The sequence below is a fragment of the Arthrobacter sp. Y3224055 genome (genome assembly GCF_059090825.1).
The window spans coordinates 906,516-1,021,858 of the sequence record NZ_JBNHGB010000001.1 but is presented as its reverse complement, the minus strand read 5'-3'; the positions used below and the strand labels follow the sequence as shown (position 1 = coordinate 1,021,858).

At 62.7% G+C, this 115,343-nt stretch carries 105 protein-coding genes and 3 pseudogenes (2 of these 108 cut by a window edge); 47 read left to right on the top strand and 61 right to left on the bottom strand.

Annotated features, from left to right (window positions below; translation table 11 throughout):
• Positions 1–897: the 5' portion of an L-aspartate oxidase gene (locus AC5RTY_RS04905; protein ID WP_494139131.1), read on the bottom strand. 861 nt of this gene lie to the left of the window's left edge; only the first 897 of its 1,758 coding nucleotides appear in the window; its start codon is at positions 895–897; its stop codon lies beyond the left edge, outside the window.
• Positions 898–962: 65 nt separating this feature from the next.
• Between AC5RTY_RS04905 and AC5RTY_RS04900 the strand changes: the two genes are divergently transcribed.
• The 11 genes from AC5RTY_RS04900 (at position 963) to AC5RTY_RS04850 (ending at position 10,557) form a co-directional block, all read left to right on the top strand.
• On the top strand, positions 963–1,940 hold the full coding sequence (locus AC5RTY_RS04900; RefSeq protein ID WP_493967295.1) for a LysR family transcriptional regulator: 978 nt from the start codon (positions 963–965) through the stop codon (positions 1,938–1,940).
• Positions 1,941–2,149: 209 nt separating this feature from the next.
• The gene (locus AC5RTY_RS04895) at positions 2,150–3,508 is read left to right on the top strand and encodes a protein kinase domain-containing protein (RefSeq protein WP_494139130.1); all 1,359 of its coding nucleotides are present in this window, start codon (positions 2,150–2,152) and stop codon (positions 3,506–3,508) included.
• 272 nt (positions 3,509–3,780) lie between these two features.
• Positions 3,781–4,767 (top strand): ABC transporter ATP-binding protein, encoded by a 987-nt coding sequence (locus tag AC5RTY_RS04890; RefSeq protein ID WP_494139129.1) that lies wholly within the window; start codon positions 3,781–3,783, stop codon positions 4,765–4,767.
• A gap of 2 nt (positions 4,768–4,769) precedes the next feature.
• Positions 4,770–5,618, top strand: coding sequence for an ABC transporter permease (locus AC5RTY_RS04885; RefSeq protein ID WP_494139128.1), 849 nt, complete (start codon positions 4,770–4,772; stop codon positions 5,616–5,618).
• A 19-nt stretch (positions 5,619–5,637) separates the two neighbouring features.
• Positions 5,638–6,906, top strand: a complete 1,269-nt coding sequence (locus AC5RTY_RS04880; RefSeq protein WP_494139127.1) for a sensor histidine kinase — start codon at positions 5,638–5,640, stop codon at positions 6,904–6,906.
• Positions 6,899–7,618 carry a response regulator gene (locus tag AC5RTY_RS04875; protein WP_494139126.1) on the top strand — a complete coding sequence of 240 codons (720 nt, stop codon included), beginning with the start codon at positions 6,899–6,901 and terminating at the stop codon, positions 7,616–7,618. Before AC5RTY_RS04880 ends, AC5RTY_RS04875 begins: the two co-directional genes overlap by 8 nt.
• Before the next feature lie 274 nt (positions 7,619–7,892).
• Complete coding sequence (gene rpsF, locus AC5RTY_RS04870; protein WP_494024955.1) at positions 7,893–8,198, top strand: 30S ribosomal protein S6; 306 nt, start codon at positions 7,893–7,895, stop codon at positions 8,196–8,198.
• Between the two features lie 94 nt (positions 8,199–8,292).
• The gene (locus tag AC5RTY_RS04865; RefSeq protein ID WP_494065333.1) at positions 8,293–8,865 is read left to right on the top strand and encodes a single-stranded DNA-binding protein; all 573 of its coding nucleotides are present in this window, start codon (positions 8,293–8,295) and stop codon (positions 8,863–8,865) included.
• A gap of 59 nt (positions 8,866–8,924) precedes the next feature.
• Entirely contained in the window at positions 8,925–9,164 is a 240-nt protein-coding gene (gene rpsR, locus AC5RTY_RS04860) for a 30S ribosomal protein S18 (RefSeq protein WP_136787674.1), read from the top strand.
• Positions 9,165–9,191: 27 nt separating this feature from the next.
• Complete coding sequence (gene rplI / locus AC5RTY_RS04855) at positions 9,192–9,641, top strand: 50S ribosomal protein L9 (RefSeq protein ID WP_494024956.1); 450 nt, start codon at positions 9,192–9,194, stop codon at positions 9,639–9,641.
• Positions 9,642–9,717: 76 nt separating this feature from the next.
• The gene (locus AC5RTY_RS04850; RefSeq protein WP_494139125.1) at positions 9,718–10,557 is read left to right on the top strand and encodes a PhzF family phenazine biosynthesis protein; all 840 of its coding nucleotides are present in this window, start codon (positions 9,718–9,720) and stop codon (positions 10,555–10,557) included.
• 10 nt (positions 10,558–10,567) lie between these two features.
• On the opposite strand, the gene AC5RTY_RS04845 is transcribed toward AC5RTY_RS04850, so the two are convergent.
• Both AC5RTY_RS04845 and AC5RTY_RS04840 read right to left on the bottom strand, forming a co-directional pair.
• On the bottom strand, positions 10,568–11,005 hold the full coding sequence (locus AC5RTY_RS04845; RefSeq protein WP_494065331.1) for a DUF1801 domain-containing protein: 438 nt from the start codon (positions 11,003–11,005) through the stop codon (positions 10,568–10,570).
• A gap of 89 nt (positions 11,006–11,094) precedes the next feature.
• A complete protein-coding gene (locus AC5RTY_RS04840) occupies positions 11,095–11,883 on the bottom strand; it encodes a hypothetical protein (RefSeq protein WP_494139124.1) in 789 nt (262 codons plus the stop codon).
• A gap of 493 nt (positions 11,884–12,376) precedes the next feature.
• On the opposite strand from AC5RTY_RS04840, the gene dnaB reads away from it, so the two are divergent.
• Entirely contained in the window at positions 12,377–13,744 is a 1,368-nt protein-coding gene (dnaB, locus tag AC5RTY_RS04835) for a replicative DNA helicase (protein WP_493941666.1), read from the top strand.
• A gap of 34 nt (positions 13,745–13,778) precedes the next feature.
• Here the strand turns inward: dnaB and AC5RTY_RS04830 are convergent, their stop codons facing one another.
• A complete protein-coding gene (locus AC5RTY_RS04830) occupies positions 13,779–14,732 on the bottom strand; it encodes a M20/M25/M40 family metallo-hydrolase (RefSeq protein WP_494139123.1) in 954 nt (317 codons plus the stop codon).
• 231 nt (positions 14,733–14,963) lie between these two features.
• On the opposite strand from AC5RTY_RS04830, the gene AC5RTY_RS04825 reads away from it, so the two are divergent.
• From AC5RTY_RS04825 to AC5RTY_RS04795, 7 genes are all read left to right on the top strand, one after another.
• Complete coding sequence (locus AC5RTY_RS04825; protein ID WP_494024961.1) at positions 14,964–15,380, top strand: ester cyclase; 417 nt, start codon at positions 14,964–14,966, stop codon at positions 15,378–15,380.
• Positions 15,381–15,684: 304 nt separating this feature from the next.
• Positions 15,685–16,857 carry a cytochrome P450 gene (locus tag AC5RTY_RS04820; RefSeq protein WP_494139122.1) on the top strand — a complete coding sequence of 391 codons (1,173 nt, stop codon included), beginning with the start codon at positions 15,685–15,687 and terminating at the stop codon, positions 16,855–16,857.
• The gene (locus tag AC5RTY_RS04815) at positions 16,854–17,048 is read left to right on the top strand and encodes a ferredoxin (RefSeq protein WP_493979670.1); all 195 of its coding nucleotides are present in this window, start codon (positions 16,854–16,856) and stop codon (positions 17,046–17,048) included. The genes AC5RTY_RS04820 and AC5RTY_RS04815 overlap by 4 nt, the downstream gene beginning before the upstream one ends.
• A gap of 2 nt (positions 17,049–17,050) precedes the next feature.
• Positions 17,051–18,232 (top strand): NAD(P)/FAD-dependent oxidoreductase, encoded by a 1,182-nt coding sequence (locus AC5RTY_RS04810; protein ID WP_494139171.1) that lies wholly within the window; start codon positions 17,051–17,053, stop codon positions 18,230–18,232.
• Between the two features lie 96 nt (positions 18,233–18,328).
• Entirely contained in the window at positions 18,329–18,943 is a 615-nt protein-coding gene (locus AC5RTY_RS04805) for a TetR/AcrR family transcriptional regulator (protein ID WP_494139121.1), read from the top strand.
• Positions 18,944–19,035: 92 nt separating this feature from the next.
• Positions 19,036–19,809 (top strand): hypothetical protein, encoded by a 774-nt coding sequence (locus AC5RTY_RS04800; RefSeq protein WP_494139120.1) that lies wholly within the window; start codon positions 19,036–19,038, stop codon positions 19,807–19,809.
• Positions 19,810–20,084: 275 nt separating this feature from the next.
• Positions 20,085–20,543 carry a sortase domain-containing protein gene (locus tag AC5RTY_RS04795; protein WP_494139119.1) on the top strand — a complete coding sequence of 153 codons (459 nt, stop codon included), beginning with the start codon at positions 20,085–20,087 and terminating at the stop codon, positions 20,541–20,543.
• Between the two features lie 41 nt (positions 20,544–20,584).
• On the opposite strand, the gene AC5RTY_RS04790 is transcribed toward AC5RTY_RS04795, so the two are convergent.
• The 4 genes from AC5RTY_RS04790 to AC5RTY_RS04775 all read right to left on the bottom strand — a co-directional run bounded on the left by AC5RTY_RS04790 (position 20,585) and on the right by AC5RTY_RS04775 (position 25,223).
• Positions 20,585–21,601 carry an SDR family oxidoreductase gene (locus AC5RTY_RS04790; protein WP_494139118.1) on the bottom strand — a complete coding sequence of 339 codons (1,017 nt, stop codon included), beginning with the start codon at positions 21,599–21,601 and terminating at the stop codon, positions 20,585–20,587.
• A 967-nt stretch (positions 21,602–22,568) separates the two neighbouring features.
• The gene (locus AC5RTY_RS04785) at positions 22,569–23,333 is read right to left on the bottom strand and encodes a 4a-hydroxytetrahydrobiopterin dehydratase (RefSeq protein ID WP_494139117.1); all 765 of its coding nucleotides are present in this window, start codon (positions 23,331–23,333) and stop codon (positions 22,569–22,571) included.
• A 146-nt stretch (positions 23,334–23,479) separates the two neighbouring features.
• Positions 23,480–24,211 (bottom strand): hypothetical protein, encoded by a 732-nt coding sequence (locus tag AC5RTY_RS04780; RefSeq protein ID WP_494139116.1) that lies wholly within the window; start codon positions 24,209–24,211, stop codon positions 23,480–23,482.
• Between the two features lie 313 nt (positions 24,212–24,524).
• The gene (locus AC5RTY_RS04775; RefSeq protein ID WP_494139115.1) at positions 24,525–25,223 is read right to left on the bottom strand and encodes a histidine phosphatase family protein; all 699 of its coding nucleotides are present in this window, start codon (positions 25,221–25,223) and stop codon (positions 24,525–24,527) included.
• Between the two features lie 212 nt (positions 25,224–25,435).
• Between AC5RTY_RS04775 and AC5RTY_RS04770 the strand changes: the two genes are divergently transcribed.
• From AC5RTY_RS04770 to AC5RTY_RS04755, 4 genes are read left to right on the top strand one after another with little or no spacing between them, the layout of a single operon-like run.
• Positions 25,436–26,407 (top strand): glucosyl-3-phosphoglycerate synthase, encoded by a 972-nt coding sequence (locus AC5RTY_RS04770; protein WP_494139114.1) that lies wholly within the window; start codon positions 25,436–25,438, stop codon positions 26,405–26,407.
• Positions 26,408–26,410: 3 nt separating this feature from the next.
• Positions 26,411–27,538 carry a glycosyltransferase gene (locus AC5RTY_RS04765; protein WP_494139113.1) on the top strand — a complete coding sequence of 376 codons (1,128 nt, stop codon included), beginning with the start codon at positions 26,411–26,413 and terminating at the stop codon, positions 27,536–27,538.
• Entirely contained in the window at positions 27,535–28,551 is a 1,017-nt protein-coding gene (locus tag AC5RTY_RS04760) for a Gfo/Idh/MocA family protein (protein ID WP_494139112.1), read from the top strand. The genes AC5RTY_RS04765 and AC5RTY_RS04760 overlap by 4 nt, the downstream gene beginning before the upstream one ends.
• A complete protein-coding gene (locus AC5RTY_RS04755; RefSeq protein ID WP_494139111.1) occupies positions 28,548–29,651 on the top strand; it encodes a zinc-binding dehydrogenase in 1,104 nt (367 codons plus the stop codon). Before AC5RTY_RS04760 ends, AC5RTY_RS04755 begins: the two co-directional genes overlap by 4 nt.
• A gap of 48 nt (positions 29,652–29,699) precedes the next feature.
• Here AC5RTY_RS04755 and AC5RTY_RS04750 read toward each other — a convergent pair whose 3' ends face one another.
• The 3 genes from AC5RTY_RS04750 to AC5RTY_RS04740 all read right to left on the bottom strand — a co-directional run bounded on the left by AC5RTY_RS04750 (position 29,700) and on the right by AC5RTY_RS04740 (position 35,478).
• Positions 29,700–31,826 carry a calcineurin-like phosphoesterase C-terminal domain-containing protein gene (locus tag AC5RTY_RS04750; RefSeq protein ID WP_494139110.1) on the bottom strand — a complete coding sequence of 709 codons (2,127 nt, stop codon included), beginning with the start codon at positions 31,824–31,826 and terminating at the stop codon, positions 29,700–29,702.
• A gap of 661 nt (positions 31,827–32,487) precedes the next feature.
• The gene (locus tag AC5RTY_RS04745) at positions 32,488–33,978 is read right to left on the bottom strand and encodes a hypothetical protein (RefSeq protein WP_494139109.1); all 1,491 of its coding nucleotides are present in this window, start codon (positions 33,976–33,978) and stop codon (positions 32,488–32,490) included.
• 588 nt (positions 33,979–34,566) lie between these two features.
• Complete coding sequence (locus AC5RTY_RS04740) at positions 34,567–35,478, bottom strand: hypothetical protein (RefSeq protein WP_494139108.1); 912 nt, start codon at positions 35,476–35,478, stop codon at positions 34,567–34,569.
• 568 nt (positions 35,479–36,046) lie between these two features.
• Between AC5RTY_RS04740 and AC5RTY_RS04735 the strand changes: the two genes are divergently transcribed.
• On the top strand, positions 36,047–36,706 hold the full coding sequence (locus AC5RTY_RS04735) for a hypothetical protein (RefSeq protein WP_494139107.1): 660 nt from the start codon (positions 36,047–36,049) through the stop codon (positions 36,704–36,706).
• Here the strand turns inward: AC5RTY_RS04735 and AC5RTY_RS04730 are convergent.
• Both AC5RTY_RS04730 and AC5RTY_RS04725 read right to left on the bottom strand, forming a co-directional pair.
• Positions 36,703–37,302 carry a recombinase family protein gene (locus tag AC5RTY_RS04730; RefSeq protein ID WP_494139106.1) on the bottom strand — a complete coding sequence of 200 codons (600 nt, stop codon included), beginning with the start codon at positions 37,300–37,302 and terminating at the stop codon, positions 36,703–36,705. The genes AC5RTY_RS04735 and AC5RTY_RS04730 overlap by 4 nt on opposite strands.
• A 164-nt stretch (positions 37,303–37,466) precedes the next feature.
• Entirely contained in the window at positions 37,467–38,117 is a 651-nt protein-coding gene (locus AC5RTY_RS04725) for an EthD family reductase (RefSeq protein ID WP_494139105.1), read from the bottom strand.
• Between the two features lie 90 nt (positions 38,118–38,207).
• Between AC5RTY_RS04725 and AC5RTY_RS04720 the strand changes: the two genes are divergently transcribed.
• Positions 38,208–38,909, top strand: a complete 702-nt coding sequence (locus tag AC5RTY_RS04720) for an IclR family transcriptional regulator (RefSeq protein ID WP_494139104.1) — start codon at positions 38,208–38,210, stop codon at positions 38,907–38,909.
• Here AC5RTY_RS04720 and AC5RTY_RS04715 read toward each other — a convergent pair.
• From AC5RTY_RS04715 to AC5RTY_RS04705, 3 genes are read right to left on the bottom strand one after another with little or no spacing between them, the layout of a single operon-like run.
• On the bottom strand, positions 38,906–39,352 hold the full coding sequence (locus tag AC5RTY_RS04715; protein ID WP_494139103.1) for a nuclear transport factor 2 family protein: 447 nt from the start codon (positions 39,350–39,352) through the stop codon (positions 38,906–38,908). The two genes, AC5RTY_RS04720 and AC5RTY_RS04715, sit on opposite strands and share 4 nt — an antisense overlap.
• Positions 39,353–39,385: 33 nt before the next feature.
• Positions 39,386–40,513: an NAD(P)/FAD-dependent oxidoreductase gene (locus AC5RTY_RS04710; RefSeq protein WP_494139102.1), complete on the bottom strand. Its 1,128-nt coding sequence runs from the start codon at positions 40,511–40,513 to the stop codon at positions 39,386–39,388.
• Positions 40,514–40,544: 31 nt separating this feature from the next.
• A complete protein-coding gene (locus tag AC5RTY_RS04705; RefSeq protein WP_494139101.1) occupies positions 40,545–41,318 on the bottom strand; it encodes an SDR family NAD(P)-dependent oxidoreductase in 774 nt (257 codons plus the stop codon).
• A gap of 520 nt (positions 41,319–41,838) precedes the next feature.
• On the opposite strand from AC5RTY_RS04705, the gene AC5RTY_RS04700 reads away from it, so the two are divergent.
• A complete protein-coding gene (locus AC5RTY_RS04700) occupies positions 41,839–43,770 on the top strand; it encodes an oxidoreductase (protein WP_494139100.1) in 1,932 nt (643 codons plus the stop codon).
• Positions 43,771–43,880: 110 nt separating this feature from the next.
• On the opposite strand, the gene AC5RTY_RS04695 is transcribed toward AC5RTY_RS04700, so the two are convergent.
• The 17 genes and pseudogenes from AC5RTY_RS04695 to AC5RTY_RS04615 form a co-directional block, all read right to left on the bottom strand.
• Positions 43,881–44,597, bottom strand: coding sequence for an SDR family oxidoreductase (locus AC5RTY_RS04695; protein WP_494139099.1), 717 nt, complete (start codon positions 44,595–44,597; stop codon positions 43,881–43,883).
• A 4-nt stretch (positions 44,598–44,601) separates the two neighbouring features.
• Positions 44,602–45,408, bottom strand: a complete 807-nt coding sequence (locus tag AC5RTY_RS04690; protein ID WP_494139098.1) for a sugar phosphate isomerase/epimerase family protein — start codon at positions 45,406–45,408, stop codon at positions 44,602–44,604.
• Positions 45,409–45,535: 127 nt separating this feature from the next.
• The gene (locus tag AC5RTY_RS04685) at positions 45,536–46,267 is read right to left on the bottom strand and encodes an SDR family NAD(P)-dependent oxidoreductase (RefSeq protein ID WP_494139097.1); all 732 of its coding nucleotides are present in this window, start codon (positions 46,265–46,267) and stop codon (positions 45,536–45,538) included.
• Positions 46,268–46,354: 87 nt separating this feature from the next.
• Positions 46,355–47,701 carry an MFS transporter gene (locus AC5RTY_RS04680; protein WP_494139096.1) on the bottom strand — a complete coding sequence of 449 codons (1,347 nt, stop codon included), beginning with the start codon at positions 47,699–47,701 and terminating at the stop codon, positions 46,355–46,357.
• A gap of 290 nt (positions 47,702–47,991) precedes the next feature.
• A pseudogene (locus tag AC5RTY_RS04675) lies at positions 47,992–48,152 on the bottom strand (recombinase family protein); the annotation flags it as partial.
• A 359-nt stretch (positions 48,153–48,511) separates the two neighbouring features.
• Complete coding sequence (locus AC5RTY_RS04670; RefSeq protein WP_494139095.1) at positions 48,512–49,396, bottom strand: sugar phosphate isomerase/epimerase family protein; 885 nt, start codon at positions 49,394–49,396, stop codon at positions 48,512–48,514.
• Complete coding sequence (locus tag AC5RTY_RS04665) at positions 49,397–50,569, bottom strand: alcohol dehydrogenase catalytic domain-containing protein (protein ID WP_494139094.1); 1,173 nt, start codon at positions 50,567–50,569, stop codon at positions 49,397–49,399.
• A 147-nt stretch (positions 50,570–50,716) separates the two neighbouring features.
• The gene (locus AC5RTY_RS04660; protein ID WP_494139093.1) at positions 50,717–51,391 is read right to left on the bottom strand and encodes a GntR family transcriptional regulator; all 675 of its coding nucleotides are present in this window, start codon (positions 51,389–51,391) and stop codon (positions 50,717–50,719) included.
• A gap of 51 nt (positions 51,392–51,442) precedes the next feature.
• Positions 51,443–53,425: an oxidoreductase gene (locus tag AC5RTY_RS04655; protein ID WP_494139092.1), complete on the bottom strand. Its 1,983-nt coding sequence runs from the start codon at positions 53,423–53,425 to the stop codon at positions 51,443–51,445.
• A 7-nt stretch (positions 53,426–53,432) separates the two neighbouring features.
• Positions 53,433–53,837 carry a nuclear transport factor 2 family protein gene (locus tag AC5RTY_RS04650; protein WP_494139091.1) on the bottom strand — a complete coding sequence of 135 codons (405 nt, stop codon included), beginning with the start codon at positions 53,835–53,837 and terminating at the stop codon, positions 53,433–53,435.
• 5 nt (positions 53,838–53,842) lie between these two features.
• Positions 53,843–55,219 (bottom strand): MFS transporter, encoded by a 1,377-nt coding sequence (locus tag AC5RTY_RS04645; protein ID WP_494139170.1) that lies wholly within the window; start codon positions 55,217–55,219, stop codon positions 53,843–53,845.
• A 514-nt stretch (positions 55,220–55,733) separates the two neighbouring features.
• Positions 55,734–56,369, bottom strand: coding sequence for an NAD(P)-dependent oxidoreductase (locus tag AC5RTY_RS04640; protein WP_494139090.1), 636 nt, complete (start codon positions 56,367–56,369; stop codon positions 55,734–55,736).
• A complete protein-coding gene (locus AC5RTY_RS04635) occupies positions 56,366–57,622 on the bottom strand; it encodes an alkene reductase (RefSeq protein WP_494139089.1) in 1,257 nt (418 codons plus the stop codon). The genes AC5RTY_RS04640 and AC5RTY_RS04635 overlap by 4 nt, the downstream gene beginning before the upstream one ends.
• On the bottom strand, positions 57,619–58,083 hold the full coding sequence (locus AC5RTY_RS04630) for a VOC family protein (RefSeq protein WP_494139088.1): 465 nt from the start codon (positions 58,081–58,083) through the stop codon (positions 57,619–57,621). Before AC5RTY_RS04630 ends, AC5RTY_RS04635 begins: the two co-directional genes overlap by 4 nt.
• 56 nt (positions 58,084–58,139) lie before the next feature.
• Positions 58,140–58,889 (bottom strand): SDR family NAD(P)-dependent oxidoreductase, encoded by a 750-nt coding sequence (locus tag AC5RTY_RS04625; protein ID WP_494139087.1) that lies wholly within the window; start codon positions 58,887–58,889, stop codon positions 58,140–58,142.
• Positions 58,886–59,947, bottom strand: coding sequence for an alcohol dehydrogenase catalytic domain-containing protein (locus AC5RTY_RS04620; RefSeq protein ID WP_494139086.1), 1,062 nt, complete (start codon positions 59,945–59,947; stop codon positions 58,886–58,888). The genes AC5RTY_RS04625 and AC5RTY_RS04620 overlap by 4 nt, the downstream gene beginning before the upstream one ends.
• A gap of 44 nt (positions 59,948–59,991) precedes the next feature.
• Positions 59,992–61,161 carry a sugar ABC transporter substrate-binding protein gene (locus AC5RTY_RS04615; RefSeq protein ID WP_494139085.1) on the bottom strand — a complete coding sequence of 390 codons (1,170 nt, stop codon included), beginning with the start codon at positions 61,159–61,161 and terminating at the stop codon, positions 59,992–59,994.
• 256 nt (positions 61,162–61,417) lie between these two features.
• On the opposite strand from AC5RTY_RS04615, the gene AC5RTY_RS04610 reads away from it, so the two are divergent.
• From AC5RTY_RS04610 to AC5RTY_RS04595, 4 genes are all read left to right on the top strand, one after another.
• Positions 61,418–62,953 carry a sugar ABC transporter ATP-binding protein gene (locus AC5RTY_RS04610; RefSeq protein ID WP_494139169.1) on the top strand — a complete coding sequence of 512 codons (1,536 nt, stop codon included), beginning with the start codon at positions 61,418–61,420 and terminating at the stop codon, positions 62,951–62,953.
• 104 nt (positions 62,954–63,057) lie between these two features.
• Positions 63,058–63,969 carry an ABC transporter permease gene (locus AC5RTY_RS04605; RefSeq protein WP_494139084.1) on the top strand — a complete coding sequence of 304 codons (912 nt, stop codon included), beginning with the start codon at positions 63,058–63,060 and terminating at the stop codon, positions 63,967–63,969.
• A gap of 37 nt (positions 63,970–64,006) precedes the next feature.
• A complete protein-coding gene (locus AC5RTY_RS04600) occupies positions 64,007–64,453 on the top strand; it encodes a nuclear transport factor 2 family protein (RefSeq protein WP_494139083.1) in 447 nt (148 codons plus the stop codon).
• A gap of 9 nt (positions 64,454–64,462) precedes the next feature.
• Positions 64,463–65,182 (top strand): GntR family transcriptional regulator, encoded by a 720-nt coding sequence (locus AC5RTY_RS04595; RefSeq protein WP_494139082.1) that lies wholly within the window; start codon positions 64,463–64,465, stop codon positions 65,180–65,182.
• Positions 65,183–66,083: 901 nt separating this feature from the next.
• Here the strand turns inward: AC5RTY_RS04595 and AC5RTY_RS04590 are convergent.
• Positions 66,084–66,392, bottom strand: coding sequence for a hypothetical protein (locus tag AC5RTY_RS04590; RefSeq protein WP_494139081.1), 309 nt, complete (start codon positions 66,390–66,392; stop codon positions 66,084–66,086).
• A gap of 222 nt (positions 66,393–66,614) precedes the next feature.
• On the opposite strand from AC5RTY_RS04590, the gene AC5RTY_RS04585 reads away from it, so the two are divergent.
• The 4 genes from AC5RTY_RS04585 (at position 66,615) to AC5RTY_RS04570 (ending at position 70,686) form a co-directional block, all read left to right on the top strand.
• Positions 66,615–67,004, top strand: coding sequence for a MobC family plasmid mobilization relaxosome protein (locus AC5RTY_RS04585; RefSeq protein ID WP_494139080.1), 390 nt, complete (start codon positions 66,615–66,617; stop codon positions 67,002–67,004).
• A gap of 2 nt (positions 67,005–67,006) precedes the next feature.
• Positions 67,007–68,638, top strand: a complete 1,632-nt coding sequence (locus AC5RTY_RS04580; RefSeq protein WP_494139079.1) for a relaxase/mobilization nuclease domain-containing protein — start codon at positions 67,007–67,009, stop codon at positions 68,636–68,638.
• A gap of 30 nt (positions 68,639–68,668) precedes the next feature.
• Positions 68,669–69,901 (top strand): hypothetical protein, encoded by a 1,233-nt coding sequence (locus AC5RTY_RS04575; protein ID WP_494139078.1) that lies wholly within the window; start codon positions 68,669–68,671, stop codon positions 69,899–69,901.
• A gap of 92 nt (positions 69,902–69,993) precedes the next feature.
• Positions 69,994–70,686: a hypothetical protein gene (locus AC5RTY_RS04570; RefSeq protein ID WP_494139077.1), complete on the top strand. Its 693-nt coding sequence runs from the start codon at positions 69,994–69,996 to the stop codon at positions 70,684–70,686.
• Between the two features lie 232 nt (positions 70,687–70,918).
• Here AC5RTY_RS04570 and AC5RTY_RS04565 read toward each other — a convergent pair whose 3' ends face one another.
• Positions 70,919–72,076 carry a helix-turn-helix domain-containing protein gene (locus AC5RTY_RS04565; RefSeq protein ID WP_494139076.1) on the bottom strand — a complete coding sequence of 386 codons (1,158 nt, stop codon included), beginning with the start codon at positions 72,074–72,076 and terminating at the stop codon, positions 70,919–70,921.
• Entirely contained in the window at positions 72,054–72,662 is a 609-nt protein-coding gene (locus tag AC5RTY_RS04560; protein ID WP_494139075.1) for a hypothetical protein, read from the bottom strand. The genes AC5RTY_RS04565 and AC5RTY_RS04560 overlap by 23 nt, the downstream gene beginning before the upstream one ends.
• Positions 72,663–72,795: 133 nt before the next feature.
• On the opposite strand from AC5RTY_RS04560, the gene AC5RTY_RS04555 reads away from it, so the two are divergent.
• A complete protein-coding gene (locus tag AC5RTY_RS04555; RefSeq protein WP_494139074.1) occupies positions 72,796–73,602 on the top strand; it encodes a hypothetical protein in 807 nt (268 codons plus the stop codon).
• A 296-nt stretch (positions 73,603–73,898) separates the two neighbouring features.
• On the opposite strand, the gene AC5RTY_RS04550 is transcribed toward AC5RTY_RS04555, so the two are convergent.
• The 9 genes from AC5RTY_RS04550 to AC5RTY_RS04510 all read right to left on the bottom strand — a co-directional run bounded on the left by AC5RTY_RS04550 (position 73,899) and on the right by AC5RTY_RS04510 (position 83,841).
• Positions 73,899–74,174: a hypothetical protein gene (locus AC5RTY_RS04550; protein ID WP_494139073.1), complete on the bottom strand. Its 276-nt coding sequence runs from the start codon at positions 74,172–74,174 to the stop codon at positions 73,899–73,901.
• A gap of 93 nt (positions 74,175–74,267) precedes the next feature.
• Positions 74,268–75,254: a DUF2599 domain-containing protein gene (locus AC5RTY_RS04545; protein ID WP_494139072.1), complete on the bottom strand. Its 987-nt coding sequence runs from the start codon at positions 75,252–75,254 to the stop codon at positions 74,268–74,270.
• 655 nt (positions 75,255–75,909) lie between these two features.
• Entirely contained in the window at positions 75,910–76,341 is a 432-nt protein-coding gene (locus tag AC5RTY_RS04540) for a nuclear transport factor 2 family protein (protein ID WP_494139071.1), read from the bottom strand.
• 51 nt (positions 76,342–76,392) lie between these two features.
• Positions 76,393–77,721 (bottom strand): SLC13 family permease, encoded by a 1,329-nt coding sequence (locus tag AC5RTY_RS04535; RefSeq protein WP_494074862.1) that lies wholly within the window; start codon positions 77,719–77,721, stop codon positions 76,393–76,395.
• 43 nt (positions 77,722–77,764) lie between these two features.
• The gene (locus tag AC5RTY_RS04530) at positions 77,765–78,979 is read right to left on the bottom strand and encodes an NADH:flavin oxidoreductase/NADH oxidase (protein ID WP_494139168.1); all 1,215 of its coding nucleotides are present in this window, start codon (positions 78,977–78,979) and stop codon (positions 77,765–77,767) included.
• The gene (locus AC5RTY_RS04525; protein WP_494139070.1) at positions 78,874–80,055 is read right to left on the bottom strand and encodes a thiolase family protein; all 1,182 of its coding nucleotides are present in this window, start codon (positions 80,053–80,055) and stop codon (positions 78,874–78,876) included. Before AC5RTY_RS04525 ends, AC5RTY_RS04530 begins: the two co-directional genes overlap by 106 nt.
• The gene (locus tag AC5RTY_RS04520) at positions 80,052–80,483 is read right to left on the bottom strand and encodes a Zn-ribbon domain-containing OB-fold protein (protein ID WP_494074865.1); all 432 of its coding nucleotides are present in this window, start codon (positions 80,481–80,483) and stop codon (positions 80,052–80,054) included. Before AC5RTY_RS04520 ends, AC5RTY_RS04525 begins: the two co-directional genes overlap by 4 nt.
• A complete protein-coding gene (locus tag AC5RTY_RS04515) occupies positions 80,480–82,114 on the bottom strand; it encodes an AMP-binding protein (protein WP_494139069.1) in 1,635 nt (544 codons plus the stop codon). The genes AC5RTY_RS04520 and AC5RTY_RS04515 overlap by 4 nt, the downstream gene beginning before the upstream one ends.
• A complete protein-coding gene (locus tag AC5RTY_RS04510) occupies positions 82,111–83,841 on the bottom strand; it encodes an FAD-dependent oxidoreductase (protein WP_494139068.1) in 1,731 nt (576 codons plus the stop codon). The genes AC5RTY_RS04515 and AC5RTY_RS04510 overlap by 4 nt, the downstream gene beginning before the upstream one ends.
• A 331-nt stretch (positions 83,842–84,172) precedes the next feature.
• Here AC5RTY_RS04510 and AC5RTY_RS04505 point away from each other — a divergent pair, with 331 nt between their 5' ends.
• A complete protein-coding gene (locus AC5RTY_RS04505) occupies positions 84,173–84,721 on the top strand; it encodes a MarR family winged helix-turn-helix transcriptional regulator (protein ID WP_494139067.1) in 549 nt (182 codons plus the stop codon).
• A gap of 46 nt (positions 84,722–84,767) precedes the next feature.
• Here AC5RTY_RS04505 and AC5RTY_RS04500 read toward each other — a convergent pair whose 3' ends face one another.
• Positions 84,768–85,328 (bottom strand): MarR family winged helix-turn-helix transcriptional regulator, encoded by a 561-nt coding sequence (locus AC5RTY_RS04500; RefSeq protein ID WP_494139066.1) that lies wholly within the window; start codon positions 85,326–85,328, stop codon positions 84,768–84,770.
• Positions 85,329–85,442: 114 nt separating this feature from the next.
• On the opposite strand from AC5RTY_RS04500, the gene AC5RTY_RS04495 reads away from it, so the two are divergent.
• The 10 genes and pseudogenes from AC5RTY_RS04495 to AC5RTY_RS04450 all read left to right on the top strand — a co-directional run.
• Positions 85,443–86,660, top strand: coding sequence for a homogentisate 1,2-dioxygenase (locus tag AC5RTY_RS04495; RefSeq protein ID WP_494139065.1), 1,218 nt, complete (start codon positions 85,443–85,445; stop codon positions 86,658–86,660).
• Positions 86,657–87,514, top strand: a complete 858-nt coding sequence (locus AC5RTY_RS04490; protein ID WP_494139064.1) for a hypothetical protein — start codon at positions 86,657–86,659, stop codon at positions 87,512–87,514. The genes AC5RTY_RS04495 and AC5RTY_RS04490 overlap by 4 nt, the downstream gene beginning before the upstream one ends.
• 45 nt (positions 87,515–87,559) lie before the next feature.
• On the top strand, positions 87,560–88,795 hold the full coding sequence (fahA, locus tag AC5RTY_RS04485; protein WP_494139063.1) for a fumarylacetoacetase: 1,236 nt from the start codon (positions 87,560–87,562) through the stop codon (positions 88,793–88,795).
• 1,095 nt (positions 88,796–89,890) lie between these two features.
• Positions 89,891–90,736, top strand: coding sequence for a crotonase/enoyl-CoA hydratase family protein (locus tag AC5RTY_RS04480; RefSeq protein WP_494139062.1), 846 nt, complete (start codon positions 89,891–89,893; stop codon positions 90,734–90,736).
• Positions 90,733–92,868, top strand: a complete 2,136-nt coding sequence (locus AC5RTY_RS04475; RefSeq protein WP_494139061.1) for an acetate--CoA ligase family protein — start codon at positions 90,733–90,735, stop codon at positions 92,866–92,868. Before AC5RTY_RS04480 ends, AC5RTY_RS04475 begins: the two co-directional genes overlap by 4 nt.
• Entirely contained in the window at positions 92,865–94,241 is a 1,377-nt protein-coding gene (locus tag AC5RTY_RS04470) for a 3-hydroxyacyl-CoA dehydrogenase (protein ID WP_494139060.1), read from the top strand. The genes AC5RTY_RS04475 and AC5RTY_RS04470 overlap by 4 nt, the downstream gene beginning before the upstream one ends.
• Positions 94,242–94,276: 35 nt before the next feature.
• Entirely contained in the window at positions 94,277–95,125 is an 849-nt protein-coding gene (locus tag AC5RTY_RS04465) for an amidohydrolase family protein (protein WP_494139059.1), read from the top strand.
• Between the two features lie 46 nt (positions 95,126–95,171).
• Positions 95,172–96,326 carry an acyl-CoA dehydrogenase family protein gene (locus AC5RTY_RS04460; RefSeq protein ID WP_494139058.1) on the top strand — a complete coding sequence of 385 codons (1,155 nt, stop codon included), beginning with the start codon at positions 95,172–95,174 and terminating at the stop codon, positions 96,324–96,326.
• A 215-nt stretch (positions 96,327–96,541) separates the two neighbouring features.
• The gene (locus AC5RTY_RS04455; protein ID WP_494139057.1) at positions 96,542–97,339 is read left to right on the top strand and encodes an IclR family transcriptional regulator; all 798 of its coding nucleotides are present in this window, start codon (positions 96,542–96,544) and stop codon (positions 97,337–97,339) included.
• An 83-nt stretch (positions 97,340–97,422) separates the two neighbouring features.
• A pseudogene (locus AC5RTY_RS04450) lies at positions 97,423–97,686 on the top strand (IS5-like element ISMt1 family transposase); the annotation flags it as partial.
• 36 nt (positions 97,687–97,722) lie between these two features.
• On the opposite strand, the gene AC5RTY_RS04445 reads toward AC5RTY_RS04450, so the two are convergent.
• The 6 genes from AC5RTY_RS04445 to AC5RTY_RS04420 form a co-directional block, all read right to left on the bottom strand.
• The gene (locus AC5RTY_RS04445) at positions 97,723–98,565 is read right to left on the bottom strand and encodes an IclR family transcriptional regulator (protein WP_494139056.1); all 843 of its coding nucleotides are present in this window, start codon (positions 98,563–98,565) and stop codon (positions 97,723–97,725) included.
• A 393-nt stretch (positions 98,566–98,958) separates the two neighbouring features.
• Positions 98,959–100,131 (bottom strand): CaiB/BaiF CoA transferase family protein, encoded by a 1,173-nt coding sequence (locus AC5RTY_RS04440; protein ID WP_494139055.1) that lies wholly within the window; start codon positions 100,129–100,131, stop codon positions 98,959–98,961.
• A 26-nt stretch (positions 100,132–100,157) separates the two neighbouring features.
• On the bottom strand, positions 100,158–101,288 hold the full coding sequence (locus tag AC5RTY_RS04435; protein WP_494139054.1) for a thiolase family protein: 1,131 nt from the start codon (positions 101,286–101,288) through the stop codon (positions 100,158–100,160).
• Positions 101,281–101,565: a PhlB family protein gene (locus AC5RTY_RS04430; protein WP_494139053.1), complete on the bottom strand. Its 285-nt coding sequence runs from the start codon at positions 101,563–101,565 to the stop codon at positions 101,281–101,283. The genes AC5RTY_RS04435 and AC5RTY_RS04430 overlap by 8 nt, the downstream gene beginning before the upstream one ends.
• Complete coding sequence (locus tag AC5RTY_RS04425; RefSeq protein WP_494139052.1) at positions 101,562–102,320, bottom strand: FAS1-like dehydratase domain-containing protein; 759 nt, start codon at positions 102,318–102,320, stop codon at positions 101,562–101,564. Before AC5RTY_RS04425 ends, AC5RTY_RS04430 begins: the two co-directional genes overlap by 4 nt.
• Complete coding sequence (locus tag AC5RTY_RS04420; RefSeq protein WP_494139051.1) at positions 102,317–103,267, bottom strand: SDR family NAD(P)-dependent oxidoreductase; 951 nt, start codon at positions 103,265–103,267, stop codon at positions 102,317–102,319. The genes AC5RTY_RS04425 and AC5RTY_RS04420 overlap by 4 nt, the downstream gene beginning before the upstream one ends.
• Before the next feature lie 128 nt (positions 103,268–103,395).
• Here AC5RTY_RS04420 and AC5RTY_RS04415 point away from each other — a divergent pair, with 128 nt between their 5' ends.
• Entirely contained in the window at positions 103,396–104,148 is a 753-nt protein-coding gene (locus AC5RTY_RS04415; RefSeq protein ID WP_494139050.1) for an IclR family transcriptional regulator, read from the top strand.
• A gap of 35 nt (positions 104,149–104,183) precedes the next feature.
• Here AC5RTY_RS04415 and AC5RTY_RS04410 read toward each other — a convergent pair whose 3' ends face one another.
• The 9 genes and pseudogenes from AC5RTY_RS04410 to AC5RTY_RS04370 all read right to left on the bottom strand — a co-directional run.
• Positions 104,184–105,380, bottom strand: coding sequence for an FAD-dependent monooxygenase (locus AC5RTY_RS04410; protein ID WP_494139049.1), 1,197 nt, complete (start codon positions 105,378–105,380; stop codon positions 104,184–104,186).
• Positions 105,381–105,680: 300 nt separating this feature from the next.
• Complete coding sequence (locus AC5RTY_RS04405; RefSeq protein WP_494139048.1) at positions 105,681–107,201, bottom strand: TRAP transporter large permease; 1,521 nt, start codon at positions 107,199–107,201, stop codon at positions 105,681–105,683.
• A gap of 13 nt (positions 107,202–107,214) precedes the next feature.
• On the bottom strand, positions 107,215–107,766 hold the full coding sequence (locus AC5RTY_RS04400; protein ID WP_494139047.1) for a TRAP transporter small permease: 552 nt from the start codon (positions 107,764–107,766) through the stop codon (positions 107,215–107,217).
• A gap of 49 nt (positions 107,767–107,815) precedes the next feature.
• A complete protein-coding gene (locus tag AC5RTY_RS04395; RefSeq protein ID WP_494139046.1) occupies positions 107,816–109,108 on the bottom strand; it encodes a type 2 periplasmic-binding domain-containing protein in 1,293 nt (430 codons plus the stop codon).
• 43 nt (positions 109,109–109,151) lie between these two features.
• Positions 109,152–110,711 (bottom strand): AMP-binding protein, encoded by a 1,560-nt coding sequence (locus AC5RTY_RS04390; RefSeq protein WP_494139045.1) that lies wholly within the window; start codon positions 110,709–110,711, stop codon positions 109,152–109,154.
• Between the two features lie 907 nt (positions 110,712–111,618).
• Positions 111,619–111,993, bottom strand: a pseudogene (locus AC5RTY_RS04385) (ATP-binding protein); the annotation flags it as partial.
• A gap of 549 nt (positions 111,994–112,542) precedes the next feature.
• The gene (locus tag AC5RTY_RS04380; protein WP_494139044.1) at positions 112,543–112,986 is read right to left on the bottom strand and encodes a DUF4913 domain-containing protein; all 444 of its coding nucleotides are present in this window, start codon (positions 112,984–112,986) and stop codon (positions 112,543–112,545) included.
• Positions 112,987–113,053: 67 nt separating this feature from the next.
• Complete coding sequence (locus tag AC5RTY_RS04375; protein ID WP_494139043.1) at positions 113,054–114,427, bottom strand: type IV secretory system conjugative DNA transfer family protein; 1,374 nt, start codon at positions 114,425–114,427, stop codon at positions 113,054–113,056.
• 224 nt (positions 114,428–114,651) lie between these two features.
• Positions 114,652–115,343, bottom strand: the 3' portion of a protein-coding gene (locus AC5RTY_RS04370; protein ID WP_494139042.1) for an IS110 family RNA-guided transposase. The gene runs 514 nt beyond the window's last position; only the last 692 of its 1,206 coding nucleotides appear in the window; the start codon falls outside the window, past its right edge; it ends in the stop codon at positions 114,652–114,654.

The window sequence follows — 115,343 nt, the reverse complement described above, 5'->3', positions numbered from 1 at the left end:
TCCGGCCAGGGCCACCCGGTCGCGGGTGGAGAGCTCCATGCGTTCGGGATCGTAGCGCTCCATGTAGCGCTCGCCGAGCGCGTTGGTGAGGATGCCGCCTTCGCCGCGTGCTGCCTCCGAGACGAGGGTGCCGGCAGCATCGTCGGGCTCCAGCAGTCCGGAGGGGTGGAACTGGACCAGCTCGGCGTCCCGGATCCGGGCTCCGGCCAGGGCCGCCAGGCGGAAGGAGTCGCCGGTGTTCTCGTCCCGCCGGGAGGAGGTGTGGCGCCAGATGCGGGTGTGCCCGCCGGCGGCCAGGATCACCGCGTCGGCGTGGATCTGCACGGGCGTGCCGTCCACGACGTCGAACCCGTAAGCGCCGAAGATGGTGCCGTCCGCCACCAGCAGGCGGGTGATGTAGATGCTGTCGATGATCTGCACGTTCAGTTCGGCCGCGCGGCGCATCAGGGTGCGCTGGATCTCCAGGCCGGTGTAGTCGCCGGCGTAGGCAGTACGGCGGTACTTATGGGCGCCGAAGAAGCGCTGGGAAATCCGCCCGTCTTCCTCCCGGGCGAAAGGCATTCCCCACCTCTCCAGGTCCTCGATGCCGCCGGCCGCATTGCGCGCCACGGTTTCCACGATGACCGGATCGGCCAGGAAATAGGACTCGCGCAAGGTGTCGGCGGCGTGCTGCTGCCAGCTGTCCTCGGGATCCATGGTGGCCAGCGCCGCGTTGATGCCGCCGGCCGCCAGCGTGGTGTGGGCGTCGTGCTTGCGCCGCTTGCCCACCGCCAGCACCTGGACCCCGCGCTGCGCCAGTTCGATCGAGGCGCGCAATCCGGCACCACCGGTACCGATGACGAGGACAGAGGTGGACAACAGTCGCTCGGCGGCGTGCTTTGTGCTCATATCTCCCATGCTAGGAAGGCGGGTATCATGAGTCCAATGCATTATCTGGATAGAACTGATGCGAAAAGGCTATGATGAAACTCGAGCAATTGTCCTCCTTTGAGGCCGTGGCCCGGAACGGCCACTTCACCCGTGCCGCCGAGGAGCTCTTCCTGGCCCAACCGTCCCTGAGCCGACAGATCGCCGCGCTGGAGGCCGACGTCGGCACCAAACTCTTCCGCCGCGGACCGGCCGGGGTGACGCTGACCGACGCGGGCGAGGTGCTGTTGCCCATCGCGCGGCGGATGCTGGGCGACGCGCGGTTCGCCCGCGAGCAGATGGACGAACTGGCCGGGCTTCGGCGCGGCCACGTCCGGCTCGGCGCCCCGCCTACCCTGTGCGTCTCACTGGTTGCCGACGTGCTGGCGGCCTTCCGGGCCGCGCATCCCGGAGTGGACCTGCACATCACAGAGGGCGGCTCGCGCTCCCTGGTGGACGCCCTGAACGAGAACGCCCTGGACCTTGCCCTGATGGTCACCCGCGGGGCCGAACCATCCGTAGCCGGCACCGAGCTGATCCCCCTGCTTTCCGAGGAACTGGTGGTGATCTCAGCCGCGGGCTCCCCGATGCCAGGACATGGGCAGGAGCAACGGGGCGGACGCCCGAACCGGGCCGAGCTCACCCTGGCGGAGCTGGCGGAGATCCCTCAAGTCGCGTTCAACCGCAGCTACGACCTGCGCGTGGCCACCGACGCGGCCTTCTCCGCTGCGGGACTTACCCCGACGATCGCCGTCGAGGGCGCCGAGATGGACGCAGTGCTCCGGTTCGTGGAACGGGGGCTGGGGGTGGCCGTGGTTCCGGCCATGGTGGTCATCGACCGCCCCACGCTGGACAGCACCCGCCTGGTGAGCCCCCACCTGACCCGGACTGTCAACTTGGCCCGGCGTACCGACGTCCCGCCCTCGGCCGCGGCAGCGGCCATGCAACAGTTCGTCTTCGAAACCGTGGACCGACTCGCCGCCCCAGGCACCGACCTCTCGCGACTCGTGACCGTGACGCCGCGTCGCGGATGAGCTCCCATCAGGCAGCAAAGCGGACTCGCTCAACGGACTCCTTCTGCTGCCCGGTGGAGCGGGCAGAGCTCCATAAGCCGGTCGTACACGGGCAGAAAGCCCAACCGCTACCACGACGGGCCGCCGCTGCACCGTAAGATGCTAAGGGTGCTGTTAAACAGGCAGCCGGGAAGCAGGAGACGTTGGCGCCTCATTTAGATCGATCCGGAATGCTGCTCGACGGGCGCTACCTGCTCAAGGAGTTGGCAGGTACCGGAGCGAACGCCAAGGTTTACCGGGCTCGAGATGAGATTTTGGGGCGGGAGGTAGCCGTCAAGGTTATTCAACGGCCCACGATGGACGAGGAAGAATTCCACCGCGACAACGCGGAGATCAAGCTTTTGGCCCGGCTAAACCACCCGAATCTGGTCACCCTGCTGGACGCAGGCATCGACAAGATCGAAGCCGGACATCCGCAAATTTATCTGGTGATGGAACTGATCGAAGGCGCCGACCTGAGGGTGCGGCTGGCCGAAGGTGCCCTCCCGCCCCGCCACGTTGCCCAAATCGGCCGCGAATTGGCCGAGGGACTGGCCTACATCCACAACGCCTCGGTGGTCCACCGCGACGTAAAGCCGGGCAACATCATGCTCTTCAATTACGACGACGACGGCTCGCGCCTGCGCGCCAAGCTCGCCGATTTCGGAGTCGCCATGGTGGTTTCCGATGATGCCCATGTTCCGGGGGTCTACGGGACAGCTGCCTACCTCAGCCCGGAGCAAGCGAGGGGCGAACCGATAGGCCCGGCCAGCGACATTTATTCGCTGGGCCTGGTTCTGCTGGAATGCCTTACCGGCCAGGCTGCCTTTCCCGGCCCGCCGCTGGAGTCGGCTGTTGCCCGTTTGCTGCGTGATCCGGACGTCCCCGCAGGATTCGGGCCGGAGTGGGCGGGGTTGCTGACCGCCATGATGGCACGTGAACCAGAGGAACGGCCCACAGGGCGGGAGGTGGCACTGGCATTGGCTGATTTGGGGCTCGCCCTCCGGGGCCGGCGTAGGGTGGACGCCTCCATAATCCCTGTAGACGAAGCTCAACGTATGGAAGCGGTTCGACGCTACGAGATCCTGAACACCCCGCCGGACGGAGCGTACGACCGCATCACCGCACTGGCCTCCCGCCTTCTCGCCGCCCCGATTGCCATTGTCAGCGTGGTGGACCACGATCGCATCTGGTTCAAGTCACACCACGGCCTGGACGTCGAGCAGATCGACCGGGAACCCGGACTCTGCGCCTCGGCCATCCTGCAGCACGGACCCTGGGTCATCAATAATGCGCCCGCGGATCCCCGGGCGTTTGCCAACCCGCTGGTGGCCAGCGACTTCGGGTTGCAGTTTTATGCCGGCGTCCCGCTGAGAACCCGGGACGGGTTCAACCTGGGCACCCTTTGCGTACTGGACTTCGAACCGCGTGACTTCAGCGACGAAGATACCCAGACGTTGGAGGACTTAGCCGCCCTGGTGATGGACGACTTGGAGTTGCGCCTGGAAAGCCGCCGGTACCAAGCGCCCCCTGCCGCTGTGGCGGTCTGAGCAATTCTGGCGAGGCCCCGTGCCGCCAAGGCCCCGGCAGCATGCGGGCACCTCTTCCAGTACGTAGCAGCGTTCCGGGAACGGTCAGGGGCCGCTCAGGGCCTCCCCCGGTAACGCGCGCCTGCTCACGGCACGTAGCGTCATCCGTAAGGACGATCCGGCCGGACGCGAAGATCATCCCGCAGTGCGGTGTGCGGTCGGCCGGCACTCCGTAACGTATTCAGTGGCCCCGGGAATCCGGGCGCTACTCCAATCCACGAAGGACGGTTCACATGATCGAGGCACAGGGCCTGGTCAAGGTCTATGGAAACAAACCGGCAGTGCAGGGCATCTCCTTCACCGTGCAGCCGGGCCGGGTGACCGGCTTCCTGGGGCCGAACGGCGCCGGCAAGTCCACCACCATGCGCATGATCATGGGCCTGGACCGTCCCACCGCCGGTGACGTCCTGGTCAACGGCAAGCACTACGCCAAGCACCGGGCCCCGCTGCGCGAGGTCGGCGCCCTGCTCGACGCCAAGGCAGTGCACACCTCCCGAACCGCGTACAACCACCTCCGGGCCATGGCCGCGACCCACAGCATCCCCACCAAGCGGGTGCATGACGTGATCGAGCTGACCGGCCTCGGCGCGGTGGCGAAGAAGCGGGTCGGCGGATTCTCGCTCGGCATGGGGCAGCGGCTGGGCATCGCCGCAGCCCTGCTCGGTGATCCGCAGACCGTCATCCTCGACGAGCCGGTGAACGGGCTGGACCCGGAAGGCGTCCTCTGGGTGCGCAACCTGGTCAAGGCACTCGCCGCGGAGGGGCGGACCGTGTTCCTCTCCTCGCATCTGATGAGCGAAATGTCGGTGACCGCGGACCATCTGATCGTCATCGGACGCGGCCGGATCATCGCCGATGCGCCCATCCAGGACATCCTCAACAACCGGGCGCAGCGGGTGCGCGTACGCACCGACCGGCCCGACGTCCTCACCCGCGCGCTGGCCGGCGAAGGGGTCACCGTTGAAGCCCGCGAACCGGAACTGCTGGAGGTCAGCGGCGTCCCGGCGCGGGCCATCGCCGAGACGGCCCTCGCCCAGCAGGTGCTCGTCTACGAGCTGACCCCGCTGCAGGCGTCCCTGGAGGAGGCCTACATGGACCTGACCAAGGACGAGGTTGAATACCACTCCGGCCCGGTGGCCGATGTACACGACAACGCCGGCAGTGCAGGGTCGGGACGGCATGCTGCCGTCGCCGCCGGCGTCGGCCAGGAAGGAAAGTGACCATGAGCGCTGCAACACTGACCCCGCAGGCGGGCCGTGTCACCGGCCCCGGCGTGAGCTTCCCCCGGACCTTGAAGAGCGAGTGGATCAAGTTCACCACGCTGCGTTCCACCTGGGTGCTGCTGGCCACCACCGTCGTGGTGATGGTCGGCATCGGGCTGCTCGGCGGCTGGGGAGTCGCCACCGGGATGGAGCAGATGGAGGCCGCCGGCCAGGATCCGGCGGCGGCCGGCATGGATTCGTCCATCCTCTACCTCATGACCAGCGGCGGAATCGACTTCGGCCAGCTGATCATCGGGTCGCTGGGCGTGCTGCTGATCGCCTCCGAATACTCCACCGGCATGATCCGCTCGACCATGACGGCGGTGCCGTCCCGGCTGTCGCCGCTGTTCGCCAAGGCGCTGGTCGTCGCCGTCGTCGCGGCCGTCGTCGGAATTGCTTCCAGCTTTGCCACCTATTTCCTGCTGCAGCCGATCCTGGCCAATTACGGCAGGGAATTCGGGCTCGACGTGGAGAACCTGGTCCAGTCCATGCTGTTGTCCGGCCTTTACCTTGCGGTGGTGGCGCTGATGGCGCTGGCGCTCGGCTCCTTGCTGCGCAACAGCGCCGGCGGCATCGTCACGCTGGTCGTGCTGCTGCTGGTGCTGCCCATCGTCGCCCAGATCATCCCCTTCGACTGGGTGCAGGACGGCGTGATGCCCTACCTGCCCTCCAACGCGGGACGGCAAATGCTCATGCTCGAAACGGCCGACGGCGACCTGACCCAGTGGCAGGGCGGGCTGGTCATGGCCGCCTGGGCCGCAGTGCTGCTGGCCGGGGCGGCCGTGACCACCAAGACGCGGGACGTCTAGGCGCGGCCGGGCACGACGCGTGACTCACAAAGCCTCGGTGAAGGAGGCGGCGGAACGAACGGCCGCCGTCTCCTTCACCGAAATATCGTCCAGGCGCCGGGGACCGATCCGGCGCTACTTCCATACCCACCCCGTGGTGATGGACTGGGTACTGGTCGGCATCCACGTGCTGTTCGGCCTGCCGAATGCCTTGATCACGGCGGTCGCCGGCGAATGGCCGCCGTTGCTATTGCTGCTGGCCGGCGGCGCCGCGCTGGTCTGGCGGCGCCGGTCGCCGCTGCTGGTGCTGGCTGCCATCGCCCTGGTGGACTTTCTGATCGTGGTGCTGACCAGTACCGGCAGCGGCTCCTTTGCCATGTGGTTCGCCGTCTACACGGTCGCCACCGCCCGGCCGGCGGTCCAGGCCATCATCGCAGCTGTCCTCGCCGCCGTGCCCATGCTGGTGGGGATGGGCGTCCGGATGCCACCGGAGATCGTCAAGCAGATTGCCCTCGGGCAGGTCCCGAGCTACGTCGGATTGGTCACCGGCCTGGTGCTGGTCCTGGCCAACGTCATCGCCGCGGGCATCGGGGTCACGGTGCGCCGGGACCGCCTCCACGACGCCGAACTCCAGCGCTGGGCCACTGACAACGCCCGGCTGGCGTCGGCGACCGAACGCACCCGGATCGCCCGGGAGATGCACGACGTCGTGGCCCACTCGCTCTCGGTGATGATCGCGCTCTCGGACGGCGCCGCCGTCGTCGCGCGCAAGGATCCGGAACGCGCCGGCCAGGTCCTGGACCAGCTGTCGGCGACCGGCCGGTCGGCGCTGGCCGACATGCGCAGGGTGCTGGGGGTGTTGCGCAGCGAGAACGGACGCGACGCGGCTCCGCTGGTACCGGTCCCGTCGGGAGACCAACTGGCCGGGCTGCTGGACGGCTTTCGCGCCGCGGGCTTGCCGCTGCGCACGGTCATGGCAGGACCGGCCTTGCCCGAGGACCAGAATTTCAAGCTCACCGTGTTCCGCATCGTGCAGGAGTCGTTGACCAACGTGCTGCGCTACGCCAAGGACGCGTCCCGGGTGGACGTTGCGTTGATCCGCGACGGCGACGCCGTGCACATCACGGTGGCTGACGACGGCCGGCCGGACGGGCCGGCCGATTCACTCGGCGCGGGGCAGGGCCTGCACGGCATGCGCGAGCGGACCGCCATCTATGGCGGCCGCGTCGCCGCCGGTCCGCGGCCCGGCGGTGGTTGGATGGTGGAGGCAACCCTGTATTGGCCCGGAGAGGAAAACACGAGTGTCTGACAGCGCGGATGGGAGCCCGGCCGGGCCGGTGAAAGTGCTGCTGGTGGACGACCAGCCGCTGCTGCGAATGGGCTTCAAGCTCATCCTGGAGGGCGAGGACGACGTCGCCGTGGTGGGGGAGGCGTCCGACGGCGCCGAGGCGCTGCGGTTGGTGCATGACCTTTCGCCCGACGTGGTGCTGATGGATGTGCGGATGCCGGTCATGGACGGAATCGAAGCGACCCGCCAGATCGTGGCCGCGGGGCTGTGCGCGCGGGTGATCATCCTGACCACCTTCGACCTGGACGAGTACGCCTTTGCCGGGCTGCAGGCCGGGGCCAGCGCCTTCCTGCTCAAGGACGTGGCACCCGCGGAACTGATCCAGGCGGTGCGCCTGGTCGCCAGCGGCGACGCCGTGGTGGCGCCCCGGGTGACGGCGCGGCTGCTGGAGACCTATGTGCGCGGCCTGGCCCCCGGCGGCAGCCCGGCCGCCCCGCCGCAGCGCGACCCGTTGCTGGACGACCTGACCCCGCGCGAGCTGGAAGTGCTGCGGACCATCGCGGAAGGTCTTTCCAACGCGGAGATCGCCCACCGGTTTTTCCTCTCGGAGGCGACCGTCAAGACGCATGTCCGGCGGATCCTCGCCAAGCTGCACCTGCGCGACCGCGTGCAGGCCGTCGTGTACGCGTACGAGACCGGGCTCGTGGTGCCCAGCTTGGGGCTGGACTACTGACTGCGCCGATCCCCGGGGCGCTCCCGGCCGCCAGCCCCTGTGGGCGCTTTCGGCCGCCCGGCGCTGTGGAGGACCGGTCGGGGGCGGCGGATTCACGAGCCCGGACCGTCGTCCGGTACCATTGGTAAGTCTGTGCTGTCGGCGCCGGCCGGTATTTCCTGTGACAATAGCCAAAACACACGGAAGTCGCCGCGCGGTGGCAGGCAGGCAACGCAACAGAACCTCCTGTTACGGAAAGACCGTGACCGCTTAGCCCGAAGGAGGTGGGTTCACAATGCGTGCTTATGAACTGATGGTAATCATCGACCCCGAGGTCGAAGAGCGTACCGTAGAGTCCTCGCTCGACAAGTTCCTCAACGTTGTCCGCAACGATGGTGGAACCATCGACAAGGTGGACATCTGGGGACGCCGCCGGCTCGCCTACGACATTCAGAAGAAGTCCGAAGGCATCTACGCGGTGGTCAATTTCACCGCAACTCCCGCCACTGCTGCTGAGCTTGACCGCCAGCTTGGTCTGAACGAGACCATCCTGCGCACCAAGATCATCCGCCCGGAGGAGCAGAAGATCTCCGCTGAGTAATCAGCCGTGATCGCCGCCCCCTTTCCGGGAGCGGCATTGACGAAGACATTCCCGCGCGCCGCCGGCAAGCGGGACCAGGACATCAGGAGGCAACATGGCAGGCGAAACCGTTATCACGCTCGTCGGTAATCTCACCAACGATCCCGAGCTGCGGTTCACCCCGTCCGGGTCCGCGGTAGCGAACTTCACCGTTGCATCCACGCCGCGGACCTTCGACCGCCAGTCCAACGAATGGAAGGACGGGGAAACCCTGTTCCTCCGGGCGTCGGTATGGCGCGAAGCTGCCGAGAACGTCGCCGAAACCCTGACCAAGGGCATGCGCGTCGTCGTTCAGGGCCGGCTGAAGTCCCGGTCGTATGAAACCAAAGAGGGCGAAAAGCGTACCGTCATGGAGCTTGAGGTCGACGAGATCGGCCCCTCGCTGCGCTACGCCTCTGCCAAGGTCACCCGTACCCAGCGCTCCGGCGGTGGCCAGGGCGGCTTCGGTGGCGGCCAAGGCGGCGGCTTTGGCGGCGGCGGCTTCGGCGGCGGCCAGAACCAGGGCGGTTGGGGCGGACAGCAGTCCGGCCAGCAGCCCGCACCCCAGGACGACCCCTGGGGAGCACCGGCCGGCGGTACCTCCGGCGGCTGGGGCAACGGTCCGGACTCCAACGAACCGCCCTTCTAAACACAAACCCCATCCCGTGGAAAAGATCCACGGGCTCCACAAGATAAAGGAGCTCCACGATGGCTAAGGCTGAAATTCGTAAGCCCAAACCAAAGTCCAATCCCTTGAAGGCCGCTGACGTCACCGTCATCGACTACAAGGACGTAGCTTTGCTGCGCAAGTTCATCTCCGACCGCGGAAAGATCCGCGCCCGCCGCGTGACTGGCGTCACCGTGCAGGAACAGCGCAAGATCGCACTGGCAATCAAGAATGCCCGCGAAGTTGCCCTGCTGCCCTACTCCGGCGCTGGCCGCGGCTAAGCGAAGCGAAGAGGAGAGAGTACTGACATGGCAAAGCTCATTCTGACCCACGAAGTGACCGGTCTCGGCACTGCTGGCGATGTCGTCGAGGTAAAGAACGGTTACGCCCGTAACTACCTTCTGCCCCGCGGCTTCGCCCTGACCTGGACCAAGGGCGGCGAGAAGCAGGTGGAGTCCATCAAGGCTGCACGTGCCGCTCGCGAGATCGCATCCCTGGAAGACGCGCAGCAGCTCGCTGCCCGTCTGTCCGCCAAGCCGGTCACGCTGACCGTCAAGGCCGGCGAGTCGGGACGCCTGTTCGGCACCGTCAAGCAGTCCGACGTTGCATCCGCTGTCGAGGCCGCCGGCCTCGGCGCCATCGACAAGCGCAAGGTCGAACTGACCGAGCACATCAAGTCGGTCGGCGACTACCAGGCGACCGTGCGTCTGCACGAAGAGGTCTCCGCCGTCATCGACCTGAAGGTCGTTGCAGGCTAACAGCCTTACTGTCGCTGCAGGCCGGGTCCGTCCAGGACCCGGCCTGCAGCGTTTAACGCCCGGTACGCTGTAGGACGTGAGCACACATCAGTTCAGCCAGGTGGACGTCTTCGCCACCGGACCGTGCACGGGCAATCCGCTGGCGGTCGTGTCGGGTGCCGGCGACGTGGGCGACGAGCAGATGCAGCGCTTCGCCAACTGGACCAACCTCTCCGAGACCACCTTCCTCCTGCCGCCCGAGAGTGCGGAGGCCGACTACCGGGTCCGGATCTTCACGCCCAGCGGCGAGCTGCCCTTCGCCGGCCATCCGACGCTGGGCACGGCCTACGTCTGGCTCGCCGCCGGCGGGCAGCCGAAGGCCGGGGGAGCGATCGTGCAGGAATGCGGCGCCGGCCTGGTCAAGGTCAAGCACGACGGCGGACGGCTGGCTTTCGCTGCGCCGCCGCGACGGCGGACCGGGCCGCTCCCCGAGGAGAACGTCGCGAAGATCTGTGCCGCGTTGGGGATTGAACGCGGCGACGTGCTGCGCCACCAGTGGGCGGACAACGGCCCCGAGTGGCAGGCCCTGCAGTTGCGCGACGCCCGGGCCGTCCTCGACGTCGTGCCCGACTATGCAGCCCTGTCACCGTTTGGCGTCGGCCTGATCGGCGCCCATCCCGGCGGCTCCGCCGTCGACTTTGAAGTTCGCGGGCTGATGGGCTTCGAGGACCTGCCGGCGGAGGACCCGGCGACCGGCAGCCTGAACGCCGCGCTGGCCCAGTGGCTGATCGACGAGGGAGCGGCACCCGCCGCCTACTGCGTTCGCCAGGGGACGGCGCTGGGCCGGGACGCGCGCGTCTACATCGACTCCGACGGTGCGGACGTCTGGGTCGGCGGGTCGGTCGAGACAGTGATCAGCGGGACAGTGGAACTCTGAACCGGCCGCCCTAGCGCTGGCTCTGCAGGGACTCGTGGTCCGTGGTGGTCATGTGCCGGTACCCAAGCTCAATCAGTTCCCTGAGCACGTCGACGTCGATGTCTTCGAGCCTGTTGACGTAGAGGCACGAGGCGCCGGTTTTGTGCTTGCCCAGGCGCTCCAGCAGCGGTGCGGAGCCCGGCGCGTACGTCAGGCCGTAGAGTGCCAGGTTGGCCTTCCGCGGCGAGAAGCCCACGGCGGCGGCGTCGCCCTCCCGGCCGCTGGCATATTTGTAGTGGTAGCTGCCGAAGCCGATGATCGAGGGGCCCCACATGACCGGCTCCTGCCCGGTCACCTCCCGCATGAGGCGCAACACGGTCTCGCCGTCGCGGCGCCGCACGGGGTGCTCCACCGACCCGAGGAACACGTCGACGGGTACGTCCGTGGGTGCAGTCTTGTTCTCGGCCATGGCTGAAGTGTTCCAGAAAGCATTGCCCGCTGCCAGCACCGCCATGACCCGGGCCGTCGCTGCGCCGGTCGGGTGCTCCGGACCTGTAGTTAGGGCTCCTCGTCCGGCTCGATCAAATCCACGAATTCACGCGCTTCCAGCTCGGTCGCTTCCGAGTGCTCCAACAGCAACCGGACGGCGGCGTCGCGATCTCCCCCCAGCGCCGCGGTGCGGATGCGCCGAAACACGTCGTCGTTCAGGCGGGTGCTCGCCACTTCCCTGATGGTGTTGCCCTTGGACACGATGGCCCGGTACCGGTATCCGGCCGGCTCGGGAAGCGGGGCTGGAGCTGGCTCCGCCGGCGGCACGACCTCCTCAACGGGGTAGGGGGGTGCCGCCGCCCGGGATTCCTCGTCCTCGGGTGGGTGCGCAGCGGCTGCCGGCCGCGGTGCCTCGTCCTCCTGGCGCGCCATAGACGCCTCCCGGGCCTCTTTGTCCTCCGGGCCTGCCGGGGACGCCTCGCCGGACCCCTCGTCCTCCGGGCGGAGCGTAGGGGCAGCCTCCCGGCCGGGTGCCGTGTAGGGCTGCGGGTGCGCGGACATCTGCGCGACGGCGGAGGTAGCCTCCCGGAGCCCGGTACCGGTGGCGGTGCGGTATTCCCGGATCGCAGCAAAAGCCTGCCCCTGCGCGATCAGCGCGTAGACGGCTGTGTGTTGCTGCTGGTTCAAGCGCCCGCTGGCCGCCGCGGCGGCCTCCCGGGTCGTGGCAGCTGCCGGCCTCGCCGACGATCCGCTCCCCGGGCGGGGCCCGCGGGCTTTGTTACGCGAAAGCAACCGCATAATGACCAGGCCGATCACGACCACCAGTACGGCGATGAGCAACGGCACCACAAATTCCATACTTGAATCGTACGTCCCGCACCACGGCCCGCGCGCCAACAGCCTGCGAAAGCGGGCATCACACCCCTGTAATTCACGGCTGTGGATAACCAGTGGATAACTTTTGCCCCTACGCGCCTATTCCGATTCTGTCAACAGCAAAAATGGCGGGAAAATCAACAGCAAACTTCTTTTTGTCCACACCCCGTGGATAACGTTTCCGCAGGTCAGGGCAGGGTTACTCGCGAGTCAACTATTCTTTCCACAGCTCTGCGCACAGCCTGTGCACAAGACACGCCCACTGATCCACATTTTATCCACAGGGGGAGTGGATAACTCGCTTGGTGGGAAGGGGGAAGGGGGTTACCGTTGCGGAGTATCCCACTCGCAGCCCGCTCGCTGAATTGCAGTAGGCGCGCACCTAGCGATCCGACGAAATGGTCCGATCCGGCTGGTAGTTCTGACTCTGAGGGGATGCGGTATCCGGTTCGAGGAGCAAAGAAAGCAGGCAGCGGTGTCGTTAGCGCACGCGGATTCGGCAACAGGTCGGGATTCCGAATTCGGCCGCACGCCGCCGCAAGACCTCGTGGCCGAGCAGTCCGTCCTGGGCGGCATGATGCTCTCCAAGGACGCCATCGCCGACTGCGTTGAAGTGCTCCGCGGCGTGGACTTCTACCGCCCCGCCCACGAAAGCATCTATGAGGCCATCATCGACCTCTACGGCCGTGGCGAACCGGCCGACGCCGTCACCGTTTCCGACCTGCTGACCAAGCGCGGCGAGATCTCCCGCATCGGCGGACCCGCCTATCTGCATACCCTGATCCAGTCCGTGCCCACGGCCGCCAACGCTGGCTTCTACGCGGAAATCGTGCGGGAACGTGCCGTGCTCCGACGCCTGGTCGACGCCGGCACCAAGATCGTGCAGCTGGGTTACTCGCAGGACGGCGAAGTCGACGCCATCGTCAACCAGGCCCAGGCGGAGATCTACGCCGTCGCCGAGCGCCGCACCGCCGAAGACTACGTACCGCTCAAGGACATCATCGAAGGCACCGTCGACGAGATCGAATCCGCCGGCCACCGCGGCGAAGGCATGACCGGCGTGCCCACCGGCTTCTATGAACTCGACGAGCTCACCCAGGGCCTGCACGGCGGGCAGATGATCGTCATCGCGGCGAGGCCGGCCGTCGGCAAATCCACCTTCGCACTGGATTTTGCGCGGTCTGCCGCGATCAAGAACAACATGACCACGGTCTTCTTCTCCCTGGAAATGGGCCGGAACGAAATCGCCATGCGCCTCCTGTCCGCGGAAGCCACCATCGGCCTTCAGGACCTGCGCAAGGGCACCATCAAGGACGAGCAGTGGGGGAAGATTGCCACCACCATGGGCCGGATGAATGACGCGCCCCTGTTCATCGACGACAGCCCCAACATGTCGCTGATGGAAATCCGCGCCAAGTGCCGGCGGCTCAAGCAGCGGCACGACCTGAAGCTGGTGGTGCTCGACTACCTCCAGCTGATGTCCTCCGGCAAGCGCGTCGAATCCCGCCAGCAGGAAGTCTCGGAGTTCTCCCGTGCCCTCAAGCTGCTCGCCAAGGAACTCGAAGTCCCCGTCATCGCGCTCTCCCAGCTGAACCGTGGCTCCGAGCAGCGTACGGACAAGAAGCCGATGGTTTCCGACCTTCGCGAATCCGGTTCGATCGAGCAGGACGCCGACATGGTCATCCTGCTCCACCGCGAGGACATCTACGACAAGGAATCTCCGCGGGCCGGCGAAGCCGACGTCATCGTCGCCAAGCACCGTAACGGCCCGACCAAGACGATCGTGGTCGGCTTCCAGGGCCACTACTCACGCTTCGCCAACATGGCGGTCGAGCACGGCTAGCAGCTTTAGGGTCTCCTCCCTATAGGGAGGGGTTCTACCGGTGCCCCGCTGGCTTGAGGGCGCCGCGGTCGTGGGCCAGGCGGGTGGCGGCATGCGTGATCGCGGCGGTCATGATGCTCAGCGCCTCCAGATTGACGTTGCTGAGGTCATCGCCCGGCTGATGGTAGTTCGGATCGCAGGGCCGCTTGGCGGTGCCGCCGAAGAGGCGGGCCTGATTGGTGGTTTTCTTCTCGTCGTCTCCGCTGTACAGCCCGCCCACGGCGACACCTTTCCTGACGAAAGACAACTGATCCGAGTCCATGTCCCAATCGGTGGCGACCCAGGGCTGGTCGTGGGCGTCGAAGTAGTCGGTGAAGACGTCCATGATCTCCGTCGAGCCTTCCGGCACGTCGCAATGGGGCTTGGGGTCCCGTGCGTCGTAGACCCCGATGATGGGGTTGGGCGAGGCGATCATGTCGAAGTTCAAGTAGGCCGCGATCCTGTCGAGTGCCTCGCTGTCGCTCTTGGCCAGGTGCTTGACGTAGTGCCGGGACCCGTACTCTTTCTTGTACTCCTCGGCACCCCACCAAGCGAAGCGCACCGTATTGCTGAGGCCCTCCTGCCGGCCGAGCGCTTTGGCGGCCTCCAACACGGCCGCCACCCCTGAGCCGTTGTCATTGATCGCCGGACAGCCCGGCACCCCGTCGAGGTGGGCCCCGAGCATGATCACGTTCTCGTCGCTGCCGGATGCGGTCTCGGCGAGGATGTTGAAGGTCTCCATCCGCTCACCGCGGTGTTTGAAGGTGAAATACTGACGCGTGCTGCGATAGCCGACGCTGGCGAGTTGGCGTTCGACGTACTGGGCCGCTGCCTCGTACCCGGAGGTGCCGGTGGCACGGTCGCCGTACTCCTCGGCCAGGGCCTGAAACTTCTGCAGATGCTCGTAGGCAGCGGGAACCTTGCCCAGTGAGATGACGGGACCTGATCTTAGGCGCTGGCTCAGCTTCATATCGTCCCTATCCAGTACGACACGGAGACGGTGGCAGTCTAACCTCCCGGTACAGGTGAGCGATACCTTTGCGGCCGGTCCGCAAGGGGTGGGGATTAAGTCCCTTGGCCGTCGGCCCGTTCCCGAAACATCCCGGTACGGGGAAGGCCCCGTTATCCCCCGGCGTGTCGCAGTGTCGCCGGTGGGAGCATTGCAACCGGGGGGAATTTCCAACAAGGAAAGGAATCGGAAATGGCAGGCGGATCAGGACTGATCGAGCGGTTCTACCGGGAAATCATGGAGAGAGGAAATCTTGACCTGATCGACGAGTTGGGCAGCGAAAACTACACGGATCATGAAGAGCCCTTCCCCGGGCAGCCGCCCGGCCTGGAAGGCATCAGGTTCTACGTCACATCGTTCAGGTCGGCCTTCCCGGACATCAGTGTGAAGTCCATCGAGCCTACGATGGTCGACGGGGACCTGGAGGCAGCCCGTGTCGTCCTCACCGGCACTCACCAGGGCGAGCTGATGGGTACGGCTCCCACCGGAAATACAGTGGAGTTCAGCGGCGTCGACATCGTCCGAGTCCAGGACGGAAAGGTGGTCGAGCACTGGGGATCGACCGACACGCTGAAGATGCTTCAGCAGATCGGCGCCGTCCAGATGTAACTGACCACTACGTACAAAGAGGGCTTGGGCGCGAGTACGCCTAGGCCCTCTTATATTTCCACTGCGCTTTCGGCACGCCCGTCGTTTTCCCGGTCTGGATGCCTCTCCCCAACGGTCCGCGCGGGCCAGAACACCTTACAAGGCGTCGCTCGGTGATGCACGCCATAATTTTACTTGACACACTGTAAAGCTTCCGGGCAGACTGTGTTCTACGCCTCATTGCCGAGGCGCGGCTCTCCGAAGCTATGGGCGTCCGCATCGTCCGCTTCCGAACCCGCACCCAGGACGATCAAAGGAGCACACCGTGACCGCACCGATCGAAGCAGACATCGACATCTGGGATGACGACGTCCTCGTCGACCCCTACAGCACCTACGCCGCCCTGCGCGAGCAGGCCGGGGTAGTCCGCCTGCCGAAGAATGACCTCTACGTCCTGACCCGCTACGACATCATCCGCGATGCCCTCGCCGATCCGGAGACGTTCTCCTCAACGAGCCTCGGCTTCAACCCGATGGTGAACGATGCACTGCAGGGCACCTCGCTGGCCTCCGACCCGCCCACGCACACCCAGTTGCGCGCGACCCTGTCGGAAAACCTGACGCCGCGCGCCCTGCGCGGGCTGAAGGTCACCATCGACGAGAAGGCGGACAAGCTCGTCGCCGAGCTCGTCGCCAGCGGCAGCTTCGAAGCCATTGACTCGTTGGCGCGCGCCTTCCCGCTCGAAATCGTCGCCGACCTCATCGGCTTCAGCGGCCACGTCAAGGACAACATGCTGCGCTGGGGGCAGGCCGCGATGCAGGTCCTCGGACCCATGAACCACCGCACCCAGGAGAACTTCCCGATCGCTGGCGAGCTCTACGGCTGGTGCTCCTCCGTTACCGCCGAAGACCTCACCCCGGGGTCGATCGGTCGCGGCATCTTCGACGCCGAGACCCGCGGCGACATCCCGGAAGGGGCCGCCGGGCATATCATCCACCAGTACCTGGGCGCCGGCGTCGACACCACGATCGCCTCCATCGGAAACATCGTCGCACTCTTCGGCCGCCATCCGGAGCAGCTCGAGCTCGTCCGCCAGAACCCTGAGCTCGTGCCCGCGGCATTCGCCGAGGTGCTGCGCTACTGGCCCCCGATCCACATCTGGGGCAGGACCGCGACCCGCGACGTCGAAATTGATGGGGCAACGGTACCCGCAGGAGCCCAGCTGGGCATCCTGTTCGGCGCCGGCAACCGCGACCCGCGGCACTACGAGAATCCCGACGTCTTCGACGTCACGCGCAACCCGGTGGACCATCTCAGTTTCGGCTACGGGCCGCACGGGTGCGCCGGCCAGGGCCTTGCGAAGCTTGAGGCCCACGCGATCATCGAGGCCCTGGCCCGCAGGACGAAGGTGTTGGAGATCGGGGACGAGGTCCGGGTGCCCAGCAACATCACCCGCAGCCACGAACGCCTCGACGTCGTGAAGGCGGTGGCAGTGTGAGGATCGAACTTGACCGCCCCCGCTGCGAAGGACACGGACTCTGCGAGGAGGCCGCACCCAAGCTCATGCACCTCGACGACGACGGCGAACTGGTGATCGACGTCCCCGAGGTCGACGGGGCGGAACTGGCCGCCGCGAAAGCCGCGGTACGGGTGTGCCCGGTAGCGGCGCTGCGGCTGGCGGAAAAGTGACCATGCGGCGAATCGTCGTCGTCGGCAATGGCATCGCCGGGCTCACCGCGTGCGACTCGCTGCGCTCGAACGGATTCGACGGCGAGTTGACCGTCGTCGGGGCCGAGGCGCACCACCCGTACAGCCGCCCGGCCCTCTCGAAGGCGCTGCTGCACGACGACGGCGGGCTGCAAGCCCATGAGCTGCCCGAGCCAACCCACGAAGCGACCGAACTTCTCGGCGTCAGCGCCACAGGTATCGACCCGGAGGCGAAAGTCGTCCGGACCGACGGCGGCGAAGAGCTGCCGTATGACGGACTGGTCATCGCCTCCGGTTCACGGGCCAAGCGGCTCAGCGCCAGTCCGCTGCCCGGGGGCGCGTTCCCGGAGCTCACGCTGCGCACGATCGAGGACGCGGTGGAACTCAAGCAGCGGGTCGCGGGCCGCCCCTCGGTGATCGTGGTCGGCGGCGGGCCGTTGGGCATGGAGGTCGCATCGGGCTGCCTGCACGTCGGCTGCGAGGTCACGCTGGTCTCCGACGTGCAGCCCCTCTCGCGTCAACTCGGCGACCACCTGTCCGGGGTCTTCACTGCCGCCGCCGTCCGGCGCGGGCTGCGGTTCGTCAGCGGCAGCAGGGCGCGATTGGTTGACTCCGGCTCTGGGACGCGGGTTGCCCTTGGCGACGGCACCCGGCTCGAGGCCGACCTCGTCGTCACGGCCATCGGCGACGAGCCGAACATCGAGTGGCTGGCCGGTTCGGGTCTCCTCGTCGATGGGGCGCTGCGCGCCGACTCGCGCGGCCGGGTCCGGCCGGACGTTGTTGCCGCCGGCGATGTGGCGTTCTTCCCGACCGGCCGGGGGGTAGGGCGGGTGCCGTTGTGGACCAGCGCCATCGACCAGGCCAAGGCCGCGGCTGCCGGCCTGCTCAAAGGCGACGCGGCGCCCGAGCTCGGCTTCCAACCGTACTTCTGGACCGAAGGATTCGGCCTCTCCCTCAAGGCGATCGGCTTCACGCCGGTGACCGGGGCGCCCGACTACCTGGAGCCGGGCGGGGATGCCGACTCGATGCTGCTGCGCTGGCACGGCGCGGACGGCGGCCCCGGAACCGCGGCGGCGCTCAACTACCGCATCCCCATTCCCAAACTGCGGCGGCTCGCCAATAGCGGTCCGTCGGCGCTGCAACCGGCTACGCCGGCAAAGCTGTGAGCAGGTGCCGCTCCTGACGATACGTCGGGGTTCCAGCGGAAGCAGGGATGCCGTTCTCCCGGATAGGCGTCCCTGCGCCACGGAAAGGAATGCCTCATGCCGTCGCTGCGAGAAGCCCGGAAACAGCTGACCCGCGACAGGATCGTCGAACGGGCGCTCAAACTCTGTATCGAGAAGGGATACGCCGCCACGACGATCGACGATATCGCCGCCGCTGCCGGCACCACCCGGGTGACCTTCTACGCGTACTACCCCTCGCGGAGCGACCTGATGAAGGACTTCATGGCCCGGGTGAATGCGGTCCTTGACCGCGCCGGCGGACCCGACGACGCCTCGACGGCCCCCGAGCTCGTGGACGTGGTCCGCGTGGGCGAGCTCGCGGGCATCCTCGACTGGCTTGAGTCGCGCGCGGCGCTCTGGCCCGTCTTCCGCCCCTATCTGGACGTCCTCGACGAGGCTGCCGCCGTCGACCGGGAAGTACGGGCCCTGGTGATGGACTGGCGTGAGGAAGTAGTCTCCGACCTCGTCCGCGGCATGCAGCAGGCCGGCCGCTTCTCGGGGGAGACGCACCACGTCCGCGGGACGCTCGCGTTCACCCAGCTGAACTACGTCTCCACCCTCTGGACGAACCGCACATCAAAACCCGACCGTGACCAGGCGCTCGGAGTTCTCGCGGGAAGCTGGCACCACCTGCTCTGCGACGAAGGCTGAGCCGAGGGCTTTTCAGATGGCGGGCGTTGGATTAGGGTGTGACGCACGGGAGAACCGTAAGCACCCTTACTATTTTCTGAGAGGCCTACATCATGAAGGCACAGACTCTTCTCATTGCCCCTGCCGTCGCGCTTGGCGCCATGGCTTTCGCGGCCGGGCCGGCCGTAGCCCAAGACGGCGTGTGGCAGGCTGACCTTGCACCGGCCAACAACAGCGGAACCGCCGGACAAGCGATGATCGAGATACACGGACAGCAGGCAACGGTCAGCATGAACGTCTCGGGCGCCGCGGAAATCTGGATGAACGCGCCGTTCCCACATGGCCAACACATTCACATCGGCGGCCAGGGGTTATGCCCGGGGCCAGCAGCAGACACCGACGGCGACGGCGTCGTCAGTTCACCCGAGGGCGAACCGTATGCCGGTGCCGTCAGTACGTCGCTGACGGTCCAGGGGGACACCAGCCCCGCCTCGATAGTGGCAAACGACCGCTTCCCCGCCGGCGGCGCCTACACCTATCAGCGGACCCTGACCTTAGATCCGGCAACAATAGCGGCGATCCAGGCCGGATCTGCAACGGTGGAGGTCCACGGCGTGGACCCGAACAGGCTTCCTCCGGCTGCCCAGCAAAAAATGAGCCCTGAAGCCCCGGGGCTGCCGCTCGCTGCCACACTTTCCGCGGCCTGCGGAACCCTGGTCGCCTCCCAGATGACCGGGCCGATGCCTGGTGCTGCCCCCGACACAGGCATCGATACGCCCGCGCAAACAGACGGAAGCGCGATGTCCGTCGCCGCAGGTCTCGGAGTGCTGCTTGCCGCCGGCGCGACGGCGGCCGTTGCCCGCAGGCGTTCCGCTCCCAGGGACTGATCGGCGTGAAGACGGCAAGGACAGGGCCGCCCTTCTTCGCCGGGCTGGCCCTTGTCCTGGCCATGAATGCGGGGTGCGCTGCACCCTCCGCTACCGGGTCGCTCCCGCCCTCCGCTCCCTCGAGCGCCGCCGTCGAGCAGGCTCCCCGCCCGGGCCAAGGAGCTGAATCGGGGCAAAAGCCGGAGCAAGTTGCCAGAAACACGGCCGCTCCCCAAACCGCCGTTCCCGCTACAGGCGGCGATTCCCTCGTGTTGGAGAAAGCCAGGCCTTCAGCTGTGAGCATTCCCCGGATTGGTCTTCGCAGCGACATCATCGGCCTCGCACAACGAGAGGATCGCACCTTGGAGGTGCCGCCCGAAGAGGCCGGTTCCCCGGCAGGGTGGTACATCAATTCCCCGACGCCGGGGGAGAAGGGGCCCTCGATCCTCCTGGGCCACGTCAACGCCCTGGGCGGGGGGCCGGGCGTTTTCGCCAGGCTGCAGGAGTTGGTCCCCGGAGACGAAGTCAGGGTCGAGCGTGAGGATGGCACGACCGCGGTCTTCCGGCTGACGGTCATCGAGCGCTATGCCAAAGACAGCTTCCCAGCCCTGCAGGTGTACGGGAATACCAAGCAGGCAGAGATCCGGCTCATCACCTGCGACGGGTACAACCCACAGAACGGCAGGTTCGAAGACAACCTTGTTGCCTACGGAAAAATCACCGCCGCCACCGGAGGCGCGGGGGACAAGGGGTGAACGCGGCTGACCGCGCAGTGCTCCGCCGATGCGGGGCGAAACTACGCGGTCCGCGTTGCTGGCCAACCGGAATCAAGGTAGCGCCGGGCAAGGGCGCTGGTGAGCTTTCCGGCGGCGGTGAGGACGAGCAGGGTGGCGCCTGTCCTGCGGAGCGCAGTTTTTCTTCTTCCGTGCCAGCCGCCTCCCGTTGCTGGATTCGGGTGCGAGGGCTGAGGTGCGTAGAGGTTTCCCGCGGTCGTGGGCGCTGGCTCACTGCGCGAAAGATGTGTCCTGTTAACCTGGGCTGCCATGGCGCCTTCGATCAAGCGCGGGGTGAGCCTGTGCTGCAAGGCCATGACCCGTCCGAGTGGCCCGACGACGGCTTCGGCGCGGGGGGAGACCGCCAATACGGTGATGGCTTTGGCAACCCGTTCCGCCGTGTACACAGGCGGCATGGCCAGGGCCTTGCGGCCGGTGTAGTTACCGGCGTGCTGGAAGAACGGGGTGTCGATGGTTGCCGGCAGAAGCGTGCAGACCCTAAGGTTCTTCCTGCCGGTGAGCCGCAGTTCCGAGCGCAGGCTAACGCCCAGGGCGCGGATGGCGGCCTTGGACATCGAATAGGCGGAGGTGTAGGGCTGGGCGATTTCCCCCACGACCGAGGAAACGTTGATGATCACGCCCGCTCCCTGCTGCTGCATCTGCTCCAACGCGGCCCGGCATCCGTGCACGTAGCCCATGACGTTGACGTCGATGAGGCGCCGGAAGTCCTCGACAGGTGCCTTGAGGAATGGAGCGAAGAAGCTCACAGCGGCGTTGTTGATCCAGACGTCGATTCTGCCGAAGCGTGCTACCGCGCGGTTGGCGAGTTCCTGCATGGCGGCGGCGTCGCTGACATCGGTCGGCACTGCCAGTGCTTGCGCCCCGCGACGTTCACATTCGGCGGCAAGCGTTTCCAAAGCCTGTGCCCGGCGGGCCGCGAGTACGACGCGCGCGCCGCGCCTGGCGAACCGAAGGGCAGTGGCCCGGCCTATCCCGCTTGACGCGCCGGTGATCACAACGACTGAATCCTTGATGCGCATCGATGTCTCCTCGATGGTGGGCCGGTGCCCGATCGGGGCAGCCTTGTGGTGCTCAACCTGTTTTTATAAGCAGGCTTACTGTTCGGTAAACGCTAGCCATGGTTTTCGCGGTCCGCAAGGGAGGCCTTGATTGCCGGGACTTTCAATGTGGCCATCTGCCCGCCAACGATGCCAAGCCCTTTCTGTGGAACCATCTGATGCATTACTGCACCGGTGCCAGCCTCGGTGCTTTGAGGGGAGTGTGGGCCATCACGGGCATTTGCGGACTGCATGCCAACCTGTGGCACACCGTGATGCGACTGGGCTTTGACCAAACAATTGAGAACGCCACCGGTGGCCGGTTCCCCACCAATCACCTGGACGGCCGAGGAGAAAGCAGTGGACATCCTCCACAAAACAATATTCTCGATGGTGACCGGAATGGCGGCCGACCGAATGCTGCCCCCGAGGTTAGCCTCCGGCCGCGGGCGCAGCAGTCACTAATTGTCCCGTCCTGAAACTGTTGCCCTAAACGTATTCCGCCCATACCCTGAGCTCAACGACAGGAGTTAGGTATGGAATTCGCCATCATCGTTGCGATCCTTTGTGCGGCGTGTATCGCTTGGGTGGTCTTGGGTGCCCGCGCCGACCGCCGGCCAGTAAAGGGTGCCCGGGCTCCCGTTAGCACGGATGCGGCCAGCACGGGAGCGTTTGGAGCCACTGCCTACGGAGGGGATGCCGGAGGCGGCGGTGGCGGCGACTGCGGCTGACAGGAAAAAAGAAGCCCGGACCGCCGTCGGTCCGGGCTTTTCCTGTGGTGACGGTCAGTGCTGACAACCCCTTCTGATGGTTGCCAGTCCTGCGAAGGGAGCGGATGTCCATGGCTTCGGATATCAACTTAATCCCGTCTGGCGCTGTGGCCGGGGCATTAGCCCTCGGACGGACATGGAATGTTTTCATGGCCGCATAGCAGCGTGGACCGACCCGTCTAGTCGCCGCGTCCGGCTTCAGTGCTGATGCATAACCGGTTGCCTTGGGCATCGGTGGCCACTACCCACATGGGTGCATGTTCATCATCGAGTGTGGCACCAATGCTTACCAGGGCATCCAGAGTCGAGGTGCTCTCGCTGAAGGGGACAGTGACGTCCAGGTGGAAACGATTTGCACTGGGACTCTGAGACTCCTGAAACCAGATGGCCGGACCCCTGCCGTAGGGATCTATCAGGCTTCCGTCTTCGTGCATCTTGTAGCCCAGTGCAGTTCGCCAGACTTCCGAAATGGCTTCCGGGGCATCTGTGTCTATGGCTATCTCCACTGTGCGCAAGAGTCCCGGGAGGGGCGTGGCGCTGTGGGCGTGGGCCTGCTTCGATATCGAGCGGGCCAGCGTTACGTCGCGCTCCGTCACCCTGTCTCCGGCATCGTGCGAAGTTAGCGTGATGAACAAAGTGTCGAACCGCCAGTCCACGTCAGGGTGGTGGTCGGATTCCTGCGCCAGCCCGCCAATGGTGGAAAGCAGGTCCAAGGCAGCTGCGGATGATTCACATCGAAATGCGGTCCGCAAGGCACCCAGACCGTAGCGCCATTCCGGCAACTGGAGCAGATTTGCTTGGATTTGCTCCTGGTTCAGAACATCTCTTGCTTGCATAACTTTCCCCTCCACGTTTCGAGTAGGGCTTGAGTCTTCCAAAGTATCTGGAATGCCCGGGGGCGCACTCTCCGGATTCGGGCTGGTTCCGATTTTGAGTTCGGTCACCGGGAGTGCTATGTGTAACGATATCCGGAGCCGTAGTTATGGTGATTCACGCCAAGATGAACCCGGCTATTCCCAATGAGTGACCGGGTTCAGCTTGTTGCTGATGAGGCATGTGGGTCTTGATTCGGTTCTGAAGGCTATGTGGGTTACCCGCCATGGGCCAGGGCGTCGTTGACGAGTTTGATGAGTTCGTCCTGTGCTTCTTCCTCGATGTCGAGTCCGATTTTCACTGCGGTGGCCGCGAGCGGTCCTTGCGCTCCGGCTACAGACATGACCTGCTGGCTTTGCCCGTTCGGCAACTTCTGGGTGGTGATGGAGCCGAGGGACTGCTCACCGTCTGTGGTCACGTCCAGTGGGGTGATCTTGCTGCTGATTTTCTGTCCTTCCGCTTCGATTTCGAAGTCGGCGCACTGCTGCATGGATTTTTGTGCTTGTTCGAACTGGTCGGCGACGACTTGCGGGTCTTTGACGGCGACGAGGGTGATGACGGTCTGGGACTTTTCTTCGGCCGATTGGCTGGCTCCAGCGGCGTAGGTGCTGCCGTCGGGTATTTGGGTCTGTTCGGTCGCGAACATGGAACAGGCTTCAGGGGTGATGGTCGCGTTGGCCAGCAATTCCTTCGCGGCCACGAGTCCCTGATCGATTTGGGCCGCCGGAATGATTGAAAGTTGTTGGCCCTGCGCGTCTTCCAGACCCGCGATCACTTCCTTGAGGTCGTCGTTGGTGTATGTTTTGGCCGCCGAGGTGGCCTGCGGCGATTGGGCGGTAGGGGAGGCGGCCGGCTCGGCGGTCCCTTCTGGCGCTGCTTCACCTCCGCAGGCTGTGAGCATCAGCATTGTGGACAGGAGCACTGCGTGAACCCCGGTTGTGCGCGCCATTCTTAACGTCTCCCTCGGTTCGCCGGTCACCGGCCGTGGACATGCCGGCATGATGCGCGGCATAGGGCGTATCCTTCGCTGGTCCTCTTGTAAAAAGCTTGTTCCAGCATCCACCCCGGTTGTGCGGAGGCACCGCGCGACCAACCAGCGCGCCGAAGTTGGCGATGCCGTGGACGTGGCTTCTCCGCCGGGCCCGGGTTGGTGCAGTCTTTGCGATGTCGCCACCAGTCCGCCGTAGTGCTCTCGGCGGGCCCGACGGCGCGGTGGATCTATGGATGTCCTCGTCTCAACCTTCGGATTTGCCGGATGGATCCTACCCCTGGTCATCGTGTTCGGCCGGCATGTCGTCTGCCAGTGCCGAGGAGGGATCGGGCAGGGTTTGGGCGTTGTAGTCGACGACCTGCCACCCGCGGTCCGGGTGCTTTTCAAGCACCGTCCAGGCGCAGTTTGCCATGCCGGCAAACATCTCGCGCATGTGGGCCGGCGCGTCGAAGAAGGCCAACAGCCCGCTTCGGAGGGCGGCCCCGTGTCCCACCAGGACGCCCGTGCCGCCTTGGCCCAGTTCTGCGGCGGCGTCCTGCATGACCGACTTCATCCGCCCGTTCACTTCGGAGGGCAGCTCGGCCCCGGGAACCCGGTAGTTCTCCTCACGGAAGAAGCTCTCATAGATGCTCGGATGCTGTTCCCGGAACTCCGCAAAGGTCGTGCCTTGCCTGATGCCCACATGGTACTCGCGCAGCCGCTTGTCCAGCACCGGTTCCAGCCCGGTTAACGCGGCCAGCTCTGCAGCAGTGTGGCGGGCGCGTTCCAGGTCGCTGGACCAGATGAAATCGGGTTGGAACGTTGCCAGCAGCCGGGCAGCCTGCTTGGCCTGGACACGGCCGGTCGCATTGAGCGGGATGTCGGCATGGCCCTGGGCCTTTTCCAACACGTTCCAGTCGGTTTGGCCGTGCCGCCACAGCACCAGGCGGGGCCGATGGACGCGGCCGCCCGCGGGGACCTGCTGCTGCATCAATTCTCCTCACTGCTGCCGCCTGCCGCGGCCTTGCGCAGACGTTTCCGAGCCGCCCGCACCGGTATCGCCCCCCCTTTCCTGGGGACGGCCGCCCCTGCCAATCTCGCGGAAACTATTCACAGGGCAGGATCCGGACCGTAGGCTTCGACTTGATCCTACCGACAGCCGGCCTTGGGGGATGAACCGGCGCTCGATGAGAGGAAGCCGGAATGCGGGCAGACGTTCTGGAGTGGTTCTCCGCCAAAAATTATCAAGGCAAAAGCTTCGACCGGCACGAACTCGTGAAACGCAAGGCCGGCCAGCGGATCAGCGTGGTGCTTCCGGCCAAGAACGAGTCGGCGACGGTCGGGTCGATCGTGACCGCTTTGCGCACCGAACTTGTCGAGGCGATACCGCTCCTGGACGAGATCATCGTGATCGACTCCAACTCCACGGACGATACCTCGGCCGTGGCCGCGGCCGCCGGTGCCAAGGTTGCCCACCAGGACCTGATCCTGCCCGGCACCGGATGCACTCCGGGCAAGGGCGAAGCCTTGTGGAAATCCCTGGCCATCGCCAACGGCGACCTTCTGGTGTTCATGGACTCGGACCTGCGCCGGTTCGATGCACAGTTTGCCGTCGGATTGATAGGCCCGCTGCTGACCGATCGCCGGACCCACTTCGTCAAGAGCTACTATGACCGGCCGCTCGACGACGGGGTCAAAATCATGCCCGCGGGCGGAGGCCGCGTCACGGAACTGGTGGCACGCCCCCTGCTGAACCTGTTCTGGCCCGAACTGGCCGGGATCGTCCAACCACTGGCCGGCGAATACGCCGGCCGGCGCAGCCTGCTCGAAAGGATCCCCTTCGTCTCCGGCTACGGGGTGGAAACCGGCATGCTGATTGACGTGTTGGAAGCCGTGGGCCTGGACGGGATGGCCCAGGTGGACCTGGGCGAGCGCTGCCACCGCAACTCCACGGACGCTGAGCTGGCCCGGATGGCGCTGCAGATCCAGCTTACCGTGCAGGCCCGGCTGCACCGCCGTGGCCTGGCCCCGGCCGCCCCTCCCGCCGTCGAGCTGACACAGTTCATGCGCCAGGGGGAGGACTACGTCGGGCAAAGCTGCACCGTTGAAGTGTCCGAACGTCCGGCGATGCTGGACGTGGGCCAGTACCGGCTCGCGACCGGGCACGTGGCCTGAGCCGTGCGGATTCTCATCAACGCCGGCCCCTGGTTGCCTGTTCCGCCCCGCGGGTACGGGGGCATCGAAACGGTGATCGCCACCCTGATTCCAGAGTTGCGCAGCGCCGGGGTGCATGTCACCCTCGCCACGGTGGGTCCGAGCACGATCGAGGCGGACGCCTACCTGTGCCCGCTCGACGAACCCCAGTTCGCCTCGATCGCCCTGCCCTACAATCAGGTCTCGGGTATCGCCCACGCGCATATGCAGGGCGTTGTGCAGGCCATGTACGACGGCGGCGCCTGGGACCTGGTGCACGACCACCTCGAGGTGGTGGGACCTGCCGTGTTTGCCGCCATGGGACCTGCCGCTCCGCCGGTGCTGCAGACCCTGCACTGGGATCTGGGCAAGCACAGCGCGTTCTATTCGTCCTTCAACGGCCGCGGCCGCATCCGGTTCGCCGCGGTCTCGCAGTCCCAGCTGGAGCGCGCACCAAGGGCGCTGCAGCGCCAGACGATCGGCGTCGTCCCGCTGGCCGCTCCGCCCGCCCTGGACGTCCACGCGGAGAAAGCCGGTCACGCCCTGGTGCTGGCCCGCATTACCCGCGACAAGGGGCAGGACGCCGCGCTCAGGATCTGCCGCCTGGCCGGCCTGCCGCTGGTACTCGCCGGACCCGTCGCCGGAATCAACGACCCGGCCGAGCTGGACCGCCGGCTGGCCGATGGGGACCCGCACCTGGCCTCCCACCCGGACGCCAAGTACTTCCGGGAAGAGGTCCATCCGCTGCTCGACGGCGGCCGGTACCGCTGGATCGGCGGGGTCGAAGGCGAGGCGAAGGAACGCGTCCTGCGCTCGGCCCGGGTGCTGCTGGCCCCCAACCGGTGGGCCGAACCCGGAGCCACCGGGGTAGTGGAAGCACTCTCCCGCGGCATCCCCGTGGTGGGAACACCGCTGGGAGTGCTGCCCTCGCTGGTAGACCACGGCCGCACCGGTTTCCTCGCCGCCGATGAGCAGGACATGGCCCGATTCCTGCAGGAACTGGGCGAAATCAGCCCACAGGACTGCATCGACGCGGCGGCGGCATGGACACCCGAGGCGATGGCTGCCAGTTACCTGCGCCTGTACGACCAACTCCTCCAGGAGGCCAGATGAGCGTGAAAGTAGCCCTGATCGGGGCCGGCTCCGTCGGGCGCCGGCACGTTGGCGTCCTGCAGGAGCTCGGCGCCCGGATCACCAGCGTCACCGACGCGCATGCGGCTGCGGCCGAGAAGCTGGGGCGTGAAGTGGGCGCCCCGGCGTTCACCAATCCCGAGACGGCCCTCGACCACACGGAAGCGGACGCCGTCTACGTATGCGTTCCGCCGTTCGCGCACGGGCCCGGTGAACGGGCCGCGCTGTCCAGGGGACTGCCGCTGTTCGTGGAAAAGCCGGTCGGCCTGGGCCGGGAAACCGCGGAGGAAATTGGAGCGCTGGTGGAAGCGGCCGGCGTCGTCACCGGCACCGGCTACCACTGGCGCTGCATGGACGCCGTCGGACATGCCCGCGGTCTGCTCGCGGAGGCCCCGGCCCTGCTGGCCAACGGCTACTGGCTGGACAAACGGCCGCCGGTTCCCTGGTGGGGGCGCATGGACCGCTCCGGCGGTCAGGTGGTCGAGCAGCTCACGCACGTGCTGGACACCGCTCGCTTCCTGCTCGGCGAAGCCGTCGAGGTCTACGCCGCCGGGGTGCGCGGGACGGAGACCGGGCATCCGCCGGACGACGGGTCAGGGCCGGAGCCGGACGACGTCGACGACGCCACCGCGGCCACCGTCCGCTTTGCCAGCGGAACCGTGGCCACGCTCGCTGCGACCTCGGTGCTGGCCGCCAAGCACCGCGCGGCTCTGCACATCGTGAGTCGAGGCCTGTACCTCGAGCTGTCCGAGGCCGGCTTGAGCAGCTTCGACGGCACGTCGCGCACGGACCTGGGCTGTGCCGAGGACCCGCGCATCGCCGTCGACCGGGAATTCATCGAAGCAGTCCGCGGCGAACGGGAAAGCACCCGCACACCCTATGCCGAGGCCCTGCGCAGCCACCGGCTCGGCTGTGCCATTGCCGAATCGGCGCGCACGGGGCTGCCGGTGAAGCTGCCCGAAGAGCGGCCGGCCACGGCAGGGGCAGCGCCGTGAGGAACCGGCGCAACCTCGTCATTCCTGCAGCAGGAGCCCTGGAAATCGTCGAGGAGCAGCTGCCCGAAGTCCCCGACGGCGGGCTCCTGCTCGAAACCCTCGTCACCGGCCTGTCCGCCGGCACCGAACTGGCCTTCGTCAAGGGCGACCACCCCGGGCTGCGGTCCCGCCTGGATCAGGAGCTTGGCCTGTTCCTGCAGGACTCGGCGGAGGCCGCCTACCCGATCCGCCGGCTGGGCTACATGGAAGTCGCCCGGGTCGCCCAATCCCGCACTCCGGCCTTCACCGAAGGGGACATCCTTGCCACGGCCTATGGCCACGCCACCGCGCATGTGGCCGACCCGCTGCGCGAGCATCTGGTGCCGCTGCCCGGCGACCTTGACCCGCTGCTGGGCGTCTTCGTCGCACACTTCGGGCCCATCTGCGCCAACGGCCTGCTGCACGCGGCGGCAGATGAAACCGGCGGTATGGTCCGCGCGTTGGGTGACGGCGTGGACGGCCGGCTGGTGCTCGTCACCGGAGCCGGGCCCATCGGGCTGGTCACCGCCCTGTTCGCCCGGTCTCTCGGCGCGCGCGAAGTCGCCGTCGCCGACTCCGACCCCCGCCGCCGGCAGCTGGCCGAAGAGCTGGGCTTCCTGGCCCTCGACCTGAACGACGACCCCGGCAAAATCCTGAAAACACGATGGCGCCACGGTCCCGGGGACCGGGGCGCCGACGTCGTCTTCCAATGCCGGGGTCGCCCCGAAGCGCTCCACGCGGCCCTCCGAGCGGCCCGCCCGCAGGGAAGCATCATCGACCTGGCCTTCTACACCAGCGGGGCCGACGCCGTACGGCTGGGCGAGGAATTCCACCACAACGGGCTCAACCTGCGCTGCGCGCAGATCGGCAGGGTGCCCCGCGGCCTCACGGCACAGTGGGACCGGGCGCGGCTCTCGGCCGAAACCATCAAGCTGCTCGGCACCCACGGTGACACGATCCGCAAGCACTTGATCTCCGACGTCGTACCCTACGAAGACGCGCCGCTGCTGATGCACGACGTCTCCCGCCGCCGACGGCACGTCCTGACCGCGGTCTTCGCCGTGGCCCCCGCGTTCCTGTGAGCGCGGCTGGCAGGCACCCGCGGGACTAGCGCAAGCGGCGTGCAACCATCACCACACGACGTCCTCGCCGAAGGTGTCCAGCCGGAAGCTCTGCTGTGGCCGTTCTTCGACGACCTCGAAGGCGAGGGTCTCGGTGTGTTTGTTACCGTAGCGGTCGGTCCACACCACCTCGGCCAGGTGCATGCCGTTCTCGAGGTCGGCCGACAGCGGGATGCGCCACAGGTGCGGGGACCCATCGGCGAGGTTGCCTTCCACCGGGCGCGGTGCGGAGGGCCCGTAGACCTGGCCGTTGTACAGGTGCAGGCCCTGGGCCTCCGGGTTCCCCGAGGTCGACTGATAGGACATCCGGGCGCTGGTGAGCTGGCGGATCAGCGCTGACGGGTCGGACCACTCGACGCCGCGCCGGACCTCTTCACCCGCCGCCGGCTGGGTGATCTCCGCGGTGACGGGTTCGGCGCCGTCGATCGAGACGGTGACGGTGGAGTCGGTGGTGCCCGCCCAGACGTTGGCGGTCAGGTAGGTGCCTCCGTTAAGGTCCTCGCGGGTAATCATGTTCTGGTCCCCGAGATCTCCCAGGGTGAGCGGGGGCACCGCGTCCTTGTGCTTGTTCTCCCAGGTGACGGGGTGCTCGTCGCGCCAGTCGATCAGGGTCTGCGCCCAGTGGCGGTAGTGCGGGGAGCTCACGCCCAGGCCCATCTGGTCGCCGTCGCGGCCGGTGGCGTGGAAGGCGTGCCGATAGTCCGTGCCGGAGAAGTCGAAGGTCCAGAAGCCCGGCAGCGCGCCGTCGCCCTGGAAACTCATCGGCTGGCCGTCGACGTCGTAGTCCCCGGCGTACCAGTCTCCCGACACGGCGCCGGCGACGATGTGGTCGAACGGCACAGCCTTCACCCCCACGGCCTCCTCCCACGCCCCGAGGGAATCCCCCTCGGCCATCGACTCGACCCAGTGCGAATGACCGGACAGGGACAAGGCCTCGCGTCCTTCGAGGAGTTCGTAGAGCGTGCGAACGTCGTCGGTCTGGTGCTGGGCGCTGTCCGCGCCGGAGTGGGACACCAGCGGGATGTGCGTGGCGACCACGACGCGCTTGTCCTTGGGCACGGTGGCCAGATCCTTCTTGATCCACGCCAGGGTGTCTTCCCCGAGGCGGCCGTTGTACGCCGGGGCGCCGGCCGGGTCCTCGCAGGCCGGCCGCTTGCCGTCGGCATTGTCGTCCTCGGGCGTGCACGGGTATTTCACGTTGTTCAGCGCCAGCACGTGTACCTTGCCGACATCATAGGAGTAGTTCTCCGGTCCCCAGTGCTGCCGGTAGGTATCGAACGACCACCGGGCGTCCGTGGCGTCGAAGTCCAAGTCATGGTTGCCGGGGATTGCGCGCACAGGCATGCCCATTAGGCCCAGGGCCTCCTTCGCTCGGTCGTACATGCCCAGGTCATCGCCGGCGATATCGCCCAGCAACAGGGCGCCGCAGTCGGCGGCATCATAGGCCGCTGCTTCGCGCAGCGCACCGTTGCGTGCATGGGAGATCTCCTGGTTGGAGTAGGCCTGCGGATCGGCCAGCACCAGGCACCGAATGTCCTCGCTCGCCGAGGAGGGATTCTTGATCAGCGGGAAGTTCACCGCGGCGGGCAGTTCCCCGGTGGGCTCCAGGCCACCGAAGCGCAACTCCTGCTCGGCGGTACCGTTGGGGGCGTGGGTGTAGGAGAACTGCGCGATGTTGTTCTCATCGACCGGGGTGTCCCAGCCGGCGGGCTTGGTGACGAAGAAGGTGTCCTTGTCCTTCGCCGGCAGCTCGTAGCGGCCCTTGGCGTCGGTCTGGACCACCTCGCGGCCGTTGGACACCGTCACCCCCGGGATGCCCGTCTCGCCTTTATCCCGGACCGAGTTCTGGTTGGCGTCATCGAAGACCACACCATCCAGGACATCCTCTCCGGTCTCGCCCTCGGTGACGACGTCGGGACCGCCGACGTACGCCGTGGGGTCCACCCCATCATCGACGGGCTTGTCCCCGCGGTGACCCTTGGCCGGCGCGTGGGCCGGCGGGTTGCCCTCCGCGCCGGAGTGCTTCGGCGGATCCGCCGAAGCCATCTGCACGCCGAAGAACGCCAGCGGTGCCAGCAGGGCCAGGGCGGTGCCGCCCGTCAGGGCACGACGACGCCGGGAGACAGGGGAAGACATACAGATTCCTTTCGCCAGGGTGATTGCTGTTGGAAGCAATCCCTCAAGCTAGGACTCCCGTATGACCGACCGGTCCCTGTTCCGCCACACCCAGGTGAACGGGCGGCGAAGCCTGGCCGCGCAGGTGCCCTTGACTGCACCGGGGCGGCTGCGGTCCCGTTCCGCCGCGTAAGAGTCGGCTCGTTTCGTGCACGCGGAGAATGCCGCCCGGGGACACCCCAACGAACATATGCGCTGTTACCGGCTATTCCGTCACCGAGTTAGCTGAAAGCCGCCGCATTGCTTCGGTCCCCGCGCGAGGTAGACAGTTAGAACTAGCCGATACGGGCGCCATGAGATGACCGATATCCCATCAGCGCCTGTGCATGTCACACCTCGCGTCTACCGCATGTTCTGGGGCCTGGCGGCATGAAGCCTGCCCGATGGCATCCTAGATAGCCGTTCTTGGTGCGCACGAAAAAGCCTCTGACGTAACTAGGACGCCAGAGGCTTCTGGTTAGCTGTGCAAACTCAAGAGGTAGTTGGCCGGATTGTCCGAAGACCATGAGCTAGGAGCACGTTTCGAGCCTCCTCATACTTGCGCATATTCACCGGAGCACGTTTGCCTTGAGCAGAACTTATAAGCAGGATCGGTTGTTCACGCCGAACTGGGGAAGTTTGCTTACTCCCCTTGATGACTCGCTCTTTTGGCATGTGCCCTCCTTCCGCTCACTTCGAGTATGACAGATCCAAGCAAGGTCGCAGCAACGACCACTACCGCGAGTCCTAGAGACGCTTTCCAGTAGATCGTAGTGACATCGTGAGGGGCGTTCAGGACGAGGAGGGCGCCTGCAGCAAACAAGATGATAGCGAGAAAACCTGAGACGCAGCGCAAAGGGGACAATAAACTACTTGTGAGTGCATTTTCGTCTCCCCGTGCATTAAGCGCAATAAGGACGGCTGGGATAAATAAGAGTAACGCATTGGCTGCATCCACCGAAGCAGAAAGCGACTTGTATGCATCCGGAACTACCAACAGTGCGCCGAAAATGATAGATACAGCAATAGCCGAAAGTAAAACGGAGTGGAGTAAACCACGGCGATCTATTGCAAAACCTAATGAAGCGGATTGGTCGGTCACAGAGGAAGGGGCATAACTACCACTCATGTGACCGACAACTGAATGTGAGCGATTCACTTGGGGAGAGCCGGATTCGTCAGGGGGAAGTTGCACCTTAGTGCTGATGAGGCCCTTGGGCGCTTTGCACTCCAGATGGTAGCTCGCTGCCATGTCTATGGAATCAAGTGTGATATCCACAGGAAAACTTAGAAACCCTAGACCAGCGAATAAGGTTCGAAGGAAACGCCGAATTGGATTGCCGGCGGCTCGCGATTCCCAGTGATAGGAATATTTCAAAACTTGGCGTTGCCCCACCTCCGAAGGGCTTACTTGTGTCATCAGTATGAAGTTGCTGGCTATGTCTAGGAGCAAGGAGGCTGAAACGGCGTCAAGATCCATCTCTTCGATCAGGTCAGTTGCATCAGTGATAGCTATCTCGCTGGGTCCGATGGCAATGGAATAGATCCTTTCCCATGCCTCGGGCCTTATGTCCTCCTGGCGGAAAACATGGATGAGGTAGGCAACGGCAGCGGCCGCTAACCTGCCGTTTTGCTGACGTCCCAAGACCGGAAGAGACGTGCCTGAGCTATCTTGTACGTCCAGGTCACGGAGGGTCTCCTTGGCCATAAAGGCCAAAGGGACAATGCCTAGCTTCTGTCCCTCATTTAAATGAACGCTGTCGCATTTCTTTTCCTCATGTCTCCCAGAGCTGTCTGAGCAGATTCCGAGTGGAGTGCAGTCAAGTGAAATTCGCCGTCTTCCGCGTTGCCCTTCTAGGAGGTTGAGGGAGTCAACACGGCGGTGGGACCAATAAGATACGTCGATGATTGCGACGGCTAAATCTCCTCCTTGGTGGAGGAGATCGCCAGTAAGCTCTGGTGCATTCTTTGTTGTCTGTTGTACTTTTTCGGAATAGTCATGCGGTTCTTCTACAAAAAATCTCGCCAATTTTATACAGATGTACACTTCTAGCGCGATCGAGAGGGTGATGGCTATCGCGCTAAATAGGGACACCTTGCCGCTATTCCTTTCAAAATCGTCTAATGCATGCACTAGGTCAGTACAGGTAAGTATGCCAGTCTAGTAGGGGTTCAGCTTTGCATTTGGCAGCCCGCGCGCTCGGAGTTGCGAAAGGTGTAGTAGCCGACGACCCGCAAAATGTCCATGAGTCAACCTCTTACGGGTCGGTCTTTACTTTGCTGACCATGGCAGCTGCCGGCCGCAGCCGAAGACTTCGGTGTCGAGAAGTAGTGTGCTTATGCCTCCGAGGAAAAACGCGAGGACAGGCCAAACCTGCTCAAAGGTCATGGGATGATCGTACGTTTTTGACGGTCGTCACTGAGGTTCATCTCATCAAAGGACCCTTTTGCTGGGGCATGGACCTGCAGCCTGCGTCCCGGCAGGCCGTCCCAGATTTTCAACACCGGCTTGTCTCATCAAAATGTCTCGCTCGCGCATTCTCAACAAGTAAGAAGAAGACCTTTGACGGGACCTGGGGAGCGGGACGGCCGGCATCATCCGTTAGGTCACAATGCGTTCTTCACAGCTCAATTTGGCGGCTGCGATGCCCTGCAAGCCTAGGGGTTCAAGGCGCAAATTTTGATGAAGGGAAGATCCAGCAGGGCAGGGGAAACGATTGGGTCAGACCTCTCTCCAGGACACGGTGTCGAGCAATTCGAGAGCAGTGAGCGGATTGCTGACGAGCTGAGCCAAAGCAAGCAGCTTCGAGGGGAATGCACCCGGCGCCGTCGCTAGGTTTTCTTCATCAAAGAACGTATGTAACCTCCGGTGGAGCCCTAGCGGCAACATGTCAGCGACTTCTTTCTCCAGCTTGCGGGCTTCGATAGAGAGCGCAGAGGGCATGTGCCGTCGCATGCATTCGAGCCTGGTTTTTGGTTGCGGTGCGGGCAGCGACGCAGCTTCGAGCAGTCGAGCCCCAGCGCCGCACACCCACGGATGTGCCGGATCGACCGCTAAGGGAATAGGGATGCCCTGCACGGCCTGGATCGCGCCCAGCCTGACCGCGAGAGAAATGCTCGACGGGTCTTCGTGGGTGTTTACGTAGCGGAATGCGTCGATGTCAGGGGCGCAAATCTCGGCCAACTGCACATCACCGACGAAGTTGGTGGGCTCCGGATGAACGCCTGGTTCGATGGCAGCGTTGGGGCGGAGATGGACCCGATAAAGATAGAACTGTTGGCTGGCGCCGTCTTGGTCCGTCATCCGCCTGAGCATGTTCTCGATCGCTGCCTCGTAGGTGCCTAGGTGCAGTGCCTTGGCCATCTGGCCTTTGGCCCAGCGTTCCAGCCCTTTCCCGTCGGCGGTGATTCTTTTCATTCTTTGCTTGGTTATGTCGGTGAGACCAGCGCTGGGGTCGAAGGATCGATCGGGCCAGTTCGCGTGCGTTGAAGTGTGATACCAGTACGTTTCACGCACCTTCGTGTCATCGTAGGCGGGGTCGTCTTGAGCGGCCCAGAAGTCAGGCCGCTCCTCGGACTCGCAGTTGGTGCCACACTCCGGACAGGCTTCATCTCCTTGATTGAAGCGGTCCAACCACACAGCGTTTGCATGCCACTCATGGCTACAAGTCCCGCAGCGCATCCCGCGGAGGCGTTCAAAATTCACTGCTCGCTCGATCACGAGCACAGTCTCACACGAGTCATGGACACGATGGTATTTGCGGGCGTCGGGCTGCAATCGGTGTATGCGTCTCACAACGCTAGCGATTTGGGTCACCTGGTTGTGAAACACATTAATCCAGTTAGGAGAATGGTTAACTGCCCCGCACGCAATTGGATTGGCCTACGGGCAGGCTGTCGGGGTCCCTGTAGATTCAGATGGTGTGCGAAAGAGTGACAGCGGCTGCGGAGAACATGGATGAGTGATCGAGAGAAATATTTTCAGGCTGACCCAGCGCGAATCCGAATTGGCGTGGGCGGGCATGAGATTCGCTTTCAAACGAATCGAAGAGTGGCACTGATCTGGCCAGGAAGCTTGGAATGTCGGCTCTGGACCAGTCTTAGATGTTGCGGACGCACTGACTGAGCCACATCAGGTCTCGCACCTGGTCGGCTATCTGCTCCATACTGCAGTGGACCATCTGCATGCGCTAAAGACTCTGATGGCCGATGCCGAAGTTCAACATACGTTCGCGCCGTACACCCTGATTCGAGGCTCTATTGAAGCAGCATCAACTGCTCTATGGGTCCTCCAAGATGCTGATCCGCAACTCGTTACGCGTAGGGCTCTACATCTGGAGTACCAGAATTTGTGGGATCAAAGGCGAGCCACAAGGTTAGTCGATAAAGACGCCGATTTTGACGAGGAACGTTTAGCTCTTATTAAGAAGGTCATCGATCGTAACAAATTGACCACTGCTGTGGTCAAGAAGCCGCTCCACGTCAGCGACATGATAACGACTGCTGCCGCAGTTTTCGCCCTGCCAGCTTCCCGTTTGACCTGGCAGATGTGCTCAGCTGCAGCCCATGGACGCCCGTGGGCTAAGCAGTTCCTCACCCTTTTTGAAGCCCATGATGACGACGGGATTTCGAAGACCCTCAGCGGACAGCTCACTTCCAATCAGCTGGCCCTTGCGGTGTCGCTCAATAACACCTGTGCGGTCTTCGATAAAGCACGAACGGTTCGCAACAAACACTCACGCAATCCCGGCCACACAGGCTCAAGCTTCATCAGCCCATCGTCTGGGCTGCATCTTGTAACCAAGAGGCTGTTGAAGCGTGAAGCTGCTGCACCGCTTACATTCCAGGCAGGAGAGGCCTAGGGGGCGACGGCCGAGGGCACCCCGCTGACTGTGGCCGCTGCGGCTTGGCGCAGGTATTGGTAGACCGTCTCCCTGCTGATCCCGTATTCCCGCGCCAGTGTCGATTTTGGGATACCGGCGGCCGCGCGGCGAACGAGTTCCGCTGCCTGTTCGGGGGAGAGGGTCTTCTTCCGGCCCCGATATGCGCCCCGCTGCCGGGCTAAGGCGATGCCCTCGCGCTGGCGCTCCTTAATAAGGGAGCGTTCGAACTCGGCGAAGGCGCCCATGACTGAGAGCATGAGGTTGGCCATGGGGGAGTCCTCGCCGGTGAAGACCAGTCCTTCTTTGACGAACTCCACCCGGACACCCTCGGCGGTTAGTTTCTGAACGAGGGCTCGCAGGTCGTCCAGGTTCCGGGCCAGCCGGTCCATGCTGTGCACCATCACGGTGTCCCCGTCGCGGGCGAAACGAACCAGTTCGGTTAAATGGGGCCGAACGGTGTCCCGTCCGGAAGCCTTGTCGGTGAACACACGGTCGAGTGCCTGGCCTTCGAGTTGGCGTTGTTCGTTCTGGTCCAAGGTACTGACCCGCACATACCCGATCCGCTGACCTGTCATCCGCCCTCCAATCTCCGAAGTGTCAGGTTGAAATCTTAGACCCTCGTCCAACTGTGTCAATAAATAACAAACCCGACCCTATATGGACATCATTTCGCATCCTGCCTGACGTCAGGTTGGTGTGTACCTCAATCTGTCAGGCCGGAGTCGTTGTCCTGTCTGCCTTAGTACTCCGGCCCTTCGACGAGGATGACTTCTTCGACGAGCATGGTTGTGCAGGTGGTCAGGGGCCCTGTCTCCATGAGCAGTCCACGGTTAAGGAGGTCCTGCGCGATTGCGTCGGTGGCTACCCAAATTTCAGCGAAGGCGCCGAGGGCGGGTTCGACTGGCGTCGAGTCCCCGGTTTCGATGATCCGGTTCACGCGGAGGGTGAACCGACCGCCTAGTTGGTCGTCCAGGAATCGGTATAGGTCTTCTTCAGCGGCAGAAGCGTCCTCGGGGTTTCCTACCAGGATGAGGGTGAGCTTGGTGTTGCCGCGGTGTTTCTGGCCGCGGAGCCGGCCGGGTTGCTGGACGGTGACGGTGTGAGCGTCGGAGATGGACGCGAAGTCGTTGTAAGCGATGGCTTGTTCAGGCGAGTCCATGCTCTGGAACATGGTGTGGAGGTCGTCGAACCAGATCTGTGAGTAGGCATCCACGCGCGGAAGGAAGGTGGCCTCGGGCAGGTCCCACCTGCGTACACGGTGGTTCTGTTTGTAGGCGCGGGCCTTGGGCAATCGCGCTGCCAGCGGCCCCTGCACCTCGCGGAAGTGCCTGGAAAACTCGGCATTGCTGATGTCCTCGCGCCGGCGGAGAAGCGAACTGCGCAGAATCATGTCAACCTTTACCTGAGGCTTGTGGGCACCGAATTATCCGATTATCGGGATATTCTGGAAGTGTGATCATACTATTTTCGAGAGGGCGCCATGGGCAGGCGCCGTGAAAGCCCTGAAACTGCCGCTTCTTCCATTTCCCAGACGCTGGACCGCGGGATCACGGCGCTGGAGATGATTGCTTTCGCCAGCGAGCCGGTGGATGTTGCGACGGTGGCGGAGAAGATGGGGGTAGGTAAGTCTGTCGCTTATCGCTTAGTCAGGACGTTGGAGGCCCGCCGTCTGGTGCGCCGGACATCGCATTCCTGCTACGAGCCCAGCCTGTACCTGGGCCGGGTGGGCGCGAAGTCCTACCGCCCGCTTCAGGCTGCTGCGGTTCCGCACATGCGCAAGCTGGCCAATGCCTTGGGGCATACCACCTACATTGCCATGCGCGAGGGCGATGAGGTCGTGACCATCTGGGTCGAGGAGCCGACGTCGACGGACACGATTGCCTACCGTCCAAGCGTCCGGCATGCGGTGGGCAAAGGGGCAACCTGGATCGCGCTGATGGCGGGGGAGCCGCCGGGCCCGGAGGACACGCGGGACATCATCCGGGCGCGTGAGACGGGGGTTGCGATGACCACCGGCCAGGTCATCCCCGGACTTAGCGGGATGGCCTCGCCGATCATGGCCGGGACCGGTGAATGTGTCGGTGTCCTCGCCACGGTCTTCCTGAACCGGGGCGAGGACACCATGTTTATCGGCCGCAAGCTGCTGGTCGCGGCGCAGCTGATCGGTGAAGAACTGGCCTAGAAGCCCTTGTCCAGGTGCATGGCCTTGCGGACGAACCGCCAACTGCCGTCATCCTGCCGGGCGACTTCGTCCACGCAGGTCCCGGTAGCCACAAGGCGGCTGGTGTCGCCCTCGGTGGCGAAGACGCTGACGTAGGAACGGACAGTGGCGCGGTCCTCCGACATCTCGTCGGCGATGACGTTGGTGATCAGGTGGCGGCGCTGATCGGTCTGGGACTCTTTGAACTTGCGCACCAGGGCCGCGATGGCCTCCCCGCCCCGGGTCGGGGCCGAGGCCTCACCGTCGGCGATGCGCATGGTGTATTCGGCGTCATCGGTGAAGCAGTTGGCGATGGCTTCGAAGTCGCGCGAATCGTGCGACCAGGTGTACTTGGCCAGCAGCTGCTGGATGGCAGCCCAGGTAGTGTCGGTCATCTGGTTGACGGTCAGGGTGTTTTCGGTCATGGTGTTGTCCTTCTTATGCGTGGGAGTGAGGGTTCAGTTCGAGGAGACGCGCAGTCCGCGTGCGGCGTCCCGCGGGCCCAGCCCGAAGGCCGGATCTTCGGGGCCGCCGTTGACCAGATCCTTTAGGTGCCGGGCAACGCGCAGGGCGTGTTTGAACGCGTGGCCGGAGTCCCCGCCGGCGAACCACCAGCGGGACTGGTCAGGATGGCGGGCCAGGATGAACTGGGTGTCCGCGGTGGAGCTGTACTGGCAGGGGTGGATGTGGGCCAGTTCGGCCGGTCCCAGGGAGGGGAAGCGGCGGGCAGCGTAGGCCAGTGCGCTCTCGATGGTGTCTTTCCCGGGTTCCGGGCGCCCGTTCCAGGGGTTGAAGGCCGGACCCGTGGCGGAGCTGGCGACCTTGAACCGGCCGTTCTCCGCGCCGATGCCGTAGCGCATGCCGGAGGGATCGATCCAGGCCGGCACCTGCCCGACGGACCATTCGTCGCCGGGCGCTTGCACGAAGACCGCGTCTTGCGCTGTGACGGTGCAGTTGATGATGCCGGGGAACAGGGCAGGCAGCCAGGCTCCGGCCGCCCACACCACGTTTTCGGCCTCAAACCGTACCCCGTCGATTTCTACTCCGGCCCCAACGGGGCGGGCGGTACCTTCGATGATGCGGGCGCCGCGCGTGCGGGCGCTGTCGGCCAGTACCTCTACGCAGCGGCGGGCGCGCAATACTCCGGCTTCCGGTTCGAAGACGCCGAACTGTATGTCGGCGGTGTTGATCGAGGGGTACAGTGCGGTGATTTCCTTCGCCGTCAGGCGTTTGACCGGAATGCCCTGTTCGCTGAGCTCCCGGTAGGTGTCTTCTTCGAAGCGGCCCTCGCCGGTGGCGAGCCAGAGGGCGCCGGTGCGCAGGATGAGCTGCTCGCCTGCTCGTTCTTCGAGGGCGCTCCAGTCGGTGTGCGCCTCCCAGGCCCAGCGGGTGTAGGCGGTGGAACTGCCGTAGCCGCTGCGCAGGATGCGGGTCGTGTCGCCGGAGGCCGACTCTGGGTGGCCCGGCCGGCGGGCCTCAACCAGCACCACATCGTGGCCGGCTGTGGCCATTTCGTCGGCGATCGCGGTGCCCAGGACTCCGCCTCCGACCACCAGGGTCTGTGCGCTGCGGGGATTGGTGGACATAGTAGTGGTACTCCTAAGGGTGGGGTGCCGGTCAGGCGGAAATGCCGCCGTCGACCGTGAATGTCTGGCCGGTGATCCAGTCAGCCTTGGGGCTCTGCAGGTAGAGGGCCATCGATGCCATGTCATCCGGCGTTCCGGTCCGGCCCAAGGGGTAGCGGGCCGCCATGGCTTTCATGGCATCGTCCTTCGGCACGCCGGTGTGTTCTGCGCGCTTGCTGTAGAGCTCCTCAACCAACGGAGTGACGACCAGCCCCGGGCACAGGCTGTTGACCCGGATGCCGTGTCCGGCCAGGTCATGCGACATCTGGCGGGACAATGCGATGACGCCGCCCTTGCTCGCCGCGTAGGCGGCCTGGTTCGGGAAGGCCTTCAGGCCGGAGATGCTGGCGGTGAAGAGAATGGAACCCTTGCCGGCCTCCGTCATGGCCGGGATGACGGAGCGCGCGGTCAGCATGGCACCTGTGAGGTTGACATCCAGGGTGCGGGCCCAGCTGCTGAGTCCGACGTCCGTGACTGATCCCGCACCGGGCAGGCCGGCGTTGGCGAACACGCCGTCCACGCGGCCGTAGCTATCCAGGGCGGTACCGGCCATGCGCTGGACCGAGTCCCAGTCCGCTACGTCGACCTGCGCGGCCACCGCCTCGCCGCCTTCGGCAGTGATCGAGTCGACCGTCTCGTTGGCGGCTTCGGCGTTGAGGTCGGCGCAGACGACGCGTGCGCCTTCGGCGGCGAACCGTTGTGCGGACCGCCGGCCCAGGCCGGAACCGGCTCCGGTGACAATCTGGACGGTTCCCGGAAGTTCCATGAAATTGCTCCTCGTGCCTCGTTTAGGAAAGCCGACCGAGTACTCGCCGATGGTCCTGCAAATGTGTCGGGCTTCACTTCGAATGTAGGGGCAGCCGGCAGGGCGGCGCCAACAATCGGAGCACTAACAGCTGTCCCATAAACCGAAAAAAGCAATAAAGGCGAATTTGTGCCTATATCCGGACTACGCGGACCTGCATATGCCGATATTCGAGCCAGCTTCGCCTATAGCCCAGGTATGCGGAAACCGCTCCGCTGGCCCTGCATCATCCTTTGAGTGGCGTGATCCAGCCCACCTATGATGATCGAGCAGCGGCGCATCGGGTCCACTCCCTCCAACGCAATGCCAGCCATAGTCGAAAGGCGAGCCGGGACGAATGGCGCTTTCACCACCCGGTGCCTCGGCACCGCCGGCGTGCGCGACGCCGAACCTTCCGGGGAATCACCGACGATGCCAACCGGCCCGTAAGCCGGCCCGCTTCCGCCCGGCAGGCGGAACCCTCCATCCTGAAAGGACCATCATGTTACTTGGAGAACCTCTGGCCTTGGGTTCCGTGACGCTGCGGAACCGTATGGTCAGCGCTCCCATGGAGCGCAACTATTGCGACAGCGACGGGAACGTGAGCGACCTCTATATCGAATACCTTGGCAACCGCGCAGCCGGGGGAGCGGCCCTGGTCTTCACCGAGGCAACCTATGTCCGCCAGGACGGCAAGTCGCGGGCACGGCAAATGGGCCTGATCACAGACGAACACGAGGCCGGTCTGCAGCGGCTGGCTTCCCGGGTGCATGCCGCCGGATCCCTGCTCGGCATCGAGCTCAACCACGGCGGCCGCACTTCGCAGAGCCGGGCCTCGGGCCAGTGGCCGGTGGCCCCGTCGCCCATCCCGTTGCAGGCGCCGGGCTCCGACGTGCCGCATGAGCTGACCATCGAGGGCATCCGCGACATTGTCCGTTGTTTCGGGGAAGCCGCAGCACGCGCATATCGGGCCGGAGTCGATGTGCTGAGTATCCATGGTGCCCACGGCTACCTGGTTCAGGCCTTCATGTCCCCGGCCACGAACCGCAGGACCGATGTCTATGCCGACCCGGCACTGTTTGCCCGCGAGGTGGTCGAAGCCGTCCGCGCTGCCGCACCCGGCGTTCCGGTGGGCATCCGGCTGTCGGCCTTCGAAGGCAACGAAGGCGGGCTGACCGCTGCCCAGCAGCTGGAGGTTTTCGAGCGGATCGGGCCGGACCGATTCGACTTTGTGGATGTCTCCGCCGGCAACTATGAGGCCCCCGAGTGGAGCGTGCAGCCGGCTGAGTTCGCCCGCGGCCTTCTGGCCCCCTTTGCCGAGCCGTACCGCAGGTTCGGTATTCCCGTAGGCGTGGCCGGCCGGATCTGCGACGGCGACACCGCAGAAAAAATCCTCCAGGCCGGCCAGGCCGATTTCATCTCCATGGCCAGGGCGATCCACGCGGATGCCCGATTCCCGCTGCGCGTCCTGGGCAACCAAACGTACCGGCCCTGCATCGCCTGCAACCTCTGCGCCGACGAACTCGGGACCGGAAACCCGATCCGTTGCTCGGTGAACGTGGAGGTGGACCAGCCCGGAGGCGAGGACGTGCAGCTCGATACAGCTGCCGCCCACACCGTTCTGGTCGTTGGGGCCGGCCCCTCCGGACTCGAGGCCGCCTGCGTGCTGGCCGAGGCCGGCCACGAGGTTACGCTCGTGGAGGCTAATGACCGGATCGGCGGCCAGTTCCGGCTGCCCGCCACGCTGAAGGCCGTTCCCGAATACCACCGGCTGCTCCAGTGGTACGAGGCCAGAACCAGCGATGCCGGTGTGCGTGTCGAACTTGGCACGCGGATGACATCGGAATCCATCGCCGCCCGGCAGCCGGACGCGATTATCCTCGCCACCGGATCCCACGGGGTCCGGGGCAGCTTTGAAGGGGCCGCCCAGGGGGACTTCACCGATATTCGGGAATGGCTGTCCTCCAATCCGGATACGCCGGCTTCGGTCACGATCATTGGGGGCGACCGAGAGGCCGTCGCCGTCGGCTATGACCTTGCCAACAAGGGCACGGTAGTGACGATCATCGCCGAGGAGGACGAGATCGGGCTCGACGTGGGCCGCCGCGCCAAGATTCTGACGCTTCCCTACCTGCTCAGCGCGGACAACGTCACCATCCACACGAACAGTTCGGCGGAGCGGTTTGACCTGCCGCACCTGCTCATCCGCACTCCCGAAGGGACCGTCAGGCACAAGGCCTGCGGGCCGATACTGACGACCCTGGGTGCCGAGGTCACCACCGACCTCTCCGACGCCATGGATGCGGGCACGTTCGTCCACGCGCAGGCAGCAGGGCCGAACGAGACAGTGATTGAAGCCCTGCAGACAGGCCGGAACGCCGCCCACACAGTCATCAGGAGTCTTACCGCGAAGGTGGCAGTGCCGACGGCCTGAAGCCGACTCCGACCATCAAATGCCCGGACCTAAAGGGTCCGGGCATTGCCGTCGGTCTGCCAGCCTGGGCTGGGGAAGGGCGCCATGCCTCCGGCGCAACCCGTGAGGGATCAGGGGGTGGTGCGGGGGCGGATGACCACCGACTCCAGGGCCGCGTCCTGTGTGGTCTCCAGCGCGAGCCTGACGGCGGCCGCGACCGATTCCGAGCGCATATACCGTCCCGCCTGGTACGGGCCCGGGGTGCCGGCCTGAAGTTCGCGCTGCATGTCGGTATCCACCCTGCCAGGATGAATGGACGTGACCCGCACACCCTTATCCCGTTCCTCTTCCCGCAGCGTGTCGGCGTAAGCCTTCAGCGCGAACTTGGTGGCGCAGTACATCGATCCACCCGGGTAGGTGTACAGGCCGGAGCCCGAGTTGAGGAAAACGATGTCGCCCTGGTGCTCCCGCAGTTGCGGCAGCAAAAGACGGGTCAGGTCCACGGCGGCAACGACGTTAATTTCAAAGGCTTCCCGCCACTGGCCGCGGGTGAAAGAATCCGCCGGACCCATCCACGCTGCGCCGGCCGAATGCACGAGAATATCGACGGGCCCGGCCCGCTGCACGGCCAGTTCGGTGGCGGCACCGTCGGTCAGGTCGGCCACGAAAGGTTCCGCGGACGGATACTTGCGGACGGCTTCCATCACGGAGGTTTCAGTCCGGCCGCCGATCAGCAGATGGTGGCTGTCGGCCAGGATGTCCGCGATGGCCCGGCCGATGCCGCGGGTGCCCCCTGTGATGAGCACGCGGCGAAGGGACCGGCCGGGCTGGGCGTCGACCGTTGCCATGGTGTCAGTGCCAGCCGAGGGCGCGCATCCGGTCAAAGTCGCGGCGCCAGCGCGCCCAGTCCACCCCTGGAGTGACGAGTTCATACACGGTGTCGCCGGTGTATCCGATGTCCTGGAGGACGCGGGCGAACCCGGCGAAGTCGACATCGCCGTCGCCCATGTGGGCGTGGGCGAAGCGCGCGCGGGTGGTGTCGCTGATGTGGGCCAGCAGAATCTTTTTCTTCACGTTTTCGACCTCGGGGCGCATGTCTTCGCCGGTGAAGTAAAGGTTCGCGGCATCCACGGTCAGCCCGAGGTTCTCGTGCGCGAACATCGTCACTTGGGCCAGCAGCTGGGTCGGCGTCTGGAGGAACCCGAACGGGGCGTTCTCCAGGCCCAGACGTACCTCCCTATTGATGGCGTGCTTCAGCAACTGCTCTAGCCGGTCATGGAAGACATCCAGTGCGACCTGCTGGTCCATCGGACACAGAGAGTTGTACCTGCCGGGCACCACGACGACGATCGGTGCTCCGACCGCCGAGGCGAGGTCGATGGTCTTCACCAGTTGTTCGTGGGCGGCGTCGGCCAGGGAGCCGTTCGGGCTGATGAGGTTGAGCTCCACCGGGTTCAACGAGGTGAAGGAGAGACCGTGGGCCTGGGCCGCAGCGTTGATGCCCTGAGCAAGTTCCCCTGTCGAGATGCGCAGGTCGACGTGGGGCAGCGAAACAGTCAGTTCGGCGCGGTCCACACCCATGTCTGCCAGCTTCCCGAACCCCGCATCCAGGGTTTCGGTCCACATGTATCCAAAGTTGGTTCCAGCCAGTCTGGTCATCGGTATTCCTTTTAGAAGTTTCGTAGGGAATGCAGCCGCAGCAGCGGGCCCCGTGTTCGGCCCGGCTGCTGCGGCTGCTGCGGCTGAGTTCATGACGAAGAACCCGGCTGCGAAATGTGCAGGTGAATCACAGGACCGTGTACCCGCCGTCAATGGTCACGCACGCCCCGTTAATGAATCCGGCGCCGTCGGAGGCCAGATAGGTCACCAGCGTTGCCACTTCCTCCGCCGTTCCGAAACGCCGCAGCGGAATGGGGTCCTTGGGGATGTCGGCGAGGATCCCGCGGGTGAGTGCGGTCTCGATGGTTCCGGGCAGGATAGCGTTGGTGCGCACCCCTTCCGGGCCATACTCGGCCGCCAGATGCTTCGTGTAGCCGATCACGGCGTGTTTGGAGGCCGTATAGGCCGCCCCGCCCTTGCCTGCCACGATGCCCGCCAAAGACGACACATTAACGATGCACCCCGCGCCCCGTTCGATCATCCCTGGAAGCACGGCATTGGACATCTCAAACGCGCTCGTGACATTGATCGCGAACTGGCGGTCCCAGAGCCCCCGGTCGGTTTCCAGAGAGGCCTTGTAATAGTCGAAGACTCCGGCGTTGTTCACCAGCACGTTGACCGGGCCGAACTCTCCGGTCGTGGTGTGCACAAGCCGCTCGATGTCCGCCGCTTTCGTCAGGTTCGCCTCAATGCCCACCGCCTGCCCTCCGTCCGCACGGATGAGCCTTGCGACCTCTTCCGCGCCCTGGCCGTCGAGGTCAGCAACAGCGACCCGGTCTCCCTGCCGCGCGAAATGCTCAGCCTCGGCCCGGCCCATTCCCGAGGCTGCACCGGTGACGATGACGGTCTTCTTATCCAAGTCGGTTCCTTCAATGTAGTGGGTCTAACCGTCGAACTGCGTTGGCCCGTGCGGCTCATTCCGGGCCGCACGGGCCAACGCGTGTGCTCAGTAACTGCTGCTCCGCGCCCCGGCCTTACCAAGGTCATGGGTTGGTACTCGGTGGGTTTCACGGGCTGTGGCGATGCCGATCCCGGCGATCGTGAGCAGGACCGTGATGTAGACGGCGGCGGGCATCCAATCTGTGCTTCCTGCCGGAACAAGCAGCCCTGCAATCGCAGGGGTGAACCCGACCAGGATGAGCCCGACCTGGTTGCCCAACGCGAAGCCGGTGTAACGGATCTTCGTGGGGAACATTTCGCAGAAGAAGACGGTCCACACCCCGTTGAAACATCCTTGGAAGATCGCCTGGTTCAGGAACAGCCCCAGGAAGGTCAGCGCCCAGTCGCCGTTCGTGATGGCCCAGAAAATGAGGTAAATGGAGGCGGTGGCTCCTACGATGCCCGTGAGGAAGACCGGACGGCGGCCGATCCGGTCGGCCAGCATGGCGAACAGGGGGATGGTGACAATCGATACGCCGATGCCGGCGGCATTCATCATCAGGATCGATGAGCGGTCCATGTCGACGTTGACACCAGTAGCGTACGAGATCACGAACACCGAGATGAGCGTGTTCATGGCCGAGTAGAAGGTCACGAAGAATACCCGCAGCACGGTGCGCCAGTGGTGGCGCACTACGGTCACCAAGGGGATCGGGTCGGGGGCCGACTCCTGCTTTGCCTGCACATACTCGGGGCCCTCCTTCAAGCGGGCCCGGACGACATAGCCCACGAACAGCACGACCACGCTGCACAGGAAGGGAATGCGCCAGCCCCACGAGTACAGGTCCTCTTCGGGCAGGGCGGTAATCGGGATGAACACCATCGTGGCGAAGACCATGCCGAAGGCGTAGCCGGACATGACGAAGCTGTTAAAGAATGCCCGGCGGTGCTCCGGTGCGTGTTCCAGGCTCAGCGTCGATGCGCCCGCGGACTCGCCGCCCGCCGAAAAGCCCTGCGCGAGCCGGCACACTGTCAGCAGAATCGGTGCAAGAATGCCAACCTGTTCGTACGTGGGGAGCAGGCCGATCGCAGTCGAGGCTATGCCCATGATGACCAGGGACAGCACCAGTGACTTCTTGCGGCCGATGCGGTCGCCGATATGACCGAGAACGATGCCGCCCAGCGGGCGTGCGAAGTATCCGATGCCGAAGGTGGCAAGAGCTCCCACGGTTGCGACCACAGGGTCGCCCTGCGGGAAGAACAGATGTGAGAAGACCAGCGCCGCCGCGTATCCGTAGATGAAGAAGTCGTAGTACTCCATGGCGCTGCCCACGAACGCGGCGGCGGCAGCCCGTTTGGGAGTCTTCTGGAGCTGTGGGCGCTCGGCGGCGACCTGCTCAGTGTGAGTAGCCAAAATCGGCCTCCGTTAATGGATGTGGTAGGTCAATTGTGACGGCCACGATCGTCCTGATCCTCTTCGATCGGCGGTGTGGATCGGCAGCGCCGATAGGCCGTCGCCTGAACCTGTTTCGTTCAGTTCTGATGCTCAAAAGAGTAGGTGCGGCAAAAATTGGGGTGCAATGCAGATCACACCGGAGTCGCGACGATTTACCGGATAACGACTTACTGTTCTTCGCAAACCGATATATGGAATTGAGGTCACACTATTGCCCGATATGTGGCCTATTCGGGGTTTGTGAGGATCAGGGCCTCGCGCAGCCCCGGCCGGTCGCGGTTGGTTCCGGTAAGCCCATGATCGGTATAAATCATTCGGGCACGCCCAATGCGGACAGCCCGTTCCGTTGGGAGGTGAGGTCTTGTTCATTTGTCGATACACGGGCGTAGCCGACGACGTGAGCGGTCATGGCTCCACCTGTGGCGTTTGGGCCACCTTCACCGGGCTTTTTTGCGGGCTGGGTAAACGCGAATCGAAGGAGCCAAGGTCTGCATGGAACTTTTCCCGGCGGGGAGGCAGCGCATGCCTGTAGCGGTGGAGGACCGGCTTTCGGTACAGCGGATATGATCCGAGCGCTGATTGCGGCGTCGCGGAAGCGATCGCTTTGCCGTAGTGGTTGCCGGGGGAAGGCGCTTGGCCGGGGACGATGACCTCGTCCCCGGCGCTACCAGCAATACCCAAGCGACAGGTTCGGGTACTCAATATCAAAGGTAGGGGTCATAGCCTGCGAGGCGGTCAACACCAACGGCTCGCGCGGTCCTTTTTTATTCACGACGAAACATCGTATTCCAACGCCTCGGCGATTACTCTCGAGGCCGCCTCAACGGACTCCCGGGCTGCGGCAGCAAGGTCTTTCCGCCGCCAGTCGGACGCAATGATCTCGACCGTGATAGGACATGCGATGCCTATCGACTGTAACTCCGCCAAGAAACCTGCAACGTTCAGATCCCCTGCACCTGGCGCTTTTCGACGCAATGTCGTGTCCTCGAATGGCGTGCCGATCATGTGCTGTGCTGCGTCACCGATCTGCACCGCAAACACACGTTCCGGAGGAATGTCCCGAAGGGCGTCGGTGTCATATCCTGAGCGGAACAGATGCCAGCAGTCGGCGAGGACACCGCCGTTTACGCGGTTGGCCATCGTGGCGATTTCCGATGCTGCTCGTGGCGAGTCAACGGCAGATCCAGTCATGAACTCCAGGGCAACGTTCACTCCTGAGCCGGCAGCTCGATCGCACAGAGCCGCGAAGTGTTCGGCCATGACTTCTGGACCCGGAATCTCGCCGATCGGCTGGCTTACGCCCGCCATCATCGTTTGAGCCCCGAGTATTTCCGCCATTTCAAGGAGCCGCGCTTCAGTTCGCCGGCTCTGGGATCCCCGTTCGTCGGACAAATGCCAGTTGTAGATCATTTCGACTTCGACTGTGTCTATGCCGGCATCTTCGGCGATAGTACGAAGGTCATGCCCAGAGATCCCATTTGCTGTCAGATGCTCGTAGTCGATGACAGATATCCCGAGGCCCGAGTATCCAGCCTCTGCAGCTGCATCTACGCGTTCGCGCCAACTGAAACGAGACGGCGTCCGAACGGGTGCGCCAGAGAGGGTGTAGTAGCTCGCAACCAGGTAACCGGACTCAAGGAACGTCGTCCGCATTCAGACCACGGCTCCTGCGGAAGCGACAGGGCGCTGACTCACGATTCCCCGCTCTCTTGGCGAAATTACCGCCTTCACGACAGGCTCATTCTCGTATTCGTAGGTGGTCGAAAGGGCAGTGAATGCTTCCTTTACGCTGTCGATGCCGAAGCGGTGCGACACTAAGGGCGCAAACTGGGAGCCCGTGGATTCGAGGTACCGGGCCGCGACGATGAAATCCCGGGGGCTACGGCCTCGAACCGGAATGACGCTCCGGCTGTCGCGCCACAGGTGCACATACGGATTAAGTGGTGCCTCGCCGACGTCCGCGGCGGCACCTGCCTCCATCAGTGTTCCCCCGGGCCTGAGAAATGAGAGGCCCTCGATGGTTGCGGACGGCACGCCTGCGAATCCATAGCAGATCTCGGCGCCGAGCCCACCTGTCGTGTAGGAACGTACCATCGCTTCTCGAGACAACGGGTCTCTGGCTTCGTCGATGGAGATTACTTCATCTGCTCCGAGTTGCCGTGCGAGCTCGAGCCGTGAAGTCGGCCCGCCGACGGCGATGACGCGTGCGGCGCCGGCGGCTTTGGCGAGAGCGATGCACATGAGACCCAAGGCTCCGGTCCCCTGGACGACGACTTCAGCACCGAGGGGATGCGGGCCGCGCAGGATCGCGGACGCTACGACAGACAGGGGTTCATGGAGTACAGCGACCTCTGCGGGGGCATCGATCGCAATTAGTGAGCGAGTGTCAGGAAAGCTTAAGCGCACGAACCGACTGAACCCGCCTCCGAATAGAGAAACTTCCTTTCCGTTTATCGTTTCGCTGTAGGTCTTTCGGTATGGGCACATCCAAGGTGCATTCAACTCGCGGCATTCGTGGCACTGACCGCAATTGCCGTAATATGCCGATGCGACCACGACTCGATCGCCAACTCCCAGCGGGCGTCCCAGCAAGTCGCAGAGACCGTTCGGCATCGTCGCTATGCGCCCGACCATTTCGTGGCCCATAACGATGGGACACTCACGAGAAGGCCATTCGCCTTTCCAGACATGAACGTCTGATCCACAAACACCGACGTATTCGACCTCAAGGACAACATCGGAATCTGTGGGTTCGAGCTCCCAGTCTTCTTCCTCGAAGGAGCCAAGATAGCTATTCAACACGGCAGATTTGTTCTGCAACTTCATTTGTGGCCTCCGCCAATTCTTCTGCGGCGGATGAAAGCTCCGTCGCAGCAAATTTCATGATTGGGTATTGCATTCTGCGTCAAAGAGTTGAGTGCTCGACCTCGATGCACCCTGGTGGGCAATTCGCCTTACAACTTCGATCTTCGACTAGTTGAAGGAGTTGTTCGCTGACGCTTTCTGAGACGATGCGGCGTCGAAATGATCAATGACACGAAGCCGGTGCTTACGCACTGCCTTTTCGATCTTGTCTTCCGTTGCTCCTGAACGCACAAGTTTAAGAATGTCATCGTGCTGGCGAACAGAGGAGTGCATTGACCACGAAACGACCGCGAATGCGCTCTCGAGAATGATCCGCGTCGAATCCCACTCACCCTCAAGCAGGTTGAGGAGCCTCGTGTTGGGGCACTTCACGCAAAGAAGTTGGTGGAACTCTTCATTCAGCGCCGCGAACTTCTTGACGTCAATGTCGTCGCTGGCCTCAAGCATCGCGCGCATCGCCTCATTGATTTCGGACGCGTGCTCGATGTCCGTTTCGGACATGACTTGCACCGACTGGGCGGCAGCAGCACCTTCCAGGTATGCGAGTACTTGAACTTCGTTCTGGACGACCGACCGATCGACCCACTTGACTTCTGCGCTGAAGTGCTTTCGGACTAAGACGAGGCCCTCGGATTCGAGCTTGCTGATGGCGTCGCGAACCGGAAGGTGGCTGACCCCGAACTCGGAGGCAAGGTCGCTGACGACTAGCCGGTAGCCCTCGGTGTACGTTCCGTCGATTATCCGGCTCTTGACACCGCGGTAGACACGCTCAGACTTAAGCATTAAATTCACCTAACCCACCGGTTACCGGTCCTCGAAAGCAAGGTGCCAATTCTACTTCACTGCATAACCAACCTCCGCGTATTGGCGTGCGAGTTGCAGCGCAGCAGCGTGCCCCTCGGCGACTGCAGACGCCACCCCGCGCGGTGCCGAGGCATCGCCAACGAGGACAGCCGAATCTCGAAATGGTCCGGCTGGGACCGCGGTTCGGATTCCGGTGGAAACCACCAACCCGATTTCGGTGAGTTCCAAGTCGGAGTGGAGCCCACTTTGTCGAATGATGACCCTGTCGCTTGCCGCCTCCTTGATCCAGGATTTCGTGTAAACGGGTGTTTCAGTAGCTTCGAGAAGCTGGCCAAGGCCGTGCTTCGTCGCCGGGTCGAAATTCACGCCTATCGAGTCAAAACTGGTCACGACAGCGAGGCGGGCCCGCGGTGCGAGATAGTGAGCAAGGGTTGCGGCGATGAAGTCGGTGGGCTCGCTTGCCACGAGTACCACGTTGACGTCGTTCAGGTCCCGCTTCATCAGTTCTCTCAGATCCGCTTGGAAGAGTTCAGGCCCACTCCATCTCCGGGTCCGATCGAGGTCACGGTCGTGCCACGCGACCGCATCTATGCGGCTTCCTGTGGCCACGATGACCTCGTCGAACTCTGTGAGAGAGTCCTCGGAGTCGACATGGGCACCCGTTCGTACGACAACACCCAACTTTGAGAAGCGCTCAGCAAAGTAGTCTTTGAGGTGCAGCTTCGCTTCTTGGCCAGGGAAGGCACCCGAAATGAGCAGTTGCCCTCCAAGTGATGCCTGGCGTTCAAAGAGGGTGACTTCAAAACCACCTTCGGCGGCCGATAAAGCTGCTTGCATGCCGGCGGGACCGCCCCCAATTACAGCGAGCGAACGTGCTTCTGGAATCACGGGAACCGGAGTGGATTCATCTCCGAGCGCAGGGTTTACCGCACATTTGATGGGTCCGGCAGAGATTGACTTCAGGCAATGGTTGACCGCGATACAAGGTCGAATCTCGGATCGCCGCCCCTGCTGGAGCAAGAGCGGCAGCTTCGGTTCAGCGATCAGGGGACGCGCCATACCTACGAGCTTGAGGTCACCGTTCACGACCAGCTGCTCAGCGAGGTCGAGGTCGTGAAGTTTCCCAACGCCGATCACCGGGAGTTTGAGGTGGGCTTGGATTTTCACTCCGTAGGACGCGCCCGCACCCATCGGCGTGTGGGAGTTCGCCATCATCCATTCGTACGACTCATGAGTCCCGTTAGAAGCATTGACGTAGTCGAGGAGAGCCGTTTCTTCGAGCTTTTGGAGAAGACTGATGACGTCCTTGAGCTCGAGGCCGCCGGGCAACCGGTCCTCGGCGGAAACCCTCAACCCCACGAGAAATGAGTCCCCCACTGCCTCTCGGACGGCGAGGATGACTTCACGGGCAAAACGCAGGCGCTTGTCGGCGGAACCGCCGTAGTGGTCGGTGCGACGGTTTGTCAACGGTGACAGGAACTCATGAATTAGATAACCGTGGCCGGCGTGAATCTCCACACCGTCATGGCCGGCATCTTTCATATTCACTGCGGAGGCAACGAATCCATCGATGACGCTCTGGATTTCTGAGACGGTCATCTCATGGGCTGTCTCATGCACATCCCAGCCCCGCATCGCACTCGGGGCCCACAGAGCCCCCCTGGATACCGGGCCCTGGGCGCCACAGTGGCTGAGTTGTGCAACCGACAACGCCCCGTGTCGATGGATAGCCTGGGTCACCGCCCGGTAGGGCCCGACGATCGCAGGATCGTAGGCCTTGTTCATGCCGCCGTACCAACTCGAGGCGTGAACAGCGTTGGCCTCCGTGATGATCATGGCCACGCCGCCGCTGGCACGCTCTTCCATGTATGCGACATCTCGCTCTGAGGGGGCCCCATTCACCGAGAGCGCTTTCAGGTGAGCGGTCATCACCATTCTATTGCGCAATTGCAGCCGGCCATGCTTGAACTCTTGAAAAAGAGCACGGCTGCGGTCTTTAGGAAGCTTCTCCACGACGCCCCTAGAAACCTTTATCCAGGTGCATCGCCTTCGAGCGGAACCGCAGCTTTCCGCTATCGCGCACTATCTCATCGGCGCACACGCCGGTGCTGACAACTTCAAGTGTGTCTTTTTCCGTGGCTAACACGGTCACATAGGAGCGTGTCCTTGCCATATCTTCGGTCAGATCGTCAAAGACCACATTGGTTATGAGGTGTCGGCGCTGGTCCGTCTGCTTCGCTTTGAACGATGCAACGAGATCGGAGATTGCTTTAGCGCCAATAGTCGGCTGCGACGCCTCATTCGTGGCGATTCTCATGGTGTAGTGGGCATCGTCTGTAAAGCACTCCGCCAAAGCTTCAAAATCGCGGTTGTCATGCGCCCATGTGTATCGGGCCAAAAGTTCTCGTACTTCGTTCTCGTTCATCTCTTCTACCTTTCAGTTGTGAGGACGGTGCTGGCTGATCCTGCAGCGTCTGACTTTCTGGAAGCAGGATCCAGGCCGAGCTCTTCGGTGGCCTTTTTGTAGTTATCTCGAGAAACCAGGATTGCCACGCATCCACCGATCCAGAAGACCAGCGTGAACAGGTACACCGGCACCCAGCCCAAGGCTCCAGGCCCTAGTAGCGCGAACCCAATCGTTGGCATGAATCCTGCGAGAATGAGACCAGCCTGCATTCCCACGGCCATACCGGAGAATCGAAGTGAGGCAGGGAACATTTCGGCAAAGAACGCCGGCCAAGCAGCTACAAACGCCGCGTTGGAGATCGTGATCCAGAAGACCGAGACGATCACTATAAAAACCAGGTTTCCGCTCATGAGCGCGAAGAAGTAACCGAGCGATGCCACAGCACTCCCGACTCCCGCGAAGAGCAACACCGGCCGGCGCCCTATTTTGTCCGCGAGAACACCGAAGAACGGAATAGTGAAAACCGCAAGCGCTGTAACGATTGTTTGAATTGTGAGGATAGTTCCACGCTCCAGCCCGACCTCTGGTCCAGTGGCGTAGGCAAGCCCAAAGACGTTGAAGAACGTGGTTCCGATGGCAAAGGTCATGACTACGGTGACCACGAGCATCTTTCGCCAGTGGTTCCGGAGTACGTCGAGAACCGGCAGCTTGCTGATCTCCTGCTGCTCTTTCACTTCTTCGAATACCGGCGCTTCATTCAGATGCGAACGGACCCAATAGGTGATGACCAGGACGAGGATCGAAGCAACGAAGGGAACTCGCCATCCCCAGGAGTAGAGCGATTCGGCAGGAAGCGCGGCGATAGGAATCATGACCAGTGTGCCAAGCGCAATGCCCGCTTGGGTTCCGCTTGCCATGAAGCTTGTGAAAAATGCTCGTCTGCCTGAGGGGGAGTGTTCCATGGTCAGGGTGCTTGCACCTGTTGATTCCGCCGCCACGGAGAAGCCCTGAAAAAGCCGGCAGGTGACAAGCAATGCGGGCGCCCAGAAGCCAATCATGTCGTATGTCGGGAGCAACCCGATGGCTGTTGTAGCCAGCCCCATCATGACGAGGCTTGCCATCAGAACCTTTTTCCGGCCAATGCGGTCGCCAAAATGGCCAAGCACGATTCCGCCTAATGGGCGGGCAATATAGGCCGCCCCGAAAGTGGCCAGGGAGGCGATCGCGGCAACAGCCGGATCATCCTGCGGGAAGAACAGCTTCGGAAATACCAAGGCGGCGGCCGCACCATAGATGAAAAAGTCGAAGTACTCGAGCATGCTGCCGAGGAAAGAAGCAACTGCAGCTCGGCCGGGACGCTTCTGCGCTGAAGTTTCGGTACTTGTGGTTGGTAAGGACATCATTATCCCTTTCGTCAAAGTGTATCTATAGTGACAGCGCATATTTGCTGTGTCAACAGCAAATGTCCTCCAACAAGTTTGTAACTTGGTCGGGCGCGTAACCCAATGACTGTGATGGTGCCAGGAGAGCCTCGGTAGGTAGGGCGAGGCGATCTTTGGTAGGCCGGGCTGAAGGCGCCGGCGTTTGGTTTTTGTTCTGCCAGTGGTGAATGGCGGCGTCCGTTCGAGGACGGCCGCTATATAGGCCAGCTGGCTAAAAATTCCGGATGGCCTCTCCAGATTCGTCCCGCAATGACCTTCAGTGGCGACTGGAACAAGTCGCGGCTGGTACTCCGACTGCCCGTAATCCTGTACAACTCCGGTGCGAGCCCGCGTGTAATCACCGCGCTGCTGCGCAGAAGGTCCCTGGAAAGCGCAGGTTTCCGGGGACCTTCTGCGTCAGTCGGCGGACTGAGCTTCCCGATCGGATGCGTGTAGTCTCGCCTGCCGCTGTCGGATTGTCGCCGTGATGCTGTCAGTAACCGACGGTGAAGCGGGTCCGGAAATGCCTTGGCTGCTCGAGTTCATCGACGAAGGCTGTGGCGTAGTCCTCTCCTGCGATGCTGGATGTTCCATCATCAGCCAGCAAGAGTCGGTGGCCTCCAAGACGGTAAGTGCCACGGGGTTTAACTCCGGCTTTTTCTCCAAACATTGCGCTTGGGCTTAAGTAGAACCAGTTCCTGTCAACGAATTCGTTGTTTAAGAATCCGAGGACGTCGGCATGCGCGAGTGCTTCCGGTTTTGCGGGGGTCGGGAAGGAATCGGCGTCGACCAATCGCATGCTGTCTTCCCCAAGGTGAAGGGTCCCGGCTCCGCCGACGACCCCGATTCTTGCATCGGCGGTGTACGCGTGAAGGAGGCGGAGCGCGGACAGCAGTCGGTTGCCTTCGTCGGAATGTGCACGAACCGCCAGGACGACCGCGCTGGCGTCTGCGACCGCACTGCGGACAAATTCCTCGTCCAATACATTGCCCCGAACAATCTCGTCCCTTAGACCGGATCCGGGTGCGGAGCGCGCAACTCCCGCCGCCACCAGACCGCGGCTGCGGCATTCAGAGAGGATATGCCCTCCTGCGAATCCGGTTGCTCCGAAGATGATGATCTTATTCATGACAGCATCAGGGCGGTGTAGTAGTCGCCCCCCTCGATGGAGTCCAGGGCAGGGCGGCGGATTGATTCGAGGACGGCGTCCTGACTTATAGCTTCGTCATCGATACTCTGGCGTACTTCGAGGTAGCGTGCCTCGTCTGTAAGGCTAGGGTAGTCGGTGTACCCGCGCTCGGAACCGCCGTAGTAAGAGGCACGGTCGGGGGCACGAAGGCGTTCTCCGGCCCGGATACGTTCGGGGAGGTCCGGATTGGATATGAAACCGCGGCCGAACCCGACCAGATCTGTGATTCCTTCCTGAACGGCGGTGTGCCCCGACTCCGGTGTGTGGTTTCCGGACACGATTAGAGTTCCTTCGTAGATTTCACGGAAGTGTGCGCTGGGGATCACCACTTCGCCTGCAATTGTCTCTGAACCCGAAACGTTCGGTTCCACTAGGTGGAGGTAGGCCAGAGGCCTGTCGTTCAACTCCGAGACAACGGAACTGTAAATATCCTCTTTGTCGGTGCTGTGCATATCGCCGTATGGGCTCGAGGGTGACAGCCGCACTCCGACGCGGCCCGGTCCCCAAACCCCGATCACGGCGTCGGTGACTTCCAACAGGAAGCGCATCCTGTTCTCGACTGTTCCGCCATACCGGTCGGTGCGGGCATTCGACGACTCGTTGAGGAATTGGTCGATGAGGTAGCCGCTGGCACCGTGGATTTCGACGCCATCGAATCCGGCGCGCAAGGCGTTTCTGGCTCCGTCGGCGAAGGCTGCGACTCTAGCGGGGATCTCATCGGGGCGGAGCTCCCGGGGAGTCTCGAGCGGCTGCAGCGTGCCGTCGGCGGTGAAAATCTCTCCTGTGGCCGCAATCGGTGAAGGGGCGACGGCTAGGTTAGTGCCCTTATGGAGCGAGGAGTGGGACTGGCGCCCGACATGCCAGAGCTGTAGGAAGATTCGCCCTCCGCGGCGGTGGACAGCGTCCACCACCGCACGCCACGCCTGAACCTGTTCGGGGGAGTGGATACCCGGAGTCCAAGGGAATCCTTGTCCTTCGGGGCTGATCTGGGAGCCTTCGGTGATGATCAGACCGGCGGAGGCGCGCTGCGCGTAGTAGACGGCCATTAGGTCGGTGGCGCATCCACCTGCCCCAGCGCGGCTACGCGTGAGCGGCGGCATGACGAGGCGGTTACGCAAAAGGTACGGTCCCAGCTGCACCGGGTCGAGCAGGGCATTCGCGGCGGTTGTTTCCACGCCGGCGCTTATCGTCATCTGACGGACTCCGTATTGTCCGTGGACCAAGGCTGCGAGTAGATAGAGAACCGCTCTTCCTGAATAATCTCAACCCACATGCCGTCGGGATCTTGGAAGAAGATCCAATGCGCCCGGCCGTCGGGAAGGCTGCCGATCTCTGCGGTTTCATCCACCACGCCTCGCTCCCGGAGGTCCGCCAGCGCTGCGTGAATGTCATCGGTTGCGAGGGCGAGGTGCTTCACGCCCAGAACGTCCAGCTCGTTCGCGAATCCAAGGTCCAGCGGAGGCAGGTCTTTGTTCTGCTCGAATGCGAACACTTCGATTGCATACTCATCGAGCTGGAGGTGTACCAGTGTCGCCTTGCCGCCGTCGTACATGGTTCGGTTGATTTCAATGAAGCCGAGAGCCGTGTAGAAGGCGAGGGAGGCATCGAGATCACGGACAGAGATTGCGGTGTGGTTCGGGCGGTACTTTCTCATGGAAGTTTCTTTCTAGTAGTTCTTTCTTGGTGGGTTGAGTCGTCAGACGTCAAATCTCACCACATCTGGATTCCGCCGGTGACAGGCAGGGCGGCGCCGGTGATGTTCCTGGCTCGTTCGGAGGCCAGGAAAGCGACTGCGTACCCGATGTCCTTGGGATGCTGGCCGCGCCTCAGCGGGACGCGTTCGATTTGCCGATCCCACTGTTTCGGATCGAGCGTGTCCCACATAGGGGTGCGTACGATGCCGGGGCACACGGCGTTGACATTTACGTTGTGCGCCGCTAGTTCGAGAGCGGCCGACTGTGTGATGCCGACCACGGCGAACTTCGACGCGTTGTAGGCGGAGTATTCAGCGAGAGCATTCTTGCCTGCCATCGAGGCGATGTTCACGATCTTGCCGCCGCCGGTGTCCCGGAAGTAGTGTCCGGCGGACTGACAGGCAAAGAACACCGCTTTGGCGTTGACGTTGTCGATGAGGTCCCAGTCTTTTTCCAGGACTTCGAGGAAGGCTTTCTGCTGTGCGACGCCGGCATTGTTAACAAGAATGTCGACGGGGCCGATCTTGTGCCCGACCTCCGTGAACACTGAGTCGGTGGAGCACAGGTCGGTTACATCCTGCTGTACCGGCAGCGCCGCGCCTCCCGTTTCGCGGATGATTTCACAAGTTGCCTCGGCTTTGGAGAGATCCAGGTCTGTCACCACGACGTGTGCGCCGTCCGCTGCCAGCACTTCGGCTATTCCCCGTCCGACACCCTGACCGGCGCCGGTGACGACGGCTACCTTTCCATCAAGCTGTCCGCTCATGCAATCGGCTCTCCGTTCACCCGGATGAGAATCTTTTGGTGAGTGGCATGGGGGTCCAGCAGGGCTTCCACTCCGCCGTCAACCACGTCGTCAAGCTCAATCGTGGCAGTGACGATTTTCTCCACGGGCAGCCGGCCTGCCGCGATCAGGCGCGCGGTGCGGTCCCACCCCGTGACCGGCCAGCACCAGCTGCCGACTAAAGTAGCCTGCTTGAGATTGAGCTTTGTGATGTCGATTTGGGGCTTCGTTCCGTGCAACCCGGCCTGCACTATGGTCCCGCCGGGCCGTACGGCTTGGATGCAGAGGTCCAGGGCTGGCTGCGCCCCTGCTGCTTCCACACAAGCGTCGACGCCTGATTCCAACAGCCCGTCGACCGACGCTGTGGGATCGATGACCGTCACCTGGCCGAGCTCCTTGAGCAGTGCCCGTCGATTCGGGTTGGGCTCGGAGATAATCACTTCCCCCGCCCCGGCTGCGATGGCATAAAGTGCGGACAGCGCGCCAATGGGACCGCCTCCTGTGATCAGCAGCCGTCCTCCCGGCTGCAGGCCAGTCTGCTCCACGGCGTGGACGGCAACCCCAGTGGGTTCCATCAGCGCCGTCTGCAGGGGTGATACGCCTTCCGGCATAACCGTTAGCTGCTCCGCGTTGGCGACCGCGTACTCGCCCAGCCCGCCCCACGGGTGACTCAAACCCATTGCGGCGAAGTCCGGACAACTGGTCTGCAGCCCCGCTTGGCAGGAGGCGCATCTGCCACACCAAATTCCTGGGCGGACAGCAACCAGGTCACCGACAGCCACGCCGATGGTTTCCCCACCGACCGCCGCGACCTCTGCACTGAACTCATGGCCCAGGATCTGCGGGAGTTTTGCTTCGGTCAACGGGTGGGGATCAACGGGAATCATGTCGGGCCCTGCAGTGTATTCGTGCAGGTCGGTCCCACAGATCCCTGCATAGAGCGGGCGCAACAGCACCTCGCGTGCTCCAAGGTCGCGAGCGGGTTCCGGGACATCTTCGATGCGCAGGTCGCGCTGGCCGTGGTAGACGGCAGCTTTCATGGTCTTGCTCCTTCTTGCCAACAGGGGGATGTTCTTGGGGACGGTTACTTGGCGGAAGCCCAAAGATCGAGGTAAGACTGCTTCCAGTCGACATCGCCGTCCCATGGAACTGTTGTGACGTTGTCTCCCGTGATCAGTTTGTTCGGGACGGTGTAGTTCTTCAGTTCCGGGGACAGCTCTTCGCCTGCGAACAGGCGGTTGAGCTGATCTGCTGCGGCGTAGCCCATCCAAGACAGCGGGAAGGCGATCGTCGCCTTGAGCGCGGCGTTGCCGCTCTTGATGTCCTCGAGTGCGAAGTCGTCACCGTTGAATCCGACCACACTCATCGTGTCGGCGACAGCCGACCGCTCGATGACCGGGGCGATTGCAGCATAGACGGGGTCGTAGGGAACCCATGCAGCGTTGGCGTTGGGATTCGCCTGCAGCGCTGCCTGGAACATCTGCGGAACCTGCGTCTGCAGGCTCGCGATCTGGAACGTTAGCTCTTGGGAGATCTCGCAGCCGCCGCACATTTCGTGGAGCCCTTCCTTCAGACCCTTCACTTCGTTCACCACCGACTGGAAGGCTGGATCGTTGGCGAGGATGATCTTGCCTTCACCCTCGGTTTCGACGGTCAGGAAAGCCGCGGCCCAGCGCCCTCCTTCCACACGGTCGTTTGCGACGCTTGCGTCGGCAAAACCGGGGGTCGGTGGCTCCATGATCTCGATTACCTTGATGCCGGCCTCTCGAGCGGCAGCGACGTCGGCTTTCAAGGTGCCCGCGATGGGTGCGGCCATGACGATGCCGTCAGCGCCGAGCTGGATGGCTGTCCTGACGGCCTGACGCGTCTTTTCGGGGTCGCCTGCGGGATCGATCATTTTTGTCTCCCAGCCAAGCGTTCCCGCGGCTTCCGCTGCCGCATCGACAACGGCCTTGCAACCGGCAGCTGCATAGGAGCAAGGGATCGTTACGATCAGCTTGTCCTTGGCGATTGCCGGCGAGGTGGAGGGGATGTGCAGCTCTGTTACCTCCGCGGTGGCCTGATCCACTACGGCTTGCGCCGCGCTGATGTCAGCTTCACCCGTGGCCTGGGGCGAAGCGCTCTCCGCCGCCCCGGTACACGCGGAAAGAGCCAACAGGGCCGCCACTCCGGAGGCGAGCGAAGCACCCCGGAGCGCCTTCGCCGCCCCTTTGGACCGGATCTGCTGACGGGGGGAACGTGCTTTCTGTCCCATAGAAAACTTCCTTGTTTCGAACGGTAACTGTCGTTCTGACGGCAGTTGTTGAAGGTTGCTAACGGATGTGATCATATTCACGATATGTTTGCATAGTCAAACATTTTTCGTGATCTTGGTCATGATCGTCGCTAGCACTATGGTTAAAGCCGCCATACGTCATACGTGATCAGATCCTTGATGAACTTGGGATTCAATTAGGAAGGAGAGCAGCCGCATGAAATCACCCCCTGTGCCGGCTATCAGAGTGGACAAGATGACGGTGACGTTTGGCGAGCATCGTGCGCTCGACGGGGTTTCCTTCGATATACCCTCCGGCAAAGTCACCGCACTTTTGGGAATGAACGGTTCTGGTAAGTCAACACTGATCAAGGTCCTTGCCGGTTTGTACCAGTCAGCATCCGGAAGCCGGCTCATGGTCCAAGGGCAGGAAGTTGCTCTGCCGCTCACGCCGAAGCGGGCGCATCAGTTGAACTTCCGCTTTCTGCACCAAGATGTTGGCCTGGTCGAGGCGCTTACGATCGCCGACAATTTCGGACTCGTCGACACCTTTCCAACGTCCCCGTTGACCGGCCGGATTCTTCGGCAGGAGCATGCAAATCGCACTGCGAAGATTTTGGATTCCCTCGGCATCGACGAGTACCCGGACACCCTCGTGAGCGACCTCGACATGGCAACGCGAACCATGGTGGGCATCGCGCGCATGCTCCAGTCGGGGGCCGAGTCCCACCTCAGCGATTTCCTAATAGTCCTTGACGAACCTACCGCCACACTGCCGCTACACGAGGTAGACAAGGTGCTCGAACTTGTGGAGCGGATACGCGACCAAGGAGGAACAGTCGTCTACGTCAGTCACCGAACGGACGAGGTCGAACGAATTTCCGACCATTTAGTGGTGCTGCGGGACGGCAAGCTAGTGGAGTCCCGCCCCACAGCAGGCTTACGCAGCAAGGAGATCGTTGAGCTGGTCGTGGGAGCGGGATTGTCCCGACCGGTCGCCAAGGCCGATACCTTGTCCCGCGCCCACACTGAAAACGCTTTGAGCGTTCGTCACCTCGACGGCGAGCGGTTGAATGGCTTGGGCTTCGAGCTGGAACACGGGGAAGTGCTTGGCGTAGCCGGGCTGGTGGGTTGTGGCAGGAGCGAGCTCATGCGGCTGCTGGCGGGTGCCCAAAGGCCCCGCAGCGGAGAGATGATCCTGGGAGCACAACCACTGAACCCCCGTTCCCCGGCCGACGCGGTGCGTGCTGGCATCGCGTACGTTCCCCAGGATCGACGCAACGCAGGTGTCGTCCTCGACATGAGCACATCCGAGAACCTCACCCTCGGCCGGCTTGCCCAGTACCAGCACGGGCCGTGGGTGTCTGATAAGGCGGAGCGAAAAGGCGTGGCAAGGCTTATCGCCCAGTACCGGATCAAGACGGACACGCCCAGCGCACCGATCCGTTCACTGTCCGGGGGGAACCAACAGAAGGTCTTGGTCGGCCGGGCCGCCAGCGCCAGCCCAGAGGTTCTGCTGTTGGACGAGCCTACCCAGGGTGTGGACGCCCGCGCCAAGCAAGACATCTACCAGGCCATCAGCGACCTTGCGGCCACTGGTATCGGCGTGCTTGTCGGATCCACGGACAACGAAGAACTCGTTCGTCTGTGTGACCGCGTGATCGTTCTCAACCGGGGCGTCCACACGGCGACGCTCACCGGGTCCTCCATTACAGAGGCCGGTCTCGCGCATGCCTGTACGGCCGATGCGGAGGCCCCCGCCGCAGCTATCCACAACGGATCAAGAAAGTAACCACAATGACAACCTCAACGGAAACAAGCCGCGAGACCCGCGGCGCGCAGAAGCCCATGAGATCCCGACAGTTCCAACCAAGTCGGTTCCTGTCGCAAAATGGTGTGCTGATCTTCCTGATCATCATGATCGCCACGTTCTCAATGCTCATGCCGACAACCTTCGCCACGTCGGCAAACTTCACAGGGATCATTGCAGACCAAGCCATCCCGGGAATACTCGCCCTCGCGGCGATCCTCCCGCTCGCAGCCGGCGAATTCGACCTCTCCATCGGAGCCGTGCTCGGCGTCTCCGCCATCTCCGCGATCGCACTTTCAAATTCTGGGATGCCCGACGCTATGGTCGTCCTGATTTCCCTGGCTATCGGTGCAGTCATCGGTGCCGTAAACGCAGGCTTGGTCGTGGGGATTGGGGTCAACGCATTTATTGCCACCCTCGCACTAGGCACAATCCTCGCCGGGATGAACCTGCTCATCACGGGCGGATCCCTGCTCTCCCTCGGCGGCGACGCCCTGGCCGGGATGACCACTCCCAAGATTGCCGGGCTGCAGATCGTTGTCCTCTACCTCCTGGTATTGACCGTTCTCATGTGGTTCCTGTTCGAGAAAACCCCCTTCGGCAGGTACCTGCGCGCCACAGGAATGGGCCGTGATGCCGCCCGGCTGAGCGGCGTTCGCACTGAAAGATACTTGACCCTGGCCTTCATAGGTGCCGGCGTTCTCGCCGCGCTGGCAGGGCTATTGATGGCCTCCCGCTCCGGGAGCGCGCCACCCAGCCTCGGCCCTGAATTCCTCCTGCCCGCTTACGCGGCAGCGTTCTTGGGTGCAGCCACCATCAAGCCTGGGTATTTCAACGTAGTGGGCACAATCATTGGCGTGTTCGTGCTCGCCGTCGGGTCCAATGGACTCATCATTCTCGGTGCGCAGACGTGGGTCACGAGCGTCTTCAACGGTGTTGCCCTCATCATCGCGGTATCGGCCTCCCTCCTCGTCCGACGCAAAGCCGCCCGTACCTGAAGCCCGGGACGCCTCCGTTAAAAGAAAGAGTCTTATCATGCAGAACAGTGCACAAACGGCAACCGGCGCCCTGGCCGCCGCTGACCGCATCGAAATCCACGAACTCGTCACCAGCTACGGAATTCATCACGACCGGCGCGACTTTGACTCATTGCAAGAATGCTTCACGCCCGACGCTACCTATGTAATGAACATCGTAGAAGGTCCGACCTATGGGCCCCACATCGGTCGAGAAGCCATCATTGCTCAAATCCGCGCCTTTAAGGAATCCCAGTCCGACGCGCGCCGACATCACATATCGAATGTCCAAGTCAGTCCAATCACTGCCAACGAAGCGTCGGTGATTTCCTACGTTCTTGTATCCGCCACACAAGCTTCGGAACTCACCATCAAGACCGTCGGAACATATGCCGATATCGTTGTCCGGACGGCCGATGGGTGGAAAATCGACCGTAAGGAACTCCACCTGGATTCGACCTTCTAGGTATCGGCGGTGCAACAGAGGGTTGAGAGGACGGCTATGGGTGCTGCAGGAACGAAGACAAGCTTCGCCTACAACTACATCAAACAACGGATCCTAGAAGGCGCATACTCGCCTGGCTATCGCCTCGTCTTAGATCGCATAGCGCGAGAGGCGAATGTCAGCCAGGTTCCCGTCCGCGAGGCCCTCCGTCGGCTCGAGGCCGAAGGTTACGTCGCCTACGAGCACAACGCCGGAGCACGGGTTGCCGAACTCGATTCGGCTGCATACGAAAGCACACAACATGTCATAGCCGTCCTCGAAGGTGCCGCGACTGCCAGCGCGGCACCATTCATCGGAGCCGAGGCCTGGGACCGGGCTAGGGACCTGAACAACGAGATGCGAAGACGCCGCGAAATGTTCGACGCAGAAGGATTCATGCAGCTCAACGGGCAGTTCCACGAGTTGCTTTGCGGGCCCTGCCCAAATGCCTACCTTCTGGAGCTTCTCGACCGCGAGCGTGCCCGCATGAGCATCATTCGCAGGCCTACACTTGGGATAGTCATGCGCCTGTCCCAAGCCTTCGTCGACGACCACGACAAGCTCCTTGGTCTGATCCGGGACACCCCCCGCTCGCCCGAGATCCATCTAGTAGCCCAGGCACACAAAATGAGGATATTGGACGCAGTGCGGGAGACCACGCACCATCCCGAGATATCCAAGGAGGTCGCCGCCTCGACGTGGGGTCCGTAATTCCCCGCTGAATTGCCACTTCGGATTCCCGAGCGCCAACCAAGGTGGGGCCAAACGGCTAACTTAATGACGGTCGACGTCGCACTTCTCGAAGGTGGCGCCACGGCCGATCTTGCCTTGACGCAACGGCACGGAATGCAGACAGCCGGCTTCCCTGTGCGGTTTAAGCTGCGAGGCCGGAAGCACTGTGGCAGCTGCCGCCCCGGGGCTCACGCTGCTCAATCTGCCAGAGACTGCGGAGTCGAGCGCTGAAGCTCGCAGAACACCGACCTGCCTCAGGGATTATTGTCAAGGGCCGTCATGGGTGAACTGCTCCCCGAAAGTTGGACTGAGAAATACAGTTCCGACTCCGGGGAGCAGTTTTATGCATGCATGTACTTCGTTATCCGAGGATCAGCGCGAGGCCGCTGTGGCGGGCGCCGAGCCCGCTCAGCACCTCCTTCTCGGCGGCTGACCGCCATTCGTCGCGGCCACCAGGAAGCAACAAAGTGCCGCGCTCCCGGTGGGGTAAGAGGCACACGCGGTGGGACCCGGGGCGTTATGCTTTGCCGCGTCGGACGTCCGGGTTCGAGACAACGTTCCTTTGTCCGAGTAGCGGAAAAGGGTTGGCCCGCAAGCCGGCCCTTTTCTGTTTGTTCACGCCCCCCTCGGTCGGCGTTGTCCACGGCTGAAAGGGGCCAGCCCGGCATTGCCGGCGGGCCGGGCGCAGGGCGAAGCCCGCCGCTGGCAACCGCCCGGAGTGGAGGCTGTGCATGACCGCCGGGGTGCGGTGGTGGGTGTCGGGTCCGGTGGTGAGCTGGCGGTTGTGTGCAGCCGGTCGGCTGGGTCCCGTCGTCCAGGTGTGTGCGGGAAAAGCCCGGAGGATTTAGCTTTGCCGTGCACAGGTGGGCGAGGGGAGATGCTACTGGTTGGCGGGGGTGGCGCTCGCTGTGCGTGCCTCGGAATCGTTGGCGGCGGAGCGGTTGGCAGCCTTCCTGCGGCGGCCGGCCGCGCCGGATTCGAGTCCGAGCTTCTTGAGTTCCTCGGGGCTCCAGCCGTCCTTGGTGGCGCGCACGTAGGCGCGCTTGTCGTCGCGTTCGGCTTCGGCGAGCTGTTCTTTGAGGTCGGTGATCCGTTGGCGGGTTTTCACCAGTGCGGTGACGGATTCGATGCGTGAGTCCAGGAGTGCGCGGGCCTGGTTGCGTGTCTTCTCAATATCGAGGGTAGCCATGGAGCCAGCCTAGCCGGACGGCACGACAGGTCCGACTCATGGCCCCCACCCCGCCCGACCCCCGACGACCGCCGAAAATCTGCCCTGGCGAAGCAAGCTATACACTTACACCGGTGTAAGCGGTGAAACCTTTCGACAACGTGTTGTCGCTCGGGCACACTGGTGAGTGTGGTCCCCGTTCCGGGGTCGCTGCGCTGGGCTGTTGATGGGAAGGGGAGATGGGTGACCGAAGAGGATTCCTCCCGCTCCCGGCTCTCGCGCCGGCGCCGCGCAAACGCGCCGGCCGGGACAAAGAAACGTCGCGATGTCTGGGTCACAGCGGAAGAGGAAGCCGCCCTCCTCGCGCGTGCGGCCAGGGAGCGGGTGACGGTGCCCAACCTGATGATTTCCGCAGCGTTGGCGGAGCATTCCGATTCGCCGACCGAGCGCCGCACCATTGCCGCGGAGTTGATGTCTCTGCACAACCTGCTGGCACGATCCTCGAACAACATCAACCAGCTTGCGCGGCAGGCAAACGCCACCGGCGAGTTCCCCGCTGAAGCCCGCGAAGCGCTGAAGTTCATCCGCTCTGTCGCCATGCGAATCGACGACGCCATTGACGGACTGGTGTAGAGATGATCCCGAACATTACCCGCGGTTCGCGGATGGCCGGGCTCATGGTCTACCTGGCCTCTACGGACACCGACAAGACGAAGAACGCACACACGGAGCCGCATCTGGTGGCCGGGGATGCGGCCATCATGGCCTGGTACGACGACGGCGTTCTGGACCGCGACGATGCCCTGGCGATCGCCAAGCATCTGGACCGGCCGCGCAAGGCGTTCGGAGTTTCGGTTCAGATCAAGGACATGCAGTGGGATGCGGCCAGGAAGGAGCGCGTCCACGTCGGTTACAAGGACGCGAGCGTGTGGCACTGCTCGCTGAGCCTGCGCGCAGAGGAAGGCGCGCTGACCGACCAGCAGTGGGGGGATATTGCGAACGACTTCGTGGACGCGATGGGCTTCACCGAGGCCAGCGGCAAGGCCCGCTGCCGGTGGGCCGCGATCAATCACGGAACCAGCGAGAACGGCAACCACCACATCCACATTGCGGTGTCGCTGGTCCGCGAGGACGGCACCAAAGCCTCCACCCATAGTGATTACCAGCGGGCACAGAAAACCTGCCGGGAGCTGGAGGTCAAGTACGGGCTGGAACAGCTCTCCACGGTGCACGCCGCCCGTGGCTACGATCGTGCCGAGAAGGCCACCGCGGTCAGGGATGAGCGCGAAATGCACCGGTCCTCGCTGGCACGGAAGGTGCGCGCCAGCGCAGGCGCCTCGGTCTCCGAGGCGGAGTTCGTCCGCCGCGCCCGCGACACCGGGTTACTGGTCCGGCCGCGCTACGCGAAGAACACCACAGACGTCATTGTCGGGTACTCAGTAGCCGAACGGCCAAAACCGGGGGAGCGGCCTATTTGGTTCGGTGGCGGCACCCTCGCCTCCGACCTCAAGCTCACCGCCCTGCGGGAAGGATGGATGGACTCGCCACAGTTGGCGATGGAAGCTGCAGCCGAATGGAACGCAGCTGCACGCAATAAGCGCAAGGTGTCCAGGACCGGCCCCGAGAAAGCAATACCGCCGGCAGAAATGTGGGTGGAGTACACCCGCAACGCAACCGCACTGGTCGAGCAGCTGCGGGCACTGCCGCATGATGATCACGCCACGTGGGCGAAAGCTGCACGGGAAGTATCCGGTGCATTTGCGGCATGGTCGCACCGCCTGGAACCAACGCCCGGACCGCTGGCGGCCACTGCGGCTGAACTGTCCCGCACAGCCCAGCTCCGCGCACCCAGGGCACACGGAAAACCCGTCCCCCTGCCGTCCATTGCCGGGACGGCGATGCTGTTCATGGCGGCCTCGTCCAAGAACAAGACGGCTGCCCAATCGGCGCTCATGCTGCAGCTGGTCAACACTGCCTACGCCATCCACGAAATGCACCAACAGTCCGGACGAACGAGAGAAGCGCAGCGGATCCGTGCCATCGTCACCGAGCAGCTGAAACCGTTCGCAGCGTCCATGCCCCGACCTGCCACGGCAGGCTCACCCGAGCAGGCAGCACCCGGGCAGAGGACTGTACCGAAGTCGGTGGAGCTCGGCCTTCGCGGCATGGCACCCACCCGTCCAGGGTCGGCCGTGCCGACCACTCCAACACCAGCAAGAACCCACCACCACACAGGGCGCGAGCCCGGACCTGTGCTCGACCGATAAAGAACCACGCCAAGGGATAAGGGAAACACCATGAGTGAATCAGACGGAATGGATGATGTCCTGGACAACGGCATGCGGCAGACCCTGCTGATGGCGTCACGCATCGCCGAAACACTCGCCCGGCGCCGGCAGGAATCCTTACGGCAGCAGGAACACCAGGACGCCCAAGCAGCACACGAAGCCGGGACACGCCTCGCGGCCGAGCGCAGTGCCGCACGCGCGGCACTGGCACCGGTGGAGAAAGACCAGTGGTGGGACAAAGCCCAGCCCCACGACATTGCCGCCGCGCATGCCGTCGCAGAGGGCTGGAAAGACCATGACCCCACCGCCTTGGCCGCCTCGGAAAGAATCCGTCAGGAAGTCCTGACGCGCTACGCCATCGACACACACGACATCGGTGCGGATGCCGCCTATCTGGAGTCATATATCCAAACCATCACCACGGAAAAGGCCCGGCAGGACGCGCGGGCAGCCAGCCAGGACGAGACGCGCAAGGCGGCCGCCGAACACGAGAAGGCCATGGTGCTGCTCGCAGCGGCCCGGGCCGAAGAACTCCGCGCCCAGGCAGAGAAACTGGCCCCGGAAATGGAACGCCACCAAGTACCCGTCGAGTACCTGGCCAACCCCGAGCTCGCCCGCGCCCTGCAACGGGCCCACAACGCGAAAACCCCCAAAGCCGTTGCCGCCGCCGAGACCGAGATCAAGGAACGCCTGTTCCTCATCGGCAAGGACGGGATCAACGGACCCGACATAGACCAGCTGCGCCAAGAAACCACCGCCACCGTCAACGGCGCCGACGACTCACACTTCAAAGATCCCGCCTTCGTCAAAGCCGCCAAGGACATGCGCGAAACCAGGCTCCTGGCAGAGGCCGGCTTCACCGGCTCCCAGTCCGCGTCGATGGAACAGCGCTACGAGAGAGCCGAGAAGGAACTCTTCACCCGCCTCGAAGGCATCGGCCGCGACATCGAGAACCGCGTCACCGGCGACGACAGCAGCCGGCTCAAAGACCAAGGCCTCAGCACAGAAACCGCTTCGTCCGCCGACTACGGCTCAACCGAGCGCCAAAAAGCTTTCGCCGCATCCCTGGCAACAACCGGGGCCAACGAAACACAAATCCGAGGCCGCGCCGCCGCGGAACGCGGCGAAGGGACGCACCCCAGCACGGCGGTCACCATTGGCAAAGGCGCAGTCAAGGCCAAGAAGACCCGCGCGGGGGCACCAGTGGGCGCGGAGAGGGCCAAGAGCGGTCCCGCCAGATAAGGCCGGAATATGAAAGGGAGAACGCTGATGCCGCCACGCGCGCTCGACGCCCTGGAGGGACTTGACTGGGCGGTCGTGGAAGAATCGCAGACATGGGGCTCAGCAACCAACAGGGCACGTTCTACGACATCTCCGAGATGCCGATTATGGGCCGGCTGGATGAGACAGTAAATGCAGAGATGATGTCTGATGTCGCAATCATTCGGACCTACATCCGCGCCGAGGCAGCGGCGGCCGCGGCGGTCGCAGCGGCACCCGGTCGAACGCTTCCGTCCATCGCCCGGCAAGTCCTCACCTCGGTCTGGGAAGCGCCGCGCATCGGTTTCCACGAACTCGCCCTTGCCCGGACCGGCTTCCGAAAAGGGCACTTCAACAATAAATTGCTCCTGATTCCTTGGTCCGTCGAGGCCTTCGAGCAATGGAAGTCAACCATCTCCGTCAGGGGACTGGTGCTTGAACATGTCACGCCGATTGACTGGATGTGGCAGGAGCTAAAAAAGCTCGACCTCGACTCGGACGAGCCCGACGGTCTAAGGGACGACGAGTCATGGGGAACTGTCGCCGCCAGCTTTCTGATCCACCACTACATGGTGGCTGTGCTGACCGGCGAGCAGGCAAAGGCCATTGATGCCAGTGGTCTCAGGAAGACCGGGTTTGCGCTGAACCCGTATCTCCGCTATCGCCAAGCCGAGCGCCTAATGGACCTAGACCGCGCGCAAGGCGAGGAGAGGCCGGCCTTCAGCGTGAAGAAGTTCGTAATCCCGGGACCGCTGCCGATGGCATAGCGGGCGAGCTGCCTAGGCTCGAAAATTTGAGGGGTTGGGCAGCTGAGAGTGGAGGTCATAGAGAGGCACGAGGCTTTGCAATATGGCGACGCAACTGGCTCTCGCCCAAGCCCGTCGGAGGGGACCACCTTTCTGGTGGTCCCCTCTTTGTGTGGGTGTGCGTCTACAAGGCGTTACCGGTGGATTGGCCCGTTGACCCGAAGCCTCCTCCTGGCTGCACGTTGTACTGAGATTACCGCCCAGTCTTTTTTTGCAAGGAACCTGCGCTGGGAAACAGTGGAACCACATTGGAAGCGGCCTGAGCATTAGCCGTTGTTATCCTAGGTGCCTCATTGTTTTGAGACATCGCACCAGGCGCCCATTGCTGTAGGAATCTAGGCGATGCGCCGAGCGCCCAAGAGGCCTTGAGATATGGGCTTTCCCCAAATTCCTTGACAAGCAGCTGTCGAAGCAGGACGGGGCGCTCGGGTCTTACGTCAACAGGTTCCTCTTTTCGCCAGCCCTTATAGGAAATCTGTACCATCAGTGATTTTCGGCGGCTGTCGGATATGAGCCCGAGAGCATGTGCTCGGGCAACGATGGCTTGAATGGAAACACCCCAGGTTGCTTTTAGTGCTAAGTAACCATTCAGAGAAAGGGTCTCGGAGACGGTCTGTCGCATGGCCTCATACGGGATTAGCAATGCGCCGGCGAAGCGATGTGCCTCTCGTTCCTTGATCTTTTCTCCGACGTCCGGTCGGCGACCGTGAAGGACGATATGTCCGAGTTCATGCGCCTCGGTGAACCGCTGTCGGTCTCCTGGCTTACCCGACACGTAGGCGATTACTGGCCGCTGAATTCGCTCGGAAGCTCGTGACGCGCCATCGTGTCCTTCAAGAACTCCGTCTTCGACGGCAGCCACGGCCGCGACGACGATGCCACGGCGTTCCATGGCCCGGGTGAGGTTGAGGATCGGGTCCTGCGGTTCTAGTTTGAGTGCTGCTCTGGTCTGAGCAGCTAGGACTTCAATGTCGTCGCCATCAATGTCGTCCTCTGCCTGGGGTAAGGGTGTAAGACGATAGCCGATTCGGTCGCATAATTCTGCCGCCACACGCTCGAGTTCTTCGAAGCGAGCGATTGATGAATCTCGGCTTATAGCGGACGCCCCCGCCAGCTTCCGAAAGGACAACGTCCCGGAAACCGCTGGCGCCACTTGGTCGAAGAAGGAGACAGGCGTATTTGTCGCAGCCGCAATCTGCGCCGCTGCTGAGTCCGTTACAGTGCGATCTCCGCGCTCCATAAGAGATATTTGAGGCTGACTGATCCCGGTGGAGGCCGCAAGTTCTGTCTGACTCAGGCCTAGAAGGCGACGCAAGGTGACTAAGCGCTTACCCCGCTGCTCCTGTAGCACCGTCGCTCTCCTCCTCTTTATCGATATCAATGATCAGGTCTTCGTCGTGATCCTCGCCGACAAATTTCAGTTCCTCGAAGGCGGTTCGAGTGGGTGCCAACTCCATGCTGAAGTCGATGGCTATCCGTCCTGAATACTTTCCGGGCTCTAGCGGTCGGACGGCGCGGATGTTGAAGGTTCCGTCCTCCCCTGGTGACCAGAGGAGGAGCAGCTTATGAAGCGGGGGAGCGTCGAAGAGGGAGTCAATACCGAGGTCGAGCATTGGGGTGTTCCGCCAGAAGGCACGCCGAGCGTGGTTGTGTCCCGCGTGCGGGACTGCTGGTGCAGGCGGGCGTCCATCTTTCAGGAAGCGGAGGACCAAATCGCCCGTGTTGTTAACGAACTGGAGCTGTCCCATCATGTTTGGATTTCCTCCCAGACACCACCCTTCGACACCGACCATGGAAAGATGCTCTCGGACCCCGAGCCGCATGATCCCAGAGCGTAGGAATGACATATTCCCAGCATTCTTGTAGGCAGGGAGATGCGTTCCTGCGTCCTGGGCGGCCGTTGCCAGGGCCTCGTGAAGGGGTTCGGTCAGCGTCATCAGTTCAGCGTGGAGATGGAGTGCAAGCTGGTGGTCTGGCGACGTCATATTCACGAGTCCTTTCAATGGCTTGCAATAATATTACATGAAAAATTAACTTCCGCAGGACTCGTCCAATGAACAGAGGGGAATCGTGGCGAACTTAGGGGCGCAGGGCAACGATGACGCGAAGGAAACCTTTGCGAACCTGGCAAAGGATCTTGAGGAGAGAATCCGTCAGCACGATGAACTTCGGGACGAAGGGGATTTTCGTGCCGAACAAAAGCGGTTGAACCGGGTTACCACCAGTTTCATTGACGCCGTGCGAGCCACGGCTCTTGCTTGCACCCGTGACCCTGACTCCGCCCGAAAGTTGCTGCAGTTTTCGATGGATGACTTCATCGAGTCGGCACTGTCGATTCGCATGCTGGGAGAACAAGGAATTTTCAACGTTGGCCGACGAGAGCTGAGATACATGCTTGAAGTTGGAGCGAAAGCCGTTTACGTGGACGAGCGGCTCCCCGGAAGTGCGTCCTTGGATGAGCGCCTGGCGTATTTGGCCACAAACAGCAACGTTCCGCGGTCGTCCATCAACGTGGTTGACCAACTGCCCCTTAGGCTCTTGCCCGATCCGGAGGAGTTTCGCAGGAGCGTCCACAGCGCCTTCGGCGCTTTGAGCGGCTACACGCACGTTTCGAGGAGGATGCTGGACGAACGAGTAAGACGTATTTCACGAGGGGAAGGTGTGGGCTTTGAGCACGCAAGTACGCTCCGGGTGTTCAATGCGCTGGTCGCGCAAACCTATGACCTGGTGCTTGCCATGATCCTTGAAGGTGTTGGACCGATGTTCGCGGGAGATCTCTGTATGTACGTTTTTGACTATGAAGAGCGGTGGCCCTACGCCAAGACGCGGTACCTCAGCCAAATTTCCGCGGGCTTCGACTATAAGCGCACCACCTGACCACAACAATTCTTATCAACCGATTAGGTTGACGTAACGGAGGTTATCGGTGTTCAAAGCAGGGGAGTAGAAACAGGTGAGAGAATCCGTCTCAGCGTGTTTTCGCGGGTTTTTCCATGTAAGGCATGGGTTGGAACTCCTTGCGAGCCAAAGGTCGTCCAAATAGCTGGCGCGTGGCTCCGGGCATGAGCAGGGTAATCTCTCATTTAGATGAGAGATTCTCAGCGTGGGCACCCGAGAACAAGCGGACCGTCAACCTGCCACAGACCATGTTTCCGCTTCCGGTCGCAGGTTGCCTATGAATTCTTGGTTGCCTTTCTTCTATTCATTAGCGCCAGTACAAGCAAAATAGCGCCCAAGGCAAATATGCCTGCCCCGAAGAGAATCAGAGCTTGCTCGCTTGGGTTCAACTCCACGACTCGGCGGAATACTGCTGGGTCCAGTTGATATTGAAGGTCCTCCAGATGCATGAAGCGGGAGAACCTTACCGTCCACATGATGAATTCGATCCCGAGGCCTGCAATCATCAGGGCCACCCCCATGCCGATCATCGTCTGGATTTTGCTAGCCATTTGAGCCTCATCGTGTTGAACGGTCCTGCCGCTGAGCTGCCTGGAAATGAGCTGGCAGCTCAGCGGCAAACTAGTGAAGCCAAGTCTATATATCTAGGACCAGGCGCCGTCGTAGGGGTTGCACTGGTACCTGGAAAGTGACTCAGCCCAGTTGATCGTAGGCCGCCACGACTCCATGTTGTACTCAGGCAGGGACAACGGGTATCCAGCTATGTGGCAGTAGAACTGCTCTTGAATGCTGTTTGTCCACCGGTAGGCGTTTGAGCCAAGCTTGGTGCGGACCTCGTCGCGGTGTGCCCACCAGATTGTTGCGTTTCGCTCCTGCTTACCCCACTGAGTCGGCGTCACGTTGATCGCGTACCCCTTGGAGGGCCACGTAATATATGGCTTGTTGTAGAGGTCTATTCCGAGCCAAGGGTCAGCAACAACTGGATAAGCAACTTCACTCATTGAGGGGTGGTCCACGACCTGGACAACAGATGTTCCCTCCACTTGGTACCGTGTAGGGATTTGTTGTCCAGTGGAATCCTTAGCCCAAGGGGCGGCCACACCGCCGAGGAATTTTCCATCGGCGGAAACGATGCTGACTCCTCCATCCTCGCGTAACTCCAATGAGGCCCCTTTAGCGACATTGAGGTCGTAGCGATACGTGGACGGTGCTGCTGCAGAGGAAATTGTTGTCGCGATCTGCAGCGATCCATCTTCCTTGGGGATCGCGCTCGTGATGCTGCCATCACGATTGTCGAACTGAACCTGCCCATCTGAACCCACGGCGGCTTTAGCTTTCTTCCCTGGCGACGGCAGCTTAACCTTGATCGTTGAATTGCCTGACTGGATGATCGCTGGTCGGGACGAATCTCCCGGAAGCGTAACCCGGCCATCTCCCATGGCCGCAGTCAGCCCACCGTCAGCAGTATCGTGAAGATCGTCCGCCAGCAATGAGCCCGTAAGCACCTCAGGTGCGATTCTCGCCAATGAGGCGTTATCCCCTTGCTCCGCCTGAGCAGGCGCCATGCCAGCGAGCAGTAACGCGCCAATTACACCTGCCGACATAGCGAAGCGCCTATTGAAATAATCCATTTTCCCCCCTACTAGATAGGTGAATCGTATATTCACCTAGGGAGAGTCCATAGAGAAGAATTGCTTCCGTCAATCAAACTAAAGCTCGGGAAGCTCGATGTTGCCATATCGTTACATGTAATTGTCGCGAGGAAATCGGGTGCGTGGGTTTGGCATCGGGATATAAATCAGAAAAGTACGGACGATGTCTTGGCCAAAGGATGCCCAGGAGGAGACGACAGCACCGCGACCCTGAACGTGAGCTTCTCCGCCTTTCCGTGGTTCACCGATGGACCATGCGGGACATGCCAACCGCAGCGAAGATATTCCAGGGCTCGAGAATAGAAAGTGGGGCCCGCCGCGCGGGCCCCACTCATTTCTGCCGGAAACAATGCTGCAGGGAGACTTTACCCACCTGGACCGCCTCGTTTGTCCGTGGTGACGCACTACTCGATCTCTTCCGCCTAGGCGGCTGAACTTCATTAGGCAGGGTTCGACGTTCCTACACCAGCCGGTTCACCTCCGGGCAACAATGTCCAGCTGTTCGGGCCCTCCGATGAAGCCGACTGGCCCCACAAGGCGTGTTGGTTGGCCCAACGCAGTCACTGTTTCATGATGGCTTACGGGACAGTTTCTGCGCGATGTCCCAAAGGCTCAGGCATGGAGCCGCCGCTGATTAGTCTGGCCGCACTCGTCGGAAAGCTACCAGCAGGCCTTCTGACGTGCGCGCCAGATCATCCTCAATCACAGTGATCCTATGCAGTTGTGGCGGCTGGCCCGCCTTCGTGCCGATGATTTGCAGGTAGGCGAGACACTTGAGGGAATCGCCCGACATCTGTTTCACCTGCAGGTTGGTGACCACGTGGCGGAGGACTTGATTGTTCAGGCGGCAATCTGCCGCGAATTGTTCGGCAAACCTGGTCAAGGCCCTCCGGCCCTCGGCAGGTGCCGGGTAGGTCGGGGAGCTGAAAATCCCGTCCTCTGTGAACGTTGCCGCCCACCCTAGGGCGTCTCCGGAATCAATGGCATGACTCTGCAAACCGTAGAGCTGATTTGTGGCCACGACGTCGTCGGTCGTAGCGGCGGTTCCGCGGAAATCAGTAATCATGTCGCTCCTGAGAAATTGTGCCCTTCCATGTCGTTCGCTCCTGCATCGTCTCTACAGGACGGTGAGAACGAGCCAGGCCAACGGCGGGCCCAGCAGGACCATTGCGCCAGCCCAGAGCAGCATGGATCGCATGAGTTTCGGGCGGGCTTCGGTTTCAACGGAGGCGAGTGAGAGCGCCCCGATGATGCCAATGGGACTTGCGTCAACGATCGTGGAGGAGATGGTCACCGGCCCGACAACTGACAGGGTGCTCATCTCGGGACCGATTAGCGGGGTGGCCAGCTGCAATGATGCCCCGATGGTGGTGATCGACGACGCGAAGGCCGAGATGATGCCGCTGAGGAATGACAGTGCCAGGACAGAGGCGACGTCAGAGCCCATGCTCGCCAGCAAGTTGCTGATGGCATCGACAGCGCCGATCTCCGTCAGCACGCCGAAGTACACAAGAACGCCCGCCAGCATGAGGATGACACCCCAGGGCATCTTGCCAACGAAGGAGTTGTCCTTGCGTTCGAAGCACAGGGTCAAGGCGAGGCCGAGGCCCAGGGCCGTGTATCCGATATCCCACCCGAGGCCCAGAGCCAGCACGACCAATGCGATCAGAGCCGTGATTGTGGCCAGCTGATACCGGTTGGGCCGGGGATGTGCCAGCTTTGCGCCGGTCCCCGCGGCATCCTGTTCGCCTTCGCCGCCAGACCCCCGGGAAGCGATGGGGGCCGAGTGCGCTCCTCCTGCGCCGACAGTGACCAGCTCGGGCTTCGCCATGACGACTCGCTTGGTGCGCACAAGCTTCAGTCCCCCAAAGGCGAGGTAGGCGACAGTGGCGACGGCGCCGTTGACCACCAGATGACTCAGGAACAGCTGCATGGTGATCGGGTCGATTCCTGCATCGGTGAGCACCTTTGCAGTAAACACGCCCGGCGTGGCAAGGGGACCGAAGTTACCGGCCAGAATGCCATGGATCACCATGATGGCCATGAGGAAGCGGTTGATTCCGTGGTCCCTGGCCAGGCGCATGGCAACGGGAACAATCAGTGCCGCGACGGCCGGCGGGTAGGCTCCGATCGCCGTGGTGGCCGCGGCCAGGCCGAAGAACAGGAACGGGACCACCGCGACCGATCCTCGGACCAGCCGCAGTAGCGAGTCGACGATGTAGTCCATCGTTCCGCTGGACTCCACTACTACGAAGAAATAGGTGATCCCGGCGATGAGGATAAAAGTCCCGCTGGGGAATGACTTTCCGATGACTTCGGGGGATACATTGCCAAGGAAAGCAATTACTGACGCTGCGAACAGCATCAACAATCCCATGTTGATTTTCCATACTGACGCGATCACGAAGATCGCCAGCAGCATGACGACTGCCAGAAGGATGAGCATGAGTCCTCCGATATGGGTGGATAGGTGTGGGTTGGATTTGGGCTTATCGAGCCAGGTGGCTCCAGGACTTTGGGGGCTCGAAAGTGCTGAGGCGGGCTCGGGAGTATTGGTAGGGGACCTCTAGTGTGTGCCCGAGGTCCTCCGCCGCTGTCCACGCCCAGTGCGGATTGTGGAGGTGTCCGCGTCCGATGCCGACGAGGTCCACGGACCCGCGGCTGATGAGTTCATTGGCGAAACGGGGATCGTTGAGCAGCCCCACGCCGATCACGGGAATGCTCACCTCGCCGCGGATCAGCTCGGCGGCCGGCACTTGGTAGCCGGGGGATAGAGGGATGTCTCCCCGGACGTTGCCCCCGGAGCTGACGTGAATGTAGTCGGCGCCCCGGTCCTCGAGGTCACTGGCGAAGCGGCTAGCTTCGTCCGGGGTGATTCCGCCTTCAGCCCAATCTGTTCCGTTGATCCGGGCGCCGACTGCCACGTCCTTGGGCACGGACGCTCGAACGGCCTCGAATACCCGAAGGGGGAAGCGTGCACGGTTGTTGTAAAGGCCGCCGTAGGCGTCCGAACGTTGATTGGCCAGGGGCGATAGGAATGAACTCAGCAGGTATCCATGGGCAGCGTGCAGTTCGATGAGATCGAATCCTGCCTCGACAGCACGGTTTGCGGCCGCTACATGCTGGGTGACGATGCGGTCCATGTCTGCCTCGCTCACCGGGTGCGGCGTTGGCCACCGGTCGGAGACGGGTACCGGGCTGGGGCCGATGGTCGGCCAGGACTGGCCGGGGCCTAGTGGCCCGGACCCGGATGTGCGAGGACTGTGAGAAGAGGCTTTGCGGCCTGCATGCGATAGCTGGATTCCAAGGCGGATGTTTGAGTTTGCCTTGACGGATTTGACCAGTGCCTCGAGAGCCTTTGCTTGGTCATCCCGCCACAGCCCCAGACAGTCGTGAGTGATGCGGCCTTCCGGGGCGACTGCGGTTGCCTCCATGATGAGCAGCCCGGCACCTGAAAGGGCGAGGCTGCCAACATGAATGAGGTGCCAGTCGGAGGCCAGCCCGTCTGTGGATGAGTACTGGCACATAGGCGGAATCACGATCCGGTTGGGTAGCACCGCCGTACCGATGTGGATAGAGTCAAATAGGTGGGCCACTCTTAGTCCTCCCTCATGAGCAGTGCACAGCCGAGCCCGTAGGCACCCATGCTGATGGCAGCTACGTCTGGTTCGTTTGGGACCTGGCGGGCTCCGCCGCGGCCCCATAGTTGGATGCATGCTTCGTGTAGGTGGCCGAGGCCATGTAGGCGGCCGGCGGAGAGCTGGCCTCCACCTGTGTTCATGGGGAGCTCGCCTGCCAAGCCGATGTTGTGCCCACCTTCGATGAAGGGGCCGATGGCGCCCGGGGGACAGAAGCCCAAGGCCTCAAGCCAATGAACCGTGAGAATACTCATGCCGTCGTAGATTTCAGCCACCCTGACTGCATTCCTGGGGACTCGGGACCGTTCCCATAGCATTGCTGCGGCCTTCTCCGCGCCAAAAGAGGAGAGGCTCAGCGGGTCCCGGAGTCCGCCGGATCCCATGGCGGTGCCGATGGCTTCGAAACGGAGGGGCGGCCTGTTGAGGTGGCGTGCGTCGTCCACCTTTGATAGGACGAAAGCCACCGAGCCGTCGACCGGCACATCGCAATCGTAAAGTCGAAGCGGCCAGGAGATGACCCTGCTCGCCAGGTAGTCGTCCATCGACAGTGGGTCACGGTAGATGGCGGCCGGATTGCCTGCGGCCATACTGCGGGCGTTGACGGCCAAAGCGCCCAGTTGTTCCTCCGTCAGGCCATGGTCGTGCATGTACCGTTGCGCGTACGTTGCGTACCACGGGACGGGCGATTCAATCCCATAGGGCGCGGTCCACTCCCAGAATCCCCAAATTTCGTCTGTCGACCCGGCCCAGGCCTGGCGCTGTTTGTCGCGAAGCCTGGAGGTGGCCTCCGAGACGGTGCGGAATACCAGGACGTGTCGGGCCAGGCCGGCGGAAATGGCGCCAATTGCATTGACGATGGCGCTGAACTGACTGGGAGAATCCAGTGCGGCGGATGAATACCAGCTCACGTCCATTCCCAGCGCGAGCCGCAGGTCCTGTGCGCCAACGGGGGCAAAGCCCGGACCGGTGTTCGACGCCCCCGGATAGGTCGAGATTCCGTCGATGTCGGCAATGTTCAGCCCCGCGTCCGTGACTGCTTCAAGGACCGCGTCGACGGTGAGGCTGAGTGCGCTGGACTGCGCCGGGCGCGCCACTTCAGACAGCCCGATGCCGGTGATGGCGATGTTACGTTCTGAGATCATCGTTCTGTTTCTTCGTTGATGCGAAAGACCGGCAGCCAGGCTGAGCCCTGCTGGTGGAACAGCGTCTCCACCGCCCGACCGGTGGGGTCCTCGTCCTTAAGCCCGATGAGGCCGCCGAAGACGAACAGGCCGGGCTGCTCGATCAATTCGACATAGCCAACGCGGAAGGGCACCGGTTGGCCGGGGTACCAGGACTGGTTGTTCTGGGTCCAGGAAGCCACGTGCCCCACACCGCTGACCGCTCGGGCACTGAGATTCGACCGTCCATGGCAGGTCCGGCACACCGGGCTCGGCGGGTGCTGCCAGATGCTGCATGCACTGCAATGCTGAATGCGAAGCTCACCTTGGGCGCCGCCCTCCCAATAGTCCCTGGTTTCGGCAGTAACGCCGGGCGTACTGCGGCCGTGCGCCCACTCGTGAACAGTCACGGCAACCTCCGAAACTGCTGCTTGTTTTCCAACGAAGAGAAGTGTTCCTTGAGCTTGAACTTCTCAACCTTGTGGCTGGCATTACGGGGAAGCGAGGGCACAGGAATGTAAAACTCGGGATGCATGTAGCGCGGCAGCCGTGCCTCGCACTGGACCTGCAATGCGGCGATGCCGGCGGAAGAATCATCCAGGCACTCGACATACAGGGCGATCTCGTCTTCCTCCAACTCTGAGGGAACGGCTATGGCGGCCACGTCCCGAACCCCGCCCAAAGAGGAGACCAGGGATTCCAGCTCGAAAGCGGAGATGTTTTCGCCACGGCGCCGGATGACATCTTTCAGCCGGTCCTCGAACCACATGTAGCCGTCGGCGTCGATGCGGCAGAGGTCACCGGTGTGGAACCAGCCGTTGCGCCGGCTCTCCAAGGTTTTCTCTGGCATGCCGTAGTATCCGCTCGATTCGTTCCACGGGGCATTCGTCCGGATCAGCAGTTCACCCTTGACGTCGACGCCGACCTCAAGGTCGCGCTGATCGACGATCTTCGCGTCCATGGTTGGGCGGAGGCGGCCGGCCGATCCCAGCTTCTCCGGAGGATCATTCAGCGTGTATGCGTGGCTCGGCCCGTAGTCGGTCAAACTGTAGCCCGACGTGAAACGGAGCCCGAACCGCCGCTCGAAGTCTTTCGCGTAGGCCGGAAGCGGGACCGTCATGACCATGCGCAGGTCGTTATCGGCGTCGTGCGGATCGGGCTCCCGCTTCCAAAGGATTGCGGCCATGGAGCCGAGCAGGTTGGTTGCGGTGATTGAGTTGTCCCGGATATCCGCCCAGAACTTCGAGGCCGAAAAGCGACGGCGCAGGAAGACGGTAGAGTCTGCCCCGATGGCGCAGTTCAAAGCGCCCTGAAACGCATTGACGTGGAACAGGGGCAAGCAGATGTAGACCCGGTCCGTGGACTGGTAGCCAAACGAGATTACATGGCTGAACCCCCATAGCATCGCCCGAACATGAGTCATCATCACACCCTTCGAGGGACCCGTAGTCCCCGAGGTGTAATTGATGTAGCCGAGCTCCGTGGGGTCAACCCTCTCTACAGAGTTCCCTTGCCGGTTGCCGGCCGCACAGATTTCCTGGTGGGAGATTCCTGGGGTCCCCGACGGTGTCGGGGATTCCATCCAGGGGCCGGAGAACCCGATGGGAGTGACGTTCTCCCTGCGGGCGGTGACGGCCGCGGAGGGGTTGTTGGCATCGTGCAGGAGGAACGCGGCATCAGAGTTCGAAAGGTAGTAGGCCAGCAGGTCGTCTTTAGCCTGGGTATTGAGCGGAATGGCTACAGCCCCGAGCCGGCTCAGCGCCACATAGGTCAGGATGTGCTCGACCGCGTTGGGCAACTGGACGGCAACGTGCGTCCGGGGCCCCATCCCCTTCTGTTGCATCCATCGCGAATAAAGGATCGACTCTTCGACCATCCGGCCATAGGTGTATTCGGCGCCGGTGTCCAGGTCCACCAAAAAGACCTTGTCGGGGTCCGCCGCGGCGCGGGCAGACAACGCATTGAAGAGGGTCAGCTCTCCGAAATCGAAGCCGAGATGCAGGTCGTCAAGACGTGCCACCGTTGACGGGGTCGACGTCACTTTTCGGCCCCTTCCAAAACTGAATCCCGGAGCATCGTACGGATCACAGGCGGCTCCAGGTGCCGGCCCTCCTCGGAGGCCATGAGCCGGGACAAGCGGACGAACGAGTGCTGCAGATCCGTCAAAGGCAGATCATCCAGTGCTTTGTGATCCTGACGGGAGACCGAAGCGACAATCCTGTCAGGGCGTCCGTAGAGGACATCGCCCGCGGCGTTCAGCCCCAAGCGTTCAAAGACCGTCCGGCGTGGTGCCAGGACCACGTGGAGTTCCGGTTCGTCGGCCGGTGCTTCACCGCACGAAGGCGCTTCCATCCTTTGCAGTTGCAGTGAGACCATGTCGTCAGGACCGCTTAGGCCAGGCAGCATTGTGATGCTGAAGTGCCCTTTCGGGAGCAACTCACTCAGATACTTCGATTCCTGTGAAGCCGTGGCCACCACGAGTTCCCGCAAGGGGCGACCGACGCCACCGGGATTTGCGTCGTCGAGGGGAAAATCGGAGACGTGGGCCGCAGCATGACCATCGACTAGCTCCTTTAGCCGTGGTACTTCAGGAAGCAGGTCCATGACCGCACGACGAAGGAGCCGGGACTGTTCGTCGGCGCTGGTCATGAACAGGCATACCGGGGTCAAGGCCTGGAGCATGCGTCGAACAACATAGGTGCGCTCCCTTGAGTAGTGATCGAGCTGAATTGAATCGCCGGCCAGCGCCAGCGGAAGCCGCCAGGCCAGGGCGTTGACATCGCCGAAGCCCATGTTCAGGCCGCGCCCGCCGAAGATGGGGGATTGGTGTGCCGCGTCTCCAACGAACAGGACCCGGCCGTGACGGTAGCTGTCGAGGGTGCGCCCCATGGCCCGATACGTGGTGACCCAGAGAATCTCCGGATCGGCGTCGATGCCCATCATTGCCAAGTGCTGCCGCACCCTGGATTCGGCGGCCTCGGGCGTCGCGGCTTCTTCGGGCGTTAATCCGCCCGGCACCTCATAGTCCAGGCGCCAGATATCGAACGGCTGCGAATGGAACAGCGAAATTGAATTGGGGGCGTAGTCCGGGCCGATGAACAGGCGACGCCCGGATTCCAAGGGGTGGTCCATGGTGAAGTCGCAGATTACGAAGTTTGTATCCGCACCACGCTTGGGGATGATTTCCCGGTATTCGAGGTCAAGAGACTTGCGTGTGATGCCCCGGGCACCGTCCGCCCCAACGACATAGCGGGCCCGGGTCTGGTAGGAATGTCCTTGCACGTCGACCTGGACAGTCGCCGAATCATCCTGTTGGGACACGCCCGTAACCGAGTGCCCCCATCTGATGATGTCTTTGGCATCGTCGCCCAGTTTGCCAATCAGGATGTCTTCCAGCCAACACTGTTGCAGCAGGGCCAGCGAGGGCCACCGCTCGTTTTCTTCAGGGAGGAACTCAGTACGCCAGAGTTCCTCGTTGCCATGAAGGACGATGCTGCGCTGCCGTATCTGGGCCATTTTCAGGTAGTCGTCAGCTACGCCAATCCGGGAGAAGAAGCCGAGGCTCTCGCGATTCATGGTGATCGCACGGCTTCCATCGGACACCTGCGTCCTAGCTTCAAGGATGATGACGTCCAGGCCCTGATTGCGCAGCGATACGGCCAGGGACAATCCCACGGGGCCGCCGCCAACGATGGCCACATCGTGGATGACGTCCTCGTCGGTGGGCTCTACCGCTGAAACGGCGAACTGTTCCCATTGGTAATACATGAGCTGATTCCTCCTGAAGGTTCTGCCGCCGCGGTCGGACCACTTACCTGCTCGAGTGGTAGGAACACGTACCCCAAGACGGCAAGTGTGTGGTAGGCCACAAGAATTTACGTCGAGTCTGAACTATATTGAAGAGGTTGTCAATGTATGTACTACTTCGTTTCGTCGCACATGTGCTCTAACCCGGCGAACTAGTGCGGAAACTCAGATAGATCTGGAGTAGGCGACTCTTCAAGTCCTTTTTGTGGCTGCAAAAGTAATTTGGACACAACGGACTTTCCTCCTGATCCACACGAACGAAGGTCAGAGTGGAGCCGTGTACGCTGGCGCTGTGGATAAGGACTTAACAGGCGGCGGCCATAATGACGAAATTGATTACTGGGAGCTGGTCGAAAAGGCCCAGGCGATCGTTCCCGCCGCTCTCAGTGATGTCGACATGGAGGCAAGTCGCCTTGTGATGTCGCTGAACCGTGCTATGCGAGTCGTTATCTACGACCTGGAGGTGCAGACGTTGAAGCCATTAGGGCTCACGGACTCGGTCTTCCGGCTGCTTTTCGTGTTGTGGACTGCCGGGCCGTTAAGCCCCCATCGATTGGCGCGGCTGTCGGGTATGCCCCGGCCAACGGTCTCGAGCCTGGCATCGAGCCTTCGGGAAGCCGGCCTCATCGACCGAAGGAATGACCCCAGTGATGGGCGGGCAGTGACGCTGCACCTTACTGAGCAGGGTGAGGCAGCCATTGCGGAGTCTTTTGCTGCCCACAACCGACGGGAAACTGAATGGGCCTCCACTTTGACGCCGATCGAGCGCAAGGTGCTCACCATGCTCCTGGAAAAGCTCATGGAAGGCCGGATAAAAATCGGCGCTGTTGAGCGGGGCTGACGCCTCGGTTTGACTGCCGCGATCCGAAACCCTTCTGCGTCTGGAGTTATTTTCGCTGCCGCGCCCCGACGGCGCCTCTCTGGGCCATTAGCTTTTCGAGTAGCCGCACCAGAGTGGTCCGTTCATCCTCGCTGAGAGCACCCGCCCACTGGCTCTCTCGTTCGTTCTGCCTGGAGAAGTCGGCACGAATGCGTTCCGTGCCGGATGCCGTGAGATGCAGCGTGACCGAACGGCCGTCGTTAAGGGATTTACGCCGCTCCAGCAGGCCCTTTTTCACCAAGGGCGCGGTGAGGTTCGAGACAGCTGCGCGGCTCATGCCTGTGACTAACGCCGCCTCATTCGGGCTGAGGGGCCCAGAGACCCACAGCGCCAGCAACAGTCGGAAAGTGGGCCAGCTGCCACTGGCCGGCCGGTGAATAGTGGATTCGAAGTCGTAAATCACGGTGGAGGACGCGCGGTTCAGGGACAGGAAGACTCGGTTTGCGGTGAGATCCGCTTCTGGAAACTCCTCGGAAATATGGCGCTGTGCCGCGTCGACGAAAGCCCAATAGCCCGGCAGCCCCCTGGTTTGGTGGCTGGTGGGGTCTGAAAGGTCGCTATGGGGCACGGTCCAATTCTAGGCGAAGGTTGCCCATAGGTGATACATGGCTTTACTATCTGGGTAGTACATGCCTTTACTAAATGACAAGGTTTGGTCTCGCGCATCGAGAAGGAGAAGACCATGGCGTACTACCGCCAGTTGGGGATCGTGCCGCAGCAGCGCCACACCCTCTTGAGGGACAAAAACGGAAATGTTCTCTACGAGGAACTCATGGGAGAGGAGGGTTTCTCTCTCGACTCGGCTCTGCTATACCACCGGTACATTCCGTCGGCCCTGGTTGGTGCCGGAACCTGGGAGGTACCGGACCAGAGCCTCACGCCCAACGACCCACTGTTGCCGCGCCACCTAAAGCTTCATGACCTCTTCGATGGCGACCAAGTGCCGGAGGTCGATGCCGTGACGGGCCGCCGGCTCGTGCTGGGCAATGCCGACGTCCGGATTTCCTATGGTCATGTCGGCAAGACCTCCCCGCTGTACAAGAACGGGATCGGCGATGAATGCGTCTACGTCGAGCGTGGATCCGCTCTGGTCGAGACGCAGTTTGGCGCCTTGGAGGTGTCGGAGGGGGACTACATCGTCATCCCGAGGGCGACGATCCACCGGTGGGTGCTGCGGGACGGCGAGAATGCCCGGCTGTACTTCATCGAGGCGAACTCGCACATCGCCCCGCCCAGACGCTACCTCTCCCGGTACGGACAGTTGCTCGAGCATGCCCCTTACTCCGAGCGGGACCTGCGCGGCCCATCGGAGGTCCTTCTGCGGGAGGAAAAAGACGTCGAGTTGTACATCAAGCACCGCGGGCGCGGCACCTCGGGCATCCAGGGCAGCATCCACGTCCTGCCGAACCACCCCTTCGACGTGGTCGGCTGGGACGGCTGCCTGTACCCCTACGTTTTCAACATCAAGAACTACATGCCTATCACCGGCAAGGTCCACCAGCCGCCGCCCTCCCACCAGGTCTTCGAGGGGCAGAACTTCGTCATTTGCAATTTCGTGCCCCGCAAGGTTGACTACCACGAGCTCGCGGTGCCGGTTCCGTATTACCACTCGAACGTGGATTCGGACGAGATCATGTTCTACGTCGACGGAGACTACGAGGCACGCAAGGGCTCCGGTATCGGCAAGGGGTCAATCTCCATCCACCCGGGCGGCCACCCTCACGGTCCCCAACCCGGAGCTATCGAGGCCTCCCTGGGCGTTGACTACTTCGACGAGACGGCAGTCATGGTGGACACCTTCCGCCCACTCGAGCTGGGCGAAGCCGCCTTGGCCACAGACGACGGCGTCTACGCCTCGTCCTGGACCGGTGGCCGCTGGCAGCCGGAGGTGCGGCGGTGACGGCCGTTTCGGCCCTGCAGACGGTCCCCGCCGAGTTCGCGAGATTCTTTGATGATGCCGCGACCTTTCCGCCCGGCCTCGCACCCTTGGAGCGGGCCATCAAAGACCATGTGTCCCGGTGGTCCAATCCGTTCAGCAGTGCTATCGGCCCGGCTGTCCTAGCCCTCAAAAACCTGCCGGAAGCGCGACGAATCGCCTCACGACTGGATCGCGATGGACGCGCCGTGGAAGTGTCCGCCGTCGTGCCGGCCGGCAAGCTCAAAGAAGCACTGGAAGCCGTCGCCGAGCTCGGGCCCGAAATCGCAGTCGTCGCACTGGAGCTGAAGACCGACCCCGGCGTCCGCGACGTGTGGACCTCGCAGATCCAGGAAGCGAAGGGGGTGACAGGCCCCGAGGTCTTCGTAGAGTTGACGACAGGTCAGATCGGTGAGGGCGCACTCGACCTTCTGGAGGCGAACTTGCAGCTAAAGTACCGCACCGGCGGTATGGAGGCTCACCTCTTCCCGAGCCCGGAACAGCTGGCCACAGTGATAGTGGCCGCCGTGTCCGCGGGCCTGCAGTTCAAATTAACCGCAGGGCTCCACGAGGCAGTCCGCCATACTAACCCGACCACGGGCTTCACCCATCATGGATTCCTCAACATCGCCCTGGCAACCGCAGCTGCCCAAGCTGGTGACCCCCTGGGCACCGTGGTGCAAATCCTTACCGAGACCAACCCCGCACCGCTCACCAAGCTCGCCAATACCTCCGATGGATCTTGGCGCGCCTCGTTCAGATCCTTCGGGACTTGCAGCGTCAGCGAACCGGCCGAAAGCCTGAGGCAACTGGGGCTGTTTCCACCAGGGCTGGCCTGAGATGAAGAGCCGTCCGCAGATCACTGCCGAAAGAGAGACACACCTGTGACTACCGCCGCCGCCCGCTTTGCCACCGAGGGCTTCGGCCCCGAGAACCTGCCGTATGGCTCGTTTTCCATCGAAGGAGGGAAGGCGCGCCTGGGGGTGCGTTTGGGAGATCATGCCATCGACCTCGGGGCCCTCGCTCGTGCACTTCAGGACTCCATACCCAGATTGCCGGAAGATGCTCTTCCCGCTGTGACCGCACCCAACCTCGACGTGCTGTTGGCCGCCGGCCACAGCGTATGGACGGCTGTGCGGACGTGGCTCATCGACGTGGTAACCACCAATGGCCTGGACGACACCGTGCAGTCCTGCTCCTACCCCTTGGATCTGATCACCCTGCAGATGCCATTCACGGTGGCAGACTACGTCGACTACTACGCCTCCGAGCACCACGCTTCCAACGTGGGACGGATTTTCCGGCCGGACCAGGCCCCGCTTCTGCCCAACTGGAAGCACCTGCCCGTGGGGTATCACGGTCGGGCCGGAACCGTCATCCCGTCCGGGCACAGTATCCTGCGGCCCAAGGGCCTCCGGCCGGAAGCAGACGGCACGCCCAGCTTCGGCCCCACCCGCAAGTTGGATATTGAGGCCGAGCTTGGCTTTGTATTAGGCGGAGCAGCTCCGTCCGGTGAGGTATCGACCAGTCAGGCCGCCGCTGAGCACCTCTTTGGCGTGGTGCTGTTCAACGACTGGTCCGCCCGTGATATTCAGGCCTACGAGTACGTGCCTTTAGGGCCGTACCTGGGCAAGTCCTTCGCCTCGTCAATATCTCTTTGGGTGGTGCCGTTCCAAGCCTTGGAATCCGCCCGCGTTGAACCGCCGAAGCGGGAGCACCAACTTGCGCCCTACCTTGAGGACACGCAGGACGGCCCATGGGGATTAGACATCACCATGAATGTCATCCTCGATGGGGAAAGTGTCGCAAGGCCGCCGGCGAGCTCGTTGTACTGGACCGCGCCGCAAATGGTGGCGCACATGACCGTCAACGGTGCCGGCCTCAGACCGGGAGACTTCCTTGGCTCCGGCACAATATCAGGACACAAGGAAGGTCAGCGTGGGTCCTTCCTCGAACTGTCTTGGGGCGGAGAGTCACCCCTCGCACTGGCCGACGGGTCCATGATGACATTCCTGCAGGACGGTCAGACGGTCACCTTGACTGCGACTGCACCCGGACCGAACGGCTCCATCATAGATTTCAGCGAGTGCACCGGCACCATCGCCCCGGCCAACATCTGAGGTTCACCGAAACGCTCCCGTAACCCATCGGTGCACAAATAATTGCGCTCGTGGCTAACGGCATACAAGTACCGCCGGCCGCAGAGGCCTCAAAGTCAGCTTTGGGTAGTGGACTCACAGATCGTCCCGATAGCCGCCCCTTCACCGGGCATTATTGCGGGCGGGATATCCGCGCATCTCGAGACGCCGCAAATACGGCGTTTCAGTGTCCTAAACCTTGCAGGAGGAGTGGCGCGATGAGGGACCGGCTAATGAGGCGTTCCGGCCGTGCTGAGTTTTCGGGAGGATAACGATCCTGGCTATGTCATTGGTCGAAGGCCGGCTCTGCTGCTTGTCTGGAACTTCGGTTGATCTACTGATGGACTGGCGAGAAAGGCATCGAGCCTGTCCGGAGTTACTGCTCTTAAATTGATCGTGGACAGAGACCTAAGCCTTGATCCACCGATCGGTTGTCGGTGGATCAAGGCTTAGGTCTCCTCCATGGGCGGATCGGGCCCAGGTCACCGCTGCGAAGGCAGGCCAGCCGCGCCATCTGCGCTGATGTGCAGTTTCCGCAGGTCCTCGATCCTGCAGTTTAGTTCGTCGTTATTGGCCGACTGCATCAACCCCGGCCTCTGATCGGCGGTGGATGGGTCGATGGCGACACCCAGGTTAGCCAACTCAGGGAGAAACCCACGAGGTCAACCTCGGTCAGCCCCATCGCCTCGATGAAGCCAACGGCGGCGTCGGCCATCTCCTTGACTGCAGGGGCCACGGTTCCGCTTGACGCGCTCCTCTCCGCCCTGCGGCAGGCACACGAATACAAAGGCTTTGTCAGGAATGGTGGTCTTCGTCGGTATCACTACACTCCGGCCCGGCGCAGCTCTGACTTTTCCGTCCCTTCCCCGCTGACCTGACGCAAGACATGGGGCAGGCCGAGGCTGGAAGCTAACCCCGGTGGGCGGCAGCGGAAGCCCTTCCCACGTAGAGGAACAATCCGATCCGACTGGTTGTCCTGTCAGCGGTCCACATAACCTGACTGAAGACGAATAAAGGGTGGACGTTCCCGCGCTGAGACTACGTTGGCGGCCCACCGCAATGCCAACTACTACCTCAGTGCACGACGAGCAGATGGAGAGCGTGATGACAGATTCCGAAATCATCTACGAGCTGGACGGTGAGATCGCACTGGTCGGGATCAATCGCCCGCAAAAGAGGAATGCTCTGCACAATGCCATGTTCGTCGAGCTCGGGAATGCCGTCGAGCGGGCAGGCATGGAAGCACGGGTCGCCGTCATCTACGGTGTTGGTGAGCACTTCTCGGCGGGCCTAGACCTTGCCCAGATCCGTGAGTCCATCGCGAAGGACCCTTCACGCAAGCTGCAGATCGGCCAGCATCCGCCGCATGTCGCATTCAACAAGATCCAGCGCGGCCCTATCCCAGTGGTGACGGCCCTGACCGGAGCCGTCATCGGCGCAGGCCTCGAGGTGGCAGCCTCCGCCCATTTGCGGGTTGCGGACCAGTCGTCCTTCTTCGGGCTGCCTGAAGCACAGCGCGGCATTTTCGTCGGCGCCGGTGGTTCCGTCCGCATCCAGCGCCTGTTGGGGACGGCTCGGATGACCGACATGATGCTGACCGGTCGCATCCTCTCGGCCGCCGAAGCACTTGAGCAGAATCTAATTCAGTACGTCGTCGGAAACGGTACGGCACTGGAAAAGGCGTGTGAACTCGCATCCAAGATCGCCGGCAATACGCCGGAGTCCAACTGGGCCATTACGCAAGGTCTGAGCCGGATCAACGACCTGACCTACGACGACGGCCTCTTCTTCGAAACCCTCGTAGCACGCAGCTCGGTCTCGCCCTCCTCGCACTCGAGGCTTACGGATTTCGTAGAGAAGAAGGCCACGCCCCTTGCCCGCCCCGAGACCAACAACTGTTTCCCGGAGGAACAATTCACATGAGCCTTGCTATGAAGACCAACACCGTCTCCAAACTGCTCAAGCCGAAATCGATCGCCATTATTGGTATGTCAAGCAAGCCTGGCGCCCCCGGCGGCAACCTGCTCTCGCATCTGGAACTGTGCGGATTCTCCGGGGACATCCACCTCGTAGGGCGCAGCGGAGGGGAGATCAACGGACGGCCAGTTCTGACTGCTATCTCCGACCTGCCCGAGAACGTCGACCTGGCCCTCATCGCGCTTCCCGCGCCAGCCGTGCCTAGCGCGATCCGGGAACTAGCGGAACGCAACGTCAGCGCCGGCATCGTCTATGCGTCCGGCTTCGCCGAACTCGGTGAGGAGGGCCGTGCTCTTCAAGCCGAGATCGCAGCCGTCGCCGACAACACAGGCATCCGGTTGGCCGGTCCGAACTGCATCGGTTACAACAACTACGTCCAGGGCTTGCGCACTGTTTTTCTGCCGGGGGGCTCACCATTGCCTCTACTCCCCCAGGGATCAAACGGTGCCATCGCTGTCCTTGCACAAAGCGGCGGCATCATGGCGTTGGTCGCATCGGGCCTCAAAGCACGCAAGGTGCCGGTGTCCTACGCCATTTCCACTGGGAACGAAGCAAGTCTGACTCTCGCCGACTATCTCGACTACCTGGCCGATGATCCTTCAACGGGAGGCATCGTCATGTACGTCGAGGACGTTCGCGATCCAGAAGCCTTCGTTGCCGCAGTGCAAGCCTGCCGAGCACAGGGCAAGAATGTCGTAATGACTCATACCGGCCGTAGTGAACGAGGCCAGCAGGCCGCGGCATCGCATACCGGTGCACTGGCTGCCGACTATGGGGTCATGAAGGCTCTGGCGACCCGAGCGGGTGCCTGCGTCGTCGAATCTCTAGACGAATTGATGGACGTATCGGAGATACTGACACGTAATCCACATCCATCTGCAGGCGGGATCGGCTTTGCGACCACTTCGGGAGCCTTCTGTGCTATTGCGCTGGACGAAGCATCGTCGCTGGGCATCAAGGTGCCGCCACTATCGCCCGAAATCGCCACCAGACTGAGTGAACGATTGCCGTCCTATATGCCCGCGTCGAATCCGTTAGACCTTGGCACGCTCATCACCGTCGACCCGGAACTGTACTACGACGGCGTAAGGGCTCTGCTCGATGATCCTCGCATTAGATCGGTCGTCGTCGGCGTTCCCTTCGCTACACCGGAAAACAACGAGATCATGTTGCGGAATATCGTGCGCGCGGCCGAGGGCAGCAGAAAGTCAGTTTTGATCGGCCTCTTTGCCGATGTCACTCCCGTTCCCGAAGCACTTCGGGATTACGCCGCTGCCCACGGGATTGTTATCTCCACCTCGCCTGAACGACTAATTCGAGCCGTCGCCGCGATCAACCACTACGCGCAGGCTGTGGAATCCGCAGCAGTTGCCGTCAAGCCCAACCTGCCCACCTCCATGCTCGATTTCGGCCAGGAAGTTCAGGTCGAATGGGCAGGTAAGGCCCTAATGTCCAGACTGGGGGTCCCGGTGCCACAGGGCGGGCTGGCGACCAGCATGGTAGAAGCTCTCTCGATCGCTCAAGAGATCGGCTATCCAGTCGTGGCCAAAGTGCAGTCCGCGGCACTGAAGCACAAGACCGAGTCGGGTGGCGTCGTACTGGGAATCCAGGATGATCAGAACCTGCGTGAAGTGTATGCCGATCTCACCGAGCGTCTCGGAAGCATCGATGGGATCCTCATCGAGGAGATGGCTAGTGGCGGTCTGGAGCTGATGGTCGGTGCCAGCCGCCATCCATCCTGGGGACCGGTTGTGGTTGTGGGCCTCGGCGGCATCTGGGTCGAGGCGCTCAACGACGTCCGGCTATTACCACCCGACCTCACCGTCGACGAGATCATCACCGAGCTGCATCAGCTGCGTTCTTCGAAGCTGCTGGGTGAGTTTCGTGGCCGCGCCGCACTTGATTTGGAGTCCATCGCCGAGGTCGTGGCCAAGATTGGGCAGCTTATGATCGCCCGACCTGACATCCACGAACTAGACATCAATCCCCTGCTTGCTCGTCCCGACGGCGTCGTGGCCCTCGATGTCCTGCTCTCGCTGTCGGACGGCGGAGCCGAGACGGAGGTGATCGAAAGATGAAGGCTGAGCGGCCAGACTGGCTTCGTGCCAACCTATCTCCAGTGATTGACAGTGGCGCGGCCGCTGCTCATGCGGAAGCCGTCCAGCAAGGCGCAGCCAAGGCCAACGACTTTTCAGAGATCCAGACCGGCTGGAGACCTGAACACGCCGGTGTCGTCGGCGCGGGCACGATGGGTGGTGGAATTGCTATGGCATTCGCCAATATCGGAGTCCCCGTCACTCTGATTGACCGTTCAGAGGAGACAGTCCAACGGGGCATCAGCCGGATCCGCACTAACTATGAACACAGCGTGAGTCGTGGTCGACTCAGTCAGTCTGAAGCCGAGCAGCGCATCGCGCTCATCCACGGGGCAACCTCGTATTCCGCCCTAGGTACCGCCAACGTGATCATTGAGGCTGTCTTCGAGGACCTCGCACTCAAGCGGGAAGTCTTTGCTGCTCTCGATGTTCACGCCGATTCCGGCGCCCTGTTGGGCACGAACACGTCCGGACTGGACATCGACGCGATCGCGAGTGCCACATCTCGCCCAGAACAGGTCATCGGCACGCACTTCTTCAGCCCCGCCAATGTGATGCGGTTACTCGAGGTCATACCGGGCAAGAAGACCTCTTCGGAATCACTTGCCACGGTTATGAAGCTCGGAGCCCTTCTCGGCAAGATCCCCGTTAAGGCGGCGAATACTCCGGGATTTATCGGTAATGCCATGCTCGCTGACTATATGCGGCAGACAAATTTCCTGGTAGAAGAAGGCTCCTTTCCAAAGGATGTCGATCGCGTCCTGGAATCATTTGGATTCGCCATGGGAGTATTCCGGGTCGGCGACATGGCAGGTCTGGATATCGGAATCGACGCCCGCCGTGCAGCCATCACGACTCGACCGACTGACCGGAGGTACTCCGATCTGCAATTTCTCGCAGTCGACATGGGACGCTTGGGACAGAAAACCGGCGCAGGCTGGTATCGATACGAGAAGGGTTCCCGGACCCCAGTTACGGATCCCGAGATGGAGCGGGCCATCACAGAATATTCAGCCCGCATCGGTATCGAACGCCGCCATGTCTGTGACGATGAAATCCTTGCACGGTGTCTCTATGCGTTAGTCAACCGAGCGGCTTGGCTGCTGGGCCAGGGAACCGCCGACCGCCCTAGCGACATCGACGCCGTCTATGTCACCGGCTACGGCTTCCCGGCCACCGTCGGAGGTCCAATGTACTGGGCCGACCAAGTAGGGCTGGCCGACATCGCCGCTGACATCAAAAGACTCCACGAGCTGAACGGCGCGTGGTGGGAGCCTGCGCCCCTATTGCTCGAACTCGCCCGGACGGGCCACACCTTCAGCGATCTCGACACAAGACAGGGGGCCGCCTGGTGACTATCTACGCACCGAGGATTGACCTAGAGAAAATCGTGGCTATTGACATGCATACCCATGTCGAAACCTCATCCGAAAGCGGAGAACATACCGCTGATGAGCGAAAAGACCAGATGGCCACATACTTCAAAAGAGAATCGGGCACTGGATCGGGGACTCTTCCAGAATTGGCTGCATACTACCGGGAACGGAACATGGCAGCCGTGGCCTTCACCGTTGACAAAGGACCGGAGCACCCGGACCAGAAGGTCTCCAATGAGGAGATTATCCAGCTTGCAGCGGAGAATAGTGACGTCGTTATTCCGTTTGCTAGCGTGCATCCGGATCGAGGCGAAGAGGGAGTGCAGCTCGCCGAACGGTTGATCGTCGAGGGCGGGGTCCGCGGTTTCAAGTTCCATTCCAACGTCCAGGGCTTCTTTCCCAACGATCGCAAGGCCTACCCGCTGTATGAGGTCCTCAATGCCCATGGCGTGCCAGCCCTGTTCCACACGGGTCAGAGCGGTGCGGGCGCAGGCGCCCGTGGCGGAGGTGGGATCCGCCTGAAGTACTCCAACCCCATCCATGTCGATGACGTCGCCGTGGACTTCCCCGACATGCCCATCGTTCTCGCCCACCCGTCGTTCCCGTGGCAGGACGAGGCGCTGGCGGTGGCAGTCCACAAGCCACAGGTGTACATCGACCTGTCCGGCTGGTCACCCAAGTACTTCCCGCCGAACCTAGTGCAGTATGCCAACACGCTGCTGCGGGATAAGGTCCTCTTCGGCAGTGACTTCCCGTTGCTCACCCCCGATCGCTGGTTCAAGGACCTCGACGTAGTCGGTATCCGAGACGAGGTCCGACCCGGACTCCTGAAGGCCAACGCGGTCAGGTTGCTCGGTCTCTGACCGGCTGCCGCGCTGATCCCACCCCATCTTTGTCACTGGAGCACTAATGATCGACTTCTCCCTCTCAGAAGAAGAGCGCGCAGTACGCGATACAGTGCGCTTGTTTGTTGACCGCGAGCTGAAACCCCTCGAGCATGACGTCCTTCAAAATGAGATTGCCGGCAGGCCGTCACTGGATCCGGGGACCCTGAAGGCACTTCAGGACCAGGCCAAGTCATTCGGTTTCTGGGGCATTACTACACCCGAGGACTACGGCGGCATCGAGCTCGGCCAGGTCATGCATTCCATCATCGAAATGGAACTCGGCCGTACCTTTGTCCCATTCCAGTTCGGTGGTGCCGCTGACAACATTCTGTTCGACTGCACGGACGAGCAGAAGGAGGCTTACCTCTTTCCCGTCATCGAGGGCGCGCGAAAGGCGTGCTTTGCGATCACCGAGCCGGACGCTGGCTCCGACGCCACTAACCTACGGACCACGGCGCGCCGCGAGGGCGATGACTGGGTCATCAACGGAGAAAAGACCTTCATCAGCGGCGGCGCCGACGCCGACTTCTGTATCTTATTCGCGAATACCGATGACGGCGTCACAGCCTTCCTCGTGGACAGGGACATGGGGTGGACGTCCTCCCCCATCGCACTGATGGGAGACTGGGCCGCAGCGGGCCTGAGCTTCGATAACGTCCGCGTCCCCCACCGCAACCTCCTGGGAGAGCCTGGTGGCGGCATGAAGGTGGCCCTGAACTGGATCGGCCAGAAGCGGTACGTGATCCCGTCCAAGGCCGTCGGCGCGGCTGAGCGTCTGCTGGACATGGCGATCGATTATGCGAAGGTCCGCAAGTCCATGGGCAACGCGATCGCTGACTATCAGGCCATCCAGTGGCAGATCGCTGACAGTCAGGTCGAGATCGAGTCGACGAAGTGGCTTACCCTGTATGCTGCTTGGCGTTCGCAGCAGGGCATGGATGCACGTCACAGTACGTCGATTGCCAAGCTCCACGGATCAGTCATGGCCAACCAGGTGGTTGATCGGGTTTTGCAAATCCACGGTGGCATGGGCTACGCCAAGGAGCTCCCCATTGAGCGCTGGTACCGCAACGTCCGCGTCTGGCGCATCTTCGAGGGCACCGACGAGATTCAGCGACGCACCATCGCCCGGAACCTGCTGAAGGGCCACGCCTCCTTGGGCATGATCGGGGAGTGATGCGGGCGGGTCGGTACTCCACCACCGAGAGCGAGCCCACGGTGGTGGAGTACCGCGAGGTCCGTATGTGACACCTCCAGTTGCACCCTCTTCCCTGCCAGTCAGGTTGCCTTGACCAGCCCGGATAAGGAAGCGCATATGACGAATGGAATACCCGACTACGCGCGCACCGCCAGTTCCCTGGCGCTTGGTACTATTCGGTGAACGGAGAAGTGATGCCAGACCCCTACGCCTATGCCCTCGACTCTGCGGCAAATGCACTCCGCGTGGTGGCCCTGTTGCGTATCCATCGAGCGGTGACCGTGACTAACGTGAGCCGCGAGCTCGGGGTTGCCAAGTCCACGGCGCACCGCTTGCTTTCGACGCTGGTGGCGGAGGGCTTTGCTCTGAGAGACCCGGTCCACCGCCGGTATCACCCCGGGCGGGCCCTTGTCGAACTTGGGCTGTCGGCGCTGGATGACATCCGACGGAGAAGCAGTGTGAAATTCCCCCTGACGGCCTTGGCGGAACAGGTTAAGGAATCGGTGAAGTTGTTGGTGCTCGATGGCCAGTACACACGAATCGTCCAGACCGCGGACGGTAATCACAGTGGTCGTGTGGGAGAAACCATGGGTCAGCTGCTGCCTGCCAACACAACCGCTGGCGGCAAGGTGCTCTTGGTTGGAGAGTCGCTGGAGGCCCTGAACAACCGCTTTAACGGGACTCTGCCTTCCCAGACGGAGAGTTCAATCAGCGACTGGGACGCCCTCATGGACGAACTCCGTTTAGTCCGGGAACGAGGTTGGGCATCGAGCGTCGGCGAGGCCAATCCCGAACTCAGCGCCCTCGCGGTGCCGGTCCTGGGTCGCGACCGCCAGGTCGTCGCCGCACTCTCAGTGGTGGCTCCCGTGCAGCGGATGACGCCGGAGGATCAAATTAGGATTCTGAGGCACATGTTCGCAACGGCATTCGGAATGAATCCGCCTTTTGTTTCAAGCTGGACGGATGGTTCGTTTACGGGGCCATTCGGATGAATTGCGGTCCGTGCTGGAACTTGTTCTACGGACTGATCCCTATCGCAGGGCCGGGCGTGGAATGACCACAGTGGTGAATCCTGTTCGGCCTGCTGGCCGACAAGTCCTATTCCCACCCGTCCACCTGCACAGCCTTAGGGGCACAGCATCCGGGAACGGACTGACCAAGTCCATCGCCGCAAAGCCCAAGGCCCAGCCAGCGGACGCCCGACAGCATTCAACCCCGGCATCTACAAGAAACGCAACACCATCGAAGGCGGCTTCAACCGGCTCAAGCACTGGCGCGGTATCGCCACGCGCAGGACAAATACGCCACGCCCTTCCTCGGCGGGCATACTGCTGGATGCAATCCCTTCCGCTGCGTCCACAGATTAACGGACAACCTAGCGAGGCAGGACGCTGTCAGCTCGCTGCTTGCCGCGTACCGTCTTGGTCCGATCGGGTTTGTTCCCCAGTCCGGGGGGCGGGGTCTCCATGACTGGGGAGATGTGCCGGGCCACGGACACGAGGTGACCGAGCATCTCCATCTGCACAGGGCGGGTCATCTGCGCTTCCGGGCCCGCGACTGCGATCGCGCCGATGGTCTTGCCTCGGCCATCGAGGACCGGTACCGCCAGGCCATTGATGTACGCCGTCGATTCACCCTGACTGGTGGCCCAGCCTTGCTTGCGGATAGCCTGGAGTTCGACGCTTAAGTAGCTCCAGTCGACGATGGTGGAGTCCGTCAGCGCCGGCAAGCGCCGCCCGAACCGGGCACGCAGCATATCCTCGGTGTGCTGGCAGAGAAGCATCTTCCCCGCCGCCGTGGCATTTGCGGGAAGAAGCTCACCGAGCGCCGTTCCGAGACGCAAAGTGGAAGAGGTGGTCCCGACGTCCAGGACGCGGGCGAACGGGCCATCGAGCACTTGGAGCATGACCGTTTGACCGATGAACTCGGCGAGACGGTTCAGGGGCTTGGAGGTGCGCTGGCGCAGGTCGAAGTCCCATATCGAAGAGAGCCCGGCCGAGACGGCTGCCTGGCCCGCGTAGTACCGCCGGCCTTCCGGATCTCGCGTGGCGAAGTCCTGCGACAGCAAGGTCATGAGGAGACGGTGCGCCGTTGACTTGCCCACTCCGAGCTCATGGCTCACCTCGGCAGCCGTCATCACCTTCCGGGACCCCAGCAACTTGAGCAGTCGAAGGGCATTGGTGGCAGAGTCAAGGGTGGACACTGAAGTCGCGCGCATATCCATCTCCCGGTCGGACAGACCTGACCCAGGCGCTTGAAACGTTGCGACACGGGCTCTGTCATGATCATTTCGTTTACCTTTGGTGTGTGCCCTTCGCGATTATTGCGGGGAGGGACGGTATGAGAGCGCCCCAGCGGTCGCCCTTGAACGGCAGCCTGCCGTACTCGTCGCGCAGCGCCCGCCGGATCGTCTTGGGGCTCTTGCCGAGCTCACGCGCTCGACACATGTCCACGGCATGCGGGCCCTCATGCACACGATGCGGGGGGGGGGGGTACGCAACGTGTGCGTCCCATGGAAAGGACGTACAGGAACGAGAGGAACGGCGACTTGCATGACGATCATGTGTGTTCCCTCCCTCCAAGTCATCCGACGTTGGGTGACCGGCGGCGTTCACCGAGATCGCTCCGATTCGTGTGACGTTGCAAGCAATGCAGTGCTGATCCCCTCATCGGCCACGGCCTGGGAGATGATGCGTTCGGAGACTCCGGCGGCTCGAAGCACGTCCAGTGTGTCCTGCCCTGCCTGGGCGGGGGCTTCGCGCTCCGATTGAGGGCGCACACCGTCCACGGTCAGGGGCGCCTGGATGTTCTGATCGACGTCAAGTCCGGCCGCCCCGGAAAGGACGTCGCGATGATCAAGTACGGGCGTGACACAGACGTCCAAGGGCTCCAGCAGTTCAAGCCAGTGTGAGCGAGATTCTCGGGCGAACACCTCCGTGAGTTCAGCATGACTGGTCCTGGCGGCGTCGGCAAGATGGGGCAAGCCAAGCGCATCAACAAGCTTCTCCCAGAGGTGAGGTTCGAGACTCCCCACAGCAAGCCAGAGCCCATCTGCGCATGTGTAGTATCCGTATCCGGCATGGGCGCCATTGGTCGCACGCGCACCCATGCCCACGTCGCTTCCAGCGGCCGCGACGGAACGTTGGCTTCCTGCGGTCCACAACGCGGCGTCCAGCAATGACAGGTTCAGATGACGGCCTTCACCGTACTTTCGAACCCCATGGAGCGCCCCGAGAATTGCCGTCGAAGTCAACGCCGCGAGCACAGTGTCTGCAACCAGAGCAGACGAATGCGACGGGGCGCCGTCCGCTCCAACCGCCGCCAAGCCCGAAAGCCCGATGGCGTTGATGTCGTGCGCTCCGGCGGCGGGACGATCGCTGAGCGGGCCGAACCCACTCAGCGACGCATAAACGAGTTCACGATGCTCGACGCGCAGCGCTTCGTATCCGATGCCGAGGCGATCCGCGATCCCTGGTCGGTAGGACTCGATTACGACGTCAACAGTGCTGGCCAGTTTCCGCGCGAGTTTAACGCCCGATGCCGAGCGCAGGTTCAGAACCACAGAACGCTTACCACGATTGAGCGACTGGAACAGCGCTGACGAATCGCCGATCAACGGCGACGAAAGGCGCATGGGGTCGCCCGTGGGCCGCTCGACTTTGATCACCTCGGCGCCGAGATCGGCCAACAGTTGAGTCGCCAGGGGCCCCGGGTACAGCTCTGTGAAATCGAGCACGCGGATGCCTTGAAGCATCGTCTCAGTATTATATGTCATCGCGTTCATCGCATTCCTTTCTGGTCCGCCGCTGATCAGGTGTGGCGGACCAACACTTGCACCACGCACACCGATCCGGCACCGAGCAGGTGGCACAGGCCCACACGGTCCTGTGTGGTGGCGAACCGCCTGACCGTCTCGTGGATCTGGGCAATTCCGGACGCCCCACTGGCGTGCCCGCGGGCCAGGAGCCCACCATCAGTCGAGAACTCAGGCAACCCCGTCAATTCGCGGGATCCGGGCCCGAACGCCCCCGCCATGACCAACGCATCGGCGCCTCCGGGCTCAGCGAATCCGAGGAGTTCAATGTACTCCAGCTCTTCGTTGGCGAACGCATCGTGGACCTGCACCACGTCCACCTCCTCGAGCGTGGTCGAGGCTCGTTCGAGTGCGAGCCGGGTAGTGCGTGCGGTGATCTCCCGCGGCCCTACGACGGCACCTTCGAACGTGTGCTGCTCGCCATAGACCTCACTCTGCAGCACGGACGATGCCAGTCGAGCCACCGGACCATTGGGCTGAAGCCGCTCAAGCCCTTCTGCCGAGGCGAGAACCAGCGCGCCCGCGCCATCGCCCCATGGCGTGCACATCTTCGAGGTGAGCGGGCCGGCAATGACCCGGCTCGCGAGGATCTCCTCAGATGTCACCACGTGATCGGCCTGTCGCGCGGCCGCCGGATTACTCCTCGCATAGTTCCAGTTCTTCGCCGCGATGGCCGCGAAACCGTCTGCCGTCGTGCCGAATTCACGCATTCGCTCCGATGCCCACAGACCGAAGAGGGCGGGAGGAGGGAGGAACCCCTGTCGCTTGATCGACTCTTCTGCGGTGGTCTCGAAATCGGGGATGTCATAGCCGAGCACCAAGGCGATGTCGTGTTCACCTGATTGAATCGCGAGCTTGGCCTCATGAACGGCGGCGAGGCCGCTGGCCGATGCATTCACAACCTGCTGCACCGGTACGCCGGTCAAGCCGAGCTCCTTCGCGACGAACACCGCTCGAGGACTCGCCCCAAGGGCGACACCCGCCCACACTCCATCCACCGCGGTAAAGTCGATGCCGGCTTCCGTAAGGGCGTCCACTGCGGTATCTCGCACCACGCCGCGACCGCTTCCTGCTGGGTACTTCCTGACCTGAGAAACGGCCGATCCGGCCACGAAAACCTCACGCACGATCAAACCTCCGTGTCTCCAACTCAGCAAGCACGTAGGCAGCTCCGATCTCGTGTGGACCGGCGCCGAGCTCGCTCATCACCCGTACGCCGTTTTCGAAATCCACGTAGCCGTATGCCTTCTCACCCATCTCGACGAACTCCGCCAGGCGCCCAGAGTCGGGCAGGTCGACGGTGGTCAGGGTGCGCAGCGTTCCGTCGACGCTGAGCTCGCGCGCGGGGAAGAAGTAATCGCCGGTCTCGGGGTCGTGTGCTCCGCGAAGGCCGGACGCACTCACGACCGAGCCGCCGGCAGCTCCACCATCTCGTACTCCATACATGCGCGCACACCTCGCTCGTCCCGCATCGTCCAGGAGAGGGTGGCGACGTTGAGAACGTCGCCGTTTCGCCGCTCCCGAGTCTTGCGCGGACCCCGATGCTCGGTGACTTCCAGCTCGTCCCCGACCCGAAGCGGACCGTCTACGTAGGTGAACGTGCTGCGGGCGTGAAGCATCCGCCGATAGTCGAATCCCAGTGCACGCACGGCACTGCCGCCACCCGGGCGCCAACGTCCCACCGTGACTAGGAATGAACCAGGAGCACGAACATCCCAAGGATCCTCAACCTTCAACGCACGGCGGAACTCGCGCACGGCGCCCCTCTCGATGGCGAAATCATGCGGCGGAATACCAGTATCCTCGCCGTGAATGGGGAGAACCGCTTCTGGCTGGATGCGAATCTCCGTGATCTGGGCACCCCCTCGGGTCAGCACACCGCCGTTCTCCGTCCCCTCAAGTGACAGCGATTCGTCCATGAGCGCCGGGCGACGGTACGCGACCTGAATCGACAGCGGCCCCGACTCGAACGTGTCGGTCAGCCGCGTGATCGCCCAACCCGCAGGATACGCCCCCATCACGACCGGCGCGGTGTAGCCGGCCGATTGGGCGAACTCGACGTTATGGTGCAGGGGGTTCAGGTCTCCGCTTGCACCCGAGTACTGCACCAGATCAGTGATCGTGATCGGGCCTAATACGTTCAGCTGTGGCTCACTCATCGTGACACCCCCTCAAATCGAGATGCTTCCTCCAGAGTGACCGCCTCGGGCGAGGGAATCGGCGTGACAGCGTCGGCGATCCAAGGCTCAAGCGATGCGAAATCCTCGGGGGTCCACCGCCGACCAGCAGCGACCTTCCCGCTGACATGCCAGCCACGGAAGATCTCAAGCGTGTCACCCTCGACTCCGAGCACGGAGCCTGACGGGGCACCGCAGGAGGGATCAGCCAGCCACGAGATGACGGGCGCGACGTTCGCGGGGTGCCAGTAATCGAATCCACCTTCACTGACATCGCGACCAACGGTCTTCGCCGCATGTGGCGTGCTGAGGGTCAGCTGGGTCCGCGCCCCTGGCGCGAGCGCGTAGCAACGGACCCCGTAGTTTTCATGGAGCTCGCGGTGGCAAAGCTGCGCAAAGGTCGCCAGCGCCGCCTTGGCGGTGGCGTAGTTAACCTGCCCGATGACTCCCTTCAGGCCAGAGATGCTGCTCGTGCTGATGAGAGCCCGATCGGACTTCCGGTTCGCCTTGCTCTCTGCCCGCCAATGTGCCGCAAATGCGCGGGAGACGCAGAAGTGACCTCGCAGGTGCACCTTCATAATGGAGTCCCACTCTTCGTCCGACATGTTGACCAGCATCCGGTCACGAATGATGCCTGCGTTGTTTACAACGACATCCGCGCGCCCGAACGCCTCAAGCGCAGTCGTCAGGAGCGAATCCGCACCTTCCGCAGTGGCGATGTCCCCCTCGTGCGCCACTGCAGAGGCGCCGGCGGCTCGGATCTCCTCCACAACCGCTTCTGCGGCCGATTCGCCTGCACCACCCAGGTCATTGACCACGACGGACGCCCCGCGTGAGGCCGCGAGGAGCGCGTACTCACGCCCAAGCCCGCGTCCCGCTCCGGTGATCACGATGACACGATCTGCGATACTTAGCGTGTTGTTCATCATTCTGGTCCTTCTCCTCGTTCTTGTGTGTTCCGAAAGGCCGACGCCAGGTGAAGCGGTCGTCGGGCGATAGGGACGGGCAAGGGACCCAACAATTCGTAGTCACCTTTCAAAGACAAGGCAGAGAACCGATGCCCAACCCGTACGGTGTCCAGTCCGTCCGCAACGCGATGCGTCTTCTCCAATTGCTGCGATCGCGGACGTGGATCGGTGTCACTGAGGCGGGTGAAGAGCTCGGTCTCGGCAAGTCGACTGCGCATAGAATCTTCACCACCCTTGAGGAAGAGGGCTTCATCCAACGCGATCGCGTCAAGCGCGGCTACCGCATCGGGCCGGCGCTTTTCGATCTCGGCCTGGCCGCGGTCGGAGACCTCGACGTGCGCCGCAAGGCACGTATCCCGATGGAAGCTCTGCGCGACGCGTGCGGTGAGACGGTCACGCTGCACGTCCTCGAAGGCAATCACACCCGGGTCGTCGACGGCGTCGAAAGCGCCAACGTCGTGCGAGTCACTTCCCGCTTGGGAACTGCTCTCCCGGCGAACGCCACAGCCGCAGGCAAAGTGCTGCTGTCGTTCATGGATCCGGACAGGGTCATCAAGCTCTTCCCCAACGGCCCGGTTCCTGTTACGCCGGCGACGATCACTCGGGCCGCGACTCTCGCCACTGTGTTGCTCGAAGCACGGCGGCTCCGCTACGCGACGAACTTCGGGGAGAGCGCCCCAGAACTGCACGGAGTAGCCGTCCCGATCGTGAACCGTGCCCACGAGCCGATCGCCGCCCTGGCCATCGCAGCTCCCAGTGTCCGGCTGTCGGAGAGACAGGTCCCGGAACTGGTCACGCGCTTGAAAGTCGCCGCCGGCAATATCGCCGGCACGCTGTTGTGACCGGTGCGTTCGGATGGGAAGAGCGAAGGCCATCATCACACTGCCACCTCGAGGGCGTCGTAAGAGAACAACCAATCGTAGCGGTCCGAAACCTTCCGCTGTGACCACTCCGCTTCGACGTAGTCCTCCGCGCAAAGGGGGTCCGAGAGCACCGGATTGTGGAAGCGGTCGGCATTGGCCGCCGCCGCGCGTACCACCGCGCCGGTGCGCTCGACGCGGGCCTCTTCGTACCGGCTGAACGCCTCGGCGGGGCTGTCATATGCCTCGATGGCACGAGCGAGGACCAAGCCATCCTCCACCGCCATGCAGGCACCCTGTGCGAGGAATGGCAGCGCCGCGTGGCACGCATCGCCCAACAGCGTGGCCCTCCCATCGCTCCATGACATCATTATCGGGCGGAGATTCAACGCCCACTTCATCGGCGTGTCGATCGCGCGAATCAATGTGAGAACGTCCTCATGCCATCCTTCGTAGTCCGCCAGGCATTCGTTGACCGTCCCGGGTACGTTCCAGGACTCGATGGTCCAATCGTCGCGTTCCACGATACCGACGAAGTTCATCAGCTCCCCGCCACGGAGCGGGTACTGGATCACATGCCCATGGGGACCGATCCAGTTGGTCCCTACCTGAACGCGCATGTGCTCCGGCAAACGCTGGGCGGGTACCACTCCCCGCCACGCCATGCAGCCGGAAAAATCGGCATCACCGGCGCCGAACAGCTGCTTTCGCACGGTCGAATGCACGCCGTCCGCACCGATGAGAAGATCGGTTCGCGCCTCAGAGCCATCGGCGAATCGCAACGTGACACCATCTGCGTCCTGCTCGAAGCTCTCGAGCCGGTGTCCGAGACGAAGCCGGCCGGGAGCCGCTTCCTCGAAGGCGTCCACCAGGACTGCATGAAGATCTGCGCGATGGAGCAGCAGGTACGGGTTTCCGTACTTGCTCTCAGATGCAGGCCCGAGGTCGAACAGCTTCCACGACTGACCAGTGTTCCATAAACGGACCCGCTTGCCTGATGGAATCGACGCCTGAGCGACGAGCTTTTCTTTGATCCCGAGAACGTCCATAACGCGAACAGCGTTTGCGCTCAGCTGCAGACCCGCGCCGACTTCGGCCAGCTGTACAGCCTGCTCGTACAGGGTCACATCGTAGCCGCGCTGACTGAGTGCCGTGGCGGCCACTAAGCCGCCGAGGCCGGCGCCGCATACCGCGACGGAGGTCGAGCGATCCATAATTCCTCAATTCGAGAGTTGTTCCGGTAAATAGTGGAATTGACACCGAGAGTGATGGCTCGGTGGTCTAAGAGCGAGCTGAGTTCAACCGGGCAATGTCACCCATTGCCGCTCGGTGAATAACGCAGAGCTAATTGCATGGACGTGGGGAAGTCGGCGAGGAGATCAACCTCAATGGAGGCTGGATTGGAGAGAATGCGGGTCGAATCCATGCTCCTGCAGCAAACGGAAGGCAGCGTCGCGAACCCGTCATCTCATGCCAGAGTCTCCTGAATGGTAGGGAAGGCGGCGGACGGTCGCTCATCGGGCACCGCCCCCCGAAGTCTGCTCGAGCAAGGCGGGCAGCCATTCGGTCATCTGAGGGACTGCGATCATGAGGACCAGGAACAGCACCGCGGTCGGTAGGAACCACAGCAGCGAAACGAAGATGTCGTTGAGTCGAATGGTCTGCCCGAGATTGACCTGGGGGTCCTTCGCTATGTTATGGACGATGTAGGAGAGGATGCCGACCGGTGGGGTGAGCATCCCGATCTCGCAAAGGAGGATGACGAAGACTCCGAACCACAGCGGGCTGATCTCCATTGCCTCGAGGGTCGGAAGAAGAACCGGCACCGTGAGCAACAGCATCGCCAGAGTATCGAAGAACATGCCCATGATGATGTAGGCGATGACGAGCACCAGAAGGAAGGCAACGCGGCCTAGGCCGAGGCCGGTAAGGAAGTCGGTCAGCATCGACGCGAGACCTGTGATGGACAACAGCTTGGTCAGCATTTCGGCGCCGATCAAGATGAAGAAGATCGCAGCGGACGCTCCGATGGTCGAGATCGCGGACTGCGCGACCTTGCCCATCGGGTTCTCCTTCCGTGTGTAGTACAGCGTCAGCAGGAGCGCTACCAAGGCCGCTGCGGCACCGGCCTCTGTGGGCGTGAAGATGCCCGAGAACATGCCTCCGAAGAGGACGACCATGATCAGCGGGAGTCCCCAGATCTCACCGAGGGACTGGAATTTCTGGCGCCATGTCACCGGCGCACGCTCGACAACGTTCTGCCCGCCCCGGCCCACGAGCTTGGGAGCGAAGATGCTGATGCACAGAATGAAAAGCGAGAACGTCACCGCGATGAGCACGCCGGGCACCACTCCAGCTACCAGCTGCGGGCCGACGGGAACGCCGGCGACGCCGGCGTAGATGACAAGTAGGACTGACGGCGGAATGAGTGCACCTGGCAAACCGGCGACGATCACCGTGCCGATCGCCATCCTCTTGTCGTAACCTGCACGGAGCATCTCGGGGATGCCGGCCCGTCCTAGCGCGTACGTCATCCCGATAGTCGACCCTGACACCGAGGCGAGGCCCGCTCCGGCAACCGTGGTGCCGATGCCGATGCCACCTGGCAGCCAGGAGAACCACCGGTCGGTGGCGCGATAGATCCGGCTGGTCAGCCCTGATTGCGACAGCAGCATGCCCATGAAGATGAACATCGGCAGCACACTCATCGACCAGCTCGACGCTGCATTGAACGGGGATACGGCCAGGACGTTGACGGCGGCGGGGACGCCGGCGATCGTGTATACGCCGATCACGCTCGGCACGCCCAAGGCCACCGCAACCGGCACGGACAGGAACAACAGCACGAGCATCATCGCCACGCACCACACTCCGGCCACGGCAACCGACGGGCTGGTGAAGAGTCCAACGAGGCACACGGCAATCAGCCCGAAACCGACGGCGAGCGGAATGAGACCCGGTCGTCGTCGGCGGGCGATGCGCGACACCTCGGGCGCTTCCTTTCGGACAACAGTTTCAATGGTTTCAGGGGTCATCAGAGCGTTCCTCTCAGCTCTCAGCAGGGAAGATGGGATCCACGGATCGGGTAGTTTCCGCCCGCTTACCGGTCGTGAGATCGATCTCCGGCTCGTCTGTACGCATGATCACGACCATCTCGAGGACGTAAAGGACTGCGAGCAGGATGAAACACACGGGTACAAGGAAGTAAATCGGATAGGTGATGATGCCGGTGACCCCGGCAGTCGCCCCCACCTCGGTGTGCTCCAATGCCCTCCCGAACCCGAACCAGGCGAACCCGACGCTCAACAAGAATGCCAACACGCTTGCAAACACCTTGAACACCGCAGCACTCGACGCGGTCATCCGCTCAGTCAGCAGCGTGACAGTTATGTGCTCGTTCTGCATCTGGGCTGCCGGGATGCCAAGCAGGACGATAATCGGCAGGTACCAGAACTCGACGATCTCGTGCGTGCCATGGATCGGTGCGTTCAAGACGTAACGCAATAGCGCGTTAGCGATCACTTGAATCATCATGACAATCAACGCGATGGCCGCCATGATCGAAATAGCGCTGTCCAGCCCTTTTCTGAGTTTCACCATCAGACGTCACCTTTGATTATGTGTTTCATCAGTTGAATGCCCGAACAGATCAGCTCGGCCGGTGGTCGAGCATGATCTCTTCATAGACCCGCTCAGAGAACGGCAGCAGGTCCAGCTCAGGGTCGTGCCACTCGGCATAGTCGGCGAACGACCCCTCGTCGCTGAGTCCCATCTCTTCGACAACGGCCCGCCACCTATCCAACGAATCCAGAACCTCGGTTGAGAAGCCATTGGGGACCACGCCCTGCGCGATCTGGCCGTCAATAATGCCAGCGGAAACGTCGGCGAGGATTTTAGCGCTTTCGTCGTCGAACGATACGATCTCCCCGCCGTTCTCCGTCGCATACTGGGAGGCATCGGCGTTCCCCTGGAGACCAGACAGGCGAGAAGTCATGAACACCTCGGTCATCTGATCGAAGATCAGTTGCTGGGCGGCCAGAGGCAGCTTGTCGAAGCTGCTCCCAGCAACGAACGCACCTGCACCACGGGAGAGACTGGCATCCGGGGAGTACGAGAGGTAAGGAGCGACCTCAAAGAGGCCATTGGATCCCGCCTGCATGGCAGTCATGGTCGTGCAGTCGATTGCTCCGCGCTGCAGCGCCTCGTAAATCTCAGGGAAGGGCATCGACACCGGGCTGGTGTTCATTGCACTGAGCTGCTCGAGCTGAGAAGCCGAAGACACACGAATCTGGCGTCCACGCCAATCGGAAGCTGTGGCACCAGGATCAGCGCACATGGCGAAGACCGTGTCGTCGGCGTTGAATGGGATCAGCACGTGCTGGCCCTTGGACTCAAACTCCTCGATGAGCTCGTCGGAGTTCCAGGCAACCTCCAGCATGGCGGCGTTGATGGCGAGTTCCTGTGCCTGCGGTGAGGTTCGGGCAAGACTCGTCCCTGCTACGAATGCACTGTAGATCGGGTAGTGCGTCGGATCGTAGATCGGCAGCGCGTAGGCGATGTCGACGCGCCCATCGGCCAACGCATCATCCAGTTCGTCATAGCCGGCAATCGCCTGGCCGTACACCAACTCGATGGTGATTTTCCCGCCCGAGGCCTCCTCGACGTTCTCCTTGAAAACGGTGTCCCTGCGAGCGGAGAGCGTCTTCGGCGACGAGGCCGAGACCTGGTACTTCAAGGTGGTCTCAGGCATGTCCGCGAGCGCATCCTGATACTCGGCGAAATCCGCCCGAGGGCTGACGCCGTCGCCGCTTGCAACGCCGGTATCCTGCGCCTGCCCGATCGAGCCAGCACAGGCCGTTAGCGCGAAGCAGATGGCAAGCGGTCCAGCAACCCCTGCCAAGTTGCGGAGCCAGGTCTGCTTATTGCTTCTGGAAATGTCCACTGATGTTCCTTTCGATGTTGTTCGGATCTGAGTCGGAGGTCCGTCAGGACACGGCCGTGACTGCTGTCCGCGAATGCCTCAATGCGTTCTTGTCGATCTTTCCTGCCTGTGTCAGCGGCATTGCTTCCACAAACCGGTACTCCTTCGGGCGGTCCGCCGGGGCCAGTGTGTCGCGGGCCAGGCTCTCAAGGCGGTCCTGTAGATCCTTCGGCATGCTCTCGTGACTGGGCTCGATGACCGCAACCACGCGCTCGCCCCAGTCCGCGTCGAGCTCACCGATCACTGCGACAAATTTGACGTCGGGATGGGTCGCCAGCGCCGCCTCGACGCGCGCCGTGTAGACATTCACACCACCCGAGACGATGACATCGGCCACCCGATCAGTCAGGTATAGGAAACCTTCATCATTGAGATACCCGATGTCCCCTGCCGAGGCGTAACCCGGCCAGCTGGGAAACCCCGGGCGAACCGACGCGGATCCGGTGAATGTCGCCTGCGCGTATGCACTCTTGATCAACACTTCGCCGATGGTGTGTGCGGGCACCTCACAGCCTTCGGAGTCCACGATCCTGACGTCGGCGCCAGCCAGTGGTCGCCCGACCGAACCGCGGTGACGGCTCCACTCGGCAGGCGTGATCGCGGTGCCGATCGCCTCGCTCGCACCGTAGAACTCGTAGACGACGTCGCCCAGCCACTCGAGCAGCCATTCCTTCAAGGCCGGCGGGCAAGGCGCTCCACTGTGCACCACCGACTGCAGGCTCGAAACGGCGTAGCCTGATCGCTCGGCCGCGTCCATCCGCTGCATCCTCGCCAGCATCGTCGGCACCAGCGCGGTCGTGGCGATCGTGTGCGCTTCAATGGCAGCCAACCAGTTCCCAGGCGTCCAATGCTTCAGGATCACCACGGTGTGTCCCAAGTGCAATGCGATAGACGACATCGCAAGCGCCAACCCGTGATACAGGGGGCAGCTGACCAAGTGAGGACCAGAAGCGTGACTATAGCCGATGCGATCTCCCCAGATATCGACCAGACGCTGGGACGCCTGTTCGATGGGCACGGTCGGCAGCGGGAAGCGGACGCCCTTGGGCTTGCCTGTGGTGCCACCCGTGTAAAGGAGCCTGCTGCCGGCGATGGCATCCGTGAGCGGCTCGTCACTTTGCAGCTCGGTCGCCTCGACCAGCGATTGGAACCCTTCGACTTGCGGTTCCGTCGCGAACAGAGCCGTCTCGAGGCCCACATCCTTCACAGCACGCCGCAAAGCATCGTGCGCAACACTCGCCACGATCACCTTGGGCTTGCTGTCTTCGATGATCCACCGCAGGTCGTTCGGCGAGCTCTTGACGCTGACAGGCACAAAGTAAAGTCCCGACTGTAGGCACGCGAGATACGTCTCGTAAAACTCAATCGAGTTGTCCAACGCGACCAACACCACCGTGCCGGGCACATCCGCCCCAGATGATCGGAGAAGGCGTGCGATCCGGTTCGTAGACGACAGGAGCTCTCCGAATGTCAGGCTACGCGCGGAATCCGCCTCGACCAGCGCCAATGTATCCGGACTCCGACGTGCGACGTCCCAGAAGGAATTGCGCTCGATCTCGTTCATACCGCCTCCTTTAGCTGCCATGATCCATGTGATGCAACCCACTCGGTTGCCACCCGATGAAATATTGCACAGATTTCGGATCAATGTACCGGTTCGCGCCGAACGTTCTTCCCACGCGAACGGGCCGTCCCGGGTTGGGCCGAATTGTGACCTTCGAGCGCATCTATGTGCCGCCCTAGTTCGATGGGCACGGTCTTGTCCCCGTTACATTAATCAGTCCCGATGACCGGGGACATGGCGCTGGACCCGATATTTTCTAACCCTGTTGCTGATGAACTGGGGGTGGTGTCGCCAGCTTCGGGACTGCCCCCCGGTTTTGATGACTCCTTGACCTAGCGAGCTGGATCGCGTGTTTACTCTGGCTCATCTCTGATGGATTCACATGGAGGTGAGTGAGAAATGGCCTGGACGGACGGAATACGACTTCGAGCGCATCATTCGGTTGCGTCTGCCGTGACAACTTCCAGCGGTAGGAACCTGTCTTCGCTACCTCGGACAACACCAGGACCGATTTGCGCAGCGGCCTTCGCTTCCATTCCTAGATCCGGAAGTCCCGGTCATCGTCAATGACGAGCCGCAAGGTATGAAGCCGCGGTCTCCTCCGTGAGCTGCTCAACGTCCGCGTCGAGGGCGCAAGCCCCAGCCCGACGATTACAGCATCGGCTTGCAAGATCAGCTCGCCGACGATGGAAACGCTTGGTTATCTCGAGGAGTGACCGCCAACCATCGCGGCAAGCCGCCCCAAGCGACGACGACTCGGGATAACGCCATCCTCGAAATAATCCTGCGGTGATCGGACCCTAAACGGGTCCGTGGCGAAGCCGGCGTGGGCGGCATCATCCAGTGTCAGCGCCGGTCGAAAAGTGAGCCGTTTCGCGGTCCAAAATTTGAGCTACGTTTACGGTGGTTATTCTGCCGTATTTTCCGGTCTTGTCGAGGGCAGCGATTCGATTGGGTGGTTCTTCAGCCGGTAGCTGGAGCCCTTGAGCGTGAGGACCTCGGCGTGGTGGACGATGCGGCTGATCATCGCGGACGCAACGACCTGGTCCCCGAACACGTCGCCCCAGCGGGCAAAGCTGAGGTTGGAGGTCAGGAAAAGGGAAGCGTGTTCGTAGCGTGAGGACACGAGCTGGAAGAACAGGTTGGCCGCGTCCTGTTCAAACGGGATGTAGCCCACCTCGTCAATGATGATCAGCACGTAGCGCCGAAGACGCACGAGTTCGGCCGGCAGTCGTCCGGCCTGGTGTGCAGCCTGCAGCCGGGTCACCCAGCCGGTCGCGGTGGCGCCCTTGCTTTCCGGGTCGTTGGGTTTGAGCTGCACGATCCGGGTGGCCAGGACGCCAGCGAACGCGGCGACCCCGTCAGCGTACCGGTTGCGCCGGCCGATACCGGTTTCGTTGTCCCAAACCAGCCGCCGCGGGACCGCACCCAGACCATTCAGCAGCTCCCACATCCCGGTCAGCAGATCCCCGGTCATCCGCGCGGGAATCATTCTGGCCATGATGAACCGCGAATGCGAACACACCAAAAATACGCAGCTGTATACCGATGAGAACGACAGCGGCGGAAAGGAAAAGAGTTCCAAGGGTATCGAGAGACGTTTGAGGTTCACTTCGGAATTGAGCCTGCGGAGCCTTGCCAGTAAATAATGCCGTTTACGCCACTCCAGTTTTTCGAAGCAAGCCAGGGTCTCTGGCTTCAGGGACGTATTTCAGTGTGTGGTGCTCACCCATTACCCTCTTGTTCACTGGCAGAACGAAACAGCCACCACGGTCTTCTTGGAAGGTCAACGTTCAGATTCTGCCTTTTCCAGGGCCAGTGGGATCGTAGTTCAAACGCATCCATCGCTCTTTCGTTGGTCGTGGAACCAGCCGTGGGGTGCTTCCTTCGGTTCCAGGTGTTCGGGGTGGCGGTGCTTTTGCATGTCGCAGTTGTAGAACGGTCCTTGCGGGTCCAGGAGGACTTTCATGTGGTGATCTGCGTGGTCCCGCCACCAGACGCTCATGCCGGTCGCCGGGTCGAGGCGTAGGTGTTCCCAGGAACGCCACATGGCCGCGACACGTGAGACTGCTTCGGGGTGGAAGTACCACTCGATGCACCATTTCGCGGATTTCCCGGTGACGCTTCGGACATACGTGGGCAGCAGTTGCTCGAGCAGGAATTCTTCGGCCGAGCCGTAGACGAGCTCCGGTGTCTCCTCGCTCTTTCCGTCCTCGCTCCGGTCCGGAGTGGGGGCGGGGGTGTCGGTATCGAATAATCCAAAATCATCGTCCATGAGGGAGGTGCTTCCTTACTGCGTGACCCAGGGGTTAGCGTTCGGCGCGGCCGGGCCTGGGACTGGCTCAACTTCGGGCTGCGGGCTGTACTTCTGGATGGATGCTTCCACGGCTTCCTTGTGCGGGCCCGTGTACCAGGGCAGTGTGCGCACCAGCGTTGCCGGTGCCCCCGGAGGCGAGGACCACCGCGCGGCCGCGGTCGAGTTCAGCGAGGTTGGAGACATCGAAAATGCGTTCCTTGCCCTCCTGACGGGAGCGGCTGGACCCGGACTTGCCGGACGAGACAGAGACATTGATGTAGCTGTAGTCACCGATCAGATCCGAGAGCGCCCGGAGGAATCCTTCTTCGGCCACGCCGCCGCCGTAGACCAAGACGTTAGCGGCGGACCAGATTTTGCGCATGTTTGCCTCGCCCCAGAGTTCGACGCCCTGGGACCAGGATTGCAGGATGCCCAAGACGATCAGGCCCTTGGAGCCGTAGTGGCTGAACTGGTCGGGCAGCCCGGCCCAGCGGACGACGTTGGCCAGCTCGTCGAGGGCGAACAGCGCAGGCTTGGGCAGGCGTCCGCCGCTGCGCTCGGCGCGTTCTTCCATGGCCTCGGCGATGGCCACCGTCAGTGCCGTGGTGAGCGGGGCGGCCGAGCCGGCCCCTTCCTTGGAGAGGATGTAGATCGTCTCCTGGGAGGCAGCGAACGCGTGCGGGTCGAACTGACGGCGCCTGTCGGTAGCCACGCTAGCGCCGCCGGTCGGGGCGACCCACCGCAGCGTGTTCCTGCTCTTGAGGCACTGAATCATTTTCGCGGCCGTGCCGAAGATGCCGTCGCGCTGTTTGTCTGCCAGTTCCAGCGTGGACTCCAGGCCTTTGTACTGCAGCTCGTAGTCATGTGTTTTGAGTATGTTGATGGGTTCGAGGTTTACCTGCTCCGTCACCCAGAGGTAGACCTGTGTGATGGGCAGCCCGCCCAATGCGGCCGCGAGGAAGTACGAGGAGAGAATGTCTTCGGCTTTGGGATCGAAGTAGGCATCCGGCTTGGACCCCGGCACCCGCGAACCGACCGAGAAGTGCTGCGTGAGCTTGTACGCCTTCTCTTCGTCCGTGACGTAGGAGAGCGGGTTCCACCACCAGTCCGCTTCCTCCTGGGCGATTTTCTGCGGATCGAACACCCACACCGGGGCCGTGGCCTCTAGGACGCCACGGGTGCCGTCCACGACGTCGCGCTTGTTCGACGTCGAAACCACCGCCCCAGGTGCGTTCAGGATCGCCGGCATCACCCGGGAAGTCGACTTACCTGTCCGTGGTCCCCAGATATCGAGGCTGAGGTCTTCCCAGGACTGGATGAATTCCTGGTTTGTGGAGACTACCTGGCCGACGACGATACCGGGGTTGTCCCTCACCCCGAGCCGTTCGGCTTTGGCTGTTGCGCCTTTTTCGGCGACCATGACCAGGACGTTGAAGAGCAGGCGGCCAACGGGGTCAGTGGGGGGTCGTGCACGGATCTCCGATGCTTAGCTTCACTTTCTCCTTCGTGAGCTCTTCGACGATGTCGCTGGCGTCGGGCAGGGACTGGGCGAGTCGGTCGAGTTTGGTGATGATCAAGGTGTTGTCGGCGCGGACTCCTGTGTCGCGTGAACTAGCCAGAAGGGGGGTGCCTCTATGGTTTTCGTCAAGCGGCGGTAGCCATGGGTGCGGGCTTTGGATCTTGATAAAGGGTGCTGTCGCGGAGCATTGCGAAGAGGACGTCCGAGCGGCGGCGGGCGAGGGCGATGATGGCCTGGTTGTGGCGTTTTCCTTCGGCTCGTTTGCGGTCGTAGTAGGCGCGGGAGGGCGGATGGTGCAGTGCGGCGAAGGCGGAGAGGAACAGGGCGCGTTTGAGTTTCTTGTTGCCGCGCCGGCTGGTGTGCTCGCCGCGGATTGAGGTTCCGGAGCGGCGGGTGACGGGCGCAATGCCGGCATAGGAGGCCAGGTGTCCGGCGTCTTTGAAGTCTTTGCCGACGACTTCGGTCAGGATGCGGGCGCAGGTCCTGACGCCGATGCCGGGCATCGAGGTCAGGACCGTGTGAAGAGGGTGGGCCTCCACGAGTGCTTCGACCTGGGCAGCGACTTCATCGCGCTGGGTGCGAAGGGCCAGCAGCTGTGCGGCCAGTCTGGGTACGACGATGCCGGCGGCTCCGGTTCCGGCGACCACCACGGTCTGCTCATCCAGGGCGTCGAACACGGCGTCGGTGAGACGTTCGGCTGCCCGTGGCGCGCGTTTCTTCAACCGAGCACGGACGCGGCCGGCGGTCCTCAAGGCTGCCGGGGTCGGGTAGCGGGTCAGCAGGTCCGCGACCGCGGGGTGGTCCAGGTGCGGGCCCA

Excerpts from the sequence above, each read along its gene's own strand:
- AC5RTY_RS04455 (WP_494139057.1), top strand. The coding sequence starts at position 96,542 with ATGCCAGACCCCTACGCCTATGCCCTCGACTCTGCGGCAAATGCACTC.
- rpsF (WP_494024955.1), top strand. The coding sequence starts at position 7,893 with ATGCGTGCTTATGAACTGATGGTAATCATCGACCCCGAGGTCGAAGAG.
- AC5RTY_RS04580 (WP_494139079.1), top strand. The coding sequence starts at position 67,007 with ATGATCCCGAACATTACCCGCGGTTCGCGGATGGCCGGGCTCATGGTC.
- AC5RTY_RS04695 (WP_494139099.1), bottom strand. The coding sequence starts at position 44,597 with ATGGCAACGGTCGACGCCCAGCCCGGCCGGTCCCTTCGCCGCGTGCTC.
- AC5RTY_RS04710 (WP_494139102.1), bottom strand. The coding sequence starts at position 40,513 with ATGTCCACCAATCCCCGCAGCGCACAGACCCTGGTGGTCGGAGGCGGA.
- AC5RTY_RS04770 (WP_494139114.1), top strand. The coding sequence starts at position 25,436 with ATGCGGGCAGACGTTCTGGAGTGGTTCTCCGCCAAAAATTATCAAGGC.
- AC5RTY_RS04440 (WP_494139055.1), bottom strand. The coding sequence starts at position 100,131 with ATGAACGCGATGACATATAATACTGAGACGATGCTTCAAGGCATCCGC.
- AC5RTY_RS04400 (WP_494139047.1), bottom strand. The coding sequence starts at position 107,766 with ATGGTGAAACTCAGAAAAGGGCTGGACAGCGCTATTTCGATCATGGCG.
- AC5RTY_RS04620 (WP_494139086.1), bottom strand. The coding sequence starts at position 59,947 with ATGAAAGCTGCCGTCTACCACGGCCAGCGCGACCTGCGCATCGAAGAT.
- AC5RTY_RS04445 (WP_494139056.1), bottom strand. The coding sequence starts at position 98,565 with ATGCGCGCGACTTCAGTGTCCACCCTTGACTCTGCCACCAATGCCCTT.
- AC5RTY_RS04840 (WP_494139124.1), bottom strand. The coding sequence starts at position 11,883 with ATGGAATTTGTGGTGCCGTTGCTCATCGCCGTACTGGTGGTCGTGATC.
- AC5RTY_RS04460 (WP_494139058.1), top strand. The coding sequence starts at position 95,172 with ATGATCGACTTCTCCCTCTCAGAAGAAGAGCGCGCAGTACGCGATACA.
- AC5RTY_RS04550 (WP_494139073.1), bottom strand. The coding sequence starts at position 74,174 with ATGGCTAGCAAAATCCAGACGATGATCGGCATGGGGGTGGCCCTGATG.
- AC5RTY_RS04750 (WP_494139110.1), bottom strand. The coding sequence starts at position 31,826 with ATGTCTTCCCCTGTCTCCCGGCGTCGTCGTGCCCTGACGGGCGGCACC.
- AC5RTY_RS04375 (WP_494139043.1), bottom strand. The coding sequence starts at position 114,427 with ATGGTCGCCGAAAAAGGCGCAACAGCCAAAGCCGAACGGCTCGGGGTG.
- AC5RTY_RS04390 (WP_494139045.1), bottom strand. The coding sequence starts at position 110,711 with ATGAACGAGATCGAGCGCAATTCCTTCTGGGACGTCGCACGTCGGAGT.
- AC5RTY_RS04805 (WP_494139121.1), top strand. The coding sequence starts at position 18,329 with ATGCCGTCGCTGCGAGAAGCCCGGAAACAGCTGACCCGCGACAGGATC.
- AC5RTY_RS04890 (WP_494139129.1), top strand. The coding sequence starts at position 3,781 with ATGATCGAGGCACAGGGCCTGGTCAAGGTCTATGGAAACAAACCGGCA.
- AC5RTY_RS04610 (WP_494139169.1), top strand. The coding sequence starts at position 61,418 with ATGACGGTGACGTTTGGCGAGCATCGTGCGCTCGACGGGGTTTCCTTC.
- AC5RTY_RS04665 (WP_494139094.1), bottom strand. The coding sequence starts at position 50,569 with ATGAAGTTGCAGAACAAATCTGCCGTGTTGAATAGCTATCTTGGCTCC.
- AC5RTY_RS04775 (WP_494139115.1), bottom strand. The coding sequence starts at position 25,223 with ATGCAGCAGCAGGTCCCCGCGGGCGGCCGCGTCCATCGGCCCCGCCTG.
- AC5RTY_RS04630 (WP_494139088.1), bottom strand. The coding sequence starts at position 58,083 with ATGAGAAAGTACCGCCCGAACCACACCGCAATCTCTGTCCGTGATCTC.
- AC5RTY_RS04475 (WP_494139061.1), top strand. The coding sequence starts at position 90,733 with ATGAGCCTTGCTATGAAGACCAACACCGTCTCCAAACTGCTCAAGCCG.
- AC5RTY_RS04420 (WP_494139051.1), bottom strand. The coding sequence starts at position 103,267 with ATGATGAACAACACGCTAAGTATCGCAGATCGTGTCATCGTGATCACC.
- AC5RTY_RS04810 (WP_494139171.1), top strand. The coding sequence starts at position 17,051 with ATGCGGCGAATCGTCGTCGTCGGCAATGGCATCGCCGGGCTCACCGCG.
- AC5RTY_RS04780 (WP_494139116.1), bottom strand. The coding sequence starts at position 24,211 with ATGGCGCGCACAACCGGGGTTCACGCAGTGCTCCTGTCCACAATGCTG.
- AC5RTY_RS04705 (WP_494139101.1), bottom strand. The coding sequence starts at position 41,318 with ATGGAACTTCCGGGAACCGTCCAGATTGTCACCGGAGCCGGTTCCGGC.
- AC5RTY_RS04725 (WP_494139105.1), bottom strand. The coding sequence starts at position 38,117 with ATGATTCTGCGCAGTTCGCTTCTCCGCCGGCGCGAGGACATCAGCAAT.
- AC5RTY_RS04410 (WP_494139049.1), bottom strand. The coding sequence starts at position 105,380 with ATGGATCGCTCGACCTCCGTCGCGGTATGCGGCGCCGGCCTCGGCGGC.
- AC5RTY_RS04760 (WP_494139112.1), top strand. The coding sequence starts at position 27,535 with ATGAGCGTGAAAGTAGCCCTGATCGGGGCCGGCTCCGTCGGGCGCCGG.
- AC5RTY_RS04575 (WP_494139078.1), top strand. The coding sequence starts at position 68,669 with ATGAGTGAATCAGACGGAATGGATGATGTCCTGGACAACGGCATGCGG.
- AC5RTY_RS04730 (WP_494139106.1), bottom strand. The coding sequence starts at position 37,302 with ATGACAGGTCAGCGGATCGGGTATGTGCGGGTCAGTACCTTGGACCAG.
- AC5RTY_RS04865 (WP_494065333.1), top strand. The coding sequence starts at position 8,293 with ATGGCAGGCGAAACCGTTATCACGCTCGTCGGTAATCTCACCAACGAT.
- AC5RTY_RS04535 (WP_494074862.1), bottom strand. The coding sequence starts at position 77,721 with ATGCTCATCCTTCTGGCAGTCGTCATGCTGCTGGCGATCTTCGTGATC.
- AC5RTY_RS04405 (WP_494139048.1), bottom strand. The coding sequence starts at position 107,201 with ATGACCCCTGAAACCATTGAAACTGTTGTCCGAAAGGAAGCGCCCGAG.
- AC5RTY_RS04660 (WP_494139093.1), bottom strand. The coding sequence starts at position 51,391 with ATGCTTAAGTCTGAGCGTGTCTACCGCGGTGTCAAGAGCCGGATAATC.
- AC5RTY_RS04600 (WP_494139083.1), top strand. The coding sequence starts at position 64,007 with ATGCAGAACAGTGCACAAACGGCAACCGGCGCCCTGGCCGCCGCTGAC.
- AC5RTY_RS04525 (WP_494139070.1), bottom strand. The coding sequence starts at position 80,055 with ATGATCTCAGAACGTAACATCGCCATCACCGGCATCGGGCTGTCTGAA.
- AC5RTY_RS04670 (WP_494139095.1), bottom strand. The coding sequence starts at position 49,396 with ATGCGGACGACGTTCCTTGAGTCCGGTTACCTGGTTGCGAGCTACTAC.
- AC5RTY_RS04495 (WP_494139065.1), top strand. The coding sequence starts at position 85,443 with ATGGCGTACTACCGCCAGTTGGGGATCGTGCCGCAGCAGCGCCACACC.
- AC5RTY_RS04590 (WP_494139081.1), bottom strand. The coding sequence starts at position 66,392 with ATGGCTACCCTCGATATTGAGAAGACACGCAACCAGGCCCGCGCACTC.
- AC5RTY_RS04635 (WP_494139089.1), bottom strand. The coding sequence starts at position 57,622 with ATGACGATAAGCGCCGGCGTGGAAACAACCGCCGCGAATGCCCTGCTC.
- AC5RTY_RS04545 (WP_494139072.1), bottom strand. The coding sequence starts at position 75,254 with ATGGATTATTTCAATAGGCGCTTCGCTATGTCGGCAGGTGTAATTGGC.
- AC5RTY_RS04470 (WP_494139060.1), top strand. The coding sequence starts at position 92,865 with ATGAAGGCTGAGCGGCCAGACTGGCTTCGTGCCAACCTATCTCCAGTG.
- AC5RTY_RS04530 (WP_494139168.1), bottom strand. The coding sequence starts at position 78,979 with ATGGGGCCGCGGCGGAGCCCGCCAGGTCCCAAACGAACCAGACGTAGC.
- AC5RTY_RS04720 (WP_494139104.1), top strand. The coding sequence starts at position 38,208 with ATGGGCAGGCGCCGTGAAAGCCCTGAAACTGCCGCTTCTTCCATTTCC.
- AC5RTY_RS04615 (WP_494139085.1), bottom strand. The coding sequence starts at position 61,161 with ATGGGACAGAAAGCACGTTCCCCCCGTCAGCAGATCCGGTCCAAAGGG.
- AC5RTY_RS04510 (WP_494139068.1), bottom strand. The coding sequence starts at position 83,841 with ATGTATTACCAATGGGAACAGTTCGCCGTTTCAGCGGTAGAGCCCACC.
- rplI (WP_494024956.1), top strand. The coding sequence starts at position 9,192 with ATGGCAAAGCTCATTCTGACCCACGAAGTGACCGGTCTCGGCACTGCT.
- AC5RTY_RS04650 (WP_494139091.1), bottom strand. The coding sequence starts at position 53,837 with ATGAACGAGAACGAAGTACGAGAACTTTTGGCCCGATACACATGGGCG.
- AC5RTY_RS04425 (WP_494139052.1), bottom strand. The coding sequence starts at position 102,320 with ATGAGTGAGCCACAGCTGAACGTATTAGGCCCGATCACGATCACTGAT.
- AC5RTY_RS04560 (WP_494139075.1), bottom strand. The coding sequence starts at position 72,662 with ATGACGCTGACCGAACCCCTTCACGAGGCCCTGGCAACGGCCGCCCAG.
- AC5RTY_RS04625 (WP_494139087.1), bottom strand. The coding sequence starts at position 58,889 with ATGAGCGGACAGCTTGATGGAAAGGTAGCCGTCGTCACCGGCGCCGGT.
- AC5RTY_RS04885 (WP_494139128.1), top strand. The coding sequence starts at position 4,770 with ATGAGCGCTGCAACACTGACCCCGCAGGCGGGCCGTGTCACCGGCCCC.
- AC5RTY_RS04895 (WP_494139130.1), top strand. The coding sequence starts at position 2,150 with ATGCTGCTCGACGGGCGCTACCTGCTCAAGGAGTTGGCAGGTACCGGA.
- AC5RTY_RS04715 (WP_494139103.1), bottom strand. The coding sequence starts at position 39,352 with ATGACCGAAAACACCCTGACCGTCAACCAGATGACCGACACTACCTGG.
- AC5RTY_RS04830 (WP_494139123.1), bottom strand. The coding sequence starts at position 14,732 with ATGAAGCTGAGCCAGCGCCTAAGATCAGGTCCCGTCATCTCACTGGGC.
- AC5RTY_RS04540 (WP_494139071.1), bottom strand. The coding sequence starts at position 76,341 with ATGATTACTGATTTCCGCGGAACCGCCGCTACGACCGACGACGTCGTG.
- AC5RTY_RS04845 (WP_494065331.1), bottom strand. The coding sequence starts at position 11,005 with ATGGCCGAGAACAAGACTGCACCCACGGACGTACCCGTCGACGTGTTC.
- rpsR (WP_136787674.1), top strand. The coding sequence starts at position 8,925 with ATGGCTAAGGCTGAAATTCGTAAGCCCAAACCAAAGTCCAATCCCTTG.
- AC5RTY_RS04690 (WP_494139098.1), bottom strand. The coding sequence starts at position 45,408 with ATGACCAGACTGGCTGGAACCAACTTTGGATACATGTGGACCGAAACC.
- AC5RTY_RS04700 (WP_494139100.1), top strand. The coding sequence starts at position 41,839 with ATGTTACTTGGAGAACCTCTGGCCTTGGGTTCCGTGACGCTGCGGAAC.
- AC5RTY_RS04900 (WP_493967295.1), top strand. The coding sequence starts at position 963 with ATGAAACTCGAGCAATTGTCCTCCTTTGAGGCCGTGGCCCGGAACGGC.
- AC5RTY_RS04735 (WP_494139107.1), top strand. The coding sequence starts at position 36,047 with ATGGCCGATGCCGAAGTTCAACATACGTTCGCGCCGTACACCCTGATT.
- AC5RTY_RS04800 (WP_494139120.1), top strand. The coding sequence starts at position 19,036 with ATGAAGGCACAGACTCTTCTCATTGCCCCTGCCGTCGCGCTTGGCGCC.
- AC5RTY_RS04645 (WP_494139170.1), bottom strand. The coding sequence starts at position 55,219 with ATGTCCTTACCAACCACAAGTACCGAAACTTCAGCGCAGAAGCGTCCC.
- AC5RTY_RS04790 (WP_494139118.1), bottom strand. The coding sequence starts at position 21,601 with ATGCGCATCAAGGATTCAGTCGTTGTGATCACCGGCGCGTCAAGCGGG.
- AC5RTY_RS04570 (WP_494139077.1), top strand. The coding sequence starts at position 69,994 with ATGGGGCTCAGCAACCAACAGGGCACGTTCTACGACATCTCCGAGATG.
- AC5RTY_RS04415 (WP_494139050.1), top strand. The coding sequence starts at position 103,396 with ATGCCCAACCCGTACGGTGTCCAGTCCGTCCGCAACGCGATGCGTCTT.
- AC5RTY_RS04640 (WP_494139090.1), bottom strand. The coding sequence starts at position 56,369 with ATGAATAAGATCATCATCTTCGGAGCAACCGGATTCGCAGGAGGGCAT.
- AC5RTY_RS04825 (WP_494024961.1), top strand. The coding sequence starts at position 14,964 with ATGGCAGGCGGATCAGGACTGATCGAGCGGTTCTACCGGGAAATCATG.
- AC5RTY_RS04380 (WP_494139044.1), bottom strand. The coding sequence starts at position 112,986 with ATGGACGATGATTTTGGATTATTCGATACCGACACCCCCGCCCCCACT.